This is a genomic window from Pseudomonas sp. NFX224 (assembly GCF_048565165.1).
Classification (GTDB): Bacteria; Pseudomonadota; Gammaproteobacteria; order Pseudomonadales; family Pseudomonadaceae; genus Aquipseudomonas.
Genome location: NZ_CP183416.1, coordinates 1998741 through 2114083 on the forward strand (window position 1 = coordinate 1998741; position 115343 = coordinate 2114083).

102 protein-coding genes and 1 tRNA gene (1 of these 103 only partly in view) are annotated in these 115343 nt (G+C 59.4%); 48 read left to right on the top strand and 55 right to left on the bottom strand.

The window, feature by feature from the left end:
* Positions 1-628, top strand: the 3' portion of a protein-coding gene (cysZ, locus tag ACNYC6_RS09045; protein ID WP_419712010.1) for a sulfate transporter CysZ. It extends 125 nt beyond the left edge of the window; only the last 628 of its 753 coding nucleotides appear in the window; the start codon falls outside the window, past its left edge; it ends in the stop codon at positions 626-628.
* Positions 629-668: 40 nt separating this feature from the next.
* Positions 669-1868, top strand: coding sequence for a glycosyltransferase family 4 protein (locus tag ACNYC6_RS09050; protein ID WP_419712011.1), 1200 nt, complete (start codon positions 669-671; stop codon positions 1866-1868).
* Positions 1869-1967: 99 nt separating this feature from the next.
* On the opposite strand, the gene ACNYC6_RS09055 is transcribed toward ACNYC6_RS09050, so the two are convergent.
* The 3 genes from ACNYC6_RS09055 to ACNYC6_RS09065 all read right to left on the bottom strand — a co-directional run bounded on the left by ACNYC6_RS09055 (position 1968) and on the right by ACNYC6_RS09065 (position 4381).
* Positions 1968-3071: an NADH:flavin oxidoreductase gene (locus ACNYC6_RS09055; protein WP_419712012.1), complete on the bottom strand. Its 1104-nt coding sequence runs from the start codon at positions 3069-3071 to the stop codon at positions 1968-1970.
* Between the two features lie 217 nt (positions 3072-3288).
* Positions 3289-3771, bottom strand: a complete 483-nt coding sequence (locus tag ACNYC6_RS09060) for a glutathione peroxidase (RefSeq protein ID WP_419712013.1) — start codon at positions 3769-3771, stop codon at positions 3289-3291.
* Between the two features lie 124 nt (positions 3772-3895).
* Entirely contained in the window at positions 3896-4381 is a 486-nt protein-coding gene (locus ACNYC6_RS09065; RefSeq protein WP_008054392.1) for an FKBP-type peptidyl-prolyl cis-trans isomerase, read from the bottom strand.
* Here ACNYC6_RS09065 and ACNYC6_RS09070 point away from each other — a divergent pair.
* The 3 genes from ACNYC6_RS09070 to ACNYC6_RS09080 are packed head-to-tail and all read left to right on the top strand — an operon-like array spanning position 4350 to position 7742.
* Positions 4350-4676, top strand: coding sequence for a DUF3565 domain-containing protein (locus tag ACNYC6_RS09070; RefSeq protein ID WP_419712014.1), 327 nt, complete (start codon positions 4350-4352; stop codon positions 4674-4676). The genes ACNYC6_RS09065 and ACNYC6_RS09070 overlap by 32 nt on opposite strands.
* 60 nt (positions 4677-4736) lie before the next feature.
* A complete protein-coding gene (gene pta / locus ACNYC6_RS09075) occupies positions 4737-6836 on the top strand; it encodes a phosphate acetyltransferase (protein WP_419712015.1) in 2100 nt (699 codons plus the stop codon).
* Complete coding sequence (locus ACNYC6_RS09080; RefSeq protein ID WP_419712016.1) at positions 6837-7742, top strand: acyltransferase; 906 nt, start codon at positions 6837-6839, stop codon at positions 7740-7742.
* 106 nt (positions 7743-7848) lie between these two features.
* Here ACNYC6_RS09080 and cysN read toward each other — a convergent pair whose 3' ends face one another.
* The 3 genes from cysN to ACNYC6_RS09095 form a co-directional block, all read right to left on the bottom strand.
* Positions 7849-9747, bottom strand: coding sequence for a sulfate adenylyltransferase subunit CysN (gene cysN / locus ACNYC6_RS09085; RefSeq protein WP_419712017.1), 1899 nt, complete (start codon positions 9745-9747; stop codon positions 7849-7851).
* Between the two features lie 9 nt (positions 9748-9756).
* A complete protein-coding gene (gene cysD / locus ACNYC6_RS09090) occupies positions 9757-10674 on the bottom strand; it encodes a sulfate adenylyltransferase subunit CysD (RefSeq protein WP_116580974.1) in 918 nt (305 codons plus the stop codon).
* 168 nt (positions 10675-10842) lie between these two features.
* Positions 10843-11601 (bottom strand): Nif3-like dinuclear metal center hexameric protein, encoded by a 759-nt coding sequence (locus tag ACNYC6_RS09095; RefSeq protein ID WP_419712018.1) that lies wholly within the window; start codon positions 11599-11601, stop codon positions 10843-10845.
* Positions 11602-11704: 103 nt separating this feature from the next.
* On the opposite strand from ACNYC6_RS09095, the gene algW reads away from it, so the two are divergent.
* The 3 genes from algW to ACNYC6_RS09110 all read left to right on the top strand — a co-directional run bounded on the left by algW (position 11705) and on the right by ACNYC6_RS09110 (position 15790).
* Positions 11705-12865 (top strand): Do family serine endopeptidase AlgW, encoded by a 1161-nt coding sequence (gene algW, locus ACNYC6_RS09100; RefSeq protein WP_419712019.1) that lies wholly within the window; start codon positions 11705-11707, stop codon positions 12863-12865.
* Positions 12866-12952: 87 nt separating this feature from the next.
* Positions 12953-15058 (top strand): TonB-dependent siderophore receptor, encoded by a 2106-nt coding sequence (locus ACNYC6_RS09105; RefSeq protein ID WP_419712020.1) that lies wholly within the window; start codon positions 12953-12955, stop codon positions 15056-15058.
* Positions 15059-15070: 12 nt separating this feature from the next.
* Positions 15071-15790 (top strand): DUF4198 domain-containing protein, encoded by a 720-nt coding sequence (locus tag ACNYC6_RS09110; RefSeq protein WP_419712021.1) that lies wholly within the window; start codon positions 15071-15073, stop codon positions 15788-15790.
* Between the two features lie 115 nt (positions 15791-15905).
* Here the strand turns inward: ACNYC6_RS09110 and hisC are convergent, their stop codons facing one another.
* From hisC to ACNYC6_RS09160, 10 genes are all read right to left on the bottom strand, one after another.
* Positions 15906-16958, bottom strand: a complete 1053-nt coding sequence (gene hisC, locus ACNYC6_RS09115; protein WP_419712022.1) for a histidinol-phosphate transaminase — start codon at positions 16956-16958, stop codon at positions 15906-15908.
* A 2-nt stretch (positions 16959-16960) separates the two neighbouring features.
* Positions 16961-18286: a histidinol dehydrogenase gene (gene hisD, locus ACNYC6_RS09120; protein ID WP_419712023.1), complete on the bottom strand. Its 1326-nt coding sequence runs from the start codon at positions 18284-18286 to the stop codon at positions 16961-16963.
* 125 nt (positions 18287-18411) lie between these two features.
* Positions 18412-19047, bottom strand: a complete 636-nt coding sequence (hisG, locus tag ACNYC6_RS09125; protein ID WP_419712024.1) for an ATP phosphoribosyltransferase — start codon at positions 19045-19047, stop codon at positions 18412-18414.
* Between the two features lie 126 nt (positions 19048-19173).
* A complete protein-coding gene (gene murA / locus ACNYC6_RS09130) occupies positions 19174-20439 on the bottom strand; it encodes a UDP-N-acetylglucosamine 1-carboxyvinyltransferase (protein WP_034147088.1) in 1266 nt (421 codons plus the stop codon).
* A gap of 22 nt (positions 20440-20461) precedes the next feature.
* Positions 20462-20701 (bottom strand): BolA family protein, encoded by a 240-nt coding sequence (locus tag ACNYC6_RS09135; protein ID WP_338584735.1) that lies wholly within the window; start codon positions 20699-20701, stop codon positions 20462-20464.
* 114 nt (positions 20702-20815) lie between these two features.
* Positions 20816-21121: an STAS domain-containing protein gene (locus ACNYC6_RS09140; RefSeq protein ID WP_419712025.1), complete on the bottom strand. Its 306-nt coding sequence runs from the start codon at positions 21119-21121 to the stop codon at positions 20816-20818.
* The gene (locus ACNYC6_RS09145) at positions 21118-21774 is read right to left on the bottom strand and encodes an MlaC/ttg2D family ABC transporter substrate-binding protein (RefSeq protein WP_419712026.1); all 657 of its coding nucleotides are present in this window, start codon (positions 21772-21774) and stop codon (positions 21118-21120) included. The genes ACNYC6_RS09140 and ACNYC6_RS09145 overlap by 4 nt, the downstream gene beginning before the upstream one ends.
* Before the next feature lie 11 nt (positions 21775-21785).
* The gene (mlaD, locus tag ACNYC6_RS09150) at positions 21786-22253 is read right to left on the bottom strand and encodes an outer membrane lipid asymmetry maintenance protein MlaD (RefSeq protein WP_046026814.1); all 468 of its coding nucleotides are present in this window, start codon (positions 22251-22253) and stop codon (positions 21786-21788) included.
* Entirely contained in the window at positions 22253-23050 is a 798-nt protein-coding gene (gene mlaE / locus ACNYC6_RS09155) for a lipid asymmetry maintenance ABC transporter permease subunit MlaE (protein WP_419712027.1), read from the bottom strand. Before mlaE ends, mlaD begins: the two co-directional genes overlap by 1 nt.
* On the bottom strand, positions 23050-23859 hold the full coding sequence (locus ACNYC6_RS09160; RefSeq protein ID WP_338584730.1) for an ATP-binding cassette domain-containing protein: 810 nt from the start codon (positions 23857-23859) through the stop codon (positions 23050-23052). Before ACNYC6_RS09160 ends, mlaE begins: the two co-directional genes overlap by 1 nt.
* A gap of 275 nt (positions 23860-24134) precedes the next feature.
* On the opposite strand from ACNYC6_RS09160, the gene ACNYC6_RS09165 reads away from it, so the two are divergent.
* The 10 genes from ACNYC6_RS09165 (at position 24135) to ACNYC6_RS09210 (ending at position 31163) form a co-directional block, all read left to right on the top strand.
* Positions 24135-25109, top strand: coding sequence for a KpsF/GutQ family sugar-phosphate isomerase (locus ACNYC6_RS09165; RefSeq protein WP_419712028.1), 975 nt, complete (start codon positions 24135-24137; stop codon positions 25107-25109).
* Positions 25109-25633, top strand: a complete 525-nt coding sequence (locus ACNYC6_RS09170; protein ID WP_419712029.1) for a KdsC family phosphatase — start codon at positions 25109-25111, stop codon at positions 25631-25633. The genes ACNYC6_RS09165 and ACNYC6_RS09170 overlap by 1 nt, the downstream gene beginning before the upstream one ends.
* Positions 25634-25640: 7 nt before the next feature.
* On the top strand, positions 25641-26213 hold the full coding sequence (gene lptC, locus ACNYC6_RS09175) for an LPS export ABC transporter periplasmic protein LptC (RefSeq protein WP_419712030.1): 573 nt from the start codon (positions 25641-25643) through the stop codon (positions 26211-26213).
* Positions 26200-26748 carry a lipopolysaccharide transport periplasmic protein LptA gene (gene lptA, locus ACNYC6_RS09180; RefSeq protein ID WP_338584726.1) on the top strand — a complete coding sequence of 183 codons (549 nt, stop codon included), beginning with the start codon at positions 26200-26202 and terminating at the stop codon, positions 26746-26748. Before lptC ends, lptA begins: the two co-directional genes overlap by 14 nt.
* Positions 26748-27473: an LPS export ABC transporter ATP-binding protein gene (gene lptB / locus ACNYC6_RS09185; protein ID WP_419712031.1), complete on the top strand. Its 726-nt coding sequence runs from the start codon at positions 26748-26750 to the stop codon at positions 27471-27473. The genes lptA and lptB overlap by 1 nt, the downstream gene beginning before the upstream one ends.
* Positions 27474-27658: 185 nt before the next feature.
* Positions 27659-29152 (top strand): RNA polymerase factor sigma-54, encoded by a 1494-nt coding sequence (locus ACNYC6_RS09190; RefSeq protein ID WP_419712032.1) that lies wholly within the window; start codon positions 27659-27661, stop codon positions 29150-29152.
* 74 nt (positions 29153-29226) lie between these two features.
* On the top strand, positions 29227-29535 hold the full coding sequence (hpf, locus tag ACNYC6_RS09195; protein ID WP_007941242.1) for a ribosome hibernation-promoting factor, HPF/YfiA family: 309 nt from the start codon (positions 29227-29229) through the stop codon (positions 29533-29535).
* A 12-nt stretch (positions 29536-29547) separates the two neighbouring features.
* Positions 29548-30012, top strand: a complete 465-nt coding sequence (gene ptsN, locus ACNYC6_RS09200; RefSeq protein WP_416127848.1) for a PTS IIA-like nitrogen regulatory protein PtsN — start codon at positions 29548-29550, stop codon at positions 30010-30012.
* 2 nt (positions 30013-30014) lie between these two features.
* On the top strand, positions 30015-30872 hold the full coding sequence (gene rapZ / locus ACNYC6_RS09205) for an RNase adapter RapZ (protein ID WP_419712033.1): 858 nt from the start codon (positions 30015-30017) through the stop codon (positions 30870-30872).
* A 15-nt stretch (positions 30873-30887) separates the two neighbouring features.
* Entirely contained in the window at positions 30888-31163 is a 276-nt protein-coding gene (locus tag ACNYC6_RS09210) for an HPr family phosphocarrier protein (protein ID WP_419712034.1), read from the top strand.
* Positions 31164-31207: 44 nt separating this feature from the next.
* Here ACNYC6_RS09210 and ACNYC6_RS09215 read toward each other — a convergent pair whose 3' ends face one another.
* The 6 genes from ACNYC6_RS09215 to pmbA all read right to left on the bottom strand — a co-directional run bounded on the left by ACNYC6_RS09215 (position 31208) and on the right by pmbA (position 36619).
* The gene (locus ACNYC6_RS09215; protein WP_419712035.1) at positions 31208-32101 is read right to left on the bottom strand and encodes a ZIP family metal transporter; all 894 of its coding nucleotides are present in this window, start codon (positions 32099-32101) and stop codon (positions 31208-31210) included.
* Positions 32102-32130: 29 nt separating this feature from the next.
* A complete protein-coding gene (locus tag ACNYC6_RS09220) occupies positions 32131-32742 on the bottom strand; it encodes a superoxide dismutase (protein WP_419712036.1) in 612 nt (203 codons plus the stop codon).
* 1 nt (position 32743) lies between these two features.
* Complete coding sequence (locus ACNYC6_RS09225; RefSeq protein WP_419712037.1) at positions 32744-33184, bottom strand: hypothetical protein; 441 nt, start codon at positions 33182-33184, stop codon at positions 32744-32746.
* A 26-nt stretch (positions 33185-33210) separates the two neighbouring features.
* Complete coding sequence (locus ACNYC6_RS09230) at positions 33211-34593, bottom strand: class II fumarate hydratase (protein WP_419712038.1); 1383 nt, start codon at positions 34591-34593, stop codon at positions 33211-33213.
* Positions 34594-34759: 166 nt separating this feature from the next.
* Positions 34760-35155: a FagA protein gene (locus ACNYC6_RS09235; RefSeq protein ID WP_419712039.1), complete on the bottom strand. Its 396-nt coding sequence runs from the start codon at positions 35153-35155 to the stop codon at positions 34760-34762.
* A 117-nt stretch (positions 35156-35272) separates the two neighbouring features.
* Entirely contained in the window at positions 35273-36619 is a 1347-nt protein-coding gene (gene pmbA, locus ACNYC6_RS09240; RefSeq protein ID WP_338584709.1) for a metalloprotease PmbA, read from the bottom strand.
* Positions 36620-36727: 108 nt separating this feature from the next.
* Here pmbA and yjgA point away from each other — a divergent pair, with 108 nt between their 5' ends.
* Positions 36728-37252: a ribosome biogenesis factor YjgA gene (yjgA, locus tag ACNYC6_RS09245; RefSeq protein ID WP_419712040.1), complete on the top strand. Its 525-nt coding sequence runs from the start codon at positions 36728-36730 to the stop codon at positions 37250-37252.
* A 49-nt stretch (positions 37253-37301) separates the two neighbouring features.
* Here the strand turns inward: yjgA and tldD are convergent, their stop codons facing one another.
* From tldD to mreB, 8 genes are all read right to left on the bottom strand, one after another.
* Positions 37302-38744, bottom strand: a complete 1443-nt coding sequence (gene tldD / locus ACNYC6_RS09250; protein ID WP_419712041.1) for a metalloprotease TldD — start codon at positions 38742-38744, stop codon at positions 37302-37304.
* 12 nt (positions 38745-38756) lie between these two features.
* Positions 38757-39611 (bottom strand): carbon-nitrogen hydrolase family protein, encoded by an 855-nt coding sequence (locus ACNYC6_RS09255; RefSeq protein ID WP_419712042.1) that lies wholly within the window; start codon positions 39609-39611, stop codon positions 38757-38759.
* 70 nt (positions 39612-39681) lie between these two features.
* The gene (locus ACNYC6_RS09260; protein WP_419712043.1) at positions 39682-43485 is read right to left on the bottom strand and encodes a YhdP family protein; all 3804 of its coding nucleotides are present in this window, start codon (positions 43483-43485) and stop codon (positions 39682-39684) included.
* Between the two features lie 75 nt (positions 43486-43560).
* On the bottom strand, positions 43561-45018 hold the full coding sequence (gene rng, locus ACNYC6_RS09265; protein WP_419712044.1) for a ribonuclease G: 1458 nt from the start codon (positions 45016-45018) through the stop codon (positions 43561-43563).
* A 57-nt stretch (positions 45019-45075) separates the two neighbouring features.
* Complete coding sequence (locus ACNYC6_RS09270; RefSeq protein WP_419712045.1) at positions 45076-45672, bottom strand: Maf family protein; 597 nt, start codon at positions 45670-45672, stop codon at positions 45076-45078.
* 43 nt (positions 45673-45715) lie between these two features.
* Positions 45716-46207, bottom strand: coding sequence for a rod shape-determining protein MreD (gene mreD / locus ACNYC6_RS09275; protein ID WP_419712046.1), 492 nt, complete (start codon positions 46205-46207; stop codon positions 45716-45718).
* Entirely contained in the window at positions 46207-47328 is a 1122-nt protein-coding gene (gene mreC, locus ACNYC6_RS09280) for a rod shape-determining protein MreC (RefSeq protein ID WP_419712047.1), read from the bottom strand. The genes mreD and mreC overlap by 1 nt, the downstream gene beginning before the upstream one ends.
* A gap of 179 nt (positions 47329-47507) precedes the next feature.
* Positions 47508-48545: a rod shape-determining protein MreB gene (gene mreB / locus ACNYC6_RS09285; protein ID WP_002555108.1), complete on the bottom strand. Its 1038-nt coding sequence runs from the start codon at positions 48543-48545 to the stop codon at positions 47508-47510.
* Positions 48546-48756: 211 nt separating this feature from the next.
* Between mreB and gatC the strand changes: the two genes are divergently transcribed.
* The 6 genes from gatC to ACNYC6_RS09315 all read left to right on the top strand — a co-directional run bounded on the left by gatC (position 48757) and on the right by ACNYC6_RS09315 (position 53977).
* Entirely contained in the window at positions 48757-49044 is a 288-nt protein-coding gene (gene gatC / locus ACNYC6_RS09290; protein WP_007976465.1) for an Asp-tRNA(Asn)/Glu-tRNA(Gln) amidotransferase subunit GatC, read from the top strand.
* A gap of 16 nt (positions 49045-49060) precedes the next feature.
* Positions 49061-50512 (top strand): Asp-tRNA(Asn)/Glu-tRNA(Gln) amidotransferase subunit GatA, encoded by a 1452-nt coding sequence (gene gatA / locus ACNYC6_RS09295; protein WP_253562811.1) that lies wholly within the window; start codon positions 49061-49063, stop codon positions 50510-50512.
* A 10-nt stretch (positions 50513-50522) separates the two neighbouring features.
* Entirely contained in the window at positions 50523-51968 is a 1446-nt protein-coding gene (gene gatB, locus ACNYC6_RS09300; RefSeq protein ID WP_150718643.1) for an Asp-tRNA(Asn)/Glu-tRNA(Gln) amidotransferase subunit GatB, read from the top strand.
* 148 nt (positions 51969-52116) lie between these two features.
* Positions 52117-52488: a septal ring lytic transglycosylase RlpA family protein gene (locus ACNYC6_RS09305; protein ID WP_419712048.1), complete on the top strand. Its 372-nt coding sequence runs from the start codon at positions 52117-52119 to the stop codon at positions 52486-52488.
* 50 nt (positions 52489-52538) lie between these two features.
* Positions 52539-53600, top strand: a complete 1062-nt coding sequence (locus tag ACNYC6_RS09310) for a calcium/sodium antiporter (protein ID WP_419712049.1) — start codon at positions 52539-52541, stop codon at positions 53598-53600.
* Complete coding sequence (locus ACNYC6_RS09315; protein WP_419712050.1) at positions 53597-53977, top strand: carboxymuconolactone decarboxylase family protein; 381 nt, start codon at positions 53597-53599, stop codon at positions 53975-53977. Before ACNYC6_RS09310 ends, ACNYC6_RS09315 begins: the two co-directional genes overlap by 4 nt.
* 43 nt (positions 53978-54020) lie before the next feature.
* Here ACNYC6_RS09315 and ACNYC6_RS09320 read toward each other — a convergent pair whose 3' ends face one another.
* The 9 genes from ACNYC6_RS09320 to ACNYC6_RS09360 all read right to left on the bottom strand — a co-directional run bounded on the left by ACNYC6_RS09320 (position 54021) and on the right by ACNYC6_RS09360 (position 65470).
* Complete coding sequence (locus tag ACNYC6_RS09320; protein WP_419712051.1) at positions 54021-54962, bottom strand: AEC family transporter; 942 nt, start codon at positions 54960-54962, stop codon at positions 54021-54023.
* 187 nt (positions 54963-55149) lie between these two features.
* Positions 55150-56703 (bottom strand): galactarate dehydratase, encoded by a 1554-nt coding sequence (garD, locus tag ACNYC6_RS09325; RefSeq protein WP_419712052.1) that lies wholly within the window; start codon positions 56701-56703, stop codon positions 55150-55152.
* A gap of 11 nt (positions 56704-56714) precedes the next feature.
* Positions 56715-58085, bottom strand: a complete 1371-nt coding sequence (locus ACNYC6_RS09330; protein ID WP_419712053.1) for an MFS transporter — start codon at positions 58083-58085, stop codon at positions 56715-56717.
* 102 nt (positions 58086-58187) lie between these two features.
* On the bottom strand, positions 58188-59633 hold the full coding sequence (locus tag ACNYC6_RS09335; RefSeq protein WP_419712054.1) for an aldehyde dehydrogenase family protein: 1446 nt from the start codon (positions 59631-59633) through the stop codon (positions 58188-58190).
* A gap of 61 nt (positions 59634-59694) precedes the next feature.
* On the bottom strand, positions 59695-60606 hold the full coding sequence (gene kdgD, locus ACNYC6_RS09340; RefSeq protein WP_338584682.1) for a 5-dehydro-4-deoxyglucarate dehydratase: 912 nt from the start codon (positions 60604-60606) through the stop codon (positions 59695-59697).
* Positions 60607-60991: 385 nt separating this feature from the next.
* Positions 60992-61741: a FadR/GntR family transcriptional regulator gene (locus ACNYC6_RS09345; RefSeq protein WP_419712055.1), complete on the bottom strand. Its 750-nt coding sequence runs from the start codon at positions 61739-61741 to the stop codon at positions 60992-60994.
* An 88-nt stretch (positions 61742-61829) separates the two neighbouring features.
* Complete coding sequence (locus ACNYC6_RS09350) at positions 61830-63557, bottom strand: ABC transporter ATP-binding protein/permease (RefSeq protein WP_419712056.1); 1728 nt, start codon at positions 63555-63557, stop codon at positions 61830-61832.
* A 97-nt stretch (positions 63558-63654) separates the two neighbouring features.
* Positions 63655-64215, bottom strand: coding sequence for a response regulator transcription factor (locus ACNYC6_RS09355; RefSeq protein ID WP_034148296.1), 561 nt, complete (start codon positions 64213-64215; stop codon positions 63655-63657).
* Entirely contained in the window at positions 64208-65470 is a 1263-nt protein-coding gene (locus ACNYC6_RS09360) for an ATP-binding protein (protein WP_416127870.1), read from the bottom strand. Before ACNYC6_RS09360 ends, ACNYC6_RS09355 begins: the two co-directional genes overlap by 8 nt.
* A gap of 259 nt (positions 65471-65729) precedes the next feature.
* On the opposite strand from ACNYC6_RS09360, the gene ACNYC6_RS09365 reads away from it, so the two are divergent.
* From ACNYC6_RS09365 to ACNYC6_RS09405, 9 genes are all read left to right on the top strand, one after another.
* Positions 65730-66449, top strand: coding sequence for an SIMPL domain-containing protein (locus tag ACNYC6_RS09365; RefSeq protein WP_419712057.1), 720 nt, complete (start codon positions 65730-65732; stop codon positions 66447-66449).
* 479 nt (positions 66450-66928) lie between these two features.
* Positions 66929-68554: an ABC transporter substrate-binding protein gene (locus ACNYC6_RS09370; protein ID WP_419712058.1), complete on the top strand. Its 1626-nt coding sequence runs from the start codon at positions 66929-66931 to the stop codon at positions 68552-68554.
* A gap of 302 nt (positions 68555-68856) precedes the next feature.
* Complete coding sequence (locus ACNYC6_RS09375) at positions 68857-70458, top strand: ABC transporter substrate-binding protein (RefSeq protein ID WP_419712059.1); 1602 nt, start codon at positions 68857-68859, stop codon at positions 70456-70458.
* A gap of 170 nt (positions 70459-70628) precedes the next feature.
* The gene (locus ACNYC6_RS09380) at positions 70629-72047 is read left to right on the top strand and encodes an OprD family porin (protein WP_419712060.1); all 1419 of its coding nucleotides are present in this window, start codon (positions 70629-70631) and stop codon (positions 72045-72047) included.
* A 78-nt stretch (positions 72048-72125) separates the two neighbouring features.
* Positions 72126-73721 carry an ABC transporter substrate-binding protein gene (locus ACNYC6_RS09385; RefSeq protein ID WP_419712061.1) on the top strand — a complete coding sequence of 532 codons (1596 nt, stop codon included), beginning with the start codon at positions 72126-72128 and terminating at the stop codon, positions 73719-73721.
* A 73-nt stretch (positions 73722-73794) separates the two neighbouring features.
* On the top strand, positions 73795-74805 hold the full coding sequence (locus tag ACNYC6_RS09390; RefSeq protein WP_419712062.1) for an ABC transporter permease subunit: 1011 nt from the start codon (positions 73795-73797) through the stop codon (positions 74803-74805).
* An 11-nt stretch (positions 74806-74816) separates the two neighbouring features.
* The gene (locus tag ACNYC6_RS09395; RefSeq protein ID WP_150703598.1) at positions 74817-75743 is read left to right on the top strand and encodes an ABC transporter permease subunit; all 927 of its coding nucleotides are present in this window, start codon (positions 74817-74819) and stop codon (positions 75741-75743) included.
* Between the two features lie 11 nt (positions 75744-75754).
* Complete coding sequence (locus tag ACNYC6_RS09400) at positions 75755-76723, top strand: ABC transporter ATP-binding protein (protein ID WP_419712063.1); 969 nt, start codon at positions 75755-75757, stop codon at positions 76721-76723.
* Complete coding sequence (locus tag ACNYC6_RS09405; RefSeq protein WP_419712064.1) at positions 76723-77703, top strand: peptide ABC transporter ATP-binding protein; 981 nt, start codon at positions 76723-76725, stop codon at positions 77701-77703. The genes ACNYC6_RS09400 and ACNYC6_RS09405 overlap by 1 nt, the downstream gene beginning before the upstream one ends.
* A gap of 197 nt (positions 77704-77900) precedes the next feature.
* Here the strand turns inward: ACNYC6_RS09405 and ACNYC6_RS09410 are convergent, their stop codons facing one another.
* Both ACNYC6_RS09410 and ACNYC6_RS09415 read right to left on the bottom strand, forming a co-directional pair.
* On the bottom strand, positions 77901-78155 hold the full coding sequence (locus ACNYC6_RS09410) for a hypothetical protein (RefSeq protein WP_419712065.1): 255 nt from the start codon (positions 78153-78155) through the stop codon (positions 77901-77903).
* 1011 nt (positions 78156-79166) lie between these two features.
* Positions 79167-80750: a peptide chain release factor 3 gene (locus tag ACNYC6_RS09415; RefSeq protein ID WP_419712066.1), complete on the bottom strand. Its 1584-nt coding sequence runs from the start codon at positions 80748-80750 to the stop codon at positions 79167-79169.
* Positions 80751-81080: 330 nt separating this feature from the next.
* Between ACNYC6_RS09415 and ACNYC6_RS09420 the strand changes: the two genes are divergently transcribed.
* The 7 genes from ACNYC6_RS09420 to ACNYC6_RS09450 all read left to right on the top strand — a co-directional run bounded on the left by ACNYC6_RS09420 (position 81081) and on the right by ACNYC6_RS09450 (position 88825).
* Positions 81081-81797, top strand: coding sequence for an ABC transporter permease (locus ACNYC6_RS09420; RefSeq protein ID WP_419712067.1), 717 nt, complete (start codon positions 81081-81083; stop codon positions 81795-81797).
* 20 nt (positions 81798-81817) lie between these two features.
* Complete coding sequence (locus ACNYC6_RS09425; RefSeq protein ID WP_419712068.1) at positions 81818-82711, top strand: glycine betaine ABC transporter substrate-binding protein; 894 nt, start codon at positions 81818-81820, stop codon at positions 82709-82711.
* A 12-nt stretch (positions 82712-82723) separates the two neighbouring features.
* Positions 82724-83377, top strand: coding sequence for an ABC transporter permease (locus ACNYC6_RS09430; RefSeq protein WP_419712069.1), 654 nt, complete (start codon positions 82724-82726; stop codon positions 83375-83377).
* The gene (locus ACNYC6_RS09435; protein ID WP_419712070.1) at positions 83374-84531 is read left to right on the top strand and encodes a betaine/proline/choline family ABC transporter ATP-binding protein; all 1158 of its coding nucleotides are present in this window, start codon (positions 83374-83376) and stop codon (positions 84529-84531) included. The genes ACNYC6_RS09430 and ACNYC6_RS09435 overlap by 4 nt, the downstream gene beginning before the upstream one ends.
* A gap of 660 nt (positions 84532-85191) precedes the next feature.
* Positions 85192-86355 (top strand): type III PLP-dependent enzyme, encoded by a 1164-nt coding sequence (locus ACNYC6_RS09440; protein WP_150705525.1) that lies wholly within the window; start codon positions 85192-85194, stop codon positions 86353-86355.
* 215 nt (positions 86356-86570) lie between these two features.
* Positions 86571-87752: an alpha-xenorhabdolysin family binary toxin subunit A gene (locus ACNYC6_RS09445; protein WP_419712071.1), complete on the top strand. Its 1182-nt coding sequence runs from the start codon at positions 86571-86573 to the stop codon at positions 87750-87752.
* Between the two features lie 59 nt (positions 87753-87811).
* Complete coding sequence (locus tag ACNYC6_RS09450; RefSeq protein ID WP_419712072.1) at positions 87812-88825, top strand: alpha-xenorhabdolysin family binary toxin subunit B; 1014 nt, start codon at positions 87812-87814, stop codon at positions 88823-88825.
* Here the strand turns inward: ACNYC6_RS09450 and ACNYC6_RS09455 are convergent.
* Positions 88822-89583, bottom strand: a complete 762-nt coding sequence (locus tag ACNYC6_RS09455) for a tetratricopeptide repeat protein (protein ID WP_419712073.1) — start codon at positions 89581-89583, stop codon at positions 88822-88824. The two genes, ACNYC6_RS09450 and ACNYC6_RS09455, sit on opposite strands and share 4 nt — an antisense overlap.
* Complete coding sequence (locus ACNYC6_RS09460) at positions 89584-90264, bottom strand: Fe2+-dependent dioxygenase (RefSeq protein ID WP_419712074.1); 681 nt, start codon at positions 90262-90264, stop codon at positions 89584-89586.
* A gap of 207 nt (positions 90265-90471) precedes the next feature.
* Between ACNYC6_RS09460 and ACNYC6_RS09465 the strand changes: the two genes are divergently transcribed.
* Positions 90472-92799 (top strand): TonB-dependent receptor, encoded by a 2328-nt coding sequence (locus ACNYC6_RS09465; RefSeq protein ID WP_419712075.1) that lies wholly within the window; start codon positions 90472-90474, stop codon positions 92797-92799.
* Positions 92800-92932: 133 nt separating this feature from the next.
* On the top strand, positions 92933-95461 hold the full coding sequence (locus ACNYC6_RS09470) for a PepSY domain-containing protein (RefSeq protein ID WP_419712076.1): 2529 nt from the start codon (positions 92933-92935) through the stop codon (positions 95459-95461).
* Between the two features lie 130 nt (positions 95462-95591).
* Here ACNYC6_RS09470 and ACNYC6_RS09475 read toward each other — a convergent pair whose 3' ends face one another.
* The 4 genes from ACNYC6_RS09475 to ptsP form a co-directional block, all read right to left on the bottom strand.
* Positions 95592-97133: an alkaline phosphatase D family protein gene (locus ACNYC6_RS09475; RefSeq protein ID WP_419712077.1), complete on the bottom strand. Its 1542-nt coding sequence runs from the start codon at positions 97131-97133 to the stop codon at positions 95592-95594.
* Between the two features lie 81 nt (positions 97134-97214).
* Positions 97215-98954 (bottom strand): PTS fructose-like transporter subunit IIB, encoded by a 1740-nt coding sequence (locus ACNYC6_RS09480; protein ID WP_419712078.1) that lies wholly within the window; start codon positions 98952-98954, stop codon positions 97215-97217.
* Between the two features lie 11 nt (positions 98955-98965).
* Positions 98966-99907: a 1-phosphofructokinase gene (gene pfkB, locus ACNYC6_RS09485; protein WP_419712079.1), complete on the bottom strand. Its 942-nt coding sequence runs from the start codon at positions 99905-99907 to the stop codon at positions 98966-98968.
* Positions 99907-102768: a phosphoenolpyruvate--protein phosphotransferase gene (gene ptsP, locus ACNYC6_RS09490; RefSeq protein ID WP_419712080.1), complete on the bottom strand. Its 2862-nt coding sequence runs from the start codon at positions 102766-102768 to the stop codon at positions 99907-99909. Before ptsP ends, pfkB begins: the two co-directional genes overlap by 1 nt.
* A gap of 294 nt (positions 102769-103062) precedes the next feature.
* Between ptsP and cra the strand changes: the two genes are divergently transcribed.
* Together cra and ACNYC6_RS09500 are read left to right on the top strand one after the other, a co-directional pair.
* Entirely contained in the window at positions 103063-104058 is a 996-nt protein-coding gene (gene cra / locus ACNYC6_RS09495) for a catabolite repressor/activator (RefSeq protein WP_419712081.1), read from the top strand.
* A 3-nt stretch (positions 104059-104061) separates the two neighbouring features.
* Positions 104062-104838: a TatD family hydrolase gene (locus ACNYC6_RS09500; protein ID WP_419712082.1), complete on the top strand. Its 777-nt coding sequence runs from the start codon at positions 104062-104064 to the stop codon at positions 104836-104838.
* Here ACNYC6_RS09500 and ACNYC6_RS09505 read toward each other — a convergent pair whose 3' ends face one another.
* The 4 genes from ACNYC6_RS09505 to ampD all read right to left on the bottom strand — a co-directional run bounded on the left by ACNYC6_RS09505 (position 104839) and on the right by ampD (position 109120).
* Positions 104839-105228 carry a hypothetical protein gene (locus tag ACNYC6_RS09505; RefSeq protein ID WP_419712083.1) on the bottom strand — a complete coding sequence of 130 codons (390 nt, stop codon included), beginning with the start codon at positions 105226-105228 and terminating at the stop codon, positions 104839-104841.
* A gap of 178 nt (positions 105229-105406) precedes the next feature.
* Positions 105407-107437, bottom strand: coding sequence for a methyl-accepting chemotaxis protein (locus ACNYC6_RS09510; protein WP_419712084.1), 2031 nt, complete (start codon positions 107435-107437; stop codon positions 105407-105409).
* Positions 107438-107711: 274 nt separating this feature from the next.
* Entirely contained in the window at positions 107712-108548 is an 837-nt protein-coding gene (gene ampE / locus ACNYC6_RS09515) for a regulatory signaling modulator protein AmpE (protein ID WP_419712085.1), read from the bottom strand.
* Positions 108545-109120: a 1,6-anhydro-N-acetylmuramyl-L-alanine amidase AmpD gene (gene ampD / locus ACNYC6_RS09520; RefSeq protein ID WP_419712086.1), complete on the bottom strand. Its 576-nt coding sequence runs from the start codon at positions 109118-109120 to the stop codon at positions 108545-108547. Before ampD ends, ampE begins: the two co-directional genes overlap by 4 nt.
* Positions 109121-109354: 234 nt before the next feature.
* On the opposite strand from ampD, the gene nadC reads away from it, so the two are divergent.
* Positions 109355-110203 (top strand): carboxylating nicotinate-nucleotide diphosphorylase, encoded by an 849-nt coding sequence (nadC, locus tag ACNYC6_RS09525; protein ID WP_419712087.1) that lies wholly within the window; start codon positions 109355-109357, stop codon positions 110201-110203.
* A gap of 51 nt (positions 110204-110254) precedes the next feature.
* Here the strand turns inward: nadC and ACNYC6_RS09530 are convergent, their stop codons facing one another.
* Positions 110255-110560 carry a DUF6388 family protein gene (locus ACNYC6_RS09530; RefSeq protein WP_419712088.1) on the bottom strand — a complete coding sequence of 102 codons (306 nt, stop codon included), beginning with the start codon at positions 110558-110560 and terminating at the stop codon, positions 110255-110257.
* A gap of 296 nt (positions 110561-110856) precedes the next feature.
* Here ACNYC6_RS09530 and ACNYC6_RS09535 point away from each other — a divergent pair, with 296 nt between their 5' ends.
* Positions 110857-111141 (top strand): hypothetical protein, encoded by a 285-nt coding sequence (locus tag ACNYC6_RS09535; RefSeq protein ID WP_419712089.1) that lies wholly within the window; start codon positions 110857-110859, stop codon positions 111139-111141.
* 24 nt (positions 111142-111165) lie between these two features.
* On the opposite strand, the gene ACNYC6_RS09540 is transcribed toward ACNYC6_RS09535, so the two are convergent.
* Positions 111166-111241, bottom strand: a tRNA-Thr gene (locus ACNYC6_RS09540).
* A 172-nt stretch (positions 111242-111413) separates the two neighbouring features.
* Here ACNYC6_RS09540 and ACNYC6_RS09545 point away from each other — a divergent pair.
* Positions 111414-112619, top strand: coding sequence for an ISL3 family transposase (locus ACNYC6_RS09545; RefSeq protein ID WP_419709226.1), 1206 nt, complete (start codon positions 111414-111416; stop codon positions 112617-112619).
* 77 nt (positions 112620-112696) lie between these two features.
* Here ACNYC6_RS09545 and pnp read toward each other — a convergent pair whose 3' ends face one another.
* Positions 112697-114802 (bottom strand): polyribonucleotide nucleotidyltransferase, encoded by a 2106-nt coding sequence (gene pnp, locus ACNYC6_RS09550; protein WP_007915263.1) that lies wholly within the window; start codon positions 114800-114802, stop codon positions 112697-112699.
* Positions 114803-115011: 209 nt separating this feature from the next.
* Positions 115012-115281 carry a 30S ribosomal protein S15 gene (rpsO, locus tag ACNYC6_RS09555; protein ID WP_046820615.1) on the bottom strand — a complete coding sequence of 90 codons (270 nt, stop codon included), beginning with the start codon at positions 115279-115281 and terminating at the stop codon, positions 115012-115014.
* Positions 115282-115343 lie beyond the last annotated feature (62 nt).

A 115343-nucleotide genomic window follows, 5' to 3' on the forward strand; every position in this document is an offset into this window, starting at 1 on the left:
GATCTATCTGGCCGGCCACCAGTTCAGCCTGTGGGTCGATACCCTGATGCCGTCCCTGCCCGAGTGGCTGAGTTTTCTAAGCTACATCCTGTGGCCGCTGTTTGTAGTGCTGGTGATACTCATGGTGTTCTTCACCTTCACCATGCTCGCCAACATCATCGCCGCACCGCTCAATGGCTTCCTCGCTGAGAAAGTCGAAGTGGTGGTGCGCGGCACCGACGACTTCCCGGCCTTCAGTTGGGGTGAACTGGTCGCGATGATCCCGCGCACCCTGGCCCGGGAAATGCGCAAGCTCGGTTACTTCCTGCCAAGGGCGATCGGCCTGTTCATCCTCTCGTTCATCCCGGTGGTGAACATCATCGCCGCGCCGCTCTGGTTGCTGTTCGGGGTGTGGATGATGGCGATCCAGTACATCGACTACCCGGCGGACAACCACAAATTGGGCTGGAACGAAATGCTGGCCTGGCTGCGGCAGAAGCGCTGGCAGAGCATGGGTTTCGGCGGCAGCGTTTACCTGGTGCTGCTGATTCCGGTGGTCAACATCCTGATGATGCCGGCGGCCGTGGCCGGAGCGACCCTGTTCTGGGTGCGTGAACGCGGTGCCGAGAATCTGGTGGCGCAGCGGTGAGCTGGTAACAAATCCATCATCTGACCGTCACAACGTCGACATGGCCTCAGCCGACACTGAGGTCATGACGACAGCTCTGCATATCACCCTGATCACCGAAACCTTTCCTCCCGAAATCAACGGCGTGGCCAATACCCTTGGTCGTTTGTGCGACGGTTTGCGCGCGCGCGGGCATCAGGTGGAATTGGTGCGACCGCGCCAGGGCTGCGATCAATCCGCAGGCAGCGACGATGCATTGCTGCTGTGCCGAGGCTGGCCGCTGCCGGGCTATCCCGGTTTGCAATGGGGCCAGTCGTCGATGCACAAGCTGCTGCGACGCTGGAAGCGTCATCGTCCGGATGTGCTGTATATCGCCACCGAGGGACCTCTGGGCCTGTCGGCATTGCGTGCGGCAAGGCGCCTGGGCATTTCGGTGGTCAGCGGCTTTCACACCAATTTCCAGCAGTACTCCAGCCAGTACGGCCTCGGTTTGCTGACGCGTCTGCTGACCCACTACCTGCGCTGGTTCCACAATCGTTCGAACCTGACGCTGGTGCCGAGTGTCAGCCAGCGCATGGAACTGGAACGCCGGCATTTCGAACGCCTGGCGTTGCTGTCTCGCGGCGTCGACAGCCAGTTGTTTCACCCGGCCAAACGCTTGAATGCACTGCGTGAGCAATGGGGACTGGGCGACAACGACATTGCCGTCATCCATGTAGGACGTTTGGCGCAGGAGAAAAACCTGGGCTTGCTCAAGCGCTGCTTCAACACCCTCAAGACGACTTATCCACAACGCAACCTGAAGCTGATCGTGGTGGGCGATGGCCCGCAACGCCTGCTGATGGAAAGCGAAATTCCCGAAGCGATCTTCTGCGGCGCCCAACGCGGCGAAGCCCTGGCCAGTCACTATGCGTCGGGGGATGTATTTCTGTTTCCCAGCCTGACCGAAACCTTCGGCAATGTGGTGCTGGAGGCACTGGCTTCAGGGTTGGGCGTGGTGGCTTACGATCAGGCTGCGGCGGCGCAGCATATCCGCCATGGCTACAACGGCGTGTTGGCGATGCCGGGGGATGAAGAGGCATTCTGTGATGCGGCGGCGTGGCTGCTGGAAGAACGCGAAACCTTGCGCTGCGTGCGGCTCAATGCGCGCCAGCATGCCAGTCGGCAGGGTTGGCCGGCGATCATTGAACAATTTGAAGGGCAGTTACGGGGTGCTTGTGTTGGGGAGCAGGTAGTGCCGAATGCACCGACCATTCCCTGAAATTCCTGGTGATTTTGAGTCAGTCACCGCCAGCAGGCTGGCTCCCACATGAGATCTGCGGTGTACACAGAACCTGCTGGCGATGGGCTTTGATCAGGCTTAGACCAGCGTCATCAACGCCTCACGACTGAACGGCAGGATGTCTTCCTCGCGACCGTCACGCACTTTCTGCGCCCAGTCCGGGTCCACCAGCAGTGCACGGCCGACCGCCACCAGGTCGAACTCATCGTTGTTCAAACGCTCCAGCAGTTTTTCCAGGCTGGCCGGTTGCGCGACTTTGTCGGTGTTGACCATGAACTGCAGGAACTCGCCATCCAGGCCGACGCTGCCCACGGTGATGGTCGGTTTGCCGGTGAGCTTGCGGGTCCAGCCAGCCAGGTTCAGCTCGGAACCGTCGAATTCGGGCTCCCAGAAACGGCGCGTCGAGCAGTGGAAAATATCCACGCCAGCGTCAGACAACGGCTTGAGGAACTCGCCCAAGGCTTGCGACGTCAGCACCAGGCGCGCGGTGTAATCCTGCTGCTTCCACTGCGAGAAGCGGAAGATGATCGGGAAACCTTCACCGACCGCTGCACGCACCGCCTGAATCAGCTCGATGGCGAAACGCGAACGGTTGGCCAGGCTGCCGCCGTATTCGTCGGTACGCTGGTTGCTGCCTTCCCAGAAGAACTGGTCGATCAGATAGCCGTGGGCCCCGTGGATTTCCACGCCGTCCATGCCGATGCTCTGAGCATCCTTGGCGGCTTGGGCGAACGCAGCGATCACGTCCTGGATGTCTTGCCGGGTCATGCCGTGGACGACGACCTGACCGTCCTTGATTTTTTCCGACGGACCGTAACCCGGCACGCTGGCGTCCGGTTCGGTGCCAATGCGACGCACACTGCCGACATGCCACAACTGCGGGACGATCTTGCCGCCTTCGGCGTGCACTGCATCGACGACTTTTTTCCACCCGGCCAGTGCCGCTTCACCGTAGAAATGCGGAACATTCGGGTAACCGTTGGAAGCCTTGTGACCGACGGTGGTGCCTTCGGTGATGATCAGGCCAACACCAGCCGCGGCGCGACGACGGTAGTACTCGATCACTTTGGAGTTCGGTACACCACCGGGCGAGAACGAGCGGGTCATCGGAGCCATGACGACACGGGTCGGCAGTTCGAGAGTGCCGAGGTGGAACGGTTTGAACAGGGCTTTTACGGGCATGGGACGCTCCACGGAAGAATGACTTTATGACGGCGATAATATGGAGAGTCCGACGCCTTGAACAGCATTATTGATCAGCGTGATTAAGGCTCAAAAGGTAGGAACACTGTAGGAACGAGCTTGCTCGCGATGAACTCGAGAACGCTGCGGGGTGTCAGGCTGGCAGCGTTATCGTTAACGACCATCGCGAGCAAGCTCGCTCCTACAGTGGGAGATTTCAGCTCAGGGCTTTTTCGATCGCCTGAACCACGGACGGATCATCCGGTGGTGTACGCGGGGAAAAACGCGCCAGCACACGCCCGTCCTTACCGAGCAGGAACTTTTCGAAGTTCCAGGTAATGTCGCCGGGGAATTCCGCACCCTCGCCGGCCAGCAGTTTATACAGCTGATGACGCTCATGACCGTTGACTTCCAGCTTGCTGGACAACGGAAAAGTCACGCCATAGTTGAGGCTGCAAAACTCCTGGATCTCTTGCTCGGAACCCGGTTCCTGCCCGGCAAACTGGTTGCACGGCAGGCCCAGTACGCTGAAACCCTTGCCCTTGTATTGCTGATAGAGGTTTTCCAGCGCCGCGTACTGTGGGGTCAGGCCACATTTGGAGGCAACGTTGACCACCAGCACGACGTGCCCCTTGAAAGGCGCCAACGGTAGCGTCTGACCATCCAGGGCTGTCAAATTAAGGTCGTGAAAAGCACTCATGACGTACTCCAGATTCCCGTGTTCTTCTCGAAACAGCCGCTTGGCGGTGTCACATGGGACAGCCGCAGACTAAAAAGGCGCCCTCGGGGCGCCTCTCCAGTTCTCGAAAGCTTAGCGCAGAAAATCAGTGGTGATGGCCACCTTCGCCATGGACGTGACCATGAGCGATTTCTTCCTGGCTGGCATCACGGATGTTGATGATCTTGACCTGGAAATTCAGGCGCTGACCAGCCAACGGGTGGTTGCCGTCGACGGTAACGTCGTCGCCGTCCAGATCGCGGATGGTCACGATCTGCATCTGGCCGTCTGGAGCGGAAGCGTGGAACTGCATGCCCACTTCCAGTTCGTCGACGCCTTCGAACATGCTGCGGCTCAGGGTGCTGACCAGCTCGGCAGCGTATTCGCCGTAGGCGTCTTCAGGTTCAACGGCTACGGTCAGCTCGTCGCCGACTGCTTTGCCTTCCAGAGCCTTTTCCAGGCCCGGGATGATGTTGCCTGCGCCTTGCAGGTAAACCAGCGGCGCGCCGCCGGCGGAGCTGTCGATGACCTCACCAGCGTCGTTGGTCAGGGTATAGTCGATGGAGACAGCCTTATTGGCGGCGATCAGCATGGGGCGAGACCTTTTGCATAAGAATATAGAAAGGCCAAGTTTAGCGAAGCAATCGTCCGAAAGCGAACACAACCCGGACAAACGGGTTGCGACGATCACAGGCTTCCATCAGGACGAGGACGGCCACTGGGTGGCCGAACTTTCCTGCGGCCACACCCAGCACCTGCGCCACCAGCCACCGTGGCAATCGCGGGCCTGGGTCATGGACACTGCGCAACGTCTTGAAAAAATAGGCAGGCCCTTTGCTTGCGGTTGGTGCGCGCAAGGCTCGGTTAGCGATAACCTTGGCGACTGAATTTCGGTAGATCGCCAGCTATAGGCGTTCACCTTTGCCATGCTCCTTTAGAGATTCCGCATGCAAACTTTTTTTATCGCACCCACCGATTTCGGTGTGGGTCTGACCTCCATCAGCCTCGGGCTGGTGCGTACGCTTGAGCGCGCCGGCCTCAAGGTCGGCTTTTTCAAACCGATCGCCCAACCGCATCCGGGTGACACGGGGCCTGAACGCTCCACCGAACTGGTGGCCCGTACCCACGGCCTGAAACCGCCGCAGCCGCTAGGCCTGGCCCATGTCGAGCGCATGCTTGGCGACGGTCAGCTCGATGAGTTACTCGAAGAAATCATTACCCTTTATCAGCAGGCCGCCATCGGCAAGGATGTGCTTGTCGTCGAAGGCATGGTGCCGACGCGCAGCGCCAGTTACGCGGCGCGGGTCAACCTGCACCTGGCCAAGAGCCTCGACGCCGAAGTGATTCTGGTTTCAGCGCCGGAAAACGAAGTGCTGACCGAACTCTCCGGTCGCGTGGAGTTGCAGGCGCAATTGTTTGGCGGCCCGAAAGACCCGAAAGTCCTCGGCGTGATCCTCAACAAGGTCAAGACCGACGAAAGCATGGAAGCCTTCGCCTCGCGCTTGAAAGAACATTCACCGCTGTTGCGCAGCGGCGATTTTCGCCTGTTGGGCTGCATTCCGTTCCAACCGGAGCTGAACGCGCCGCGCACCCGCGACGTCGCCGACCTGATGGGCGCGCAGGTGCTCAACGCTGGCGATTATGAAACCCGGCGCATGACCAACATCATCATCTGCGCGCGCACCATGCGTAACACCGTGGAGCTGCTCAAGCCCGGCGTGCTGGTGGTGACGCCCGGCGATCGCGACGACATCATCCTCGCGGTGAGCCTGGCGGCCATGAACGGCGTACCGCTGGCCGGACTGTTGCTGACCAGCGACACCCTGCCCGACCCGCGCATCATGGACTTGTGCCGTGGTGCCTTGCAGGCCGGTTTGCCGGTGCTGTCGGTGAGTACCGGCTCCTACGACACCGCCAACCTGCTCAATGGCCTGAACAAGGAAATCCCGATCGACGACCGCGAGCGCGCGGAGATCATCACTGACTTCATCGCCAGCCATCTCGATGCCAACTGGTTGCACCAGCGTTGCGGCACGCCACGGGAAATGCGCCTGTCGCCGGCAGTGTTCCGTTATCAACTGATCCAGCGCGCACAGAACGCCAACAAGCGCATCGTCTTGCCCGAAGGCAGCGAGCCGTTGACGGTACAAGCCGCAGCGATCTGCCAGGAGCGCGGGATTGCCCGTTGCGTGCTGCTGGCCAAACCGGCGGACGTGGAAGCCGTGGCCCGTGCCCAAGGCATCGAGTTGCCTCCGGGTCTGGAAATCCTCGACCCGGACCTGATTCGCGAGCGTTACGTCGAGCCGATGGTGGCCCTGCGCAAAAGCAAAAGCCTCAACGCGCCGATGGCCGAGCAGCAACTGGAAGACACCGTGGTGATCGGCACCATGATGCTGGCGCTGGATGAAGTCGACGGACTGGTGTCGGGCGTGATCAACACCACCGCCAACACCATTCGCCCCGCCCTGCAACTGATCAAGACCGCACCGGGCTGCACCCTGGTGTCGTCGGTGTTCTTCATGCTGTTTCCGGAAGAGGTGCTGGTCTACGGCGACTGCGTGATGAACCCGCACCCGAGCGCCAGTGAACTGGCCGAAATCGCCCTGCAAAGCGCCGACTCGGCAGCCGCATTCGGCATTACCCCGCGGGTGGCGATGATCAGCTACTCCAGCGGTGAGTCGGCCAGCGGCGAAGAAGTCGAGAAGGTCCGTGAAGCCACGCTGCTCGCCCATGAACAGCAACATTCACTGCTGATCGACGGCCCGTTGCAGTACGACGCCGCTGCCAATGAAACCGTGGCCCGGCAACTGGCGCCGAACAGTCAGGTGGCCGGTCGCGCCACAGTGTTCGTGTTCCCCGACCTCAACACCGGCAACACCACGCACAAAGCCGTGCAGCGCAGCGCCGACTGCGTCAGCCTCGGCCCGATGCTGCAAGGCCTGCGCAAACCGGTGAACGATTTGCCGCGCGGCGCGCAAGTCGACGACATCGTCTACACCATCGCGTTGACCGCGATCCAGGCAGCCAACCGACCTATGGATGTTTAAATGCTGGATTTCCTACCTGCTCCGCTGCGGGGCGTAATCGCCGCGCTGTTGTTGGCGTTGAACACGATTCTGCTCTGCTCGTTTCTGTTCTGCGTGGCGCTCGTCAAGGTGTTGCCGTTTGCCGTCACCCAGCGTCTCGCGGGTTGGTTGATGAGCCACACCCACGAAGCCTGGATCAGCCTCAACAAGGGCTGGATGAACCTCGTGCGCCGCACACGCTGGCAAATCAGCGGCCTGCAAGGGCTCGACTACAAGCACTCGTACCTGATCACCAGTAACCACCAGAGCTGGGTCGACATTCTGGTGCTGCAATACGTACTCAACCGACGCATCCAGCCGCTGAAGTTCTTTCTCAAACAGGAGCTGATTTGGGTTCCGGTGATTGGACTGGCGTGGTGGGCGCTGGGCTTTCCGTTCATGAAGCGCTATTCCAAGGCGTATCTGGAGAAGCATCCGGAGAAGAAAGGCAAAGACCTGGAAACCACCCGCAAAACCTGCGCGAAGTTTCGCGATAACCCGGTGGGCATTTTCAACTTTGTCGAAGGCACGCGCTTCACCGAGGGCAAGCACAAGCAACAGCAATCGCCATTCAAGCATCTGCTCAAGCCCAAGGCGGGCGGCATCGCCTTCGTTCTCGATGCAATGGGCGAGCAACTGGAGTCGATCGTCAACGTCACCATCCACTACCCGGCCGGCCGCCCGGGTTTCTGGGACTTGCTGTGCGGGAACGTTACGGACGTGGTGGTGCACTTTGAAGAGCTGAAGATTCCGCCGCCATTCATTGGCAAGAATTACGATCAGGATGGCGAGTATCGCCTGCAGTTTCAGGGCTGGATCAATCAGTTGTGGCAGGACAAGGATGCGTTACTGGAGCAGTTGCATCGCGAATACCCAACCAAACGCTAAACCCCTGTGGGAGCTAGCCCTGCTCCCACAGTTGACCGAGTTGGCCCGAATAAAAAAACCCGCCGGATGATCACTCATCGGCGGGTTTTTTATTTACAGCTAAGCCTTAGATCGCGCCACGCTTACGCAGCAGATCCAGCACTTGCTTGACGCCTTCTTCCAGCGACACGGCTTGAGTATCGATCACCAGATCAGCATCCAGCGGCACGTCGTACGGGAAGGACTCGCCCGGGATGTTATCCCCGGCTGCCGCGTACAGGCCTTGCGGGTCACGCTCGGCGCACACAGTCGGCGAAGCCTGGACGTAGACCGTCAGCAGACGCTCCTTGCCGATCAGCTCTCGCGCCTGTTCACGACCTTCGGCACTTGGCGCAACAAACGCAGCGAGGGTCAGCAGACCGGCTTCGTTGAACTGACGCGCAACGTGCGCTGCACGACGCCAGTTCTCGGTACGCCCGGCGCGATCCTGTGGCAGACCTTTGTTCAGGTCATGACGCAGGTTCTGGCCATCAAGCACAAACACTGCACGACCCAGGTCGAACAGCTTGCGCTCAACGGCGTAGGCCAGGGTACTTTTGCCAGCGCCCGACAAGCCGCTGAACAACACGGTGGCGGGTTGCTGGCCGAAGCGCAGGGCGCGCTCTTCGGTAGCGACGTGCGCCAGTTTGCCGTGATGGGTGCTGGTACCATGCGCCAATGGCTGAGCCACGATCATGCCCGCGCCAACGGTGCCGTTGGTGAGGCGGTCAATGATGATGAACGCGCCGGTGGTGCGATTGCTGTCGTAACCGTCGAGGGCAATCGGCGCATCGAGCGCGATCTTGACCTTGCCGATTTCGTTCAGCTGCAACGCGCTGGCCGGGCCTTCTTCAAGGGTGTTGACGTCGACCTTGTTGACGATGCTGGCGATGGAACCCGGCACGTAACTGGTGGCGCGCTTGATGTCGTATTTCTTGCCCGGCAGCATCGGCTCTTCAGCCATCCACACCAGCATCGCTTCGAAGCTGTCGGTCACCGGCGGCACGTTGTCGGCATGCACCAACAGGTCGCCACGGGAGATGTCGATTTCGTCTTCCATGGTCAGCGTGACTGCCTGGCCAGGACCGGCGTGCTCCAGTTCACCTTCGAAGGTGACGATGGATTTCACGCGGCTGCTCTTGCCCGACGGCAACACCACAACTTCGTCACCCTTCTTGACGATGCCGCTGGCCAGGGTGCCGGCGAAACCGCGGAAGTTCAGGTTCGGACGGTTGACGTACTGCACCGGGAAACGCAGGTCGGTGAAGTTGCGGTCGCCCGCGACTTCCACCGTCTCGAGGATTTCCATCAGCGACTGACCGGTGTACCACGGCGAGCGCTCGGACTTGTTCACCACGTTGTCGCCCTTCAACGCCGACATCGGCACGAAGTGCATGCTAGTTGGCTTCAGTTTCAGGCCTTCGGCGAACTTCAGGTAGTCGGCCTTGATCGACTCGAACACGCCCTGGTCGAAGTCCTTGAGGTCCATCTTGTTGATGGCGACAACGATGTGCTTGATGCCCAGTAACGAGGCGATGAAGCTGTGGCGGCGGGTCTGGGTCTGCACGCCGTAACGGGCGTCGACCAGGATGATCGCCAGGTCACAGGTGGACGCACCGGTGGCCATGTTGCGGGTGTACTGCTCATGGCCGGGGGTGTCGGCGATGATGAATTTGCGCTTGGCGGTGGAGAAGTAGCGGTACGCGACATCGATGGTGATGCCTTGCTCACGCTCGGCCTGCAGGCCGTCTACCAGCAATGCCAGGTCGATGTCTTCACCGGTGGTGCCGACTTTTTTCGAGTCGCGGGTAATCGCTTCCAGGTGATCTTCGTAGATCATCTTGGAGTCGTGCAACAGGCGCCCGATCAGGGTGCTCTTGCCGTCGTCGACGTTACCGCAGGTCAAAAAGCGCAGCAGTTCTTTACGTTCGTGCTGGCCCAGGTAGGCGAGGATGTCCTCGCTGATCAAATCAGATGCGTGCGACATAACAACCCCTTAGAAATAACCCTGACGTTTTTTGTCTTCCATGGAGCCGGCGCCATCGTGGTCGATGACACGGCCCTGGCGCTCGGAAGTTCGCGTCAGGAGCATTTCCTGAATGATGTCCGTGAGGCTTTCGGCCTCGGACTCCACCGCGCCCGTCAACGGGTAGCAGCCAAGGGTACGGAAACGCACTTTCTTCTTAACGATGCGGGCTTTGTCTTCATCGCTCAGGTGTTCGAGGATGCGCTCGTCGTCGATCATGATCAGCGTGCCGTTCTTCTCGATGACTTCACGCTCGGCGGCGAAGTACAACGGAACGATCGGGATGCCTTCCAGATAGATGTACTGCCAGATGTCCAGCTCGGTCCAGTTCGACAACGGGAATACGCGGATGGATTCGCCCTTGTTGACCTTGCCGTTGTAGACGTTCCACAGCTCTGGACGCTGGTTTTTCGGGTCCCAGCGGTGCTTGCTGTCGCGGAACGAGTACACGCGCTCTTTGGCACGGGATTTCTCTTCATCGCGACGGGCGCCGCCGAATGCTGCGTCGAAACCATGCTTGTCGAGTGCCTGCTTCAGGCCCTCGGTCTTCATGATGTCAGTGTGCTTGGCACTGCCGTGGGTGAACGGGTTGATGTTCTGCGCCACGCCGTCGGGGTTGATGTGGGTGATCAGGTCCAGGCCCAGCTCGGCGACCATCTTGTCGCGGAAGGCGTACATCTCCTGGAATTTCCAGCGAGTGTCGACGTGCATCACCGGAAATGGCAGCTTGCCGGGGAAGAATGCCTTGCGTGCCAGGTGCAGCATCACGGCGGAGTCTTTACCGATGGAGTACAGCATCACCGGGTTGTCGAACTCGGCTGCCACCTCACGGATGATGTGGATGCTTTCCGCCTCCAGCTGTTTCAGATGCGTCAGTTTGTCGACCATGGCTACTCACGAAATCTTTCTTATGAACGGCCAGCGGGCCGTGTTCGAGCGGGGAATCCTAGCACAGCGACCTCTTCTAATCAGGACACCAACTAGATCGAAAGAGCATATGAATATGCCTGCCTGTTTGGGTTGAACACGGCTCGCTCCTACAGGGATAGCGATTCGTCAGATCGGGTTCGGGCAATCGATGAAGATGTGCTCCAGCGCAAAGCGCCGCGCCAGATAATCCCCCAACGCCTGAACGCCGTAGCGCTCGGTCGCATGGTGACCGGCAGCAATGAAGCTGATGTCGTTTTCCCGGGCGCTGTGGAAGGTTTGCTCCGATGCTTCACCGCTGAGGTACAGATCGACACCCGCCAGCACCGCCTGATCGATGTAGCCCTGGCCACCACCGGTGCACCAGCCGACGCGGCGGATCATTTGGCTGCCTTCAATCAGCAAGGGCTCGCGACCCATGATTTCCTGCACACGGCGGGCGAAATCCCGGGGCGTCACCGGTTCGCTCAAGGAGCCGACCAAGCCGACGATTTTCAGGTTGTCGGGATCGAGCGGGCCTTCGACGGTGATGTCGAGTTGACGCGCCAGTTGCACGTTGTTGCCGACTTCCGGGTGCAAATCCAGCGGCAAGTGATAGCCCAACAGGCTGATGTCGTGCTTGAGCAAGGTCTTCAAGCGACGTTGTTTCATGCCGGTGATGCAGGGGTTTTCGCCCTTCCAGAAGTAACCGTGATGCACCAGCACCAGATCGGCATTGGCTTCCACAGCGGCATCGAGCAAGGCCTGGCTTGCGGTGACGCCACTGACGATGCGCAACACCTGCGGCCGGCCTTCGACTTGCAGGCCGTTGGGGCAGTAATCGGCAATTTTCGAACTGCCGAGGTAACGGTCGGCTTCTTCGACCAGGGTGCTCAGGGCGACGGCCATAAAAGACTCCTAAATATCCCGTTCAGAGGCACGCGCGGCCTCGTATAATGCGCAACATTATGAGCGGTCTCATTCCGCCTGCAACTCTCTCAGGACGTGCTTAATGCTCAAGGCGCTGCGTTTTTCCGGCTGGCCGCTGTTGGCCGGCGTGCTTGTCGCTCTGTTAATCATCCAGCGTTACCCGCAGTGGGTCGGGCTTCCAAGCCTCGACGTCAACCTGCAGCAAGCGCCACAAACCACGAGCATGAAGGAAGGTCCGGTGTCCTATTCGGACGCGGTGACCACCGCCGCGCCGTCGGTGGTGAACCTGTACACCACCAAAGTCATCAACAAACCCAGCCATCCGCTGTTTGAAGATCCGCAGTTCCGACGCTTCTTCGGCGATAACTCGCCCAAGCAGAAACGCATGGAATCGAGCCTCGGCTCCGGCGTGATCATGAGCCCGGAAGGCTACATCCTGACCAACAACCACGTGACCAGCGGTGCCGACCAGATTGTGGTGGCCCTCAAGGACGGTCGTGAAACCCTGGCTCGCGTGATCGGCAGCGACCCGGAAACCGACCTCGCGGTGCTGAAGATCGACTTGAAGAACCTACCGTCGATCACCGTCGGCCGTTCCGACAACATTCGCATCGGCGATGTTGCACTGGCTATCGGCAACCCGTTTGGCGTAGGCCAGACCGTGACCATGGGCATCATCAGCGCCACCGGGCGTAATCAGCTGGGCCTGAACAACTACGAAGACTTCATCCAGACCGACGCCGCGATCAACCCCGGCAACTCCGGCGGCGCGTTGGTGGATGCCAATGGCAACCTGACCGGCATCAACACGGCGATCTTCTCCAAGTCCGGCGGCTCCCAGGGCATCGGCTTCGCCATTCCGGTCAAACTGGCCATGGAAGTAATGAAGTCGATCATCGAACACGGCCAGGTGATTCGCGGCTGGCTCGGCATTGAAGTGCAACCGTTGACTCAGGAACTGGCGGAGTCCTTTGGCCTGTCTGGGCGTCCGGGCATCGTGGTGGCCGGGATTTTCCGCGACGGTCCGGCGCAGAAAGCCGGCCTGCAATTGGGCGACGTGATTCTTGCCATCGATGGCGAACCGGCCGGCGACGGGCGACGCTCGATGAACCAGGTGGCGCGGATCAAACCGACCGACAAGGTCACGATTCAGGTCATGCGCAATGGCAAGGAGCTTAAGCTCACGGCAGAAATCGGCCTGCGTCCACCGCCCGCGCCGGTGAAGGAAAAAGAAGAGAACTAAGTTCGGCCCGAGAATGCCTGGCCATTAGCAGGCATTCTCATTAGGCATGTTATATTGTTTCAATTCTAGCAATTGGAACAACATAACATGTCGTCTCGAATAAAGGCCTCCGTGGCAAGTCTTGCCCTTGGGCTATTGGGCGAACCGGCCCTTGCCGAAGAATCCCAAGCTCTGCAGCTGGACGCCATCAGCGTCACTTCCGACTACGAATCCCCCACCGGCCCGGTCGAGGGTTATCGCGCCACTCGCTCCGCCAGCGCGACCAAAACCGACACCGCGATTCGCGACATCCCGCAATCGATCAGCGTGATTCCCGTCAGCGTACTCAACGACCTGGGCAGCACCAGCGTCGAACGCGCGCTGGACTTTGCCGGCGGCGTGTCGAAGCAGAACAACTTCGGCGGCCTGACGCTGTACGAGTACAGCGTGCGCGGCTTCACCACGTCGGAGTTCTACAAGGACGGTTTCAGCGCCAACCGCGGCTATCCGAGCTCGCCGGACGTGGCGAATATCGAGCGCATCGAAGTGCTCAAAGGCCCGGCTGCCAGCCTTTATGGCCGAGGTGATCCGGGCGGCACCGTGAACATCGTCACAAAAAAACCTCAGCCCGAAGCCTTCGCCACCCTGCAATCCAGCGCCGGCAGTTGGGATCGCTACCGCACGGCGCTGGACGTCAACACACCACTGGATGACGAAGGCAACGTACTGTCGCGGGTCAACCTAGCCATCGAGGACAACCACAGCTTGCGCGATCACGTCGACAGCCAGCGGGTGTTCGTCGCACCCACGTTCAGTTGGCAACTCAATCCCGACACACGCCTGCTGGTGGAAAGCGAATTCGTTCGCCACAGCTCGACCTTCGATCGCGGCATCGTCGCGCCGAATAACACCTGGAGCGGCGTTTCCCGTTCGACCTTCCTCGGCGAACCCAACGACGGCAACATCGACAACCACAACAACCTGCTGCAAGCCGCCCTCGAACATCAGCTCAACGACCGTTGGCAGCTGCGTCTGGCGAGCCATTACAAGGAAGGCAAACTTTGGGGTTTCGCCTCGGAGTCGCGCCCGTTGAATGCCGATGGCCACACCGTCAACCGCCGCTATCGCGAGCGCGACAACAACTGGCACGACAGCATTACCCAACTGGAACTGCGCGGTTTTTTCGACACCGGCACCTTGCAGCACGAACTGCTGATCGGCAGCGAATACGAGAACTACCGCAAGGATGAACGGGTCACGACCATCGCTGGCAGCCCCTACGCCATCGACATTGACCAACCCGTTTATGACCAGCCGAAACCCAACGGCGCACGCTCCGGCACGGACTTCTTCGAACACGTCGAAAGCCACGCGCTGAACCTGCAAGACCAGATCATCTTCACCGAGAAACTGCGGGGCATGCTCGGCGCGCGCTTCGAACATTTCGAGCAAAGCATCGACGATCACACCCGCGGTGCCACCAGCCGCCAACGCCACGACGCCCTGACCCAACGCGCCGGTTTGCTCTATCAACTGACGCCTGAAGTGGGCCTGTTCGCCAACGCCTCCACCTCATTCAAACCGAACAACGGACTGGACGCTGCGGGTAAATCCTTCGACCCGGAAGAAGGCGTCGGCTACGAAGTCGGGATCAAGAGCGAGCTGTTCGACGGGCGCTTGAGCAGCACCTTCGCCGCCTTCCATATCGAAAAGGATAACGTCCTCGCCCTCGATCCTGGCACCGACACCAGCCGTGCCATGGGCAAGGCGCGCAGCCAGGGATTCGATCTGCAAGTCGCCGGGCAAGTGACCGATGCGGTACGGGTGATCGGTGCCTTCGCCTACATCGACGCCGAGGTGACACAAGGCGACAAGGTCATTCCCACCGGCAGCCGCATTCTCGGCGTGGCCAAACGCAGCGGCAGTTTGCTGGGTGTTTATGAATTTCAGGACGGTCGACTGCGCGGATCAGATGTGGGTGCCGCGTTCACTTACGTCGGTGATCGCTCGGGTGAAGCCGGCACAGACTTCGAACTGCCGTCCTACCACACCGTCGACCTGCTGGCTCATTACAAGGCCAGCGACAACGTCACGGTGGGCCTGAACCTGAACAACCTTTTCGACGAGAAATACTTCGAGCGCGCCTACAGCAATTACTGGGTCAACCCCGGCGAGCCGCGCAATTTCACCGTCAGCCTGACACTCACTCTGTAACAGGACGTCCCCATGCACCCTCTCAAACCCTTGACGCTGCTCGGCTTGCTGTTCGCCACTGAGGTCTCGGCCCACGGTCTGTGGACCGAACAGCGTCGCGGCAACATCGAAGTGATTTACGGCCACGGCGCCGAAGACAATGCCTTCAAGGCCCGGAAAATCAGCGGTGCCTGGGCCTATGACACCAATGGGAAAATGATTCCGGTGACGGTCCAGCGACTGGCCGATCACGCCCGCTTGCAACCGCTGAAGCCTCCAGCGGTACTCGCGGTAGCCCTGAACAATGGCATGTGGTCGCAAACCGCCGACAAGAAATGGATCAACGAAGGACGCAGCAAAGTGCCGGGCGTGATCGAGTCGACCCAGACTTTCAAATACAGTCTGGCGATTTATCAACCGGGGGCGAAGCTGCCCAAGCTTGATCAATTGAAGTTACTGATTCTGCCGGAGGTCGATCCGCTGACCGTTGGGCCAGGCAAATCATTGCCAGTGCAGGTGCTGCTGGATGGCAAACCGGCGGCGGGCGTGAAGTTGGTGGGCGACTATCGCAACGCGCCGAACACCTTGAGCACCGAAACCGATGCCAACGGCCGGGCGCAGGTGCTGGTGCGTAACGAAGGGTTGAACGTGATTTCGGCGCAGGTGGAAGTGCCGGTGAAGGACAGCGCTGACGTGAGCAGTCGCGGGTTGTTCAGTTCACTGACGTTTTTGGGCGAACCGCATCACGAATAACCCACAGACCTTGCAGGAGTGAGCCTGCTCGCGATGAGACCATGACATTCAACTGTGATGTTGAATGCTGGACCGCGATCGCAAGCAGGCTCGCTCCTACAGGATTTGCCGTGTTTTAGAGATCGCCTAACCCGTCGATCAACGCCTGATTCTGCTCTGGCGTGCCGATGCTGATCCGCAAGAACTGCGCAATCCGTTCCTGCTTGAAGTGCCGGACGATCACGCCTTGTTCACGCAACTTCGCCGCAAGCCCCGCCGCATCGTGCTGAGGGTGACGGGCGAAAATGAAGTTCGCCGCCGACGGCAGTACTTCAAAGCCCTTCACTTCCAACTGCGCAACGACCTTCTCGCGATTCTCGATCACCAACCGGCAAGTCTTGTCAAAGTACTCGCGATCCTCGAACGCAGCAGCGGCGCCGACATTCGCCATGCGATCCAGAGGATAAGAGTTGAAGCTGTTCTTGATCCGCTCCAGCGCCTCGATCAGGTCCGGGTGCCCAACCGCCAGACCAACTCGTAGCCCCGCCAGGGAGCGAGACTTGGACAACGTCTGCGTGACCAGCAGGTTCGGATAACGGTCCACCAGCGCGATCGCGGTTTCACCGCCGAAGTCGATGTACGCCTCGTCGACCACCACCACCGAATCCGGACTGGCCTTGAGGATTTTCTCAACAGCCTCCAGCGCCAGCAGGCAACCGGTCGGTGCGTTAGGGTTGGGGAAGATGATTCCGCCGTTCGGCTTGGCATAGTCCGCCGGGTCGATCTGGAACTGTTCATCCAGCGGCACCGCGTCGAACTTGATGCCGTACAACCCGCAGTAAACCGGGTAGAAGCTGTAGCTGATGTCCGGGAACAACAGCGGCTGATCGTGCTGCAGCAACCCGTGGAAGATGTGCGCCAGCACTTCATCGGAACCGTTGCCGAGGAACACCTGATTGGTTTGCACGCCGTAGTATTTGGCGACAGCGTTCTTTAGCAGATCGCTGTTCGGATCGGGGTACAAGCGCAGGTTGTCATTGAGTTCGGTTTGCATCGCAGCCAAGGCTTTAGGCGATGGGCCGTACGGGTTTTCGTTGGTGTTGAGTTTCACCAATTTCGCCAGTTTCGGCTGCTCACCCGGGACGTAAGGCACCAGATTCTTGACGAACGGGCTCCAGAATTTACTCATGTTCAGTTTCCCTTTTGTTCATCGACGATACGGTATTCAGCGCTACGGGCGTGGGCGGTCAGCGACTCGCCTCGGGCCAGCACGGAAGCAGTCTTGCCCAGAACGGACGCGCCTTGCTCGGAACAGAAAATGATCGACGAGCGTTTCTGGAAATCGTACACACCCAACGGCGAAGAGAAACGCGCCGTGCCGGAAGTCGGTAACACGTGGTTCGGGCCGGCGCAGTAATCACCCAGGGCTTCGGACGTGTGACGGCCCATGAAAATCGCGCCGGCGTGGCGGATCTGCGGCAGCCAGGCGTGCGGATCGGCAACCGACAACTCCAGGTGTTCCGGCGCGATGCGGTTGGCCACTTCGATGGCTTGTTCCATATCGCGGACCTTGATCAATGCCCCACGGCCATTGATCGAGGTTTCGATGATTGCGGCGCGTTCCATGGTCGGCATCAGTTTGGCGATGCTGGCCGCGACCTTGTCGAGGAATTCGGCGTCCGGGCTGACCAGGATCGCCTGGGCGTCTTCGTCGTGTTCGGCCTGGGAGAACAGGTCCATGGCGATCCAGTCCGGATCGGTCTGGCCGTCGCACACCACGAGGATTTCAGACGGACCGGCGATCATGTCGATACCGACCTGACCAAACACGTGGCGCTTGGCGGTGGCCACATAAATATTGCCCGGACCGACCACTTTATCGACCTGCGGGACGCTTTCGGTGCCATAGGCCAAAGCAGCGACCGCTTGCGCGCCACCGATGGTGAATACGCGGTCGACACCAGCGATGCAGGCGGCGGCCAGCACCAGTTCGTTGATTTCACCGCGCGGGGTCGGTACCACCATAACCACTTCGGTTACGCCCGCGACCTTGGCCGGAATCGCGTTCATCAATACCGACGACGGATACGACGCCTTGCCGCCCGGCACATACAGACCGGCGCGGTCCAGCGGCGTGACCTTCTGGCCCAGCACGGTGCCGTCGGCCTCGGTGTAGCTCCAGGAGTCCTGTTTCTGTTTTTCGTGGTAGCTGCGCACGCGCGCGGCGGCGACTTCCAGGGCTTCACGCTGAGGCACGGAGATGCGCGTCAGCGCCAGCTCCAGGCGCTCGCGCGGCAGGATCAGGTCGGCCATGGACTTCACATCCAGAGCGTCGAACTGGCGGGTAAAGTCCACCAGCGCCGCATCGCCACGCTCGCGCACAGCCTTGATGATGTCCAGCACGCGCTGATTGACCGAGTCGTCAGACACACTTTCCCAGCTCAGCAGATGATCCAGATGATGCGCGAAATCCGGGTCAGCAGCGTTGAGTCGGCGAATTGCAGTCAGTGCGGTCATAGCGAGAGCCTCATAGGAATGGCAAAAAACTCAGGCGCCCGAAGCTAACATTCGATCCGCTTGGGCACCTGAGAATTCTGGCTATGAGGCGGATAGACGGCGCGACTTAAAGTCGCGCAAGTGAATCAGCCGCGGTGTCGAGACTCCACTGCCTTGCGCAGGGTGTCGATCAACGCCTGGATACGGGCGTGCTGCATTTTCATGGACGCTTTGTTGACGATCAGCCGGGAGCTGATGTCCGCAATGAAATCCTGTGGCTCCAGGCCATTGGCCCGCAGCGTGTTACCGGTGTCGACCACGTCGATGATTTTGTCGGCCAGACCGATCAGCGGCGCCAGCTCCATCGAGCCATAGAGCTTGATGATGTCAACCTGACGGCCTTGTTCGGCGTAGTAGCGCTTGGCAACGTTGACGAACTTGGTGGCGATGCGCAGGCGACCCTTGGGCTCGACCGCGCCGACCTTACCGGCTGTCATCAGCTTGCACCGGGCAATTTGCAGGTCCAGAGGCTCGTACAGACCCTGGCCGCCGTATTCCATCAGCACGTCTTTACCGGCGACACCGAGGTCGGCGGCACCATGCTCGACATAGGTCGGCACGTCGGTGGCACGCACGATCAGCAGGCGTACATCTTCCTGGGTCGTGGGAATGATCAGCTTGCGGCTCTTGTCCGGATTCTCGGTCGGCACGATGCCCGCTTCAGCCAGAAGCGGCAGGGTGTCGTCGAGGATGCGGCCCTTGGACAGTGCGATGGTCAACATGGGAAACGTCAGTCCTTATCAAGGTACTCATGCCCGGTCGCAAATGGCGCCGGACACACATCGAGCCGGAAACCGGCTCGACTTCAACAAATCAACGGGCATGTCCTTATGCCCATGCAGCAGGTACTAGCCCGGAACGCGACGGATCTTGGCGCCCAGCATCTGCAGTTTCTCTTCGATGCACTCGTAACCACGGTCGATGTGGTAGATGCGGTCGATCAAGGTGTCGCCTTCGGCGATCAGTGCCGAAATGACCAGACTGGCCGAAGCACGCAGGTCGGTTGCCATCACTGGCGCGCCCTTGAGCTTTTCGGTACCGGTGACGATGGCGGTGTTGCCTTCGACCTGGATCTTGGCGCCCATGCGGTGCAGTTCGTAAACGTGCATGAAGCGGTTTTCGAAGATCGTCTCGATCACTGCACCCGTGCCTTCGGCAATGGCGTTGAGGGAGATGAACTGCGCCTGCATGTCGGTCGGGAACGCCGGGTACGGAGCGGTGCGCACGTTGACGGCTTTTGGCCGCTTGCCGTGCATGTTCAGCTCGATCCAGTCATTACCGCAGGTGATTTCGGCGCCTGCTTCGCGAAGCTTTTCCAGAACGGCTTCGAGGATGGTCGGATCGGTGTCCTTGACCTTCACTCGGCCGCCGGTCACGGCAGCGGCGACCAGGTAGGTACCGGTTTCGATACGGTCCGGCATCACCTTGTAAGTGGTGGTGTGCAGACGCTCAACGCCATCGATCGTGATGGTATCGGTACCGGCGCCGGAAACCTTGGCGCCCATGGCGTTCAGGAAGTTCGCCAGGTCGACCACTTCAGGTTCGCGCGCGGCATTGGCCAGAACGCTACGGCCCTTGGCCAGAGCAGCGGCCATCATGATGTTTTCGGTACCGGTCACGCTGACGGTATCGAAGAAGAAGTGCGCACCGCGCAGGCCGCCTTCAGGCGCCTTGGCCTTGATGTAGCCGCCTTCGACGTCAATGACCGCGCCCATGGCTTCCAGGCCACGGATGTGCAGGTCAACCGGACGCGAACCGATGGCGCAACCGCCAGGCAGTGCGACTTCGGCTTCACCGAAACGGGCAACCATCGGCCCCAGTACCAGGATCGACGCACGCATGGTTTTAACCAGTTCGTACGGAGCGATCAGGGTCTTGATGGTGCGCGGGTCGATTTCGACGGCGAGTTTCTCGTCGATCACCGGCTCGATCCCCATGCGACCGAACAATTCGATCATGGTGGTGATGTCGTGCAGGTGCGGCAGGTTGGCAACGGTTACCGGACCGTCGCACAGCAGCGTGGCCGCCAGGATCGGCAGGGCAGAGTTCTTTGCCCCGGAGATGCGGATTTCGCCGTCAAGACGAGCACCGCCAGTAATAATCAATTTATCCATAAGAATCTCGACGCCCTTGGGCTCAGGTGCGCTCGGCCCAGGCCGCGCTGCTGAAAAATTTCATAGTGACCGCATGGATGCTGCCATCGGTGATCCATGGGTTCAAATGGGCATAGACCTGCTGCTGACGCTTGACCGGGCTCAATGCCGCCAGTTCATCGCTAATCAAATTCAGCTGGAAATTGCAGCCTTCGCCCTCAACTTCTACTTGGGTTCCTGGCAGCTTTCCTTCAAGGAAGCTCTTCACTTCTACGGCCTGCATGCTCAACCTCAATCGGCGCCCTGTGCGCGCGGGTCGGACATCATACAAAAAAGCCCCGCGCCTGCGAACCCCGGGAAGCAGGACTCTGACGGGGGGCTTCTTTATAGATGCGGGTTAGGGATGCGCCAACAACTCGGTCAGCTCACTGACCTGAGCGATTTCGCGCATGTCTTCTGGCATCCCGCGGATGCTCAGCGCCTTGCCGGTCGCTTGGGCATCGCGCATGAAGCACAACAGCAACGACAGCCCGACGCTGCTGGATTTCTCCACTGCCGAACAATCGACCACCACTGCCGCAGCCTTGCTGGCCTTGATCAGCGCCTGACCCTGCTCACGCAGGGCCGGGCCGGTGCGGTAGTCCAGCACGCCGCTGAGCCGCAACTCGCCGGCTTCGTCCATCCGGACTGCCGATTCACTCATTGGGTTTGTTTCTCGGGGGAGTTTTCAGCGGTTTCCTTGGCTTTGGCGACTTCCCCGGCCCAACCGTTGATGGTCTTGTCCAAGTCGTTGCCATTGCGCTGCATGGCGTCAGCGAACTGATCGCGGAACAGCTTGCCAATGTTGATGCCGTTGATGATGACGTTACGCAGCTTCCATTCGCCAGCGACCTTTTCCAGGGTGTAAGACACTGGATAGACCGCGCCATTGCTGCCCTTGACCGTCATGCCGACGCTGGTGCGGTCGCCTGACTCGTCCTTGGCCGGGTCAACGGTAATGCCCTGGTTGTTGTATTCGAGCAAGGCGTTGCCATAGAACTGGAACAGGCCCTTCTTGAAGTTTTCTTCAAAGGTTTTCATCTGCGCAGGCGTGGCTTTGCGCGAGTACTTGACCGTCATGATGCTTTTGGAAATGCCCTCGGCATCCACGACAGGTCCGACAATACTGTTCAGCGCCGCGTAAAAATCCGTCGGGTTCTGCTTGTACTTCTCTTTGTTGGCCGCCAGGTCGGCCAGCATCCGATTGGTGGTGTCCTGTACCAGTTCGTGCGCAGAAGTAGGCGCCGCCACGGCGTTAGCCATCAACGGCAAGGCCGCGAGTAATACCAACAGGCCACGTCGCAAGGTGGAGATCATTTACAAATTCCTCATTTGGCGTCTTTGCTAACGGTATTGAGAAGGAACTTACCGATCAGGTCCTCGAGCACCAGCGACGACTGGGTGTCATGGATGGTCCCGCCATCCTTGAGCAGAGCTTCTTCGCCGCCCACGCTGATACCGATGTACTTCTCGCCCAACAGTCCAGCGGTCAGGATAGATGCAGTGGAGTCGGCCGGCAGATTATCTACGCGCTTTTCCAGCTGCATGGTCACTCGACCGGTGAAACTGTCGCGGTCCAGATCGATCGCCGTGACCTTGCCGATGGTCACACCGGCCATGGTCACTTTAGCTCTGACCGTCAAACCGGCGATATTGTCGAAATACGCATAAAGTTTATAAGTGTCGGTGCTCGGGCTCGGCGACAGGCCACTGACCCGTAGCGCCAGCAGCAGCAAAGCCAGGATGCCAGCCAGCAAGAAAAGGCCGACACCGATTTCCAGGGTGCGGTTTTGCATCAGAAATCTCCAAACATCAAGGCGGTCAGAATAAAGTCCAGGCCGAGCACTGCCAACGAGGCATACACAACGGTCTTGGTAGTGGCACGACTGATCCCCTCGGAAGTGGGTTCGCAGTCATAGCCTTGGAATACGGCGATCCAGGTCACAACGAAGGCAAAGACCATGCTTTTGATGATGCCGTTGAGCACATCGTCGGCAAAGGTCACGCTGTTCTGCATGTTTGACCAGTAGGAACCTTCATAGACACCCAGCCAGTCGACGGCCACCCACGAGCCGCCCCAGATGCCCACCACGCTGAAAATCATCGCCAGCACCGGCAGGGAAATGAAGCCGGCCCACAGGCGCGGGGCAATGATGTACTTGAGCGGGTCGACACCGATCATTTCCAGACTGGACAGCTGCTCGGTGGATTTCATGTTGCCGATTTCGGCCGTTAATGCCGAACCGGCACGCCCGGCGAACAGCAAAGCGGTCACTACCGGCCCCAGTTCACGCAACAGGGTCAGCGCCACCATCTGCCCGACCGCCTGCTCCGAGCCATAGCTGGACAGGATGTTGAACCCTTGCAGCGCCAGCACCATACCGATGAAAACCCCGGAAACCACAATAATCACCAGGGACATCACGCCCACGGAATGCAGCTGCTTGACCAGCAACCCGAAACCGCCGCCGATACCGCCGCGGCCGAGCAAGGCATGAAACAGGAACAGTGCCGAGCGCCCGAACACCGCCAGCACGTCGATGCCTGCCTGGCCGAACCGGCGTACGCGTTCTATTAATGAAATTCTGCGCATCAGCGCTTCCCCAGAAGATCTGCGCGGTAATCCGTCGCTGGAAAGTGGTAGGCAACCGGCCCATCGGGTTCGCCGGTCATGAACTGACGAATGCGCGGCTCGTCCGAATTCATCAGCTCATCAGGAGTCCCCTGCCCCAACACCTGCCCGTCGCCCACGACATAGATGTAATCGGCAATGCTCGCGGTTTCGGCCAAGTCGTGGGAAACCACGATACTGGTGATCCCCAGTGCATCGTTGAGCAGGCGAATCAGACGCACCAACACGCCCATGGCGATAGGGTCCTGGCCGACAAAGGGCTCGTCGTACATGAGGATTTGGGGATCGAGCGCAATCGCCCGCGCCAGTGCGACACGACGCTTCATGCCGCCGGACAGTTCGTCGGGCATCAGGTCGATGGCACCACGCAAACCCACGGCCTGCAATTTGAGCAGGACGATGTCACGGATCATTTCCTCGGGCAGTTCGGTGTGAACGCGCAATGGAAAGGCCACGTTCTCGAATACATCGAGATCGGTAAACAGTGCGCCACTTTGAAACAGCACGCCCATGTGCTTGCGGGCATCGAACAGATCGCTGCGCGAGAGCTTCGGCAGGTTCTGACCGTTGACCCAGACTTCGCCGCTGGTGGGCCGCAACTGTGCGCCCATCAACCGCAACAGCGTTGTCTTGCCACACCCGGAAGGTCCCATGATGCCGGTGACCTTGCCGCGGGGAATACGGATATCGACGTTATTGAAAATGCTGCGCGCACCGCGCTTGAAGGACAGTCCCTTCAGCTCGACCGCGTAGGCGTTATCGGCACTCATCTAAACTCCTTGCGATGCAGCCTCTCACTCGGACGCCTGACTTCCTGACGAAAGCACGTGCCTTCCGGGCGGGCCGAACTGGCGGCGAACTATATCACTGCAAACACCCTGCGCCCAAGGCCATTGCCGGCCCAAGTTGCGTGATATGACCAGCAAAAAGCTTCATTTAGAGGGATTAGGTAACAAGGAGTGACAATGCACGACGAACTTGCGTGAGGGTTTTGATCATAACCGTTATAATCGCCGCCTTTTCATCAGGCTAAACGATTTCTGACATGAGCCAATCCAGCGACCTGATTCAATCTGCCCAACGCACCATCCGCCTCGAAGTGGAAGCCGTACAAGGCTTGCTGCCGCATATCGACGCAGATTTTGTACGCGCTTGCGAGATGATTCTGGCCAGCAAAGGCCGCGTTGTCGTGGTCGGCATGGGCAAGTCGGGGCATATCGGCAACAAGATTGCCGCCACCCTGGCCAGCACCGGCACCACGGCATTTTTCGTCCACCCGGCTGAAGCCAGCCACGGTGACATGGGCATGATCACCCGCGATGACATCATCCTGGCGCTGTCGAACTCCGGCTCCACCAATGAAATCGTCACCCTGCTGCCATTGATCAAGCGCCTGGGCATCCAGTTGATCAGCGTGACCGGCAACCCTGACTCGCCGCTGGCCAAGGCCGCCGAGGTCAACCTCAACGTTCACGTCGAGCACGAAGCCTGTCCGCTGAACCTGGCGCCTACCTCTTCGACTACCGCGGCGCTGGTCATGGGCGATGCCCTGGCCGTCGCACTGTTGGAAGCCCGCGGTTTTACCGCCGAAGACTTCGCCTTTTCCCATCCGGGTGGCGCATTGGGCCGACGCCTGCTGTTGAAAGTGGAAAACGTCATGCACGCCGGGCAAGAGTTGCCGCAGGTACAGCGTGGCACCCTGCTCAAGGATGCGTTGATGGAAATGACCCGCAAGGGCCTGGGCATGACCGTCATCCTTGAAGCCGACGGCAAGCTCGCCGGGATCTTCACTGACGGCGATTTGCGCCGCACGCTGGACCGCACCATCGATATCCACAGGGTCACCATCGATCAGGTCATGACCGCCCACGGCAAGACCGCCCGCGCCGAGATGCTCGCCGCCGAGGCCCTGAAAATCATGGAAGACCATAAAATCAACGCGCTGGTCGTGGTCGACAGCGAAGACCGTCCGGTCGGCGCCTTGAACATGCACGACTTGCTGCGTGCGGGGGTAATGTAATGAGCACGGACCTGCTGCAACGCGGCCAACAGATCAAACTGGCGGTCTTCGACGTCGACGGCGTCCTCACCGACGGACGCCTGTACTTCCTCGAAGACGGTAGTGAGTTCAAGACCTTCAATACCCTCGACGGCCAGGGCATCAAGATGCTGATGGCTGCCGGCGTGCAGACCGCCATCATCAGCGGCCGCAAGACCCCGGTGGTCGAGCGACGGGCGAAGAACCTCGGCATTCCACACCTGTACCAGGGGCGCGAAGACAAACTGGTGGTGCTCGACGAGCTACTTGGCCAACTCAACCTAAGCTATGAACAGGTCGCCTACCTTGGTGACGACCTTCCCGACCTGCCAGTGATTCGCCGCGTAGGCCTGGGCATGGCAGTGGCCAACGCCGCCAGTTTCGTGCGCGACCACGCTCACGGCGTCACCCAGGCCCGTGGTGGCGAAGGTGCCGCCCGCGAATTCTGCGAATTGATCCTGCGCGCCCAGGGCCGCCTCGATGCGGCCAACGCCGCGTACCTGTGAGCCAAACATGCTGAGCAAAAAGATTCGCAACATCCTGATGTTCGGTTGCATCGCGGCGATTTTCGCCGCGGTCGGCTACTGGAACATCAGCCCGGAACGCTTTCTCGACAAGCCGGTTGTGCAAGTCGACAACAGCGAGATCGACTATTACGCCACCAACGCCCACAGCGTGCAGTTCCTGCCGGATGGCAGGCTGCAATACGAAATGACGTCGGACAAGGTCGAACACCTGAAAGCGTCCGAGGTGACCCTGCTGACCAATCCCGACCTGAACATGTTCCGCGGCACCGAGTTCCCGTGGCACGTCCAGAGCGAAAAGGGTGAAGTCAACCCTGACGGCACCCAGGTCGAGCTGATCGATTCGGTACGCATTACGCGTTTCGACGAGAAAAACCGTAGGACCCTGATCACCACCACCCGCATGACGGTGTTCCCGCAACAGCAATATGCGCAGACCGACCGAGACGTTAGAATCGACGGCGCTGGCGGTGTTTCGACTGGCAAGGGAATGAAAGCGTATTTGAAAGAAAGCAGGATACACCTGCTATCGAACGTAAGAGGACAGTATGAGGCTCGTTAAAACCCTCCCTATTTTGCTCAGTCTGGGCGCAGCACTGGGAAGCGTGAGCGCCTGGGCCCTGCCGGATGATCAACAACAGCCAATCCGCATTCAGGCCGACGATGCCCAACTGGACGACAAGAATGGCGTTGCCACCTACACGGGCGATGTGATCATCACCCAGGGCTCAATGAAGGTTACCGGCAATAAAGTGACCATGACCCGAGCTCCGAGTGGCGACATCGACGTGGTGACGTCGGTCGGTAACCTGGCCTACTTCGAACAACTGCAAACGGCTGGCGACACCAAGCCGGTTCAGGGTTGGGGTGTGACAATCCAGTACCACGCCACGCAAAACCGCGTCGTACTGATCGACAAGGCCAAAGTCATCGACAAGGACAACAACGTCACCCAGGGCGAGAAAATCGTCTACGACACCGAGAAGAAGCTGGCGAGCGCCGGTCGCGCTACAGGCAGCAAGGTGACCGAGGCACGTCCGCGCATTGACATGGTCATCCAGCCGAAAAAGAAAACCGACGAGCAAAAGGCCCAGTAATGGCAACTCTGAAAGCTCAGCATCTGGCCAAGAGCTACAAGAGCCGCCAGGTCGTGCGCGACGTCAGCCTGTCGATCGACAGCGGTCAGATCGTCGGCCTGCTTGGCCCCAACGGCGCCGGCAAGACAACCTGCTTCTACATGATCGTCGGCCTGGTCCAGGCTGATCAGGGCCGCGTGCTGATCGACGATCTGGACGTCAGTCACCAGCCCATGCACGGTCGTGCGAAGGCAGGTATCGGCTATTTACCGCAAGAAGCGTCGATCTTCCGCAAACTCTCGGTAGCCGACAACATCATGGCGATCCTCGAGACCCGCAAGGAACTCGACAAGGACGGTCGTCGCAAGGAGCTGGAAAGCCTGCTGCAGGAGTTTCACATCAGCCACATCCGCGACAACCTCGGCATGAGCCTGTCCGGTGGTGAACGCCGCCGCGTGGAAATCGCCCGGGCACTAGCCACCAACCCGAAATTCATCCTGCTCGACGAACCTTTCGCCGGCGTGGACCCGATTTCGGTGGGCGACATCAAACAGATCATCCATCACCTCAAGGCCAAGGGCATTGGCGTGCTGATCACTGACCACAACGTCCGTGAAACGCTGGATATCTGTGAAACCGCCTACATCGTCAACGATGGTCAGCTGATCGCCGAAGGTGACGCTGAAACCATCCTGGCCAACGACCTGGTCAAGGAAGTCTACCTGGGTCATGAGTTCCGCCTGTAAGCGCTGAGGTGTCCCGGCTAGTCGACCAAGCGCTTGTCTCGATAAAAAATCAATAGTTTTTTATTGTTACAGCGCTCTAGGCAAACACTGCGATTTCGGGCATATAATTTGCTTATGTTTGGCGCTCCGGCGCCCTGTAGTGGATGGCGCATGTGCGCCGGCAAATAAGGTGTTAAGCCCCTGCCATGAAACCATCGCTAGTCTTGAGAATGGGCCAGCAGCTGACGATGACACCGCAGCTGCAACAGGCCATCCGCCTGCTCCAATTGTCGACCCTGGACCTGCAACAGGAAATCCAGGAGGCCCTGGAGTCCAATCCGATGCTCGAACGCCAGGAAGAAGGCGACGACTTCGACAACTCCGACCCCATGGCCGACAACGCCGAACAAAAGCCCAATACCGAAATTCAGGAACCCTCCTACCAGGAAAGCGCCCCGACGGTGGATAACCTCGAGGAAGGCGACTGGAACGAGCGTATTCCCAATGAACTACCGGTCGACACCGCCTGGGAAGACGTCTACCAGACCAGCGCCAGCAGCCTGCCGAGCAACGATGACGACGAGTGGGATTTCACCACCCGCACATCGGCCGGTGAAAGCCTGCAAAGCCATCTGCTGTGGCAATTGAACCTGGCGCCGATGTCCGACACCGATCGCCTGATCGCCGTCACCCTGATCGACTGCATCAACAATCAGGGCTATCTGGACGAAACGCTCGAGGAAATCCTCGAAGCCTTCGATCCGGAACTGGACATCGAACTGGACGAAATCGAAGCTGTCCTGCACCGCATCCAGCAATTCGAACCCGCCGGCATCGGCGCCCGCAACCTGGGCGAATGCCTGCTGCTGCAATTGCGCCAGCTGCCGGCCAAAACTCCTTGGCTGGCCGAAGCCAAGCGTTTGGTCACCGATTACATCGACCTGCTCGGCAGTCGCGACTACAGCCAGTTGATGCGCCGCATGAAGCTCAAGGAAGATGAGCTTCGCCAGGTGATCGAACTGGTCCAGAGCCTCAATCCGCGCCCGGGCTCGCAAATCGAGTCCACCGAAGCCGAGTACGTTGTCCCCGACGTGATCGTGCGCAAGGACAACGAGCGCTGGCTGGTGGAGCTCAACCAGGAGTCGGTGCCACGGTTGCGGGTCAACGCCCAGTACGCCGGCTTCGTGCGCCGCGCCGACACCAGCGCCGACAACACCTTCATGCGCAACCAGTTGCAGGAAGCCCGCTGGTTCATCAAGAGCCTGCAAAGCCGCAACGAAACCCTGATGAAAGTGGCCACCCAGATCGTCGAGCATCAGCGCGGCTTCCTGGAGTACGGCGATGAAGCGATGAAACCGCTGGTCCTGCATGACATCGCCGAAGCGGTTGGCATGCACGAATCGACAATTTCCCGGGTGACCACGCAAAAATTCATGCATACCCCTCGGGGCATATATGAGCTGAAATACTTTTTTTCCAGCCACGTCAGCACCTCCGAGGGCGGCGAATGCTCGTCCACGGCGATCCGCGCGATCATCAAAAAACTGGTTGCTGCTGAAAATCAGAAAAAGCCGTTGAGTGACAGCAAGATCGCTGGTTTACTGGAGGCACAAGGCATTCAGGTGGCTCGCCGCACCGTCGCCAAGTACCGCGAATCCTTGGGGATCGCGCCTTCGAGCGAACGCAAGCGGTTGATGTAGAGCCACGCCACAGCGTTCCAGTGGCAGATCATCTGGTCTGCCGCTTTATGCACTGGCAACGAAGGAGAAGCTGTATGCAAGTCAACATCAGTGGACACCAACTGGAAGTGACCGAACCTCTTCGCACCTACATCGGCGAAAAACTCGAACGATTGGAGCGACATTTCGACAAGATCACCAACGTGCAGGTCACGATGACGGTCGAAAAGCTGAAGCAGAAAATCGAAGCCACGCTGCATATTCCCGGCAATGAAGTGGTCGCAAACGCGGAACATACCGATATGTACGCGGCGATCGACGCACTGACCGACAAGCTGGATAAACAACTCAAAAAGCATAAGGAAAAGACCCAGAGCCTCCTCCAGGGCGCTACCGGTCGTTAACACTCCCAACCCATGATCCGACTTGAAAGCATCCTGACCCCCGGCCGTTCCCTGGTGAACGTGCCGGGCGGCAGTAAAAAGAAAGCCCTTGAGCAAATTGCCAACCTCATCCATCGCGAAGTGCCGGATCTGGCCATGCAGGATGTCTTCGAGAGCCTGGTCGCCCGTGAAAAACTCGGTTCAACCGGTTTTGGCAACGGTATCGCCATCCCCCATTGCCGTCTCAAGGGCTGTAATTCGCCCATCAGTGCCTTGATGCACCTTGACGCCCCTATTGATTTCGACGCCATCGATGGTGCACCGGTCGACCTGTTGTTCGTTTTACTGGTCCCGGAAGCCGCTACCGATGCGCACCTGGAGTTGTTACGCCAGATCGCCAGCATGCTCGACCGCAAGGAAGTGCGCGAAAAACTGCGCAGCGCCCCGAGTAATGAAGCCTTGTATCAGGTTGTCCTGGACGAGCAAAACGGTCATTAATCATGCGCTTGATCATCGTCAGCGGTCGTTCCGGCTCGGGTAAAAGTACCGCCCTCGATGTTCTTGAGGACAACGGTTACTACTGCATCGACAACCTGCCTGCGGGGTTGCTGCCGGAACTGGCCGAGCGCGCGCTGATTCACACGGAACTGTCACAGCCGCTGGTAGCCGTGTCCATCGATGCGCGCAACCTCCCCAGCCATCTATCGCGGTTTCCAGAGCTGCTCGAAGAAGTCCGCAGCCGGCACATCCAGTGCGATGTCCTGTACCTGGATGCCGATGAGGAAACCTTGCTCAAACGCTTTTCGGAAACCCGTCGTCGTCATCCGTTGAGCAGCGCCAATCGCTCGCTGGCCGAGGCGATCAACGATGAGACCAGCCTGCTCGGGCCCATTGCCGACCTCGCGGACCTCAAGGTCAACACGACCAACCTGAACCTGTATCAGTTGCGCGATACCATCAAGTTGCGGCTGCTGAACCAGCCGGAACCCGGTACGGCGTTCCTGGTGGAATCTTTCGGTTTCAAGCGTGGCATGCCGGTCGACGCCGATCTGGTGTTCGACGTGCGTTGCCTGCCCAACCCCTACTGGAAGCCGGAATTGCGCGAGCAGTCCGGGCTGGATCAGCCGGTTGCCGAGTACCTGGCGGCACAACCGGATGTCGAGGAGATGTTCCAGGACATTTCCGCGTACCTGCTCAAATGGTTACCTCGCTTTGCCGCCAGTAACCGCGCTTACGTCACTATTGCCATCGGTTGCACCGGCGGGCATCACCGCTCCGTCTACCTGACCGAACGCTTGGGCAAGACCCTGCAGCAATCTCTGAAGAACGTCCAGGTTCGCCACCGCGACCTCAGCTAAAGGATTCACATCGCGATGCCTGCTCTGGAAATCGAAATCATCAACAAACTGGGCCTGCACGCCCGGGCATCTGCAAAATTCGTTGGAGTTGCCGGTCAGTTCAAGGACTGCACGATCAGGGTCGGACGCACGCCAGAGACTACAGTCGACGGCAAAAGCATCATGGCAATGATGATGCTCGCCGCCGGCAAGGGCACCAGAATTCATCTGAGCACGGAAGGCGAGCAGGAACAGGAAGCGATGGACGCACTGGTGGCCCTGATCAACAACTACTTCGACGAAGGCGAATAACCCGGTAGCAGCTGGCTTCGCCAGCTGCTACAACAGTCCGTGAACTAGCCTAATGCGGTATCCATCACCATCATCAAGCAGAACCCGATCAGTAATCCAAGGCTGGCCAGTTTCTCATGACCGTGGCGACGCGATTCGGGAATGACTTCGTGGGTGACCACCAGCAACATGGCCCCGGCCGCCAAGGCCAGCCCCAAAGGCAACAACAGTTCGGCCAGGCTGACCAGCCACGCGCACAACAACGCGAACACCGGTTCGACCAAACCTGAAGCAGCACCGATCAGGAACGCCTTGAACCGCGACATCCCAGCCCCGGCCAGCACCAAGGCAATGACCAATCCCTCCGGCACATCCTGCAAGGCAATGCCCATCGCCAAACTGTCGGCATCCGGCATGCCGCCACCGGCCGAGACGCCCACAGCCATGCCTTCGGGAATGTTGTGGGCGATGATCGCGAACACGAACAGCCAGATGCGCGGCGGAATCACCGGGTGCTCCACAGTGCCAATGAGCACTTCCGGCGACGCGCCGGACACTTTGCGATCCACCAGAAACAAGCCGAATGCACCGAGCATGATGCCAAAGCAGATCAGGCCGCTGGCCGCCCACGGAGTCATGCCAAGGTTCTCTGCCGCCGCAATGCCCGGCACGATCAGCGAAAATGCCGTCGCGGCCAACATCACTCCGGCACCGAAGCCCAGCAAGGAATCGCTGAGTGCCTGGGGCATGCGCCGGATCACCAGCACCGGCACCGCCCCAAGCGCGGTGCCGAGGGCGCAGATCGCACCACCCTGCAACGCCCGCGACAACTTCGGTTCCAGATCCAGCCATTCCAGCCCGTGCGCAACCAGCAAGCTCATGCCCGCCAGCAGAAGCAGCGATCCAAATGCGTAACGAAACATTCGTCCACTTCCGATCGCCAGTGTTTCAGTGCCCATAGTCAGCCTTGGATTGTTTTTTAGAAGACTTAAACCAGCGCAGCCTGATAGCGCGCTGCGACTTCAGGCCAGTTGATCACGTTGTAGAACGCGCTGATGTATTCCGGGCGGCGGTTCTGATATTGCAGGTAATACGCGTGCTCCCAGACATCCAGACCGAGGATCGGCGTATTGCCGTTCATCAAAGGGCTGTCCTGGTTACCGCTGCTTTCCACGACCAGCGTTTTCTGCGGCGTCACGCTCAACCAGGCCCATCCACTGCCGAATCGGGTCAGCGCCGCTTTGGTGAAAGCCTCTTTGAAACTGTCGAGACCACCCAGATGCTCGTCGATGGCCTTGGCCAGCGCGCCTTCGGGTTTGCCGCCACCGTGAGGCGCCATGACTTCCCAGAACAGCGAATGGTTGGCGTGACCACCGCCCTGATTGATCACCGCCGCGCGAAGTTTTTCCGGCAGCTGCTGCACAGCGGCCACCAGTTTTTCCACGGGCCATTCGGCGAACTCAGTGCCTTCGACCGCAGCGTTCAGGTTGTTGATATAGGTCTGGTGGTGCTTGGTGTAGTGGATTTCCATGGTCTGCGCATCAATGTGCGGCTCCAGGGCGTCATAGGCATACGGCAAGGCAGGCAAGGTAAAAGCCATTTCAGTGGACTCCATGATGATGAGGCGCAGGGGGTTGCGACGGCGAGGCAGCATCGATGCGCAGCAAGCGATGCGTGCGTGGGTATTCACCGTGCTCGCTGATGAAATTCAGCAGCTCGACATAGGTTTTGCTGCTCTGGCGCAGCGCTGCTTCGCGCAATGCTGGCGACAGTCGCGGGTCCTGCATGGTCTGCAACAACCGTTGGTGAATGGCGCACAAGTACTCGGCGCTCTCCTCCGGCTGGTTCAGACGCAGATGCAGGTCCGCCAGGTTGTGATGGGAAATCACGCAAGCCGCCACCGCTTCATCGGCATCCGCCCAGCGCTCGAACAGCACCTGGGCCAGGGCCAATGCCTGCAAGTAAGCCTCGCGAGCATCAACCAGTTCACCCAACATGAAAAAGCGATTGGCCCTTTCGATCGTGCGTTTCCAGTGCTCCATGGTGAGCCTCCAAAGCGGCGGGGTATTTACACGCCGCCTGCGGTGAGTTTTTCCGGGTTGAGCAGTTCTTCCAGCTGGCTGCGCGACAGGTCAGTGTGTTCCAGTGCAACGTCGATCACCGGGCGGCCTTGCTGATAAGCCTTCTTGGCGATTCCGGCGGCTTTCTGGTAGCCAATGATCGGGTTGAGTGCGGTCACCAGAATCGGGTTGCGGGATAGCGCTTGCTTGATGCGGTCTTCATTGACCTTGAAGCTGGCGATCGCCTTTTCACCCAGCAGACGGCTGGAGTTGGCCAGCAACTCAATGCTGCTCAGCAGGTTCTGGGCGATGATCGGCAGCATCACGTTCAATTCGAAGTTGCCCGACTGACCGGCGATGGTGATCACCGTGTCGTTGCCGATCACCTGCGCGGCGACCATGGCAGTGGCTTCCGGGATCACCGGATTGACCTTGCCAGGCATGATCGAAGAACCCGGCTGCAGGGCTTCCAGCTCGATTTCACCCAGGCCGGCCAAAGGGCCGGAGTTCATCCAGCGCAGGTCGTTGGCAATTTTCATCAGCGATACGGCAGTGGCCTTGAGCTGGCCGGAGACGGCAACAGCGGTGTCCTGGGAACCAATCAGGGCAAACAGATCCACGCCCGGCGTGAACTGAACCTGGGTCAACGTGCTCAGTTGCTGACTAAAACGCGCGGCGAATTCGGGATGCGCATTGACGCCTGTACCCACTGCCGTGCCGCCTTGGGCCAACGATTGCAGGCTTGGCTGCAAGCCCTGCAAAAGGACGATGTTGGCCCTGAGCTGTTGCGCCCAGCCATTAAGGACCTGGCTCATGCGCACCGGCATGGCGTCCATCAAGTGAGTGCGGCCGGTTTTGACGTGGTGATGGACTTCCTCAGCCTTGCGCTCGATCACCTGCACCAGACCGGTCAGGGCCGGCAGCAACTGTTCGTGCAAGGCCAGCGCCGCGCTGACGTGGATGGTGGTCGGAATGATGTCGTTGCTGCTTTGGCCGCAGTTGACGTGATCGTTCGGGTTCACCGGTTCGCCAAGCAGACGGCTGGCCAGGGTGGCAATCACTTCGTTGGCGTTCATATTGGAACTGGTGCCGGAACCGGTCTGGAAGATATCCACCGGGAAGTGTTGCATGAAATCGCCTTCGAGCAGACCTTGCGCCGCGTCGACGATGGCTTTGCCCTGGGCTTCGCTGATCTGCTTGAGTTCGATGTTGGCGCGGGCGGCGGCTGCCTTGGCCAGGATCAGCGCGCGGATGAACTGCACGGGCATCGGTTGGCCGCTGATGGGAAAGTTATCCACCGCACGTTGGGTCTGTGCGCCGTAGAGGGCGTCTTCCGGGACCTGAAGCTCGCCCATGCTGTCGCGCTCAATACGTGTCCTAGGGTCTGTCATCAGTTATTTCCTATGTCGCGTTGCGTATGAAAGCGGGCCAGGCAAGGCGCAGTCCGCTGGTAATGGTTTTTCCCTTGCCAAGGACTGCAACGCAGTCTGGCCCGTTTTCAGACGCAACCCGAAGGGCCCGGCCTGCTGTGGTGCAGGAAATAACTGAAGACGGACCCTATTCATCTGTAAATCCTTGCACCAGTTCAATGAGAGGAATCGAGGGTTGCAACTCGCAGGTCGCCAGTTGCCAGGTGTAGCTCTGCCAGCGCTTGAGGCGGCATTTGCACAAAGAGAGGCGTTCGAGTTCGCGCAGCGGGCGCCACGCCTGGTCCAGGCAGTAAGTGCGCCAGTGCCAGGGCAGCGCGACATCGGCGGCGGTGTCGAGCAACAAGCGGAAGGAAGTTTCGGCGACGGTCCAGGGTGAGGTTGCCGTGCAACAGGCCAGATACCGGCCTTCAGCCAGGTAGTGGTCGATCAGGCGCGGTTCGTCAGGATTCATCGCGCAACGGATCTGGCGACTCATCCAGCGCCAGCTTTCGAGGTAAGGCTGCTCGTGCAAGGCAGAACTCATGATCCGGGGCTCAATCGATAATGAGATTTATTATTAAATGATAATGTGAACTAAAACAAGGCCAAAAAAAACGCGCCACCCGATGGGTGGCGCGCCTTTTTGTACGGCGGTTGGGGCTTAGCTACCCGCTACCGTCATCCGCTCGATCAACACGGAACCGGTGCGAATGTTGCTGCGCAGTTCCAGGTCATTACCCACAGCAACGATCTGCTTGAACATGTCACGCATGTTGCCCGCAATGGTCACTTCCTGGACCGCGAACTGGATTTCACCGTTCTCGACCCAGTAGCCCGCCGCGCCGCGGGAGTAATCGCCGGTTACCATGTTCAGGCCCTGGCCCATCAATTCAGTCACCAGCAAGCCACGACCCATGCGACGCAGCAAGGCAGCCTGGTCTTCATCGCCATGGGTGACGAACAGGTTGTGCACGCCGCCGGCATTGGCGGTGCTCGGCATGCCGAGTTTGCGCCCGGAATAGGTGCCGAGGATGTACGACACCAACTCGCCTTTTTCGACGAACGGTTTGGCATAGGTCGCCAGGCCATCGCCATCGAACCCCGCACTGCCCATCGCACGCATCAGGTGTGGACGCTCGTCGATGGTCAGCCACTCAGGGAACAACTTCTGGCCCAGCGTGCCTTCGAGGAACGACGACTTGCGATACAGGCTGCCGCCGGAAATTGCCGATAGGAAACTGCCGAACAAACCACCGGCCAGCTCCGCGGAAAACAACACCGGCACTTCGCAGGTCGGTACCGGACGCGCACCAAGACGGCTGGCCGCCCGCTGAGCAGCTTTTTGGCCGATGCTCACCGGATCCGCCAGCAAATTGCCCTGACGGTTCACGTCGTACCAGTAATCGCGCTGCATCTGGCCGTCGGCCTCGGCGATCATCACGCAACTCAGGCTGTGTCGGGTCGATGCATAGCCGCCGATAAAACCGTGGCTGTTGCCATAGACGCGGCAGCCCTGATGGGTGCTAAGGGTGGTGCCGTCGGCGTTCTTGATCCGGCTGTCGGCAGCGAACGCCGCGGCCTCGCAGGCCAGTGCCTGTTCGATGGCTTGCTCCGGGGTGATATCCCATTGGTGGAACAGGTCGTAGTCCTGCACGTCACGCGCCATCAGCGCGGCATCCGCCAGGCCCGAGGCTTCGTCTTCCGAGGTGTGCTTGGCGATTGCCAGTGCGGCAGCAACCGTTTCACGAATTGCGTCCGGGCCACTGGCCGACGTGCTGGCCGAACCTTTGCGCTGGCCGACGTACAAGGTAATGCCGAAGCCCTGATCACGATTGAATTCGACGGTTTCGACTTCACGCTGGCGCACCGACGTCGACAAGCCCTGCTCCAGGGACACCGCCACTTCACAGGCACTGGCGCCCTGACGCTTGGCTTCAGCGATGATCTGCTCGACTTGCTCCTGCAGTGCCGGCAATGCTTGTGGGCCGACGCTTTCAACTGCACTCATGCTGTTCTCCACTCAAATTCTGCTTTCGGTAACGGTCATCGAGCGACCGGGCCGGACAAGCGGCCCCCGACTGGTTATCATGGCGGCGTTTCTTTGCGGACTGCCACCATGGTTGATTCTTACGACGACTCCCTCGATACGGGAGAAAAAAGCAAATCCCAGGTCAAACGCGAGCTGCATGCTCTGGTTGACCTTGGCGAGCGCCTTACAACGCTCAAGCCTGACTTGCTTGGCAAACTGCCGTTGACCGACGCCTTGCGCCGGGCCTTGGCCGATGCGCCCAAGCACACCGCGAATATCGCGCGTAAACGGCATCTCCAGTTCATCGGCAAACTGATGCGCGATCAGGACACTGACGCCATTCTGGTTCTGCTCGATCAACTCGATGCCTCCACTCGCCAGTACAACGAACGCTTCCATAACCTGGAGCGCTGGCGTGATCGCCTGATTGCCGGTGACGATGCCACACTTGAAAAATTCGTCGTCGACTACCCGGACGCGGATCGCCAGCAATTGCGTTCCCTGATTCGTCAGGCCCAGCACGAGGTTGCGCAAAACAAGCCTCCTGCTTCCAGCCGTAAAATCTTCAAGTACATCCGTGAGCTGGACGAGACTCAACGCGGTCTGCGTTAAATCTCTGACCGGGTGAGTCGCCAGGCGACTCACCCGAAGCTTCACTTCATTACGACCCCGTGCCACCCACGGTGATCGCATCAATCTTCAGCGTTGGCTGGCCGACACCCACCGGCACCGACTGCCCATCCTTGCCACACGTCCCCACACCGCTGTCCAGCGCCAGATCGTTGCCGACCATCGACACTTTGCTCATGGCTTCCGGACCGTTGCCGATCAACGTCGCGCCTTTGACCGGCGCAGTAATCTTGCCGTCCTCGATCAGGTACGCCTCACTGGTGGAGAACACGAATTTGCCACTGGTGATATCCACCTGACCGCCGCCGAGGTTAGCGCAGTAGATGCCGCGCTTCACCGAGGCGATGATTTCTTCCGGATCGCTTTCACCGGCCAACATGTAGGTGTTGGTCATGCGCGGCATCGGCAGGTGCGCATAGGACTCGCGACGACCGTTACCCGTGCGGGCCACGCCCATCAGGCGCGCGTTGAGCTTGTCCTGCATGTAGCCTTTGAGTACGCCATTCTCGATCAGCGTGGTGCACTCGGTCGGGGTGCCTTCGTCGTCGACACTCAACGAGCCGCGACGACCCGACAGGGTGCCGTCATCGACGATGGTGCACAGTTTGGACGCCACCATCTCGCCCATGCGCCCGCTGTAGGCCGAACTGCCTTTGCGGTTGAAGTCGCCTTCCAGACCATGGCCGACGGCTTCGTGCAGCAGCACGCCGGACCAACCGGACCCCAGCACCACCGGCAATGTACCGGCCGGCGCGGGGATCGCTTCCAGATTGACCAGTGCCTGGCGCAGCGCTTCACGGGCATAGCCCATGGCGCGGTCTTCGGCGAGGAAATAACGGTAATCGGTACGGCCGCCACCGCCATGGCCACCGCGCTCGCGGCGGCCGTTCTGCTCGACGATCACACTGACGTTGAAACGCACCAGCGGCCGTACATCGGCCGCCAGACCGCCATCGGTGGACGCCACCAGAATTCGCTCCCAGACACCGGCCATGCTCACGGTGACTTGCTGGATGCGTGGGTCAAGCGCACGGGTCGCGGCATCGACGCGCTTGAGCAGATCGACTTTCTCGGCACGGGTCAGCACTTCCAGAGGATTGTCCGGCGCGTACAGCTGCGCCACATCCTGAGTGGTGAACGCCTTCACGGTGCCATTCTGGCCGGCGCGGGAAATTGAACGGGCAGCACGGGCCGCCGCGCCCAGCGCCTCCAGCGTGATGGCATTGCTGTAGGCAAAACCGGTTTTCTCACCCGATTGAGCGCGCACGCCGACGCCTTGGTCGAGGTTGAAACTGCCTTCCTTGACGATGCCGTCTTCCAGCGCCCAGGACTCGGAAATCTGCCCCTGGAAATACAAGTCCGCGGCATCGATGCCCGGGCCGGCCAGGTCGCCGAGCACACCTTGCAAGCTTTCGATCGTTACGCCGCCGGGCGCCAGGAGGTGTTCACTGACTGAGGACAACAACTCGCTCATATGCTTTACGCCTTAAATTCGTCGTTCTGATGCAGGTCGCTGGGCGCCCTGCGAGAAAAAGCGCCGGTGACTGGACACTGGCATCCGCGCCCTTATGGACGCCTGTTCGCTGCTATCGCGTTCGGCCAGCAGCACGGCCTCGCCTTGATCCTGTTGCGCCAACACTCGCCCCCACGGGTCGACGATTGCCGCGTGCCCCCAGGTTTCCCGAGGGCCCGGATGCGTCCCGCCCTGGGCGGCCGCGAGCACATAACATTGTGTCTCGATGGCACGCGCGCGAATCAGCACATCCCAGTGCGCGGCACCGGTCACGGCGGTAAAGGCCGATGGTGCGGTAATCAACTCCGCACCGGCCGCCCGCAGCTCGCTGTACAGTTCCGGGAAGCGCAGGTCATAACAGACCGTCAGGCCAACCCGGCCGACCGGCGTATCAGCCACGACCACTCCACTGCCATAAGCATAGTCATCGGATTCGCGATAACGACCGCGATGGTCCGCAACATCCACATCGAACAGATGCAGCTTGTCGTAGCGCGCCACCGTTTCGCCCTGATCGTTGATCAACAGCGAGCAGGCATGGGACTTGGCCGTCGGCTGGTCCACCGGCGGCAACGGCAACGTGCCGGCCACTATCCATAACTTGAGGTCGCGCGCGGTCTGTTTCAACCACGGCTGGATCGGGCCTTCGCCCAAGGCTTCGGCGCGACCGATGTCGGCGACGTCGCGACGGCCCATGGCGGCAAAGTTTTCTGGCAGTACGGCAAGCGCAGCCCCAGCGCTCGCTGCCTGTTCGAGCAGACGCCGGGCCTGGGCCAGATTGGCCAGCACATCGCTCTGGCTGACCATTTGAATCACCGCTACAGACATGGCGCACTCCTGAAAACGTATGCGGCCATGCTACTCCATCGCCTTGCCGAGCGCCTTTTCAAAAAGAATCTCAAAAAGGCTTGTCGAAGGTGATTTTCGGTTCTTTCCACGGCCCCTTGACGGTGTATTTCACACTGGCAAAACGGGACACGCGGTCACCGATCAGCTTGTCGATCAGGAACAACGCGCCACCGATGGCCGGTGCACCGACGATCAGTGCGGCAATCGGCAGGTTGTTGGTCACCGGCAAGGTCACCAGCAGTTTCGCATCGATCTGATCGGCCACCATGTTCAGCGTACCGTCGAGTTCGATGGTGCTCGACGGGCCGGTCAGGCGGATCGGCTCCTTGGTGACGTAAACACCATTGGTCGCCACCAAGAGGCCTTTGACCCGGTCATAACTCAGGCCCTTGCCGAACAGGTCGGAGAAGTCCAGGCGCAATCGCCGGCCAATGGAGTTGAAGTTGAGCAGGCCGAATACCCGCAGTGCCTGGGCACTGCCTTCGACCTCGACAAACTGGCCTTCGTTGAGCGACGCATCGAGGGTGCCCGAGAAGCGTTTGGTCGCCAGCCACGCCGGCGAGCCGGGCCAGCGGCCGTCGACATCCATGTGGAATTCCTGGCTGGTGACACTCGGCGCAAAGCCCCAGCCCTTGAGCACATCCGCCAGGTTCTTGCCACTGGCCCGGCCCTTGAAAAAGCTCGTGCTGGCGCCCGGCACGCCTTCCCAGCCACCACTGCCCTGCAACAAAATGCCCTTCAGGCCCATGTCCAGCGAATTGAAGGCAATACCTTTGGCCGTCGGACGAATTTTCAATGACCAGCCGCCGACCAGGTCGTTACCCTGGAACAACTGGTTGATGGTGATATCCAGCGCCGGAATCTTCGTCGGATCTACCGAGGCCAGTGGATCCGGTGAATTCTCGTCGGCCAGGACCTTCGGGTCAGGTGCCGGCAACCGCACATATTGCAGGTTGATCACCATCGGTGCGGCTTTCGCATCGGGAATGCTGGCGCTGCCCTTGGCCTGCTGACTGTCGAGTTGCAAGGCCCAGGCGCCCGGCTTGCGCGTCAACTGCACCGAGGCCTGATCCAGTGTGGTGCCGAGGGCGCTGAGCTTGCCGACCTTGAAATCCGCACTGCTGAGCAACTGTTTGGCACTACCACCGGGGTCTTGCCCGGCATATTTGTTCACCAGATCCTGCCACGGACCCACGTCCAGTTCCGACAGCACCCCGCGAATCCGCAGCCCTTTCGCGCCCGGCAACACGGCATCGCCGTTACCCAGGAACAACTCACCACGACCGTCGGCAAAATTGCCGGTCGGTGCGGCAAAGGTGAAATTGGCCAGTTCACCGTAGTTCACCCAGTAGCGGCGCTCCGTACCTTGCAGGGTCATGCGGAACGTCGTATCCCGCCCCGCATCCGCCGTCATGCCGAAGGGTGCGGGCAAATCAACGGCTACACCCTTGAGACTGGAATTGACCATCAACTGGCTATCGGCGCCATCCAGGGTCAATTGCAGTTGATAGGGGATCACGCCGCTCACCGGCAAAGGCTGGGTCACGCTCAACCACTCGGTGAGTTTCTTGACTTCGACCTGCCCCGAGGCCGTGACCCGCGTATTGAGCTTGCCCGCACGACCATCGGCAAAAATCTGCGCAGTCACCGGTTTGTCGAACGCGCGGGCGGTGATGTTCTGCCCGCTCAAGCCCTTGGTGCTGTCGAAGCGGAAATCGCCTTTAAGCTGAGTCAGCTCCAGCGGTGGCTCGGGCAGTTTCAGGCGAGACTTGGCAGTTTTGAAGTCGACCAGGATTTTCGGCTCCTCGCCTTTGGCCAGCGGAATATCCAGCTTGAGTTTGCCTTGCAGTTCGCCCTCGCCTTCCCAACCGGCAAAAGTCTCGGCGGTGCCGATCGGTGCTTCCTTGAGGATTTTCAGGCCATCGCCCAACCCGCCGGCAAAACCGCCGTCGAGAAACAGATGACTGTTCCGGCCCTGCGGTACATGGGGAATATTGACGTAGATATCGCTGACCTGGGTATCGAGCAGCTGCCCCTTGCTGGCCAGAATCCGCACACCGCTGTCTTCGACGAACACGTCTCCGGTGACTTTGCTGACATGCGGCCAGCCCGGCTGGAACGCCAGTTCGGCATCGTGGACCTTGAAGAACAGGCTGATGCTGCGGTCGGTATCGGCGGCGCCGTGATTGAGCGAACCCTGGTACTGGAAGAAACCCTGATCCACCGCCCCTTTGAGAATCGCCGTGCGCAGCCATTCGTCCAGCGCCGGGCTGAGGACGGTCGGCAGGTACTTGGCGGTATAGCGACCGTCGCCGTCCACCAGGCCGACCCGCAGGTCCATGTAGTCTTCCCGGTCTTCTTCGAAGTACAGGCGGATCAGGAAGTCGCCGGCAATCTTGCCCTCTTCGCCCAGCACCTTGAGGTACGGCGCAATCAGGGTGAAACCTTCTTTGTCGAGTTTCCAGGTCAGGCGCGCGTTGGCCTGAATGTACTGCCATGGCTTGGCGAAAATCGGGTCCAGGTGAAGCATGAAATCCTTGCTGTCCATGCGCAACTCGCCGTGACCCAGGTCACCGCTGATGCTGCCCGTGACATTTCGCGCCGCCGGAGCGCCGTGATAAGCATCGAAGCCGACCTGTTCGAGGTTGGCCGCGAAACTGAACTTGCTGTCGTCGGTGGCATTGGGTTTCACGTCGAGCAGCACATTGCGCAGCACACCCGTGACTTTGAGCTTTTCGACCACCGTGGCAAAGCCTTGCGGCAAGGGTGCCAGGGCATTGAGCAACGGCGTGATCGGAGTGAGATCGAGGCGGTCGGCTTGCAGATGCCAGAGCTCTTCCGATTTGTCGGAGGCTGCGGTTTGCTTGAGTTGCAGATGGGTTTCCCAACGTGTCTCGCCGAAGCTCATGGCCAGGGAATCCAGCGTCACCAGACTGCCTTCGGCGCTGCGCTGGAAGTAGCCGTTGAGCGCCAGGTTGTTGATCTTGACCGGCTTGCGGTCCGCGTAGGCGCCGTTGAGTTGCGGGGCGTTCAAACGCACCGCTGCGCTTTGCAGGATGCCTTTGCCCCACGTCGCCCATAGCTCGCCACCGGCCTTGATCTCGGAGAAATTCCACTGTTGGCTGATGCTCTCAGGCAGCCATTTCGACCAGTCGCTTTGTGGCAGGCTCAGGTAAACCTCAGCTTCGCCGTCTTTCCATTGGCTGGCGCGAACGCGGGTCTTCAGGCTCATCGCCATCGGCTGGCCGTCGGGCAGAGTCAGACGGGCATCGAGTCGCTGGCGAGCGGTACCGACTTTCAGGCTCATCCCGACGTAAGTCAGGGTCAGCGGCGATTCGCCCCATGGCTGTAACGTGACCTGGCTGTCGAGCACCGACAACTGCTGGATCATCTGCATGCGATTGAGCAGTTGTTCCGGATTGAGGGGTTGATCGTCCTTGACCGGCAAGCCTTCGAGCGCCCACTGACCATCATCGCCTTGCTTGAGACTGATCTTCAGGCCATTGAACGCCAGATGGGCGATACGTACTTCACGCGCCAGCAGGCTGGCCCACAGGTCCGGCACCGCGCGCACCTGTTCCAGATGCAGGGCGTTGGCGCCCTCGCCAACCGTCACATCGTGAGCCGACAAAATAGGTGCGAAGCCGCTCCAACTGCCTTTGAGCTCGCCGATTTGCAGCGGCATGCCCAAGGCTTCACTGGCCCGGGTTTCGATCTCGACGCGGTATTCGGCCACCAGCGGCGCCAGTTCCCGACCGAGACTGACGTACAACGCCATCAACACCAAAACCAACGCGCACAGGCCCAGACCCCAACGGGTCAATGCGGCCAAAATGCGTGTCAGACGCTCCATGTCAGTTGGCTCCCATGGCAAAAGTTTTGCAAAAAGCTGAGGCCAGCCGTTCAGGAAAAGTTAAAACGTCGCGAATCAGAGCAACACCACGTCGTATTGTTCCTGGGAATACATGGTTTCCACCTGGAAGCGAATGGTGCGCCCGATAAACCCTTCAAGTTCGGCAACGTTCCCCGACTCTTCATCAAGAAGACGATCGACAACTTTCTGGTTCGCCAATACACGATAGCCTTCCGCCTGATAGGCGCGAGCCTCGCGGAGGATTTCGCGGAAGATTTCGTAGCAAACGGTTTCCGGTGTCTTGAGCTTGCCGCGCCCCTGGCAGGCAATACACGGCTCGCAAAGCACTTGTTCAAGGCTTTCGCGGGTGCGCTTGCGCGTCATCTGCACCAGGCCCAACTCGGTAATGCCGATGATGTTGGTCTTGGCGTGATCGCGCTCCAGCTGTTTTTCCAGCGTGCGCAGCACCTGGCGCTGGTGCTCTTCATCTTCCATGTCGATGAAGTCGATGATGATGATCCCGCCCAGGTTGCGCAGGCGCAGCTGGCGAGCGATGGCGGTCGCAGCTTCGAGGTTGGTCTTGAAGATGGTTTCTTCGAGGTTGCGATGCCCGACGAACGCCCCGGTGTTGACGTCGATGGTGCTCATGGCTTCCGCCGGGTCGACCACCAGATAACCGCCGGATTTCAGCGGGACCTTGCGCTCCAAGGCTTTCTGGATTTCGTCCTCGACGCCGTACAGGTCGAAAATCGGCCGCTCGCCGGGGTAGTGTTCCAGACGATCGGCGATCTCAGGCATCAATTCGGCGACGAACTGCGTGGTTTTCTGGAAGGTTTCCCGGGAATCGATGCGAATCTTCTCGATCTTCGGACTCACCAGGTCACGCAGAGTCCGTAGCGCCAGACCCAGGTCTTCATAGATCACACTTGGCGCGCTGATGGTTTTGATCTGCTCGCTGATCTGGTCCCAGAGGCGGCGCAAGTAGCGGATGTCCATGAGGATTTCATCGGCCCCGGCACCTTCGGCAGCTGTTCGCAGGATGAATCCACCCGCCTCCTTGATGCCTTCTTTGGCGACGCAATCGGTGACCACTTGCTTGAGGCGGTCGCGCTCGGCTTCGTCTTCGATCTTCAGCGAAATGCCGACATGTGCAGTGCGCGGCATGTACACCAGGTAGCGCGACGGGATCGACAACTGCGTCGTCAACCGTGCGCCCTTGGAGCCAATCGGGTCTTTGGTGACTTGCACCACCAGGCTCTGGCCTTCGTGCACCAGGGCACTGATGCTCTCCACCGCTGGGCCTTCGCGCAGGGAAATTTCCGAAGCATGAATGAACGCAGCGCGATCCAGGCCGATGTCGACGAAAGCCGCTTGCATGCCGGGCAGTACCCGCACGACTTTGCCCTTATAGATGTTGCCGACGATCCCGCGTTTTTGCGTACGCTCAACGTGGACCTCTTGCAGCACACCGTTTTCGACCACCGCCACGCGTGATTCCATCGGCGTGATGTTGATCAGGATCTCTTCACTCATGGCAGGGTCTCGTTCAGGCATGTTCACGATAGTGGCCGCATCTGGTCTGTACGACGCTTAGCGCGCGTTATGGGTTTGCCAACAGGTTATGCCGAAATGGCCGAGCAGTTCTGCGGTTTCGCACAGCGGCAGTCCAACCACCGCCGAGTAACTTCCATTGAGCCCGGCGACAAACACCGCGCCCAATCCTTGAATGCCATAGCCTCCGGCCTTGTCCCGCGGCTCGCCGCTGGCCCAGTAGGCTGCCGCTTCATCGCGACTGATCTGGCGAAAACGGACCTGGCTGGTGATGACCCGAGACTCGCAACGCTCGCCATCCAGCACGGCAATCGCCGTCAGCACCTGATGCTCGTTGCCGGACAACATCATCAGCATGGCGCACGCATCGGCTTCATCAACCGGTTTGCCAAGAATTTTTCCGTCGAGGACCACGGCGGTGTCGGCGCCGAGCACGCAAAAATCCGCATCGGACACAATGGCGTCGCGCCCGGCCGCCGCTTTTCCGCGCGCCAGACGTTCGACATAGGCCGAGGGCGATTCTTGAGCCAAAGGGGTTTCATCGATGTCCGCGCTGACGGCGGTGAACGGCACGCCGATCTGCGTGAGCAGTTCACGCCGACGCGGCGAGCCAGAGGCGAGGTACAGCAGGCTCATCAAGACATCTCCCTGTCGAGGTGCGGGCAAATGCCTGACCGAATTAATTGATTTTGTAGCGTCGACGCAACCCGCGCAAACCGAAGCTTACCCAAGGCCAGAGCAACGCACTGACCAGTGCCGGCAACACCAGCGCCAGCGTTGGCTGACGATTGCCGGTCAGGGCACTGAGCCAAAGCTGGACAAGCTGCGCAAGACCGAAGATCACCAGGATCACCAGACTCTGCTGCCACATCGGGAACATCCGCAGACGTTGCTGCAGCGCCAGCACCAGGTAGGTGATGAGCGTCAGGATCAATGCGTTCTGGCCCAGCAACGTGCCATACATCACGTCTTCAGCCAGGCCCAGGCACCATGCGGTGACCATCCCGACTTTCTGCGGCAGGGCCAGCGCCCAGAACGCCAGCAGCAAGGCCAGCCACAGCGGGCGAAGGATTTCCATGAATTGCGGCAACGGCGACACGCTGAGCAGCATGCCGATGGCGAACGTCAGCCAGACCAACCAGCCGTTCCGGGAGGCTTTGACACCGACCATTATTCTCGTCCCCCAGTGGTAGCCGGTGCAGAGACTGGCGGTTTGGCAGCAGGTTTCACGACAGCGGGCTGGGCCGCCGGTGGTTTGGCGGCGGCAGCGGGCGCAGTCACAGGCGGTTTAGTCGCGGCTGGATGCGCGGCCGCAGGCTTGACCGGCGTGGCGGTAGCCGGTGCGGTCGCCGGAGCTGCTGGAGCGGTCGGAGCCGCAACAGCTGTCGGAACGATTGCCGGGACGATTGCCGGTTTAGGCACGGTCGCCGGGATGATCGGCCCACCGCCCTGCGCATCCAGAGATTCCTGGGCCTGCGCGGCGTCGTTGGCACGTTCTTCCGGAGTACGAGTGTCGCTGAACACCAGCAGCAGGTAGCGGCTGCGGTTCAGTGCCGCGGTCGGCACGGCGCGAACGATGGCGAAAGGCTGGCCGGAATCGTGGATCACTTCCTTGACCGTGGCCACCGGGTAGCCCGCCGGGAAACGCTGACCAAGCCCGGAGCTGACCAACAGATCGCCTTCCTTGATGTCGGCGGTGTCCGCCACGTGACGCAACTCAAGGCGTTCCGGGTTCCCGGTGCCGCTGGCAATCGCCCGCAGACCGTTACGGTTAACCTGTACCGGAATGCTGTGGGTGGAATCGGTCAGCAGCAGGACACGCGAGGTGTACGGCATCAGCTCGACCACCTGACCCATCAGGCCACGGGCATCGAGCACCGGCTGACCGAGGACCACTCCGTCGCGCTCACCCTTGTTGATGATGATGCGATGGGTGAACGGATTGGGGTCCATGCCGATCAACTCGGCCACTTCGACCTTCTCGTTGACCAGTGCCGAAGAGTTGAGCAACTCGCGCAGCCGAACGTTCTGCTCGGTCAGGGAGGCAAGCTTTTGCATGCGCCCCTGCAACAGGAGGTTTTCGCTCTTGAGTTTTTCGTTTTCGGCGACGAGTTCAGTCCGGCTGCCAAACTGGCTGGCCACACCCTGCCATAGCCGCTGCGGCAGGTCGGTGATCCAGTAAGACTGCATCAGCACCAGCGACATTTGGCTACGCACTGGCTTGAGCAGTGTGAAGCGGGCATCGACCACCATCAGCGCGACCGAAAGCACGACCAGCACCAACAAGCGCACGCCCAGTGAGGGACCCTTGGTGAAAAGCGGTTTAATAAGCCGCTCCTCCCAGGCAAATGTTCTCTTTATTCATACGGCAGCAAACCGGCCTGGATGCAGACTGACAGAAGATAAACGCGAACAGGCAGCACTGCAAAGTGCCGCCTGCGCGCTCAACAGCATAGAGGCGATCCGGCGACTTATTCGCTGGAGAGCAGATCCATGGTGTGTTTATCCATCATTTCCAATGCACGGCCACCGCCGCGAGCAACGCAGGTCAGCGGATCTTCGGCGACGATCACCGGCAGACCGGTTTCCTGGGCCAGCAATTTGTCCAGGTCACGCAGCAGGGCGCCACCACCGGTCAGTACCAGACCACGCTCGGCGATGTCGGAAGCCAGTTCCGGAGGCGATTGCTCCAGCGCACTTTTCACGGCCTGAACGATGGTTGCCAGGGACTCTTGCAGAGCTTCCAGCACTTCGTTGGAGTTCAGGGTGAATGCGCGTGGAACGCCTTCGGCCAGGTTACGGCCACGAACGTCGACTTCGCGAACTTCACCGCCCGGGTAGGCAGTACCGATTTCCTGCTTGATGCGTTCTGCAGTCGACTCGCCGATCAGGCTGCCATAGTTGCGACGCACGTAGGTGATGATCGCTTCGTCGAAACGGTCGCCGCCCACACGGACGGATTCGGCGTAAACCACACCGTTCAGGGAGATCAGCGCGATTTCAGTGGTACCACCACCGATATCCACGACCATCGAACCGCGAGCTTCTTCTACCGGCAGGCCGGCACCGATCGCAGCAGCCATTGGCTCTTCGATCAGGAACACTTCACGAGCACCGGCACCGAGGGCCGATTCACGGATGGCGCGACGCTCGACCTGGGTGGACTTGCATGGAACGCAAATCAGCACGCGAGGGCTAGGTTGCAGGAAGCTGTTTTCGTGAACCTTGTTGATGAAGTACTGCAGCATCTTTTCGCAGACGCTGAAGTCGGCGATCACGCCGTCCTTCATCGGACGAATGGCAGCAATGTTGCCCGGCGTACGGCCGAGCATGCGCTTGGCTTCGGTGCCGACAGCAACGACACTTTTCTGGTTACCGTGTGTCCGAATGGCCACAACCGATGGCTCATTCAGGACGATACCGCGCTCGCGCACGTAAATAAGGGTGTTGGCAGTGCCCAGGTCAATGGAAAGATCGCTGGAAAACATGCCACGCAGTTTCTTGAACATGGGAAAGGGACCCTAGGCAACGCGTGGGTAAAAAAGTGCGGCAAACTCTAACAACGACAGGGATTTTGGGCAAGGCGCCAATATGTTAAATTGGCCGCTTTTCTGTGCACCAAGCCCCACAATCGCGGCCTTATGACCGTAGAAGTGCGGTAGTGTTCCGACAATCTAACACACGGACGCTGTCCGTTTTGTTTTCCACTGGAGAATCCCAATGGCGCTAGAACGCTCCGACGTGGAAAAAATCGCTCATCTGGCCTGCCTTGGCCTCAATGATGCCGATCTTCCACACATCACTTCGGCCCTCAACAGCATTCTCGGGCTGGTCGACGAAATGCAGGCGGTCAATACCGACGGTATCGAGCCGCTCGCCCACCCACTGGAAGCCAGCCAGCGCCTGCGTGCAGACGTCGTGACCGAGACCAATAACCGCGAGGCCTACCAGTCCATCGCACCAGCGGTCGAAAACGGCCTGTACCTGGTTCCGAAAGTCATCGACTAAAGGGAAAGAGCCTGCAATGCATCAATTGACTCTGGCCGAGATCGCCCGCGGACTCGCCGATAAAAAGTTTTCCTCCGAAGAGCTGACCAAGGTCCTGCTGGCGCGCATCGCCCAGCTCGATCCACAGCTCAACAGTTTCATCAGCCTCACCGAGGACCTGGCGCTGACGCAGGCGAAAGCCGCCGACGCCCGCCGGGCCAATGGTGAGAGCGGCGCCCTGCTCGGCGCGCCGATCGCCCACAAAGACCTGTTCTGCACCCAGGGCATCCGCACCAGCTGCGGCTCGAAGATGCTCGACAACTTCAAAGCACCGTACGACGCCACCGTCGTCGCCAAACTGGCCGCTGCCGGGGCCGTGACCCTGGGCAAGACCAACATGGACGAATTCGCCATGGGTTCGGCCAACGAGTCGAGCTACTACGGCGCGGTGAAAAACCCGTGGAACCTGGAACACGTACCGGGTGGTTCGTCGGGTGGTTCTGCTGCCGCGGTCGCCGCTCGTCTGCTACCCGCCGCCACTGGCACCGACACGGGCGGTTCCATTCGTCAGCCCGCGGCCCTGACCAACCTCACCGGGTTAAAACCGACGTACGGTCGCGTTTCCCGCTGGGGCATGATCGCCTACGCCTCCAGTCTCGATCAGGGCGGCCCGATGGCACGCACCGCCGAAGACTGCGCAATATTGTTGCAAGGTATGGCCGGCTTCGATCCAAACGACTCCACCAGCATCGATGAGCCCGTGCCGGACTACAGCGCCAGCCTCAACGGTTCGCTACAAGGCCTGCGCATTGGCGTGCCAAAAGAGTATTTCAGCGCCGGTCTCGACCCGCGCATCGCCGAGCTGATCCACAACAGCGTCAAAGAGCTGGAAAAGCTCGGCGCGGTGATCAAGGAAATCAGCCTGCCGAACATGCAGCACGCGATTCCTGCGTACTACGTGATCGCTCCGGCGGAAGCCTCTTCCAACCTGTCGCGTTTCGACGGCGTGCGCTTCGGCTATCGCTGCGAAGATCCGAAAAACCTCGAAGACCTCTACAAGCGCTCCCGTGGCGAAGGCTTCGGGCCGGAAGTGCAGCGCCGGATCATGGTCGGCGCCTATGCGCTGTCCGCCGGTTACTACGACGCCTACTACCTCAAGGCGCAGAAGATTCGTCGCTTGATCAAGAACGACTTCATGGCTGCCTTTAATGAGGTCGACATCATCCTCGGCCCAACCACGCCAAACCCGGCCTGGAAGCTCGGCGCCAAGAACAGCGACCCGGTCGCTGCGTACCTGGAAGACGTCTACACCATCACCGCCAACCTCGCGGGTCTGCCGGGCTTGTCCATGCCGGCCGGTTTTGTCGACGGACTGCCGGTCGGCGTGCAACTGCTCGCCCCGTACTTCCAGGAAGGCCGCTTGCTCAACGTTGCGCACCAGTATCAGTTGAACACTGACTGGCACACCCGCACCCCAACCGGCTTCTGAGGAGATACACATGCAATGGGAAGTCGTGATCGGGCTGGAGATTCACACCCAGCTCACCACCCGGTCGAAAATCTTTTCCGGTAGTTCCACCACCTTCGGTTCCGAGCCGAACACCCAGGCCAGCCTCGTAGACCTGGGCATGCCCGGCGTGCTGCCGGTGCTGAACCAGGAAGCGGTGCGCATGGCGGTGATGTTCGGTCTGGCGATTGACGCCGAGATCGGCCAGCACAATGTGTTCGCCCGTAAAAACTATTTCTACCCGGACCTGCCGAAGGGCTACCAGATCAGCCAGATGGAATTGCCGATCGTCGGCAAGGGCCACCTGGACATCGCCCTTGAAGATGGCACGGTCAAACGCGTCGGCATCACCCGCGCGCACCTGGAAGAAGACGCCGGCAAGAGCCTGCATGAAGAATTCAGCGGCGCCAGCGGCATCGACCTGAACCGTGCCGGCACGCCGTTGCTGGAAATCGTTTCCGAGCCAGACATGCGCAGCGCGAAGGAAGCCGTGGCCTACGTCAAGGCGATTCACGCACTGGTGCGTTACCTCGGGATTTGCGACGGCAACATGGCCGAAGGCTCGCTGCGCTGCGACTGCAACGTGTCGATCCGTCCAAAAGGCCAGGTCGAGTTCGGCACTCGCTGCGAGATCAAGAACGTCAACTCGTTCCGCTTCATCGAGAAAGCGATCAACAGCGAAATCCAGCGCCAGATCGAATTGATCGAAGACGGCGGCAAGGTGATCCAGCAGACCCGTCTGTACGATCCGAACAAGGACGAAACCCGTCCAATGCGCAGCAAAGAGGAAGCCAACGACTACCGTTACTTCCCCGATCCGGACCTGCTGCCGGTAGTCATCGAGAACTCGTTCCTCGACGACGTGCGCGCCACCCTGCCGGAGTTGCCACCGCAGAAACGCGAACGCTTCCAGGAGCAGTTCGGTCTGTCGGTCTATGACGCCAGCGTGCTGGCCACCAGTCGCGAACAAGCCGATTACTTCGAGAAAGTCGCGAGCATCGGCGGCGACGCCAAACTGGCGGCGAACTGGGTGATGGTCGAGCTTGGCAGCCTGCTCAACAAGCAAGGCCTGGACATCGAAGAGTCGCCGGTCTCGGCCGAGCAACTGGGCGGCATGCTGTTGCGCATCAAGGACAACACCATCTCCGGCAAGATTGCCAAGGTGGTGTTTGAAGCGATGGCCAACGGCGAAGGCAGCGCGGACGAGATCATCGACAAGCGCGGCCTCAAGCAAGTGACCGACACCGGCGCGATCTCGGCGGTGCTGGACGAAATGCTCGCGGCCAACGCCGAGCAAGTCGAGCAATACCGCGCGGCAGACGAAGCCAAGCGCGGCAAGATGTTCGGCTTCTTCGTCGGCCAGGCCATGAAAGCCTCCAAAGGCAAGGCCAACCCGCAACAAGTGAACGAATTGCTGAAAAGCAAGCTCGAAGGCTGATGCAAATGGAGCCAGCCTTCAAATCTGGCTCCACTCCTTGTGGGAGCCAGCCTGCTGGCGATAGCGGTCTGACATTCAACATATCCGTGTCTGACACTCCGCAATCGCCAGCAGGCTGGCTCCCACATTTGTTTTCGGGAAACCTTCAATGAAGCGTCTGCTCAGCCTTTGCGCCCTGCTCTCTCTACTGGCCGGTTGCGCCAGCACCGACACCGTCGATCCACACGGCTACGACAAAACCGGCGTTGCCTCGTATTACGGCGCCAAACACCAAGGCAAACGCACCGCCAGCGGCGAGCGTTTCGACAAGAATTCCATGACCGCCGCCCACCGCCAGTTGCCGTTCGGCACGCGGGTGAAGATCACCAACCTGAACAACGACAGATCCTGCGTGGTGCGCATCAACGACCGCGGGCCGCATACCCGTGGCCGTCTGATCGATCTGTCCCATGAAGCCGCCGAACGCTTGGGCATGCTCAAGAGCGGCACCGCGCGGGTACGCGTGCAAGCCCTCGACTGACACCTGGAGCCCTGGCCATTTTCGGACTAGCCGACTTACCCCTGATCAGCGTGATCGAATTGCTCAGCGGACTGTTCCTGCTGATTGCCGGCGCCGAATTGATGGTGCGCGCCGCCGTGCGCCTGGCCGCCCGCCTGCATGTGCGTCCTCTGATCATCGGCCTGACCATCGTCGCCCTCGGCAGCAGCGCGCCGCAAATGGCCGTCAGCCTGCAAGCCACGCTGGCCCACAACGCCGACATCGCCGTCGGCAGCGTGATCGGCAGCAGCATTTTCAACATCCTCGTCACGCTCGGGTTATCGGCGCTAATCATTCCGCTGCGGGTTTCGCGGCAACTGGTGCGCCTGGACATTCCGCTGATGATCGGCGCCAGCCTGCTGGTGTTCGTCCTGGCGTGGAATGAAGAATTGACCCGCGCCGACGGCGTGATGTTGCTGACGGCGTTGCTGCTGTATCTGGCGTTGTTGCTGCGCCAGTCACGGCATTCTGTGCGCCCGGTATCGACCCATGATCACACCGGGGAGGCGCCATGGTTCACCAGCCTGCTGATGATCGTCGCCGGTCTGGGGATGCTGGTATACGCCGGGCATTTACTGCTGGGCGCCGCAGTGGCGGTCGCCACTGATCTCGGGCTGTCCGAGCGGATCATCGGCCTGACCATTGTCGCCGTCAGCACATCACTGCCGGAGCTCGCCACCTCGTTGATCGCTGCCTTGCGCGGTCAGCGGGAGATTGCCGTGGGCAACGTCATCGGCAGCAACTTGTTCAATCTTCTGGGGGTGCTGGGTTTGACCGCGCTGGTCGCGCCGTCACCCTTGTCGGTATCGCCCAACGCTCTGGAATTCGACTTGCCGGTGATGCTCGGCGTCGCGGCGTTGTGCCTGCCGGTGTTCTATTCCGGTTACCGGGTGACCCGCGCCGAAGGCCTGCTGTTTTTGGGTTTGTACCTGGCTTACGGCCTGCACGTGGTGTCGTTCACCACCGGCATGCCGCTGGCGGGCAAGCTTGAACATTTGATGCTGTTTTTCGTCCTGCCGGCGCTGTTGGCGTTCTTGCTGTTCACGTCGCTGCGCGCCTGGCGTCGCCAACACCATAAGAGGGAATTGCCATGACCGAAAACAAGAAACCCGGCGTTGAAGTACGTCGCCAAGTGATGGGCGACGCCTTCGTCGACCGCGCGCTGGGCAATGCCACCGAATTCACCCAGCCGTTGCAGGACTTCGTCAACGAGCACGCTTGGGGGGCGGTGTGGAATCGCGAAGGCCTGCCGCTGAAAACCCGCAGCCTGATCACCCTCGCCGCGCTGACCGCGCTGAAGTGCCCGCAGGAATTGAAAGGCCACGTGCGCGGTGCGCTGAACAATGGCTGCACCGTGGATGAGATTCGTGAGGCGTTGCTGCATTGCGCGGTGTATGCGGGCGTACCGGCGGCGATTGATGCGTTTCGGGCAGCGCAGGAAGTGATTGATGCGTACCAGAAGCCGGAATAATTTCGTTGTCTTGAAAAGATCGCAGGCTGCGATCTTTTGATTTTCAGATCCACCCGCCCCACTGCAACAAAAAAATCCCGATGTTGGTGGTCACCGCCGCCATCAGCGTAGTAATCACGATGATCGCCGCCGCCAGCTCATGATTGCCGTCCGCCGCGCGGGCCATGACAAAACTGGCCGCGGCGGTCGGGCTGCCGAAGTACAGAAACAGAATCCCCAGCTCCGCACCGCGAAAGCCCCACAGCCACGCACCGAGCGTTGCCAGAATCGGCAGGCCGAGCATTTTCACCAGGCTTGAACTGAACGCCATCGAACCGCTTTTACGCATCGCCGCGAGCGACAGCGTGCCGCCGATGCAGATCAACGCCAGCGGTAATGTGGTTTGCGCCAGGTACTGGCCGGACGTCTCCAGCCATCCCGGCAGGCTGATTTTGAAGTATGCAAAGGGGGCCGCCGCAAACACGCTGATGATCAACGGATTGATCATGACGCTTTTGCAGATGCTCCACGGATCGGACTTGATCACCGGGCTGTACACCGCCAACACAATGGTCGAGAGCGTGTTGTAGAACAGGATCACCAGCGCCGCGAGAATCGCTCCGAGGGAAATCCCGTAGTCGCCGTACATGCTCGCCGCCAGCGCCAGGCCGATCACCCCATTGTTGCCGCGGAAGGCGCCCTGGGTGTAGATCCCGCGATCCTCACGCGGGCACTTGAAGATCGCCCAGCCCCAGGCAATGGCAAAGCACACCAGGGTCGCGAGGGAGAAGTAGATCAGCAGCGCCGGTTGCAGCGCGGCGTGCAGGTCGGCATGCAGAATGCCCAGAAACAGCAACGCCGGCATGGTGACGTTGAATACCAGGGATGACGCGGTGTGGATGAAGTTGTCGTTGATCCAGTCGATGCGTTTGAGCAACACCCCGAGAAACAGCATGGCGAACACCGGTGCGGTGATGTTCAGGGTTTCGAGGAAAATTGCCAGCATGCCGGGAGGACCTTTGGGTGGGCGTCGTTAGGTGGCTAATGATAAGCCACCGAGGACGTTGCCGTCTGGTAGATCGACATCGCCAGCAGGCTGGCTCCCACAGGAGATCTTCTCTGTTGCACAAACTGTGTGAACACTGAAGAACACTGTGGGAGCCAGCCTGCTGGCGATGAACGATAACGCGGTCTCAGGTGATCGGCGCCGGGTTGAACAACGTGATGTCGTTATGCAGCTTGTGCTTTTCAGCCCACGTCTGCTGCTTGCCGCTGGCCACGTCCAGGTAGTAGTGGAACAACTCCCAGCCAAGCTCCTCGATGGAAGCGCGGCCGGTAGCGATTCGGCCTGCGTCGATGTCGATCAGGTCCGGCCAGCGTTGCGCCAGTTCGGTCCGGGTCGACACCTTCACCACCGGCGCCATGGCCAAGCCGTAAGGCGTGCCACGCCCGGTGGTGAACACATGCAGGTTCATCCCCGCCGCCAATTGCAACGTCCCGCAGACAAAGTCGCTGGCGGGGGTCGCGCAGAAGATCAGGCCTTTGTCCTTGAACCGCTCGCCAGGGCCAAGCACGCCGCTGATCGCGCTGCTGCCGGACTTGACGATCGAGCCCAACGACTTCTCGACAATGTTCGACAACCCGCCCTTCTTGTTGCCCGGCGTGGTGTTGGCGCTGCGATCCGCTTCACCCTTGGCGAGATAACGGTCGTACCAGTCCATTTCCCGTACCAGTTCCTGAGCGACTTCCTTGGTTTGCGCCCGAGAAGTCAGCAGGTAGATCGCGTCGCGCACTTCGGTGACTTCGGAGAACATCACCGTCGCACCGGCGCGCAGCAACAGGTCCGAGGCGTAGCCCAGCGCCGGATTGGCGGTGATGCCGGAGAACGCATCACTGCCGCCGCACTGCATGCCGAGGATCAGCTCGGACGCCGGCACGGTTTCCCGACGACGTTGATCGAGCTTCTTCAGACGGGTTTCCGCCAGTTCCATGATCTGCTCGATCATCTCGGTGAAACCGTGGCTGGAATCCTGCAAGCGATACAACCACGGCTCGCTCAAGTCCACCGAAGCATCGTCTTCGTGCATCACCTGCCCGGCCTGCAATTTTTCGCAGCCCAGGCTGATCACCAACGCTTCGCCGCCCAGGTTCGGGTTGCGCGCCAGATTGCGCACCGTGCGAATCGGGATGTACGCGTCAGTCGCGGTGATCGCCACGCCACAGCCGTAGCTGTGGGTCAGCGCCACCACGTCATCGACGTGCGGGTACTTGGGCAGCAACTCGTCCTTGATGCGCTTGACCGCATGATCCAGCACACCGGTCACGCATTGCACAGTGGTGGTGATGCCGAGAATGTTGCGCGTGCCGACGGTGCCGTCGGCATTGCGATAACCCTCGAAGGTGAAGCCTTCCAGCGGTGCTTGCGCGGCCGGCACTTCGGTGGACAGCGGCAGGCTGTCCAGCGGCGGCGCGGTCGGCATGCGCAATTGATCTTCCTTGACCCAACTGCCGCGTGGAATCGGCTGCAAGGCGTAGCCAATGACCTGGCCGTAACGAATCACCTGGCCACCCTCGGGAATGTTTTCCAGGGTGACCTTGTGGCTCTGTGGCACGAAATCCACGGTGACCAGGCCGTCCGAAAACTCGGTGCCGGCCGGTACGCCCTGATCGTTGACCACGATCACCACGTTGTCCCGCTCGTGCAGGCGGATGTAGCGCGGCGAGTCGGAATGTTCAATCAACTGCATGACGCCGCTCCTCAGGAATGCGCTTGAGACAATTTGTTGTTGGTTTCAGGACCGTTGACTGGTGGCTCTTTGAGCACCACTCGCTTGATCGGACCAACGATGACCAGATAGCTGAACACCGCGACCAGTGCGTTGCAACCGACGAATACCAACGCCCATTTGAACGAACCGGTGGAACTGATGATGTAGCCAATCACGATCGGGGTGGTGATCGAAGCGATGTTACCGAAGGTGTTGAACAAACCACCGCTCAGGCCGGCAATCTGCTTCGGCGAGGTGTCGGACACCACGGCCCAGCCAAGCGCACCCACGCCTTTGCCGAAGAATGCCAGCGCCATGAAGCCGACGACCATCCATTCAACATCAACATAGTTGCAGGCCACGATGCTGCTGGAAACCAGCAGGCCGGCAATGATCGGCGCCTTGCGAGCGAACGTCAGGGAATGGCCTCTGCGCAACAGGTAATCGGAAATCACCCCGCCGAGTACACCACCGATGAAACCGCAGATCGCTGGCAACGAGGCAATGAAACCAGCCTTGAGGATGGTCATGCCACGCTCCTGCACCAGGTACACCGGGAACCAGGTCAGGAAGAAGTAAGTGATGCCGTTGATGCAGTATTGGCCCAGGTACACGCCGAGCATCATGCGGTTGGTCAGCAGTTGACGGATGTAATCCCACTTCGGACCGTCGCCCTTCTTGCCCTTGCCTTTGTCCTGGTCCATGTCAACCATGCCGCCGTTGTCGGCGATGTGCTTGAACTCGGCGTCATTGATCATCGGGTGCTGGCGCGGGCTGTAGATGACTTTCAGCCAGACGCCGGAGAAGATGATGCCGATCACACCCATGACGATGAACACGTGCTGCCAGCCGAAGCTGTAGACGATCCAGCCCATCAACGGTGCGAACAACACGGTGGCAAAGTATTGCGCCGAGTTGAAGATCGCCGAGGCGGTGCCGCGTTCAGCGGTCGGGAACCAGGCTGCCACGATACGTGCGTTGCCAGGGAAGGATGGCGCTTCGGCCAGGCCCACCAGGAAGCGCAGCATGAACAGCGCAACCACGGCCGTGGACATGCCGAACTCGCCGACATAACCCTGTAGCACGGTGAACAGCGACCAGGTGAAGATGCTCAATGCATAGATTTTTTTCGAGCCGAAACGGTCCAGCAACCAGCCACCGGGAATTTGCCCGGCCACGTAGGCCCAACCGAATGCGGAGAAGATGTAACCGAGGGTGACCGCGTCAATGCCGAGGTCTTTTTGCAGGCTGGAGCCGGCGATTGCGATGGTAGCCCGGTCGGCGTAGTTGATCGTGGTCACCAGAAACAGCATGAGCAGGATCAAATAGCGGACGTGAGTCGGCTTCTGGGTCGATTGCATGTAGATGTACTCCCACTGATTATTTTTATGCGGGTCAAACATTCTTTGGTTTTGTGCCGCGCAAGGCCCTGGGCGTGGGCATTGCGCGGGTGCAGCGTGGGGTTACGATCCGATGTAGGCAGTTTTTACGACCGTGTAAAACTCTTGCGCATAGCGACCTTGCTCACGTGATCCATAGGATGAACCTTTACGCCCACCGAACGGAACGTGGTAATCCACGCCGGCGGTCGGCAGGTTGACCATCACCATCCCGGCCTGGGAGTGGCGCTTGAAGTGGTTGGCGTACTTCAACGACGTGGTAGCGATGCCCGCCGACAGACCGAATTCAGTGTCGTTGGCCATGGCCAGTGCAGCTTCGTAATCGGCCACGCGGACGATGTTGGCCACCGGGCCAAAGATCTCTTCCTGGCTGATACGCATCGACGCTTCGCTGTCGGCAAACAGCGTTGGCGCGAGGAAGTAGCCCTCGGTGTCGCAAGTCACCAGACCACCGCCGCTGACCAGACGCGCACCTTCGGACTGGCCGATGTCGATGTACTTCATGTCTTGTTCAAGCTGAGCCTGGGAAACCACTGGACCGATGTCGGTACCGGCTTTCAGCGCGTGGCCGACCTTGATCGACTTCATGCGTTCGGCCATGGCTTCAACGAACTTGTCGTGGATGCCGGCGGTGACGATGAAGCGGCTCGATGCCGTGCAACGCTGACCGGTGGAGTAGAACGCGCTCTGTACCGACAACTCGACCGCTTGCTTGAGGTCGGCGTCGTCGAGAATGATCTGCGGGTTCTTGCCGCCCATTTCCAGCTGGACTTTCGCTTGACGCGACACGCAGCTCACGGCGATCTGGCGACCGACGCCCACGGAACCGGTGAAGCTGATGCCGTCGACTTTCGGGCTGTGCACCAGTGCATCGCCAACCACACGACCGCTGCCCATCACCAGGTTGAACACGCCGGCCGGGAAGCCTGCACGGGAGATGATTTCCGCCAGCGCCCAGGCGCAGCCCGGTACCAGATCAGCAGGCTTGAGCACGACGCAGTTGCCGTAGGCCAGGGCCGGGGCGATTTTCCACGAAGGAATGGCAATCGGGAAGTTCCACGGAGTGATTAGACCAACCACGCCCAAGGCTTCGCGAGTCACTTCGACGTTGACGCCCGGACGCACCGACGGCAGGTAGTCGCCGGACAGACGCAGGCACTCACCGGCGAAGAACTTGAAGATGTTACCGGCGCGAGTCACTTCGCCGATGGCTTCGGGCAGGGTCTTGCCTTCTTCACGGGCCAGCAGGGTGCCGAGTTCTTCGCGACGGGCGAGGATTTCAGTGCCGACTTTATCCAGCGAATCGTGACGCGCTTGAATGCCGGAAGTGGACCACGCCGGGAACGCGGCACGGGCAGCATCGATGGCGGCGTTAACCTGAGCCAAGTCAGCCTTGGCGTAATCGCCAATGGTGTCGCTCAGCTCGGACGGGTTGATGTTGGCCGAGTAGTCGCCACCGGCAACCCATTCACCATTGATGTAGTTATCGAAACGCTTTGCATCTGCCACTTTAAGATCTCCTCACGCAAAAAGCCGCTGATTGCTCAGCGGCCTTACTTAATCGGATGTGTTACTGCGCACCCTGCTTGTCGATCAGCGCGGCGAGCATTTCGTACTCTTCGCCGGTCAGGTCGGTCAGTGGTGCACGCACAGGACCTGCGTCGTAACCGGCAATTTTTGCCCCCGCCTTGACGATGCTCACGGCATAGCCAGACTTGCGGTTACGGATGTCCAGGTACGGCAGGAAGAAGTCGTCGATGATCTTGCCAACGGTGGCGTGATCTTCACGAGCGATCGCGTGATAGAAGTCCATCGCGGTTTTCGGGATGAAGTTGAACACCGCCGAGGAGTAGACCGGCACGCCCAGCGCCTTGTAGGCGGCGGCGTAGACTTCAGCGGTCGGCAAACCGCCCAGGTAGCTGAAACGATCACCGAGGCGGCGACGGATCGACACCATCAGCTCGATATCGCCCAGGCCATCCTTGTAGCCGATCAGGTTCGGGCAACGCTCGGCCAGACGCTCCAGCAGCGGCGCGGTCAGGCGGCAGACGTTACGGTTGTAGACCACGACGCCGATGTTGACCGATTTGCACACGGCTTCAACGTGGGCGGCAACGCCGTCCTGGCTGGCTTCGGTCAGGTAGTGCGGCAGCAGCAACAGGCCTTTGGCGCCCAGACGCTCGGCTTCCTGTGCGTACTCGATGGCCTGACGAGTCGAACCGCCCACGCCGGCCAGGATTGGCACGCTGGTGGCGCAAGTGTCGACGGCAGTCTTGATGATTTCCGAATATTCGCTGGCCGCCAGAGAGAAGAACTCACCGGTGCCGCCTGCGGCGAACAGAGCCGAGGCGCCGTATGGGGCCAGCCATTCCAGACGCTTGATGTAGCCAGCGCGGTTGAAGTCGCCCTGTGCATTGAAATCGGTAACCGGGAAAGACAGCAGACCGGAAGAGAGGATGGACTTCAGTTCTTGTGGATTCATTATTCGAACACCCTGAGTTGCGACGTTGTGTGAGAAAACCGTTCAGCCCGACGCTGAGGTTGTAGGTCATCGTACAACTTAAAATACAACCGTCAACTGCATTTCATCGCTGGAGGTGAAAATTGTTCGACAAGAACGGCTGAGACTCAGGTTTTTAGCGGGCTTCAGCGGAGGGAGAAGAGTTGCGAGCGCCGAGATAAACGGTCGCTTGAGAGATACGTTGTCGGAAGATTTGGGATGTTTTCAGGTTTTTTATACGGCTTACGGCCCTCTCGCGAACAGGCTCGCTCCCACAAGGATCTTCAATGTGGCGAGATCTAGTGCAGGAGCGAGCCTGCTCGCGATAGCGGTAGTTCAGACGATGGGGGCGTCTGAGGCAGTCAGACTAAACCCGCTGCGCCTCAGCCTCTTCATGCGCATGACGCAACCGCTCACGGCTGTTGGTCAGGTGTAAGCGCATGGCCGCACGAGCCGCATCGGAATCCTGACGAGCAATGGCGTCGTAGATTTCTTCGTGCTCACGGCTCAGGCGATTCATGTAGTGCTGCTGATCGTCGTGAGCCAGCCGCGCGGAGTTGAGACGGGTGCGCGGAATGATGCTGGTGCCCAGGTGCGTCATGATGTCGGTGAAGTAGCGGTTGCCGGTCGATAGCGCAATCTGCAAATGGAACTGGAAGTCCGAGGCCACGGCGTCGCTGGCGTGGGAGACGCTTTCGTTCAGCGCATCCAGTGCTGCGCGCATCAGTGCCAATTGTTCGGGGCTGCGACGTTGCGCGGCAAGACCGGCGGATTCCACCTCGAGACTGATGCGCAACTCCAGAATCGCCAGCACGTCACGCAGGGTCACCACGGTTGCCGGGTCGATACGGAAACCGCTCGGGCTCGGCGTATCCAGCACGAACGTGCCGATCCCGTGACGGGTTTCCACCTGCCCTGCCGCCTGCAAACGGGAAATCGCTTCGCGCACCACGGTTCGGCTGACGCCATGGGCGTCCATGATCGCCGACTCGGTGGGCAACTTGTCACCACGCTTGAGGTGACCGTCGCGGATCTGCTCGGACAGCACCGTCACCAGTTCCTGAGCGAGGCTGCGGCGCTTGCGAGGTAGGCGTGGTGCGTCGTTCAGGTTTTCCATGGTGGACATCTGTCTCGAAAATTCGGCTGCTGAAACCGCATCATAACGCAACGCGGTTGTACGATCACCACCACCCCTGCCGGAGTGTTTATGCGGTCACGGTCTGGTCTACCAAATGGCCGTTCTCGATCCGCACATGCCGTGGATGGAAACGCTTGAGACTGCTGCGATGGCCGACGCTGACAATGCTCAACCCCGGCAACTCATCGATCAGCGCCTGATACAGCGACGCCTCATCCTCTTCGTCCATCGCCGAAGTCGCTTCGTCCATATACAGCCATTGCGGTGCATACAGCAGCGCGCGGGCAAAGGCCAGGCGTTGCTGCTCACCCGGCGAGAGCATGCGCTGCCAGTGGTTGGCTTCGTCGAGACGCGCCACCAGATGCGGCAAACGGCAGGTTTCCAGGACGTGCACGTAACGCTCGTTCGGATAGGTATCGCCGGCCTGTGGATAACTCAGCGCCTCACGCAATGTGCCGATCGGCAGATAGGGTTTTTGCGGCAGGAACAGGTATCGCGCCGCCGGCAGGCGAATGCTGCCGTGGCCCGCGGGCCACAGATGCCCCATCGCCCGCAAAAGCGTCGACTTGCCGCTGCCGGAACGACCGCTGAGCATGACGCGCTCGCCCTCCTCCACGGTCATGTCGGCATTGGTCAGCAAGTGACGACCGTCAGCGAGATCCAGGCCAAGGTTGTGCATCTTCAAGACCGAACCCGTGTTCTGAACGTCGATGGCCGGTGCACGCCCTTCGTTGTCGGACATGGCCTGACGGAAGCTGAGCAGACGATCGCAAGTGGCGCGCCATGAAGCGAGGCTTTGGTAGGCACTGATAAACCAGCTGAAACTTTCCTGCACGTTGCCGAACGCCGAGCTGATTTGCATCAACTCGCCGAGTTCGATCTTGCCCGAGAGGTAACGCGGCGAAGCAACGATGAACGGGAAGATGATGGCGGCCTGGCTGTAACCGGCAGTAAAGAACGTCAAGCGCTTGGACACCTTCATGATGTCCCAGAAGTTGTGCCAGACCATCTCGAAGCGGCCGCTCAACCGACGATTTTCGTTCGGCTCGCCGTTGTACAACGCGATACTTTCGGCGTTCTCACGAATCCGCACCATGGAGAAACGCAGGTCGGCTTCGAAACGTTGTTGCTGGTTGTTCAGACCGATCAAGCGACGACCAATCAAATGCGTCAGCCAACTGCCCACCACGGCGTAGACCAGCACGCACCAGAACATGTAGCCGGGAATGGTGATGCCGAATACTTCGATACTGCCCGATACGCCCCAAAGAATGATCGAGAACGACACCAGACTGACGATATTGCGCAGCAGCCCGATACCCAGCTCAAGGGTGTTGGAGGTGAAATTGTTGAGGTCTTCGGAAATCCGCTGGTCCGGGTTATCGGTGTAACCGCCCTGCTCCAGCTTGTAGTAGTTCTTGTCACTGAGCCAACGCGAAAAATGCTTTTCAGTCAGCCAGGCCCGCCAGCGAATCGTCAGCATCTGGGTTAGATAGAGGCGGTACACCGCGCCGACAATCGCCACCGCCGCAATTGCGCAGAAGTACAGAATCAGCCGCCAGAACGCGGCTTCGTCCTTCTGTTGCAACGCGTTATAGAAATCCTTGTACCAGGTGTTGAACCACACCGAGATCCCCACGCTGATCAGTGACAGTGCGATCACCGCAATCAACAGCGTCCAGGCCCTGGCCTTCTCTTCACTCTGCCAGTAAGGCGTGATCATCGCCCATACTTTGCGAAAAAACTGCCCGCGCACAGCATCGTTGACCGCGGAATATTCAGCGTTCTGATTCATGAATAAGGCTCGATAGAGAAAAGTACACGCACGGACCGATCATAGATGATCGGTCCGGTTTGTCGCGAGGAGCGGTCCGCATTCGTTCAGCGCAGGTTCAGCGGCGAACGGGGCGTTTCTGCAGTTTGCGCTGCAATGTGCGGCGGTGCATGCCCAGGGCGCGGGCAGTGGCGGAGATATTGCCTTCGTGCTCGGTCAGCACACGCTGGATGTGTTCCCACTGCAAGCGGTCCACGGACATCGGGTTTTCCGGCACCAGGCTGTCGAGGTCGGCGTGTTCGGACAGCAGCGCGGCCAAAACATCGTCGGCGTCGGCCGGTTTGCACAGGTAGTTGCAGGCACCGCGCTTGATCGCTTCGACGGCGGTGGCAATGCTCGAATAACCGGTGAGGATCACCACGCGCATTTCCGGGTCCATTTCCAGCAACTTGGGCAGCAGCACCAGGCCCGAGTCGCCGTCCATTTTCAGGTCCAGCGCGGCATAGTCCGGCAGATCGGCCTTGGCCAGCTCCAGGCCTTCCTCGGCGGAGCCAGCGGTGCTGACGCGGAAACCACGGCGAGCCATGGCCCGGGCCATCACGCGGGTAAAGGTCGCGTCGTCATCGACCAACAGCAAATGCGGCAGTTCTTCGCCTTCGACTTGGATTTCGTCACTCATGTTCGTCTCCTCGGGCGCCGTGAGGCAGGCGCAGCTCGGTGAGCGTGCCGCCTTCTTCATGACTATAGAGTTTCACTGAGCCGCCGGCGCGTGTCACGCTGGCCTTGCTCAAAAACAGGCCCAGGCCGAAACCTTTGCCCTTGGTGGTAAAAAACGGCTTGCCGATCTGCTCGGCAATGGCCAGCGGCACACCGGCACCGTGGTCGCGGATGCTGATGGTCAAATCTTCGGCGTTCCAATCCAGGGTCACTTGCAGCCCCTCGGGACAGGCATCCGCCGCGTTGTTCAGCAAGTTCAGCAAGGCCTGGGTCAAGTCCGGCGGTGGTGCCATGCGTGGCACGGTGCCCTGGCCCAGGCGCTGGAAGCGATAGCTGGCTTCCGGTCGCATCAGATGCCAGCGATTGAGCGCTTCATCGAGCCAGTCGGTGACGTCCTGCATCTCCACCGCCAATCGGCGATTGGCCTCGGCGGCGCGCACCAGTTGCTGCAACGTTTCTTTGCACAGCTTGACCTGATCCTGCAGCACGCTCAGGTCGTCCTGCAACATCGGGTCGTGATGGTCCTGGCGCATTTCCTTGAGCAGCACGCTCATGGTCGCCAGCGGTGTGCCCAGTTCATGGGCGGCGCCCGCCGCTTGGGTGGCAACGGCCAACAACTGCTGATCGCGCAGGCCTTCTTCGCGGCGGATGGCGCGCAACTCTTCCTGACGGCGCAGTTCTTCGGCCATGCGCGCGGCGAAGAAAGTGATCACCGCCGCCGCAAGGGCGAAGCTCAACCACATCCCGTACACCTGCAGGTTTTCCCGGGCGATCGGGAAGGTTTGCAGCGGATAGAAGCGCGCCAGCAGCAAGGTGTACATCGTCAGCGCGATGCCCGACAGAATCACCGAGTAACGCCACGGCAATGTCACGGCGGCGATGGTCAGCGGCACCAGGTAATAAGAGACGAAGGGGTTGGTCGACCCCCCGGAGAAGTACAGCAAGGCACTGTGGATAAACAGGTCGCAGGCCAATTGCACGGCGTATTCAAGCTCGGTGACCGGCCACGAAGTGCGCAGGCGAATCGCCGTGAACGCACACAGCAGCATCGAGCAACCGAGGGTCGCGGCCAATTGGAACCAGGGCAGCGGCAGCAATTCGAGCCAGTATGCCAAGCCGACGGAACCGGCCTGGGCGGCCAGCACCAAGGTGCGAATGAACGTCAGCCGCCAGAGGTTCTGGCGAGTGGCGGAAGTGATTTGAACGGGGGCGAGCATGAGCTCTCCTGATGAGCGCTCCAGGCGGATCGCAGGGAGTATAACCAAGCGGCGCCTTCAGAAGCGAAAGTGCGGCAAACGACCACATGCCGAAACTGATTACGATGTTGTGGCGAGGGAGCAAGCTCCCTCGCCACAAAAAACCCGCACGCGTTATCTGTATAGAAGTTGTAACTGTGCGAACCGGATCAATAACGCTAGAGTCTGATGGTTTCACGCAGGTCCGGACCAAACCCTGCGCAACACCTTAGGAGCTTTCATGCACACATTCCGCCGCAGCGCCGCCCTTCTCGCCCTGAGCGTTGGCACCGTCGCCAGCCTCCCGGCCCTGGCAGCCGACGAGCTTCATTACAACCAGATTTCCCTGCGCGCCGAAGTCAGCCAGGAAGTGGCTCGCGACCTGATGATCGTGACCCTCTACACCGAAGAGCAAAACACCGACCCGGCCAAACTTGCCGCCGACGTCAGCACCACCATGAACAAGGCACTGGCCCAGGCCAAGCAAGTCAAGGACATCACCCTGCGCCAGGGCAGTCGCAACAGCTACCCCATCTACGACGCCAAGGGCCAGAAGATCACGGGCTGGCGTGAACGCGCCGAGTTGCGCCTGGAAAGTACCGATTTCGCCGCACAGTCGAAGCTCACCGGCGAATTGCTCACCGACCTGAAGATGGGTGGCATGGACTTCGCCATCGCCACGCCTACCCGCAAGGCCAGTGAAGACACCCTGCTCAAGGAGGCCGTGAGCGCCTTCAAGGCCCGCGCGCAACTGGCGACCGACGCACTGGGTGGCAAGGGCTACAAAATCGTCAACCTTAACTTCAACAGCAACGGCTACCCGCAACCGTACATGCGTGCGCCGATGATGATGAAGGCCGCCAGCATGGACGGCGCCGCCCCGGTGACCCCGGAAGTGGAAGCCGGCACCAGCCAGGTCAGCATGACGGCCGACGGTTCGATTGAAGTGCTGATGCCTTGAATCGATAGCCCGCAGGCAAAAAAAGGCGATCACCCCCGGTGATCGCCTTTTTTTTCGCAAACTGCGTCTATGCTGAATCTGGAACCGGGCAGGGACACCGCCAAAAAACGACATCAGTTGCACTTGGTACAACTGGCAACCATCGACCAAAACGAGTGCAACAATAACCACTCCCATTTACCCCCTACTCACCCCCACAGTACGGGGTATAAATAGGTAACACCCCGCCCCACCCACGGGCAGGCCGGCGCCTCGTCGCACCATAAAAGTGCGCCATTTGCACGATAAAAACGTCGCGCAAACGGTCAAATGCGTCAAATTTTATACATATGCGACATTAAGGTACGTTCGTGCCACCGTTTAAGACCTGTAGTCGCTCAAGATCTTGCATTGGGTATGCCCCCTGCATAAGTATCCGCAGGCACGACTCACGAGGTCGTCCTCAAAATTAAAAAATGACAACAAATCATGAGGCCACCATGCTTAAACAAGCGGTCATTCCGTTTTTAGTCGGCGCTAGCTTGTTAGCCGCCGCACCGTTCGCCCAAGCTGCGACCAATCTGGTGTTCTGCTCCGAAGGGAGCCCGGCCGGTTTCGATCCAGGTCAATACACCACCGGAACCGACTTCGACGCCTCTGCAGAAACCATGTTCAACCGCCTGACTCAGTTCGAGCGCGGCGGCACCGCCGTTATTCCTGGCCTGGCGACCAGCTGGGACGTCTCCGATGACGGCCTGACGTACACCTTCCACCTGCGTGACGGTGTCAAGTTCCACACCACCCCGTACTTCAAGCCGACTCGTGATTTCAACGCCGACGACGTGCTGTTCACCTTTAATCGCATGATTAACAAGGATGACCCGTTCCGCAAAGCGTACCCGACCGAATTCCCGTACTTCACCGACATGGGGATGGATACCAACATCACCAAGATCGATAAAGTCGACGACAAGACCGTCAAGTTCACGTTGAAAGATGTTGATGCCGCGTTCATCCAGAACATGGCCATGAGCTTCGCCTCGATCCAGTCCGCCGAGTACGCTGCCCAGCTGCTCAAGGAAGGCAAGGCTGCCGACATCAACCAGAAACCTGTCGGCACTGGTCCGTTCGTGTTCAAGAGCTACCAGAAAGACTCCAACATCCGCTACACCGGGAACAAGGACTACTGGAAGCCTGACGACGTGAAGATCGACAACCTGATCTTCGCCATCACCACCGACCCCTCGGTTCGCATCCAGAAGCTGAAGAAGAACGAGTGCCAGGTCACCCTGTTCCCTCGTCCGGCAGACCTGAAGGCACTGCGTGAAGACAAGACCCTGAAGCTGCCTGACCAGGCTGGTTTCAACCTGGGTTACATCGCCTACAACGTGATGGACAAGGTCAAGGGTAGCAACGAGCCAAACCCGCTGGCGCAACTGAAAGTGCGTCAGGCAATGGACATGGCCGTCAACAAACAACAGATCATCGACTCCGTGTACCAGGGCGCCGGTCAACTCGCCGTCAACGCCATGCCACCGACCCAGTGGTCCTACGACACCACCATCAAGGATGCGCCGTACAACCCTGAAAAAGCCAAAGAGCTGCTCAAGGAAGCCGGCGTGAAGGAAGGCACCGAAATCGTTCTGTGGGCGATGCCGGTACAGCGTCCTTACAACCCGAACGCCAAGCTGATGGCAGAAATGCTGCAGTCCGACTGGTCCAAGATCGGCCTCAAGGTCAAGATCCAGAGCTACGAGTGGGGCGAGTACATCAAGCGCTCCAAAGGTGGCGAGAACCAGGCGATGCTGATTGGCTGGAGCGGTGACAATGGTGATCCCGATAACTGGCTGAACGTGCTGTTCGGCTGCGACTCGCTGGAAGGCAACAACTTCTCCAAGTGGTGCGACAAGAAGTTTGACGACATCGTCAAGCAAGCCAAGCGTACTTCGGACCAAGGCAAGCGCACCGAACTGTACAAGCAAGCCCAACACGTCCTCAAAGACGCTGTTCCAATGACACCTATCGCTCACTCGACGGTGTTCCAACCCATGCGCGCCAATGTGCAGGACTTCAAGATCAGCCCGTTTGGCTTGAACTCCTTCTACGGCGTCAGCGTCAGCAAATAAGATTGGGTGACGGCGACGTCTTGGACGTCGCCGTTACTTTATCGATCGAGAAAGCAGGAATTCGCCTACATCCAAATCGTCTGCTAACTACAGCAGTCCGTTAGGACGTGTCGTCTTTTCCTACGAGTCTATAAGGCTCTTCGCATGTACTGCCGGACCCACGGCTTATACCGTCGGGATCCGACCAACTCATGCGTGGGCTATCGGTTTTGCTGCACGTCATGGCTTGAAACCAATGAGGCCTCCACGTCCCCGAGCGGGACGAAGGCCCGTTGCAAAAACACTGAACAAGAGAGAGCGTCATGCGCCATACCTTGGTTTTTTCCGCTTTGCTGGGCACCGGTCTGTTGGCCGCCACCTCCATGAGCCAGGCCGCCAACAACAGCCTGGTGTTCTGCTCCGAAGGCAGCCCCGCTGGTTTCGATACGGCGCAGTACACGACCGCGACCGACAACGACGCCGCCGAGCCGCTGTACAACCGACTGGCTGAGTTTGAAAAAGGCGCGACCAATGTCGTACCGGGTCTGGCCACGAGTTGGGATATTTCCGAAGATGGCCTCAAGTACACCTTTCACCTGCGCCCAGGCGTGAAGTTTCATACAACCAAGTACTTCACACCGACCCGCGACTTCAATGCCGATGACGTGCTGTTCACGTTCAACCGCATGCTCGATCCGCAACAACCTTTCCGTAAGGCTTACCCGACCGAATTCCCGTATTTCAACGGCATGAGCCTGAACAAGAACATCGCCAAGGTCGAAAAGACCGGGCCGCTGACCGTGGTCATGACGCTCAACAGCGTGGACGCCGCGTTCATCCAGAACATCGCCATGAGCTTCGCCGCGATCCTCTCCGCCGAGTACGCCGACAAGCTGCTGGCCGAAGGCAAACCGAGCGACATCAACCAGAAGCCGATCGGCACCGGGCCGTTCGTGTTCAAGAGCTACCAGAAAGACTCGAACATCCGTTACACCGGCAACAAGCACTACTGGGACCCGAGCCGCGTGAAGCTCGACAACCTGATTTTCGCCATCAACACCGACGCCTCGGTGCGTGTGCAGAAACTCAAGGCCGACGAGTGCCAGATCACCCTGCACCCGCGCCCGGCCGATGTCACCGCGCTGAAGAACGACCCGAAGCTGCAACTGATCGAGAAGCCCGGTTTCAACCTCGGTTACATCGCCTACAACGTGCGCCACAAGCCGTTCGACCAGCTCGAAGTGCGCCAGGCGCTGGACATGGCGGTGAACAAGCAAGGCATCCTCAACGCCGTCTACCAGGGCGCGGGGCAACTGGCGGTCAACGCCATGCCGCCGACCCAGTGGTCCTACGACGAGACCATCAAGGACGCTGCCTACAACCCGGAAAAAGCCAGGGAACTGCTCAAGGCTGCCGGCGTGAAAGAAGGCACCGAAATCACCCTGTGGGCCATGCCCGTACAGCGCCCGTATAACCCGAACGCCAAGTTGATGGCCGAGATGCTCCAGGCTGACTGGGCGAAGATCGGTCTCAAGGTCAAGATCGTCAGCTACGAATGGGGCGAGTACATCAAGCGCACCAAGAACGGCGAGCACGACATCAGCCTGATTGGCTGGACCGGTGACAACGGTGACCCGGATAACTGGCTCGGCACGCTGTACAGCTGCGACGCCATTGGCGGCAACAACTACTCCATGTGGTGTGATCCGGCTTACGACAAGCTGATCAAGCAGGCCAAAGTCGTGACCGACCGCGACCAGCGCACCGTGCTCTACAAACAGGCGCAGCAGTACCTCAAACAGCAGGTGCCGATCACGCCGGTCGCCCACTCGACGGTCAACCAGCCGTTGAGCGCCAAAATCGAAGGGTTCAAAGTCAGCCCGTTCGGTCGCAACGTGTTCTCGGGTGTCAGCATCGAAAAATAAAACCGTGTAGCTAAAACGCTGGGGGCGCATTGCGCCCTCACGCAGGCGCTTTGCCGTAATTCGCCCATATGGCTGGCAGCAAACGTTTGCGATGCGTAAATGAGTTCCAAACCATAGCCGGATCACCCAAAAAAGACCGGCATAAAAAAAGAAAGTAAGGAGCTTTACCCATGAAACTGAGCAGCACCGCAATACTGGCCTTGGCCATCAGCAGCGTAACCGCCACGGCTTACGCTGAAACCCAGAGCCAGGCGTTCACCCCGGTTACCGTGAAAGAGAAAAGTGCACAAAGCGAAGCGACCGGTTTTGTTGAAGGCCAATCGATCACCGGCACCACTCGCAACTGGTACGCCAACGAGCAATTCAAGCGTGGCGCCAAGCTGCGCTACAGAGAAGACGGCGTGTTGAAAGAGACAGACCGTCGTATCAACTGGGTGCAAGGCACGATCATCAAGTACAACTCAGGCTTCACTGAAGGCACTGTCGGTTTCAGTACCGAAGTGGCAGCGTACAACGCCATCGCTCTGGATCGTGATCGCAAGGACCTGGCCTCTGCAAACGGCGGCGCCCCTATCCCGGGTGTTGGCGGTAAGGGCAACAACCGAACCCTGACCCGCAGTGGCGGCGATGCCGAAGATCAGTGGAGCAAAGTGGGCTTGGCCAACGTCAAGGCGCGCTTCTCCAACACAACACTGACCGCCGGGCGGATGAACTTCAGTAGCCCGATGGTCGACGTTATCGGTAACCGTCCATTGCCTTCGAGCTTCCAAGGTGTGGCGCTGCATAGCGAAGAACTGGAAAATCTCTCGCTCGACCTGGCCACCTTCGACCGCAACTCACCTCGTACAGAAGAAAGCCAACGTAAATTCCGCGCGGAATACGCCGACAACCTCGTCGAAATCGACCACGTGAACACCGCCGGTCTCACTTACCAGCCTTTCGCCAGCCTGACCACCAGCCTGTGGGGTACCCAGGCCGAAGACATGTGGAACCAGTACTACTTCGGCGCCAGCCACGTACTTGGCGACAGCTCGGTCCTGAGCCTGACTACCGGCCTGAACTACTACAAGACAGTCGACGAAGGCAAAAGCCTGCTGGGCGACATCGACAACGACACCTACTCGCTGTCGTTCGGCCTGACTCATCAGGCCCACACCCTGACTTTCTCGTACCAGGAAGTGAACGGTAACGAATACTTTGACTACCTGCACGAAACCAACGGTATCTACCTGGCTAACTCCTTGCTGTCGGACTTCAACGGCCCGAACGAGAAATCTTTCCAGATCGCCTACGGCCTGAATATGGCTGAGTACGGCGTACCGGGACTGAAATTCAACATCTACCAGGCTCGCGGCTGGGGCATCGACGGTACTCACTACAAAGGTGGCGAGTACTCCAGCGTGTTGTCGATGGACGGCGAACACCACTACGAATACGGCATCGGTGCTTCGTACGCCGTACAAAGCGGCCCGCTCAAGGCCACTACTCTGCGTGCGACCTACACCGCTCACCGCGCAAGCGAAAACCAGGCCGATGGCAGCCTTAACGAGTTCCGTCTCGTGACCACCATCCCGTTCAACATTCTGTAATGCATGTGCCGAACGGCGGATTCAGTGATGAATCAGCCGTTCGGTTTTTGTCCTTTAACCGATTGCAGAGGGTTCTTGATGAAAATGCTTCCCCTACGTGCGGCCATCGCGGCCGCCTTGCTGAGTGTCGCGGTAGGCGTATCGGCCAAACCGCTGGTGGTTTGCACCGAAGCCAGCCCTGAAGGCTTCGACATGGTCCAGTACACGACTGCAGTCACAGCCGACGCGGTGGCCGAAACCATCTTCAATCGTCTGGCAGACTTCAAGCCCGGCACCACGGACGTGATTCCGGCACTGGCCGAATCCTGGGACATCAGCGAAGACGGCCTGAGCTACACGTTCCACCTGCGTAAAGGCGTCAAGTTTCACACCACCGAATACTTCAAGCCGACCCGCGACCTGAATGCCGACGACGTGGTCTGGAGCTTCCAGCGCCAACTGGACCCAAATCATCCGTGGCACAAACTGTCGAGCGTGGGCTTCCCCTACTTTGAAAGCATGGGCTTCAAGGAACTGCTCAAGAGCGTCGAGAAAGTCGACGACAACACGGTCAAGTTCACCCTGACCCGTCGTGAAGCGCCGTTCCTGGCGGACATCGCCATGGCCTTCTCGTCGATCTACTCCGCCGAGTACGCCGATCAGTTGCTCAAGGCCAACAAGGCCGGCGACCTGAACAACAAACCGGTCGGCACGGGCCCGTTCGTCTTCCAGCGCTACAACAAGGACGCCCAGGTTCGCTTCAAGGCCAACCCGGACTACTTCCGTGGCAAGCCACCGGCCGAAGCGCTGATCCTGGCCATCGCCACCGACAACAACGTGCGCCTGCAGAAACTCAAGGCCGACGAGTGCCAGGTCGCGCTGTATCCGAAACCGGATGACATCCCGAGCATCAAGAAAGACGACAAGCTGAAAGTCGATGAACTGAATGCGATGACCGTCTCGTACATCGCCATGAACACCACGCACAAGTACATGAGCGACGTGCGGGTGCGCAAAGCCATCAACATCGCCTTCGACAAGGACGCCTACGTCAACGCCTTGTTCGGCAAGGGCAATGCTACAGCCGCGGTCAACCCGTTCCCGGACACCCTGCTGGGCTACAACCACAACCTGAAGAACCCGGCCCGTGATCTGGATAGGGCACGTGCCCTGCTCAAGGAAGCTGGTGTACCGGAAGGCACCACCTTCACCCTGTTCACCCGCAACGGTGGCGGCCCGACCAACCCGAACCCGATGCTTGGCGCGCAGATGATGCAAGCCGACCTGGCCAAGGTCGGGATCAAGATCGACATTCGCGTGATGGAATGGGGAGAAATGCTCAAACGCGCGAAAAACGGCGAACACGACATGGTTTCCGCCGGATGGGCGGGTGATAACGGCGACCCGGATAACTTCCTGACGCCTATGCTCAGTTGCGAAGCCGCCAAGAACGGCGAAAACTATGCACGCTGGTGCAATGACAAATTCCAGGCCCTGATCGATCAGGCCCGCGAAAAAACCGACCCGGCCGAGCGTGCTGCACTGTACGAACAGGCCCAGGTTATTTTTAACCAGGACCAGCCATGGATCAGCATGGCGCACACTAGAATGTTCACCGCAATGCGCAACAACGTAGAGGGTTATCACATTAGCCCCCTCACCACGAATAACTTCGCCACCACCCAGGTGAAGTAAATAAGAAAACTCCCGGCATGCCTGACCCAGGCATGCCGGGCACGCCTAACCGGCTGATGAGGTACACCACACGATGTTTAGTTTTATTGCCCGCCGACTGGGGTTACTGATCCCCACGTTCTTCGGCATCACCTTGCTGACTTTCGCGTTGATTCGCATGATCCCTGGCGACCCCGTGGAAGTCATGATGGGAGAACGTAGGGTCGATCCCGAAATGCACGCTCAGGCAATGGAACGCCTAGGTCTGAACAAACCGCTGTATGCCCAGTACCTCGATTACATCGGCAAACTGGCCCACGGCGATCTCGGGGAATCCCTGCGTACCCGTGAAAGTGTCTGGACCGAGTTCACCTCCCTCTTCCCCGCGACCCTGGAACTGTCCATGGCCGCGCTGCTGTTCGCCGGCATCCTGGGCCTTCTGGCCGGGGTGATCGCGGCACTCAAGCGAGGATCCCTGTTCGACCACGGGGTGATGGGCGTCTCCCTGGCGGGATACTCGATGCCGATCTTCTGGTGGGGCCTGATCCTGATCATGTTCTTCTCGGTGTCCCTGGGCTGGACCCCGGTGTCCGGGCGGATCGACCTGCTCTACGACATCGAGCCACGCACCGGCTTCATGCTGATCGATACGCTGCTGGCCGATGACGTCGGCGCGTTCCTGGATGCCCTGCATCACCTGATCCTGCCGGCCATCGTGCTGGGTACCATCCCGCTGGCGGTGATCGCGCGGATGACCCGTTCGTCGATGCTCGAAGTGCTGCGTGAAGACTACATCCGTACCGCCCGCGCCAAAGGCCTGTCGCCGTCGCGCGTGGTGTTCGTGCACGGTCTGCGTAACGCGCTGATTCCGGTACTGACGGTGGTCGGCCTGCAAGTCGGTACCCTGCTGGCCGGTGCGGTCCTGACCGAAACCATCTTCTCGTGGCCTGGCATCGGCAAATGGCTGATCGAAGCCATCGGCGCCCGGGACTACCCAGTCGTACAAAACGGCATCCTGTTAATCGCCTGCCTGGTGATTCTGGTCAACTTCGTAGTGGACATCCTCTACGGCTTTGCCAACCCACGCATCCGTCATCAGCGCTGAGGTCAATACCCATGAGCACTCCAACATCCTCAGTAGCCACCGCCGCGTCCGCCGTGGATCAAAGCCTGCTGTACCCGTCGCCGTACAAAGAATTCTGGCAAGCGTTCTCCAAGAACAAAGGTGCCGTTGCCGGCCTGATGTTCATGCTGCTGGTGATTTTCTGCGCCATCTTCGCCCCGTGGGTTGCCCCCCATGACCCGAGCGAGCAGTACCGTGACTTCCTGCTGACCCCGCCAGCCTGGTTGGAAGGTGGGCAGATTCAGTTCCTGCTCGGCACCGATGAACTGGGTCGCGACCTGCTGTCGCGCCTGATCCAGGGTTCGCGCCTGTCGTTGCTGATCGGCTTGTCGTCGGTAGTGATGTCGCTGATCCCGGGGATCCTGCTGGGTCTGTTCGCCGGCTTCTTCCCGAAAGCGGTCGGCCCGACCATCATGCGCCTGATGGACATCATGCTGGCCCTGCCGTCCCTGCTGCTGGCCGTGGCGATCGTCGCCATCCTCGGCCCTGGCCTGATCAACACCGTGATCGCCATCGCCGTGGTGTCCCTGCCGTCCTACGTTCGTCTGACCCGCGCCGCAGTGATGGGCGAACTGAACCGCGACTACGTGACCGCCGCGCGCCTGGCCGGTGCCGGTCTGCCACGCTTGATGTTCGTGACTGTGCTGCCTAACTGCATGGCACCACTGATCGTTCAGGCAACACTGAGCTTCTCCTCGGCAATTCTCGATGCCGCCGCATTGGGCTTCCTCGGCCTTGGCGTACAACCGCCAACCCCTGAGTGGGGCACCATGCTGGCTTCGGCCCGCGACTACATCGAACGCGCCTGGTGGGTCGTGAGCCTGCCTGGTTTGACCATTTTGCTCAGCGTGCTGGCAATCAACTTGATGGGTGACGGCCTGCGCGACGCGCTGGACCCGAAACTCAAGAACGCCGCCTGAGGAGATTCCAAATGTCACTGTTAGAAATCAAGAATCTCAACGTTCGTTTCGGCGACAAGAACGCTACGCCCGTGGTCGATGGCCTCGACCTGAAAGTAGACAAAGGCGAAGTGCTGGCCATCGTTGGCGAGTCGGGTTCGGGTAAATCCGTGACCATGATGGCGCTGATGGGCCTGATCGAGCATCCCGGCATCGTTACCGCTGACTCGCTCAGCTTCGACGGCAAGGACATGCTCAAGCTGAGCAATCGTCAGCGTCGGCAAATCGTCGGCAAAGACCTGTCGATGGTCTTCCAGGACCCGATGACCGCACTGAACCCGAGCTACACCGTCGGTTTCCAGATCGAAGAAGTGCTGCGCCTGCACCTGAAAATGTCCGGCAAGGCAGCGCGCAAGCGTGCTATCGAACTGCTGGAAAAAGTTGAAATCCCGGGCGCGGCCAGCCGTATGGACGCTTACCCACATCAACTGTCCGGCGGCATGAGCCAGCGCGTTGCGATCGCCATGGCCATTGCCGGCGAACCGAAACTGCTGATCGCCGACGAACCGACCACAGCCCTCGACGTCACCATCCAGGCGCAGATCATGGACCTGCTGCTGGCGTTGCAAAAAGAGCAGAACATGGGCCTGGTGCTGATCACTCACGACCTCGCGGTCGTGGCCGAAACCGCTCAGCGCGTGTGCGTGATGTATGCCGGTCAAGCTGTTGAAGTCGGTCAGGTGCCACAACTGTTCGACATCCCGGCGCACCCGTACAGCGAAGCGCTGCTCAAGGCGATTCCGGAACACAGCCTGGGCGCCGAACGTCTGTCGACCCTGCCGGGCATCGTGCCCGGTCGCTACGACCGTCCACAAGGTTGCCTGCTGTCGCCGCGCTGCCCGTACGTGCAGGACAACTGCCGCTCGCAGCGTCCGGCCCTTGACCCGAAAAGCAACAGCCTCGCCCGCTGCTTCTACCCGCTGAACCAGGAGGTGGCGTAATGGCCGTCGTACTTACCGCCCGCGACCTGACCCGTCACTACGAAGTGTCCCGTGGCATGTTCAAGGGTCACGCCACCGTCCGCGCCCTCAACGGTGTGTCGTTCGAACTGGAAGCCGGCAAGACCCTCGCCGTTGTGGGCGAGTCGGGCTGCGGCAAATCCACCCTGGCCCGCGCCCTGACCCTGATTGAAGAGCCGTCCTCGGGCTCCTTGAAAATCGCCGGCCAGGAAGTGGCCGGCGCCGACAAGGCCCAGCGCAAGCAACTGCGCAAAGACGTGCAGATGGTGTTCCAGAGCCCGTACGCGTCGTTGAACCCACGGCAGAAAATCGGTGATCAACTGGCCGAACCGCTGCTGATCAACACCAATCTTTCGGCCACTGAGCGTCGCGAGAAAGTCCAGGCGATGATGAAGCAGGTGGGCTTGCGTCCAGAGCACTACCAGCGTTATCCGCACATGTTCTCCGGCGGTCAGCGCCAGCGGATCGCCCTGGCCCGCGCCATGATGCTGCAACCGAAAGTGCTGGTGGCGGACGAACCGACCTCCGCGCTGGACGTGTCGATTCAGGCTCAGGTGCTCAACCTGTTCATGGATTTGCAGCAAGAGTTCAACACCGCCTATGTGTTCATCTCGCACAACCTGGCGGTGGTGCGCCACGTTGCCGACCATGTGATGGTGATGTACCTCGGTCGTCCAGTGGAAATGGGCCCGAAAGAGGACATTTACTCCCGTCCTCTACACCCCTACACCCAGGCGCTGCTGTCGGCGACACCGGCCATCCACCCGGATCCGGACAAGCCGAAAATCAAGATCGTCGGCGAATTGCCCAACCCGTTGAACCCGCCGTCCGGCTGCGCCTTCCACAAGCGCTGCCCGTACGCCACCGAGCGTTGCAGCACGGAAGAGCCGGCCCTGCGCCTGCTCGACACTCGCCAGGTGGCTTGCCACTACGCCGAGCAATTCCTCGACGGCGCGGCATAAAAAATGTGGGAGCGGGCTTGCTCGCGAAAGCGATCTGTCAGTCGACATTGATGTTGACTGGAATGACGCCATCGCGAGCAAGCCCGCTCCCACAGGGATTGAGTTGCTCAAATTCTTGATGCATTGACTAAACCCCTTCCGCCTCGATTGCGCATCACTCAGGTAGAAGGGGTTTTCTTTTCTCTGCAATGGTGCGCCTACGTCTGGCTGTCGCCCTCTTCCTCATCGGAGTCCGGCTCGTCAGTGGTCGAGTCATCGCCGTTGTCAGCACCACCCTGCCCCTGATCTCCCGGTTCCGATTCGGACTTGGCGAGCATCAACCCCGCATAACCCGCCTGCCCGCTCGAAGCCTGTTCCCCATGATCGATACACTCGGCCCACGCCATCGAAGTGCCGAGCGAGAGCATCACCATCACCTTCAACAGCAGTAAAACGCGAAACAACCTGTTCATAGCCGATTCCTTCCTTTCGTAGAGTGCCTGTCTGGCGCTGAGTCAAATCTAGTTCCGATCAGCCGGGTTCTCCAGATTGGACGCTGTCGAGCAGGGGAAAATGCATTGGGTTGGGAGATTGGTTTGGAATAGGGGGTATTCACAATTCAACTAACACCGAAGCACCCTGTAGGAGCAGCCTGCTCGCGATGGATGCTAACGATGACGCGCTCTGTCTGGATAAACGTAGCGCGGCTGGAATCATCGCGAGCAGGCTCGCTCCTACAGGGAATTGCGCCAGGATCGAGTAGGAGGCGGGGTTGCCCCCGCCGTCCTCTCACACCACCGTACATACGGTTCCGTATACGGCGGTTCCTGCCTACTGACATACAACGTCAGCGAGCTTGGTTCCGTTGATGTGTCGCCTGTGGTATCTAAGCGCCCAGACCGGCCCTCGGAGCTTCCGGCTCCTACCTCCTGATGGTCTCGACCCCCGCTATGCGGTGTTTCTGCTTTACGCTCCAACAGAGATCACACCCGACTATCCACTCATGGCAGGTTCAGCCCTTCGTTACTCCGGTGTCGAGCAACTACTACGGCCTCTGCTGACTTCTGTCGCCCATCCCGTCATCTCGCGACGCCGGTAGCACATGGCAGGCTATACAGATCTCCCAGGGTAATTCGCGCGACCTTCCTGCTTATGCCTGTCGGATCTACGTCACAGCGTTCCGTGCAAGTATTGGGCTTTGAAGATATTGGCCTTCTTACCCCGCTGCACCGCCTAATCCGCTTCCTGTTCGTCAGGCCAGCATTTTGCCTCGGGCTTCCTTCAGATTCGCAGTCACCCGCGACACCCTTGCCTCTGGCTAACACTTCCCCTTGCCGGGTGTGTAGAGGACTTTCATCTCCAAGTCACCAGCGTGGCCACCACAGCCAAGCTGGTTGCGCTTACGCGCAACGCGCCATGCCTGGCGCACAAACAAAAAACCCCGAGGCATTCGCATCGGGGTTTTCGGTGTAGCCACTCAGCGCTTAATGATGCTCACGCGTCGCACGGAATTTCACGTCCGGCCAGCGCTCTTCCATCAGTGCCAGGTTGACCCGCGTAGGCGCGAGGTAGGTCAGGTGACCGCCGCCGTCCAGTGCCAGGTTTTCCACAGCCTTGTTGGAGAATTCCTCAAGCTTCTTCTTGTCGCTGCATTCGATCCAGCGTGCCGAGTAAACAGTGATCGGCTCGTAGGAGCACTCGACCTTGTATTCCTCTTTCAAACGGCTGGCGACCACGTCGAACTGCAGCACACCGACGGCGCCGAGAATGATGTCGTTGCTGCGCTCCGGGAAGAACACCTGGGTGGCGCCTTCTTCGGCCAGTTGCTGCAGGCCCTGACGCAGTTGCTTGGATTTCAGCGGGTCACGCAGACGTACGCGACGGAACAGTTCCGGGGCGAAGTGCGGGATGCCGGTGAAGCCCAGGACTTCGCCTTCGCTGAAGGTGTCGCCGATCTGGATAGTGCCGTGGTTGTGCAGGCCGATGATGTCACCCGCGTACGCCTCTTCCAGTTGCTCACGCTCGGAGGAGAAGAAGGTCAGCGCGTCGCCGATCCGCACGTCCTTGCCGGTGCGCACGTGGCGCATCTTCATGCCTTTTTCGTACTTGCCGGAGCAGATACGCATGAAGGCGATGCGGTCGCGGTGTTTGGGGTCCATGTTCGCCTGGATCTTGAAGATGAAGCCCGAGAACTTCTCTTCCACTGGTTCCACGGTGCGCTCGTTGGCCACACGCGCCAATGGGCGCGGCGCCCAATCGACGACGGCGTCGAGCACGTGGTCGACACCAAAGTTGCCCAATGCGGTACCGAAGAACACCGGGGTCAGTTGACCGTCGAGGAACTCCTGCTGGTTGAACTCATGGCAGGCACCCTGCACCAGTTCCAGCTGTTCGATAAAACGCTCGTACTCGTCGCCCAGATGCGCGCGGGCCTCATCAGAGTCGAGCTTCTCGATGATCTTGGTTTCGGTGCGTTCGTGACCGTGACCGGCGGTGTAGACGATGATGTAGTCGTCGGCGAGGTGATAAACACCCTTGAAGTCACGGTAGCAACCGATCGGCCAGGTGATCGGCGCCGCCTTGATTTTCAGGACCGCTTCGATTTCGTCGAGCAGTTCGATCGGATCGCGGATGTCACGGTCGAGTTTGTTGATGAAGCTGACGATCGGCGTGTCACGCAGACGGCAGACGTCCATCAGGGCAATGGTCCGTGGCTCAACACCTTTACCGCCGTCGAGGACCATCAATGCCGAGTCCACCGCCGTCAGGGTGCGGTAGGTATCTTCGGAGAAGTCTTCGTGGCCCGGGGTATCGAGCAGGTTGATCATGTGCTCGCGATACGGGAACTGCATGACCGACGTGGTAATGGAAATACCACGCTGCTTTTCCATTTCCATCCAGTCGGACGTGGCATGGCGATCGGACTTACGAGATTTCACCGTACCGGCAACCGCAATCGCCTTGCCCATCAGCAAGAGCTTCTCGGTGATGGTGGTCTTACCGGCATCGGGGTGAGAAATAATGGCGAAAGTGCGGCGTTTCGCGACTTCGGCGGCCTGTTTGGTCATGGGAAATCGCCTGGCAGGTGATTCAAAAAAAGGGCGCAGATTATAGCCCAACTTGAGTCAATAACCGAACCGTTGAGCACATTAGGGGTGGCCAAATGCTGCTTCAGATGGGAACCTTTTAAAGCACGGAGACGTCCACTCCCCCGTAACGACCACTCGTCGGGGGCCTGAAACACCTGCAAATCGGCCTGACGAGGCTGTGCTCATGGCTCGATTTCATGCCGTTTTACCGGCATTGATAGAGCTGCTTCTCGCGAACGTTTTACCCGGCAGCCAGGCATGGCATGCCACACGGGACTGCGTTCGCCGACTGAAAAAAGGAGTCCGCCTGTGGCTATCCACTATGGCAAAGGGCTGATAGGAGGCGCGCTGGTATTCGCCCTTCTGGCCCTGCTGATCCACTGGATCGGCATCAACACGATCGAACACTACCGCGACGATTTGTTGTTTTACCTGCAAGCTCATCTGGTTCTCGTCCTCGCTTCCATGCTGGCCGCCCTTGTCGTGGGCATTCCCGCCGGCATCCTCCTCAGCCGCCCGAGCATGATCGGCCGCGCTGAGCGCTTCATGCAGTTCTTCAATATCGGCAACACCGTTCCGCCTCTCGCCGTTCTGGCCATCGCCCTCGGCATTCTCGGCATTGGCAGCGGTCCGGCCATTTTCGCCCTGTTCCTCGCCTCGCTACTGCCCATCGTGCGCAACACTTACGAAGGCCTGAAAAACGTTCAGGGTTCGCTCAAGGAAGCCGCCGTCGGCATCGGCATGACCCCGCGCCAGGTGCTGTGGAAAGTCGAGTTGCCCAACGCCGTGCCGATCATCATCGGTGGCGTGCGCGTGGCGCTGGCGATCAACGTCGGGACGGCGCCGCTGGCATTCCTGATCGGCGCCAACAGCCTGGGTAGCCTGATTTTCCCCGGCATTGCCCTGAACAATCAGCCGCAACTGCTGCTCGGCGCCGCGTGTACCGCGCTGCTGGCCTTGTTGCTCGATGGCCTGGTGACACTCGCCAGCCGTCTCTGGCTCGAACGCGGCTTGCGCCCGTCTTAAGCCTCGGCAAAGGAATCGTCATGAAAACATCAAGCTTTTTACTAAGCTGCATTCTGCTGTGTGCAGGATTTGCCCAAGCCGCTGAAAAACCGTTGATCCGCATCGGCGCCCGCGTGTTCACCGAGCAAACCCTGCTGGCTGAAATCACCTCGCAGTATCTGCGCACCAAGGGTTACGAGGTGCAAGTGACCGGCGGACTGGGCAGCAATCTGGCACGCAGCGCCCAGGAAAGTGGCCAGCTGGACATGCTCTGGGAATACACCGGCGTATCGCTGGTGGCCTACAACCATGTCCCCGAAAAACTCGACAGCGAACAGTCCTACGCCCGTGTGAAAGAACTCGATGGCAAAAAAGGACTGGTCTGGCTGGCGCCATCGAAATTCAGCAACACTTACGCCCTCGCCCTGCCGAAAAACGTCGCCGACCAATACCCGCAGATCAACACCATCAGCGAACTGAACACGGTGCTGCGCAACGAAGCCGAGACCAACAACCTGGTGGCGCTGGACACCGAATTCGCCAACCGCTCCGATGGGCTCGACGGCATGGTGCAGCTGTACGACATGAACCTGAGCCGCAAAAACATCCGGCAGATGGACGCAGGTCTGGTCTACACCGCGCTGCGTAACGGCCAGGTGTTTGCCGGTCTGGTCTACACCACCGACGGTCGCCTCAACGCCTTCAAGCTGAAACTGCTGGAAGACGACAAGCATTACTTCCCCGACTACACCGCCGCACCCGTGGTGCGTCAGGCCTACCTCGACGCGCATCCGCAACTGGCCGAACAGCTCAAGCCGCTGGCCGAACTGTTCGACGACAACACCATGCGCGAGCTGAATGCGCGGGTCGATGTCGATCACCAAAGTCCCTCAGCCGTTGCCGCCGATTTCCTGCGCCAGCACCCGATCAATTAAGGAGGAAAAGTCATGGAATTTTTGAACGCCTTTTCCCATCTCGACTGGCCATTGGTCTTACACCTGACGTGGCAACACATCACCCTGGTCGGCATTGCCGTGACCCTGGCGATTCTGGTTGGCGTGCCATTGGGCATTTTGATGACGCGCTTCCCGAGTCTCGCCGGGCCTTTGCAGGCCAGCGCCACGGTGCTGCTGACCGTACCGTCGATTGCCCTGTTCGGCCTGCTGCTGCCGTTCTATTCAAAGTTCGGCCAGGGCCTGGGGCCGATGCCGGCGATCACGGCGGTGTTTCTCTATTCGCTGCTGCCGATCATGCGCAACACCTACCTGGCGCTGACCAACGTCGAACCGGGCATCCGCGAGGCCGCGCGCGGCATCGGCATGACCTTCGGCCAGCGCCTGCGCATGGTCGAACTGCCCATCGCCGTGCCGGTGATTCTCGCCGGTGTGCGCACCGCCGTGGTGATGAACATCGGCGTGATGACCATCGCCGCCACCATCGGCGCCGGCGGCCTCGGCGTGCTCATCCTCGCCTCCATCAGCCGCAGCGACATGTCGATGCTCATCGTCGGCGCCGTGCTGGTCAGTCTGCTGGCCATCTTCGCCGACCTGCTTCTGCAATGGCTGCAACGTTCGCTGACTCCAAAAGGATTACTCAAATGATCGAACTTCAAAACCTCAGCAAGACCTTCCAAAGCAACGGCAAAGATGTGAAAGCCGTGGACTCGGTGAGCCTGACCGTCAATGAAGGCGAAATCTGCGTGTTCCTCGGGCCATCGGGTTGCGGCAAAAGCACCACACTGAAAATGATCAACCGCCTGATCAAGCCGACCTCGGGCAAGATCCTGATCAACGGCGAAGACACCACCGGTCTCGACGAAGTGACGCTGCGGCGCAACATCGGATACGTGATCCAGCAGATCGGCCTGTTCCCGAACATGACCATCGAAGAGAACATCGTGGTCGTGCCGAAACTGCTGGGCTGGGACAAACAGAAATGCCACGACCGCGCCCGCGAGTTGATGAGCATGATCAAGCTTGAGCCCAAGCAATATTTGCATCGTTATCCGCGAGAGTTGTCCGGTGGCCAACAGCAGCGGATCGGGGTGATTCGTGCACTGGCAGCGGATGCGCCGCTGTTGCTGATGGACGAACCGTTCGGCGCGGTTGACCCGATCAATCGCGAGATGATCCAGAACGAGTTCTTCGAAATGCAGCGGGCGCTGAACAAGACCGTGATCATGGTCAGCCATGACATCGACGAGGCGATCAAGCTCGGCGACAAGATCGCGATCTTCCGCGCCGGCAAACTGTTGCAGATCGATCACCCGGACACGCTGCTCGCGCATCCGGCAGATGACTTTGTCAGCAACTTCGTCGGCCAGGACAGCACCCTCAAGCGCCTGTTGCTGGTAAAAGCCGAAGACGCGGCGGACAACGCACCCTCCGTCAGCCCGCAAACCCCAGTGGCCGAAGCGCTGGAGTTGATGGATGAGCATGACCGACGCTACGTGGTGGTCACCTGTACCGAGAACAAAGCCCTGGGTTATGTAAGACGTCGCGACTTGCACCGCCAGACCGGTACTTGCGCGCAGTTCCAACGCGAGTTCAACGCCACGGCGGCGTACGACGAGCATTTGCGCATCTTGCTGTCGCGCATGTACGAGTTCAATCGTGCGTGGTTGCCGGTGATGGATGCCGAGCGGGTGTTTCTGGGTGAGGTGACGCAGGAGTCGATTGCGGCTTATTTGAGCTCGGGTCGTTCGCGAGGAATGAAGACCAGCATCGTGTCGCCAGCCGAGGCGGTGGTCGCCTGACACCTCAAATCACCCGGTAAGAATGCAAAAACCTGTGGGAGCCAGCCTGCTAGCGATGGGGAAATATCAGCCCCCCCTGTTTTGATGATGAAATTGTCATCGCCAGCAGGCTGGCTCCCACAGGTTCGATGCAAATTTCAGGCGCTTCGCCTGCCGGAAAAAAATATCAACAGTGGCGCCCACAAAAACTGATCGAAGCCACCCCCTGAAATAGCAAAAAACCCTCTCAGATCAGCTTCTCGCACCTAACATCGCCGAAGTTGCCGCCATCACACTTACCCGCGACTTAGCGCACAAAAGCCGCGAACGTGCAGGTATTTTTAACACTGCGCAATTAGTCGGGAACATCCGACTGTCATCTGAGTCGGTTACAAGGAGTGATGAATGTAACGCACGTCAGAAGCGTGCAAAAACGCGACATTTTTTGTTGATCTCAAGCCCCTCACGCCCTAAAGTTCGCGCCGAACGTCCATGCTGGAAACGATCCATCCGGCTCAAGTACTGACGACGAGACAGCAAGGCCAAGGGAAAGCTGCACTTCCCATGGCCTTTTTGCTTTCGGCGACATGCCTTGGGAAGTAGGCGAACCAAAGTGGGGATACGGAGGACGTTCATTTGCACCCATTGATTAACTACGTTTGCCACTAGGAGCTCCCAAGTATGTCGATCCAGGTCGAAGACTATTTCGCGCGTGAAACCTTTCAGAAAATGAAGGCGTTCGCCGACAAACAGGAAACCCCGTTCGTGGTGATCGACACCGCGATGATCAGCCAGGCCTACGATGACCTGCGCGCCGGTTTCGAATTCGCCAAGGTCTACTACGCGGTCAAGGCCAACCCGGCCGTGGAAATCATCGACCTGCTCAAAGAGAAAGGCTCGAGCTTCGACATCGCCTCTATTTATGAGCTGGACAAAGTGCTGAGCCGCGGCGTCAGCGCCGACCAGATCAGCTACGGCAACACCATCAAGAAATCCAAGGACATCCGCTACTTCTACGAGAAGGGCGTGCGCCTGTTTGCCACCGACTCCGAAGCCGACCTGCGTAACATCGCCAAGGCTGCTCCGGGCTCGAAAGTCTACGTACGCATCCTGACCGAAGGCTCGACCACTGCCGACTGGCCGTTGTCGCGCAAATTCGGCTGCCAGACCGACATGGCCATGGACCTGCTGATCCTCGCCCGTGACCTGGGTCTGGTGCCTTACGGCATCTCGTTCCACGTCGGTTCGCAACAGCGCGACATCAGCGTCTGGGACGCGGCGATCGCCAAGGTCAAAGTGATCTTCGAACGTCTGAAAGAAGAAGACGGCATCCACCTGAAGCTGATCAACATGGGCGGCGGCTTCCCGGCCAACTACATCACCCGCACCAACAGCCTGGAAACCTACGCTGAAGAAATCATCCGCTTCCTCAAGGAAGACTTCGGTGATGACCTGCCGGAAATCATCCTGGAACCGGGCCGTTCGCTGATCGCCAACGCCGGTATCCTGGTCAGCGAAGTGGTGCTGGTTGCGCGTAAATCCCGTACCGCCGTCGAGCGTTGGGTGTACACGGATGTGGGCAAGTTCTCCGGCCTGATCGAAACCATGGACGAAGCCATCAAGTTCCCGATCTGGACCGAGAAAAAAGGCGAGATGGAAGAAGTCGTGATCGCCGGCCCAACCTGCGACAGCGCCGACATCATGTACGAAAACTACAAGTACGGCCTGCCGCTGAACCTGGCCATCGGTGATCGCCTGTACTGGCTGTCGACCGGTGCGTACACGACCAGTTACAGCGCTGTTGAGTTCAATGGTTTCCCGCCGCTGAAGTCGTTCTACGTGTAAGCCTCACCGTTAATACAATAAAGGCCTGTGAATATCTCACAGGCCTTTTTTATTTCCGTACGTTTTTATCCATTCATGCGCATCAAAAAACGCAGACCTTTTACATTCTTTCTCGTCACACATTGAAAACCTTCCTCGATTAACTTTCACAACAATCACCGCTATGTTTTAACCGCGACAAAAATTGATCGCGATAAAACACAAAAGGGATTTTCATGTTAGTTATTCAAAACACCGTTGTCACATCGAGAGACTTCAACTCACTGACGTCAGACTTTATAGGCGCAGTTTCCGGAACTCATCCTGGCGTTGAGCGCGAACAGGGATTGCTCGTCACCAACGATGACATCAGAAAAATCAAACGTTACGTCAACACCAGCCTTGCACTACCCATTGACATCAATCAAATTGAACAAATCTATAAATTCGACCAATTAGGCATTGCCGGCCTTAAATCAGCCGACATGAAAGTTCTATACAAAAAAATGAAGGACCATGCAGGGACCTGGTCTGCGCTTGAGTCCGGCATGAAAACAGTAGGGGCAGATCTTCATGTTTTTGCCGACAACTTCACTTCAAGCAGTGAAGCCATCATTGAATATTTACAACGATTACCAAGCTACATCAGCAGCATCGGAAAAGTCGGTGATTTATCACCTGAGGAAATCGACAACCTTCCCGAAGTAAAATTATCCGGAGACGAAAAACAAAAAATCCCCGTATTACTGGAATTGGTTGAAGAGCTCAAAACAGTCATCGCGCAACATAGCAAAAGCACACAAAAAATCAAAAAAGAAATCACTGATTTCAAGCACGGCATCACTAATACGATAAAACCGGAACTGGGATTGAAAATCACACTGTGCAACAGCCAGAATTTCAGTAATGAGATAAAAGACCTGAATGACCGACTGGAGATTATCAATAAAAGAATCAGCGAAAAACAATCGGAAATCGAACAATATTCCAGCAACAAGTGGTGGGGATTGCTCGGCGGAGCCGTTGGCTTTCTGGTGACGTCTTCGATATACGGCAGCAAGGCCCAGGCGGCGCGAAATGAGCTTGATGCACTGACTGCCGAGCGCCGTGAAATTGTAAAGAAACTCCAAACAACCCATGAACTGCTGGCCTCGTTGCTAACACACGAAACCAGTCTCCAAGACTTGCTGGTCCGGGTCGAAGGGGCTCTCGGCAGTTCGTCCAATCTTGAAAGCCTCTGGGAGCTTATTCAGACTTACGTCGACTCCTCCAGCAAAAGTCTCGATGGCGTTACCAATGCAATGTACTTGGTGTCTTTTGTCACCAGACTCAAAAGAATGACAGGCAACTGGCAAAACGTAAAAAAACAGGCGGGCGATTTGTTGACGGCGTTCAACAATTCCGTCAGCGCGGCCTGATAGCAGCGCTAACCGACTCTTCTTCCTCTTAAATCCCCCCTTGTAAAAACGAGATCACCATGACCGTATATACCATTGATACCGCATTCCAATACCCCACACCCGACATGAACAAATTCCATGTCACTCGGGAAGATTTGAACTACAAAATACGCACGTTGAGCAATCTTTATTTGCCCGTGCTCAGCGAAGAACTTAATAGCCTCCAGCAAGAAGTAAACGCGACCGACACTCAAGCACTTAGAACACTGACTTTGGTGCCAACTGCATTGCAAACCACGGAAATACAAGAATTCACCACTGTCATTGAAAACCTTCAACGCCAAAGTCCGACAGAGGCGCAACAGGAGGCCATCGACAGTTTTTATGGTGAAATAAAATCATTAATCCACGATGCCACTGCCCGCACATTTAAATATTCGACTGAACTCAACAACAGCCTGACGAATTTAAAGTCCGTGTCACTCACCGACAACCGTCACCGCATCATTGAAATTGAGGCTTCAATTGATAAGGTCTCACAACAGTTTCCCGCACTGAACGACGCCATCGAACAATTGACCAAATCGGAAGCCAGCTTGACTGATGCTATCAATATCATTGAATCGACGGACAATTTTTCGCTGATAAAAAATCTCTTCCTCAGCGTCGAAAAACTGACTGAGCTAAAACTGTCCGCACCTCAACTGGAGTTGGTCAAGGCAGGCATATCCGCGGGCATCAAGATTCTGGGACTGATTGACAGCAGCATCAAATATGACAACTTGATTGCCGCCAGGCGACAGGTGCAAACGCAACTGGATGATCGTCGTAGCCAACTGACGCGTATTAACAATGAAGTCACGACACTTCAACAGCGAAAACGCCAACTCAACGAATTACAGACAGTGCGCACATCGAGGGAGGCATATACGAACGAAATCAATACCCTCGCCGAATCTTTGAATAAATTTCTGGAGATAATCCACTTCGATGCTGCCGACGAACTGAAACCTGTTGTTAAACGATTCATCGAACAGTCAAAAGTGTACAGCACACACTTGAACAAACTTCGCAGCGAGTGGCGCCGCTAAGCCGGTTGCTGCAATTGCGTAGCGCGTCGCTGATAAAGCTGAGCCAATGCCTGGAATTCAGGATGAGGCGCCTGCAACAACGCCTGGCTACTGACCCGCAGGAAATTCAGGTTTCCTGCGGCCAGTGCCTGGTGCAACCAGCCCAGAGCCTCTTCGATTCTGCCATCAGCCGCCAGAACAGCCGCATAGCTGAATTGCCCGCGAAAATCGCCAGCCTCGGCAGAGCGTCGAAACCATACAAAGGCCTCGCCGGGGTCGGCTGGGCAGTGCTGGCCTTCCTCCAGGTATCGTCCCAGCAGGTTCATTGATTTCGCGTGCCCGAGCTGCGCGGCACGGTGGTAGAAACTCAGCGCCAGTGCCTGGTCCTGACGCACCCCACGTCCGGTCGCCAGCAAATTGGCGAAGTTGTACATCGCCCAGTCCAGCCCGGCCTCGGCCGCCACCTGATAATGCCGTGCGGCCAGCGAAGGGTCAGCCTCACAGCCCCAACCATGTTCATGACAACGGCCAAGCATGTTGCGCGCCATCAAATGCCCGCGACGGGCGGCGATGCCGAACCAGCGCACGGCCAGCGGCTGATCCTGGGCGATGCCCTGCCCGTCCAGCAGAATCTGACCGAGCAACGCCTGGGCATTGAGGATGTCTTCGCGTGCCGCCATCAGAATCGCCTGGGCAGCACGGGCCGGGCTTTCGTCGAGCATGGACTTGAGCGCGTCACCGTCGAGGACTTCCTCGCGGCGTAACCGAAAGTCCGCCACTTACACCTCGACCCAGCGGCGCAACAGGTTGTGATAGGCGCCGGTCAGGCGGATCAGCGAAGGGTGATCGGGTACGTCCTGCGTGAGTTGGCGGATCGCGCCGTCCATTTCAAACAGCAAGGCGCGCTGGCTGTCTTCGCGCACCAGGCTTTGCGTCCAGAAGAATGAGGCGTAACGCGTGCCACGGGTTACCGCGTTGACCTTGTGCAGGCTGGTGCCGGGATACAGCACCATGTCACCGGCAGGTAGTTTCACGCGCTGGGTGCCAAAGGTGTCCTGGATTTCCAGTTCGCCGCCGTCGTAGTCCTCGGGCTCGCTGAAAAACAGCGTGGCCGACAGGTCGGTACGCACCCGTTCGATGCTGCCCTTGGGCTGACGCACGGCGTTGTCGATGTGGAAGTCGAAACTGCCGCCGGCTGTGTAACAGTTCAGCAACGGAGGAAAGACCTTGTGCGGTAACGCCGCGGACATGAACTGTGGATTTTTCCACAACCGCTCCAGCATGGCCGCACCAATTTCCTTGGCCAGCGGATGACCTTCCGGCAACTGCAAATTGTGCTTGGCCTTGGCTGACTGATAACCGGCCGTGATCTTGCCGTCGGCCCAATCGGCCTGTTCCAGAGCCTCGCGAATGCGCCGCACTTCTTCTTTGTCGAACAAGCCGGGAATGTGCAGCAGCATGGGAAGGACGCCTGAGAACCAAGGAGTGTCAATGGTATTGATTCTTATTGCCCATGTAAAACCCGACAGACGAATGAAACTGCAAAAACCGTAAGGTTAAATTGTAAAGAATGTAAATTCATCGCGAATAGTAACGTTTCGCAATTGATACAAATACGCGTCTACCCTATATTCCGCCCCCTCAAATCCTTGGGGAGGGGAATCAAAATGTCACGTCAACACCCACAATTGCCGGTCAGCTCACCACGTTTACTCGCTTCTGCCATTGGCGTAGCGATCACTGCCGGCTCTGCGGGCCACATGGTATTCGCGGCGGAAAAAACCGACGAAAAAGCGCCGAGCAATACCATTTCGCTGGGCGCTACCGCCATCAATGGCGAAGCCCAGGACGAAACCTCCTACAACGTCGAGAAAGCCTCCTCGCCCAAGTACACCGCGCCGCTGGTCGACACACCGCGTTCGATCACGGTCATCCCGCAACAAGTCCTCAAGGACACCGGCGCCCTGAACATGCAGGACGCCCTGCGCACTGTTCCAGGCATTACCTTCGGTGCCGGTGAAGGCGGCAACCCGCAGGGCGACCGTCCGTTCATTCGCGGTTTCGATGCCCAGGGCGACACCTACCTGGACGGCGTGCGCGATACCGGTTCGCAGAGCCGCGAGATCTTCGCCGTTGAATCGATCGAAGTCAGCAAAGGCCCGAACTCGGCCATCGGCGGTCGCGGTGCTGCTGGCGGCAGCATCAACCTGGTGAGCAAGAAAGCGCACCTGGGCAATTCGTTCGACGGTGGCTACACCTGGGGCTCCGACCAGACCCAGCGTTACACCATGGACGGCAACTACCAGTTTTCCGATACCGTCGCCGGTCGTCTGAATCTGATGAGCCACGAAAGCAACGTCGCCGGCCGCGACAGTGTCGATTACGACCGTTGGGGCGTCGCACCGTCGCTGGCCTTCGGCCTGGGCACCGATACCCGCGTCAATCTCGATTACTACCATCTGGAAAGTAACGACACGCCGGACTCGGGTATTCCGTACTCGATCCCGACCGCCGGCTCCGCTGCCCGTACCAAGTCCAACCCGGACAAGCCTCAGGACGGCGGTGACAGCAGCAACTTCTATGGTCTCGATGGCCGCGACTTCCGCAAGGGCCGTACCGATACCGCGACCATCGCCATCGAACACGATCTGAGCGATGCGCTGACCGTCAAGAACACCCTGCGCCACGGCAACAGCATGCAGGACTACATCCTGACCCAGCCGGACGACAGCAAGGGCAACGTCAACAACGGCAGCGTCTGGCGCCGGGCCAACACCCGCGTCAGCAACACCGAGACCACGACCAACCAGACCGACTTGTTTGGTGACGTCTACATCGCCGGCTTCAAGAACAGCTTCGCCACCGGTATCGAGTTAAGCCGCGAGGAAAGCCAAAAATCTTCGTACAACGTCAACACCGATACCACCCCGGGCTCGCCAGGCAACTCCAGCACTAACTGCAGCCCGGCATTGATCGGCGCGCCAAGCGGCTACAACTGCACCTCGTTGTCCAACCCGACCCCAAGCGATCCGTGGAACGGTGCCATCTCGCGTAACTACGCGGGCACCGACACCAAGGCCAACACCTACGCGCTGTACGTGTTCGACACCCTGGAGTTGTCCGAGCAGTGGCTGGTGAACATGGGCCTGCGCTACGACCATTTCGACACCGACTACAAAACCTACAACGCTGCTGGCACCACTACCTCCAAGGGCGATGATGTCAGCGAGTTCGTGACCGGTCAGTTCGGTGTGGTCTACAAGCCGGCGGAAAACGGCAGCATTTATGCGTCCTACGCCACGTCAGCCACACCACCGGGCAACACCCTGGGTGAAGGCATGGACGGCAACCCACTGGGCGGCACCCCTGATCGCAACGGCAACCTGCTGAGCAGCGACATGGAGCCGGAAACCACCAAGAACTACGAAATCGGTACCAAGTGGGACCTGCTGAACGATCGCCTGTCGCTGACCGCCGATATCTTCCGCACCGAGAAAGAAAACGCTCGTGTGCAAACCAACACCACCACGTATGAAAACGTCGGTAAAACCCGCGTTCAAGGTTTCGAACTGTCGGCCACCGGCAAGCTCACCGACAAATGGCAGGTGTTCGCCGGTTACGCTTACATGGACAGCGAACAAGTGGATGGCGGCGACTTGCCGGCTAACAAAGCCAACGACGGCAACGAACTGCCGAACACGCCGAAAAACAGCGCCAGCCTGTGGACGACCTACCAGGTCACGCCGAAGCTGACCATCGGTGGCGGCGCGTTCTATGTCGACGACGTGTTCGGTAGCGCAGCCAACACCACCATGGTTGATTCCTACGTTCGCTACGATGCGATGGCCGCCTACAAGCTGACCAAGAACATCGACCTGCAACTGAACGTGCAGAACCTGACCGACGAAACCTACTACGACAAGGCGTTCTCGACGCACTTCGCCAACCAGGCGGCGGGCCGTACTGCTTTGCTGAGCACCAACTTCCACTTCTGATGGACGTGTAAAAACCAGCCCCGCTCATCCAGGTGAGCGGGGCTTTTGTGTGTAGAAAAGAATGTTTCTCGACAACCCACGGCATCATAATGCGCGCCGTGATGATTATTTTTGAACGAACAAGGCGAGCGACGTGTTGAAGAAAACCCTGTTCCAGTTGCACTGGTTTTTTGGCATCAGCGCCGGACTGGTCCTGGCCCTGATGGGCATCACCGGGGCCATGGTGTCGTTTCAGGATGAAATCCTGTACGCGTTGAATCCTTCCGTGCTGCAGGTGCAAAAACAGGTCGCCGGTGTACTGCCGCCCGCCGAGCTGGTGGAAAAAATCGAAGCGGCCACGAGCCTGAAAGTCTCGATGCTTTCGGTGGACATCGACAGTGACATCGCCGCCCGCGCCTTCTTCACTCCGGCACCGGGTGAGCGTCGCGGCCCGATGCGCATTTTCGACCCGTACACCGGCGAGTTGCTGGGCGAGGCCAGCGGCCAGCAATTCTTCGGCCTGATGCTGCAACTGCACCGTTTCCTCGCCATGGGCGATACCGGTCGGCAAATCACCGGCGCCTGCACCTTGATCCTGGTGTTCTTCTGCCTGTCCGGACTGTACCTGCGCTGGCCACGCCAGTGGAAAAGCTGGCGCGCCTGGCTGACCCTCGACTGGAAGAAAAAAGGTCGCAGCTTCAACTGGGATCTGCACTCGATCGCGGGCACCTGGTGCCTGGTGTTTTATCTTCTGGCGGCGCTGACCGGGTTGTTCTGGTCCTACGAGTGGTACAGCAAGGGCCTCACGCAACTGCTTTCCGACTCGCCACAGAACGAGCGCGTTCGGGGCGGTCGTGGCCCTGCGCCAAGCGGCCCGGCACCGGTCGCCGATTACTCGGCGATGTGGAGCAGCATCTACAGCGCGGCAGGCCCCGGCCTGAGCTTCTACAACACCCGCATGCCACCAGTAGCCGGACAACCGGCGACCGTCTTTTACCTGCTCAAGGATTCACCCCACGATCGTGCGCTGAACCAGATCACCCTCGACCCGGTCACGGGTGCGATCAAGCGGCATGAGCGCTACAGCGACAAGAGCCTCAAGGCGCAACTGCTGACCAGTATCTACGCGTTGCACACCGGCAGTTATTTTGGCATCGGCGGGCGGATCATCCTGACCATCACCGCGTTGACCATGCCGCTGTTCTTCATCACCGGCTGGATGCTGTACCTGGATCGCCGGCGCAAAAAACGCCAGATCAAGGACGCCCGTAAAGGTCTGTCCCAACCGGGCAGCGACGCCCCGGCATGGCTGATCGGCTTCGCCAGCCAGAGCGGCTTTGCCGAGCAACTGGCCTGGCAGACCGCCGGCCAATTGCAGGCTGCCGGCCTCCCGGTGAACGTGCAGCCGCTGGCGAATGTCAGTGAGCAGGATCTGCGGGCTTCAGACAACGCATTGTTCGTGGTCAGCACCTTCGGCGACGGCGAAGCGCCGGACAGCGCCCGCGGTTTCGAACGCAAGGTACTGGGCCGCAGCTTGAGCCTGGAAAGCCTGAACTATGCAGTACTCGGCCTCGGTGACCGCCAGTACCAACACTTTTGCGGTTTTGCCCGACGCCTGCACAACTGGCTCGGTGAACACGGCGGCAAGACGTTGTTCGCTCCAGTGGAAGTCGACAGCGGCGATCCTTACGCCTTGCGTCACTGGCAACAGCAACTCGGCCTGTTGACCGGTCAGACGCCGGCGGACACCTGGCAAGCGCCGAGCTACGACAACTGGACCCTGACCCGTCGTGATCTGCTCAACCCTGACAGCAGCGGCTCACCTGTTTATCTGCTAGGCCTCACCGCGCCGACCACCAGCAGTTGGCTGGCCGGTGACCTGGTGGAAGTATTGCCGCGCAACTGCCCTTGGGCGATCGAACATTTCCTCGATGGCCTGGGGATCGACGGTCGGGCCACCATTGAACACGACGGCCTGACGCAACCGCTGGAGCAAGCCCTCGCCAGCCGCCAACTGCCGCAGAACCGCAGTCATCTGGTCGGCCTGCACGCGCAAGCATTGCTGGACGCCCTCGTGCCGTTGGCCATGCGCGAATACTCCATCGCCTCGATTGCCGCCGACGGCATTCTGGAGTTGATCGTGCGCCAGGAACTGCATTCCGATGGCAGCCTGGGTGTCGGTTCCGGTTGGCTCACTGAACATGCGCCAGTGGGTGGCAGCATCAGTTTGCGGGTACGCCGCAACAGTGGTTTCCATCTGCCGAACGAACCGGCGCCGATGATTCTGCTCGGCAACGGCACAGGTCTGGCGGGGTTGCGCAGTTTGCTCAAGGCGCGGATTGCCGATGGCCAACAACGTCAATGGCTGCTGTTCGGCGAGCGTAATCGCGAACACGATTACCTGTGTCGTGACGAGTTGGAAGAGTGGATGATTTCCGGTGATCTGCAGCGTCTGGACCTGGCATTCTCGCGGGATCAGGCCGAGAAGATCTACGTGCAGGATCGCTTGCGTGAATCGGCCGATGAACTGAAAAAATGGCTGGCGAACGGTGCCGTGATCTACATCTGCGGCAGTTTGCAGGGCATGGCAAGCGGCGTGGATCAAGTGCTCAACGACGTACTCGGCAGTGCCGAAGTCGAACGCCTTATCGAGCAAGGTCGTTACCGCCGCGACGTTTACTGACCCAACACCATGCACCCTGTAGGCGCGAGCCTGCTCGCGATGGTCATCAACGATGACGCGGGTAACCTGATACCCCGCGTCGTTCTCGAGTTCATCGCGAGCAGGCTCGCTCTTACAGGGGGCGGTGTTGTCACACTGGCTGCAACTTCTGCTCAAACACCGCCACCCCATCCAGATCCCGCAACACCACGTTCAATTCCCCACTCTGCCCTTCGATATTCACCTCGCCAAAAAACTGAAAACCGGCAAACGGTGAAGTGTTCTGCGCGGGCGGTGCTTTCTGGAACACCACTTCAGGGCCGAAGGTGTTATCCAGCGGATTTGGCCCGTAGCTCCCGGCATTCAGCGGTCCGGCGACGAACTCCCAAAACGGTTCGAAGTCCTGAAAGGCAGCGCGGTCCGGGTGGTAATGATGCGCCGCGCAGTAATGCACATCCGCCGTTAGCCAGACAAAATTGCGCACCTTTTGCGCCCGCAGGAAACCCAGTAACTCGGCGATTTCCAGCTCACGTCCCTGGGCCGGTCCCGGGTCGCCATTGGCCACCGCTTCCCAACGCGTCACACCGGGGCTGACCTCGCCATCGGGCACGTCGAGGCCGATCGGCATGTCGGCGGCGATGACTTTCCATTGTGCGCTGGACGCTTTCAACGACGCCTTCAGCCAGTCCAGCTGTTCACGTCCTAGGAAAGGTTTCGCGCCGCCGAGGTTGTCATCATTGGCCTCGCGATAGCTGCGCATATCGAGTACGAACACATCGAGCAACGGCCCGTAGCTGAGCTTGCGATAAATCCGCCCACCACCGTCAGCGCTCTGCAACCGCATCGGCGCGTATTCGAGCCAGGCCTGACGCGCGCGGTCCACCAGGCTGTGGATATCTTTGCTTTTGTAGCGTTCATCCAGTTGCTTGCCCGGCGACCAGTTATTCACCACTTCGTGGTCGTCCCACTGCCAGATCTGCGGCACTTCGGCGTTGAAGCGGCGGATGTTTTCATCCATCAGGTTATAGCGGTAATTGCCCCGATAATCGTCGAGGGTTTCCGCGACTTTGCTCTTGGCTTCGCTGGTGATGTTGCGCCACACCCGGCCGTTTTCGGTGGTGATTTGTTCAGGGATGGGACCATCCGCATAAATGGTGTCACCGCTGTGGATAAAGAAATCCGGCAGGCGCAGGCGCATCGCTTCGTAGATGCGCATGCCGCCAATGTCAGGGTTGATGCCGAAGCCTTGGCCTACGGTGTCGCCGCTCCAGACGAAACGAATGTTGCGGCGGGTTTGCGGCACGCTGCGCAAGTGGCCGAACCACGGTTCGCTGGCGACGCCGCTCTGGGCGTCTTCAAATTGCACACGGTAGAAAATCGCCTGATCGGCGGGCAGCCCGGTCAGCTCGACCCGAGCGGTGAAGTCGGTACGGGCATCGGCCAGCGGCGAGACAAAACGCCGAGGGTTGGGAAACAGGCTGCGGGTGTCCCACTCCACCACCATCTGCGCCGGGCGGTCGCTGCGGCTCCAGATGATCGCCCGGTCACCGAGCAAATCGCCGGACTGTACACCGTCGGTGAGCTGTGGCCGATCCTTGACCGAAGCGATCACGGCCGGCGCCAGCCCCGGCAACAGCAGCCCGGCACCGACGGCTTGCATGACACGGCGGCGGCCGAGATTGAAATCGCTCATGGTGTTCTCCCTGAAAAAGGAAAAACTCAAGCACGCCTGGATGAATCCGACATGACACCGGCTCGCACACAGGGTTTCGTGTCAGGCCTTGGCCGGCTCCAGCGCCAACTCAACGGTTTCAGGCCGCTTCACCAGCGCATACACCACCGCCGTCAGCAAACTCCCCGCCACAATCGCCAGCAAATACAGCAACGCATGGTTGATCGCATTCGGGATCAACATCACGAACAACCCACCATGCGGTGCCATCAGCTTGCAGCCGAAATACATCGACAACGCACCGGTCAGCGCACCACCGGCAATGCTCGCCGGAATCACCCGCAACGGGTCTTTCGCCGCGAACGGAATCGCCCCTTCAGAGATAAAGCACAAGCCCAACACCAGCGCCGCTTTACCGGCCTCGCGCTCGGTCTGAGCGAACTTGCGCCGGGCGATGAACGTGGCGATGCCCAGGCCAATCGGCGGCACCATACCGGCCGCCATGGTCGCGGCCATCGGCGCATAACTCTGCGACGCCAGCAGTCCCACCGAGAACGCATACGCGGCTTTGTTGATCGGTCCGCCGAGGTCGACGCACATCATGCCGCCCAGCAACACGCCGAGCAGAATCGCGTTGGTGGTGCCCATGCTGTCGAGGAAATGCGTGAGCCCGGCGAGCATCCCCGCCACCGGTTTACCGACCACGTAGATCATCACCAGGCCGGTAAACAGACTCGCCAGCAACGGGATGATCAGGATCGGCTTCAGCGCTTCGAGGCTTTGCGGCAACCGCGCATAACGATTGATCGCCTGCGCCGCGTAACCAGCAATGAAACCGGCAATGATCCCGCCGATGAAACCGGCACCCAACGTACTCGCCAGAAGGCCGCCGATCATCCCCGGCGCCAGGCCCGGGCGATCGGCAATCGAGTAGGCGATGTAACCTGCGAGCAACGGCACCATCAGTTTGAATGCAGTGTCACCGCCGATCTGCATCAGCGCCGCCGCCAGCGTGCCCTCCTCCTTGAACGCGGTGATGCCGAACACGAACGACAGGGCGATCATCAGACCGCCCGCCACCACCATCGGCAACATGAACGACACACCGGTCAGCAAGTGTTTGTAGACGCCGGTTTTCTCTTGCTTGGCAGGACCTTTCGCCCCGGTCGCTGCGCTTTCCTGCGTGCCTTCGGCGAGGGCTTTGTTCAGCGTTGCTTCGGCTTGTTTGAGCGCAATGCCGGTGCCGCAACGGTAAATTTTCTTGCCGGCAAAACGCTCGGTGGCGACTTCGATGTCCGCTGCCAGCAACACCACATCGGCATCGGCGATGGCCTGCGCGCTCAGCGGATTACGTGCGCCCACCGAGCCCTGGGTTTCCACTTGCAGGTCATAGCCCAAACGCTTGGCCGCTTGCTGCAAGGCTTCGGCTGCCATGAACGTGTGCGCCACGCCGGTCGGGCAAGCGGTGACCGCCACCAGGCGCGGGGCGCTTTTGGCGACGGCAAGAGGTTCGGCGACAGCGTCTGGCGCGAGATAAACCCGAGCCTCCTCGGCACCACGGCGCAGCACGGCTTCGACATCTTGCAGGGCCTGGGCCGGCGTGCTCTGAAAGACGCGTTTGCCGACAAATCGGGACATGTCTACCGGCGCGCTCGCCACCAGCAACACCCACTCGGCCGCTGAAAGGGTCGCCGCCGACAGTTGTTTTTCCGGATGCGCAACATCGGTGACTTCGACACTGGTGCTCCAGCCCTGACGCTGGGCCGCTGCATCGAGCAAACGGGCGCACAGCACACTGGTGACCATGCCGTTCGGGCAGGCAGTAACGATGGCTAACTTCATGACCAACCCTCTTATTGTTCTGTCAGGGGACGCACGCGCACACCCTGTTCGAGCTGCGCCAATTGCGCCGCATCGCTGATACCGAAACCGATCTGAGTGACCGCCAGCGCGGCAATCGCCGTGGCGGTGCGCAAGGTCTGCTCAGGCGTATCGGCGCTGAGCAATCCGTGGAGCATGCCCGCCAGCAACGAGTCGCCCGCACCCACCGTACTGGCGACACTGACCTTGGGCGGTGTGGCATGCAGCGCCGAGCCGACGCTGAACCAGTTCACACCCTCGGCACCGTGGGAAATCACCACATGCTCAATGCCTTGAGCGTGCAAGCGATTCGCCGCTTCGGCCTGGGCCAGGATCGAAACCACCTCGCAGCCCAGCACTTCAGCCAGCTCTTCGGTGTTGGGTTTGATCAGCCACGGTCCGGTCTTGAGCGCAGCCGCCAACGCTTCGCCGCTGGTGTCGAGAGCGACCTTCAAACCGAGATTTTTCAATCGTAGAATCAGCGCCTGCAACCACTGCGGGCTAACGCCTTGCGGCAAGCTGCCGGCGACGACGACAGCGTCATGCGACGGCGCTATCTGGTCGAGCCGATCCAGCAATGCCTGCTGCGCCGCCGCGCTGACCTGCGGCCCCGGACCGTTGAGGTCGGTGATGCGCCCGTCGCTTTCCGCCAGTTTGATATTGCTGCGGGTTTCACCGGGTACGCGAATGAACGCGTCGACAAAACCGCGTTTGGCGAACAGGGTTTCGAACGCTTGCAGGTTGTCTTCGCCGAGGAATCCGCTGACCGTCAGCTGATGCCCGAGGTCCGCCAATACCTGCGCCACGTTCACGCCTTTCCCGGCGGCATGGGTGTGCATGGTGTCGCTGCGGTTGACCTGACCGGGCTCCAGGCGCGACAACTCGACGGTGAGGTCGAGCGCCGGGTTGAGGGTCAGGGTAAGAATCCGGGCCATTACAGCGCCTCCACTAATGCGCGCACTTCATTGGCGCTGCCCACGGCCAGCGCCTGCTGGGCAAGAATTTGAGTCTGGCTGAGGCTGAGTTCGCGAATCCGCGCCTTGACCTCGGCGATGCTGCGGCCACCGACACTGAGCTCATCCACACCCAACCCGACCAGCACCGGAACCGCCAGCGGATCGGCCGCCAGCTCACCGCAGACACCGACCCATTTGCCGTTGGCGTGTGCCGCGCGCACGGTGATGTCGATCAGTTGCAGCACCGCCGGGTGCAAGCCATCGGCCTGAGCGGAAAGCGTCGGATGACCACGGTCGATGGCCAACGTGTATTGCGTCAGGTCGTTGGTGCCGACGCTGAAAAAGTCGACTTCCCTGGCCAGCACCGGCGCCAGCAATGCCGCCGATGGCACCTCGATCATGATCCCCAGTTGCAGGTCCGCGACCGGGATTTCCAGTCGCAAGCGTTCGGTCATGTCCCGGGCCTGACGCCACTCATCGACGCTGCCGACCATGGGAAACATGATCCGCAGCGGACGGTTGTCGGCAGCGCGCAACAAGGCGCGCAGCTGCGCTTCCATGATCTGCGGCCGTTGCAGGGTCAGGCGAATGCCGCGCACGCCGAGGAACGGGTTTTCTTCCTTGGCGATCGGCCAATACGGCAGCGGTTTGTCGCCGCCGACATCGAGGGTGCGCACCACCAGCGGCCGCCCGGCGAGGCCATCGAGGACACGACGGTATTCGGCTTCCTGGGTCGCCTCGTCCGGCGCTTGCGGGTGGGCCATGAAAATCAGTTCGGTGCGCAGCAGGCCAATGCCTTCGGCGCCCTGCTCCACCGCGCTGGTCACACCGGCGCTCTCACCGATGTTGGCGAACACTTCAACCGCGTGTCCGTCGGTGGTCAGCGCCGGTTGATGGCGTTGTTCGGCGGCAGCCTTCAAACGTTGTTCGCGGGTATCGCGCTCTTCGGTGGCGCGTTGCAAGGTCGCCGTGTCGGCGTCCACATGCAAGCGACCGCGCTGGCCATCCAGCAACAACGGCGTGCCCGGCGCCAGCAGCAACACCGCAGGGCCGGCGCCGACCAGCGCCGGAATGCCGAGGGCACGGGCGACGATGGCGCTGTGGGCCGTGGCGCCGCCACGGGCGGTGAGAATGCCGGCGACGCGAGTCGGGTCAAGACGTGCCACATCGGACGGACCGACTTCATCCATCACCAGAATGTACGGCTGATCCGGTTCGCTCGGGGTTTCGATGCCACAGAGTTGCGCCAGTACCCGTCGGCCAATATCACGCAAATCGGCGGCGCGTTCGGCGAGCAATGCGTCCTGCAATGATTCCTGCTGCCTGGCCGCCGCTTCGATCACCGACATCCACGCTGCTTCGGCGCTTTCACCTTGCTTGAGACGGGTGTCGACTTCATCGGTCAATTCCGGGTCGTCGAGCATTTCCTGATGGGTAATGAAAATCTCGCGAATGGCCTTGGCCTTGCTGCGCTCGATCAAGCCCTGGATGTCGTTGCGTACCGACGCCAGCGCTTGCTTGAGACGCTCGCGTTCAACTGCGGCGGATTCACCGCGCAGCGGGTACTCGATGGTTTGCTGGACTTGAATGTGCGCCGGTCCGATGGCGATTCCCGGTGCGGCAGCGATCGCTTGCACCACGCTACCGGACACCGGTGCCAACAGCACTTGGGCTACCTCGACGACGTCTTCGCGCGGCTGACTCACCGGCGGCAGCGGCTCGACCTCTTCACCGAGGCCTTCTTCGATAACGGCCAACAGCGCTGGCAAGGCATCGGCGGCGATACCTGGCTCGGCGATGATTTCCAGCACCTGACCACGACGGGCGCCGAGGCTGAGCAGTTTGCTCAAGCTCTTCACCGACACGGCGCTGTCCTGACCATCGACGATGCGAATGCGGATCTCACCTTCAAAACTTTTCGCCAGTTGCGCGAGGATTTTCGCCGGGCGCGCATGCAAACCGTGGGCGTTGGCAAGCGCAATACGTGCGCTCGGCCAGTCGGCCGGCAGTTCGCCGCCGAGCACTTCCAACACTGCGCGACAACTGGTGGCGCGGCCCAACTCATGGCCGCGACCTTCAATCAGCAGCGCGCACAAGCGTTCGAGCAAGGCTTGATGGGCCTCGCCGAGGCTGGCCAGGCAAAACAATCCGTTCAGCGGCTGACCGAGGTAACGCAGCGGTTTGTCCGGAGTGACGAAGGCCAGCCCCGGGCGCTTGACCGTTTGCTCGCTGTGCAGCCACCACAGGCCATCGCCCAGCGGTAGCGCTTCGACCTGCTGCAATACGGCAGAGAAACCGTTGCTCACGCAGTCGGCGTGACGAAGCAAGCGCGCACCACGCCAGACCAGCTCTTCGAAATCTTCGGCGGCCACGCCTAAACCGATCATCTGCGCATCCAGCGCCAACTCCTGCGGCGCACCTTGCAGCAATTTCAGCAAGGCTTCGGCGGAACCGGCGCGACGCAGGGCCTGGCCCAGATCGGTCTCGCCGAGGGCCCGAGTCAGCAGTTGCAGCAAGCGCAGGTGTTCATCGGATTTGGCCGCGATACCGATCGCCAGGTAGACGATCTGCCCGTCGCCCCAGTCCACGCCTTCGGGAAACTGCATCAGGCGCACGCCAGTGGAAAACACCTGGTCGCGGGTTTCTGGCGTACCGTGAGGGATGGCAATACCTTGACCGAGAAAGGTCGAGCCCTGGGCTTCGCGTGCCTGCAAGCCGGCGAGGTAGCCCTCGGCAACGAGGCCATCGACAACCAGATGCCGGGCCAGCAATTGCAACGCTGCGGACTTATCCACAGCCGACTGGCCCATGGATATCTGCTCTACAGTGAGCTCGAGCATACCTTTCTCCCTTTTTGGCGCCTGTGGGCACCAGGTATTGTTTTGAATGATTCAGCTTACGCGCTTGTCGCAGGACAATATTTGGCGGTTTCACGGCAGAACCGACCAAAAGCGCTGATAACGTAGAAAATACGCTTGCTGAATCGTTTAATCTAGAATGATTGGCACGTTACTCGATAATCTCTCAGTCTTGAAGCCCAATTGTCGGATGCGTGGCGACGATGGTCGACTGCCTGAATCGGGTAGGATTGACGAAAATGTCGGGCATGCTCGAAAAAACAAGGAACTCGCGGGTTGAAACTCAGTGATATCGCCCAGTTGGCTGGTGTGTCCGTTACCACCGCCAGCTACGTCATCAACGGCAAGGCCGAACAACAACGCATCAGCAGCGCCACTGTCGAGCGCGTGCGCGCGGTGGTCGAACAACACGGCTTCACGCCCAATCCCCAGGCCGCCGGGCTGCGCAGTCGCCATACCCGCACCTTGGGTTTCATTTTGCCGGACCTGGAAAACCCCAGTTACGCGCGAATCGCCAAATTGCTGGAGCAAGGTGCGCGGGCGCGCGGCTATCAGTTGCTGATCGCCAGTTCCGACGATGCGCCGGACAGCGAACGGCAATTGCTCAAACTGTTCCGCGCGCGGCGCTGTGATGCACTGATCGTCGCCAGTTGCCTGCCGACCGGCGACGACAGCTATCGCCAATTACAGGCCAAAGGCATTCCGATCATCGCCATCGACCGGGTCATGGAGCCGGAACATTTCTGCTCAGTGATCAGCGACGATCGCGAAGCCAGTCTGCAACTGACTCGCAGCCTGCTCGACCCGCTGCCCAAGCAGATCGCCTTGATCGGCGCACGCCCTGAACTGAGCATCAGCCAGGAACGGGCCGCCGGTTTCAAAGAGGCGCTGAACGGGTTCAAAGGCGAAGTGCTGATCGAACACGGCGAATCCTTCAGCCGTGAATGCGGCAAACAGTTGATGGAAGAGTTACTGCAACGCGTAGGGCATTTGCCCGAAGCGCTGGTGACCACCTCCTATGTTTTGCTGCAGGGCGTGTTCGATGCCTTGCACGACTTCCCGCTCAAGACACGCCCGCTGCGTCTTGGCACATTCGGTGATACGCAATTGCTGGACTTCCTGCCGTTGCCGGTCAACGCCATGGCCCAGCAGCATCAGTTGATCGCCGACAAAGCCCTGGAGCTTGCCCTGGCGGCCATCGAGCAATCCGATTACCAACCCGGCGTACAAGCCATCGCGCGTACGTTCAAGCAGCGGATTCGTCAGGACTGAGCCATGGACCTGATCGACACTCACACCCACCTGGACTTTCCGGACTTCGACGCCGATCGTCAGGCGCTGATGACCGAAAGCCGCGCGCTCGGCGTGCGGCAGATGGTGGTGCTGGGGGTTTATCAAGGTAATTGGCAGCGCGTCTGGGAGCTGGTGCAAAGCGATCCCGACCTGCATGCCGCGTTCGGTTTGCACCCGGTCTATCTGGACGACCATAGCCCCGAACACCTGACGGAACTCGGCGACTGGCTGACCCAGCTGGCCGGTCATCGGCAACTGTGCGCGGTGGGCGAAATCGGCCTGGACTACTTCATCGAAACCCTTGACCGCGAGCGCCAGCAAGGGTTGTTCGACGCACAACTGCAACTGGCAGCGGACTTCCATCTTCCCGCACTGATTCATGTACGACGCAGTCACGCCGCGGTGATCGCCACGCTCAAGCGCTTCAAGTTGAAACGTGCCGGGATCATCCACGCCTTTGCCGGTAGCCGTGAAGAAGCCCGGGAGTACATCAAGCTTGGCTTCAAACTGGGCCTGGGCGGTGCGGCGACCTGGCCGCAGGCACTGCGCATGCACCGCGTGCTCGCCGAGTTGCCGCTGGAATCGGTGGTGCTGGAAACCGACTCCCCGGACATGGCGCCCGCCATGTTCCCCGGTCAGCGCAACAGCCCGGCGCACCTGCCGGCGATTTGCGCGGCACTGGCCGAGATCATGCTCATCAGCCCAGAGCAATTGGCCGCCACCAGTACCGCCAATGCCCGTGAACTGTTCAACTGGTAATCAGTCCGTATGCGCCTTGGCGGCTTCAAGAATCAAGGTCATGTGCTGACGCTGACGAGCAAACCGTAAAGCGATGAAGTAAACGAAAATCGCCACCAACGAAACATTCATCTGCTCCACGACGCTGAGCAGTCCGACCCACTCCAACACCAGTGCCACCAACAACGCAGTGCACACCGTGACCAACAGGCTTGCCTTCAACATGGCCACCGAGTCCAGGGACTTGAAGCGCTTGATCTGTTTCGGGTCATTCAACTGCAAGGCTTTCTGGCAGTGAGAACAGGTGAAGGGTTCATTGATTGCAATGGCATTGAGCTGCCAGGGCTTGAGTAACAGCGTGCGCTGGCAATGGGCACAATGCCCCTGAATTCCATGCGTAGCTGTAGACATGACGGGGCCTCCTCTGTGTCGATGATGTGGATCTTCGTTCATTGAAGACGAAAAATCAGAAGGCGGAGAAAAACAGGAGAATGCTTACCCGGAAAGGGGAAAAGTATTACAAAAACTTCAGACCCCCACAGATCCTGTGGGAGCGGGCCCGCTCCCACATTTTATCTCTGTCGTGTCGTTAAACCCGGAACGCGCTGATCAACTGTTTCAGCTCCACCACCTGCGCCGACAACGCGCGGCTGGCATCCTCAGTCTGATGCGCGCCTTCGGCGGTACGCTCGCCGGCGCGGTTGATCTCGACGATGTTCTGGTCGATGTCATGGGCCACGGCGGTTTGCTGCTCTACGGCGGCGGCGATTTGCTGGTTCTGGTCGACGATCATGCCCACCGCGCCGAGGATGTTTTCCAGTGCCTGCTGGACCTTTTCCGACTGCCCCACGGTGCCGTTCGCCATCTCATGACTCACGCCCATTGCCTTCACCGCGGCGCCGACACCACCATGGAGCCTGGCGATCATCTGTTCGATTTCCTCGGTTGATTGCTGGGTGCGTTTGGCGAGGGTCCGGACCTCGTCCGCCACCACCGCAAAACCACGCCCCTGCTCTCCGGCCCTCGCCGCTTCGATCGCAGCGTTCAGCGCCAACAGGTTGGTCTGCTCGGCAATGCTCTTGATCACTTCCAGCACACGGCTGATGGACTGACTGTCGCTGGCCAGTTGATTGATCACCAACACCGATTGATCGATCTCACTCGCCAGCGCGGCGATGCTGCCCTGCTGTGACTGCACCAACCCACGACCACTGATGGTTTCATCGTTGACGCTGTGGGCACTGCTGACCGCTGCAGCAGCACTGCGCGCAACCTCCAGCGACGTAGCCGACATCTGATTCATCGCCGTAGCGACCTGCTCGATCTGCGTACGCTGACCGGCGACAGCCTGGTTGCTTTGCGCAGACACGTTTTCCACCTGCCCAGCCTGGCGCTCGACTTCACTGACGGTTTGCCCGACGCGTTCGATCAGATCATGGATTTTTTTCACGGTGCCATTGAACACCTCGCCCAACTCGCCCAGCTCATCACGGCTGTGGGCACTGAACGTGACCGTCATATCGCCGGCCGCCACTTTGTCCATCACCCCGCCAAGGCGTTTGAGCGTGGTGCGGGTCGAGAAATAGAAGCCGCCGTACAGGTAAAAAATCAGTACAAACACCACCGACAGCGCTACAGCCTGCATGATCATGTGCGTGCGGTTTTGCTCAAGGCGCTGCTGCAACTGGGTGTCGAGAAATGTCAGGGTGGCTTCATTAAGCTGGTAAGTCTGATCCATCAGGCCCGTGACCTGATCGTAAAAAGCCTGCCACGGCGCATCCAGCGTGTCGGCCATCACCACCTGCTCTTCGAACAACTCGCTGGCCTTCTTCAACGATGCCTTGCTGCTGTCAGCCTGGGCAGCCAGGGTTTCCCGCGCGGCTTTGCTGGAGCTCAAAGCGTCTTGCAACTTCAGGCCATATTCACCCTGAAGTTTTTCAATCTGCGACAGCAATTCATCAAAACGGGTGCTCGACGCCGAATTGAGAAAACCCTGCCCCAACGAATAGGTGCCCATCGCCCGGCCCTCACCCAGAATCTGGGTGACACGCGGCGTGACGACGGTCACGAGCTCGCTCAACTGGCGCATGTCGCTCTGATTGTCGCGACTCAGACCGGCCTGGCTGGTGATGATCTGGCTGAAAATCTGCGCGCTGCCAACCATTTTGCCGATCAGCGCACTTTTGCTTTGCAGGGAGTTTTCCGTTTGCTGAGCCTTGAACGCGGCAAGCATTTCATCGCGCTTGCCGTCGAACACCGCGATCTGCTCCGGATCGGTGGTCATCGCGGTCAGCCCTTGCAGGCGCGCCAGAATGCTTTGTTCGAGTGTGGTGATCTGCGATTCGACGTTACTGGCCTTACCCGACTGACCGAGGGTGACGTTGATCTGCACCAGATTGTTCAGGGTTTCCAGATCGCGCCGTAGCGTCAGACTGCTGCCCAGCAAATCGAGGCTTTGCAGCTCGATGCGGGTGCCCTGAAATTCGCGATAGGAGTCGCGCACCAGGTAGAAGTTGGTCACCAGCATCGGCACCAGGAACAGGACGCTGATCAGGCTGAACTTCATGCCGAAGCTCAAGCGGTTCATCAGTGCGACGGCGGGATAGAGCAAGCTCTTCACTGTGAAGTCTCCCTTTGATTTCTTATTTTTATTGGCAGGCGCAGCCAGGCAGCAGATAGCCACCATTGGGCGCTATCCCTGTATAGCTCAAATCAGGGGATGGTTTTGTAACTTAAGGTTAACGAAGGGGGATGTTTTGGTTGGTTCGTGATGCATCCGCGACATCAGCTCGGTTGTCAGATCGTCATCGCCAGCAGGCTGGCTCCCACAGTTTGAAATGCGTAAGGACCAGACAATCAGGCCGGCCGGTAGGCCGCCTCGGCTGCGGGCTGCCCTAAGGCAACACCGTCCAAAGCGCAAACCCCGCATACCAAAGCACCGCCGCCCGCAGCAGTAATTCCCAGATCCGATCAAGACTATTGATGCCCTCAGGCCCAACCATCGGCGCCGGGATTTCAGCAGCCACCAACCCGGCCTTCTCGATCAGCTGCGCGGCACTGATGTTCCAGTTCAACAACTCATGCAACATCACCCGACTCACCGCAACAAAATTGCCGACCAGGGCAAAGCTCGCCGCCAGCAAACGCACCGGTACCCAATCAAACGCATGGCGCAACTGAGCAGCACGCTCGACCACCGCGGAGTTCTGTCCATGCTCCTCAGCCAAAGCGAGCAACCGGTAACTCAGGGCTGCGACCGGCCCCAACAGGAAGTACCAGAAAATCACCGCAAAAAAGCTCTGGTATGCCTCCCACAACAAATGCCCTTCGACCCGCTCCAGCAGTTGCTCGCCACTGTCGGCACAGATCTCCAGGTCACGCTTGGCGACATGGGCCGCGGCTTGCAGGTCTTCCCGGCGCCAGGCGTCGCGAAACGGCCCGAGACCCGCCAGCAGATCGCCGCGCCCCAGACTGTAAATCACCACCAGTAGATGCACCGGCAACGCCAGCAAGCCGTAAGCCACCGGGTCCAGCACCAGCAACAGCAGCCCCAGCAGCGCGACCGGCAACAACACCAGCACGAGCAAAACCAGCCATGGCTTTTTCGCCAGGCGCGGGCTGGATTCGAGTTTATGCAGCTCGCGTACCCAACCGCCATCTCTCTGAATCTGGTGGCGCAAGGCCGAGAACTTCTCAATCCATACCGCCAACAGCAACACCAGAAAACTCATTGTCGCTCCTCTTTTTCCACTGCGGCGTTAGCCAGCGCCGCGCGATAGCGTGCCCAGTCGAACGCCGGTCCCGGATCCGTCTTGCGCCCGGGCGCGATGTCGCTATGCCCGCAAATACGCTGTGGGGTAATGCCCGTGAAGACGTTTTGCAGTTGCCGGGTCAGGGCAATCAACGCGTCGTATTGAGCATCGGTGAACGGCAGATCATCCGTGCCCTCCAGCTCAATGCCCAGGGAAAAATCGTTACAGGTTTCCCGCCCCTCGAAACTCGAAACCCCGGCGTGCCAAGCGCGCTCGAGGCAGGAGACAAACTGAGTAACCGCGCCATCACGTTCGATCAGAAAGTGCGCAGACACCCGCAGATCGGCAATCCCCTCAAAGTAAGGGTGCTCCGTGACATCCAGGCGATTCTGGAAAAACTCCTGCACCTTGCCCGTGGCGAATTGCGCCGGTGGCAGGCTGATGTTGTGGATCACCAGCAGGGAAATTTCGCCCGTGGGGCGCGCATTGAAGTTGGGTGAGGGACACAAACGCACGTCCTGACACCAACCGCTCGCGGGGTCCAGCTGCATACCGATTCCTTCAACGACGACTGTGTTGGTGCCCAGTATGCCGCGATAGCCCCTCAGGACGCGATCACTTGCCGCGATTGAGGCCTCGCAGATTGCCGATCAGCCATTCAAGAGCCCGATTGCAGGAGGGAATCGACCAAATGCAGGCTTCAGAGCGATGGCAATGTCTCGGATGCCTTGGGTTGCTCCGCGCCATGGCCCTATAATCGGGCCACTTTGTTTGTGGAGCCCGCTATGCCGAATCTACGTCTCGCCGATTTGACCGCCGAAATCGAAGCCAACGTGCGCCGTGCGTTGCTCGAAGACGTCGGCAGCGGCGACATCACCGCGCAATTGATCCCGGCCGAACGCCTGGCCAAAGCCACCATCATCACCCGCGACGCCGCCGTCATCTGCGGTACTGCCTGGGTGGATAACGTGTTTCGGCAACTGGACCCGCGGGTTGCGGTGCACTGGCAGGTCGCCGACGGCGAACGGGTCAAGCCCAATCAAGTGTTGTTCCACCTCGAAGGCCCGGCTCGTTCGCTGCTGACCGGTGAACGCAGCGCGCTGAATTTCCTGCAACTGTTGTCCGGCGTAGCCACCCGCGCGCAGTACCTGGCCGACTTCGTGACCCAGACTCAGGTAAAACTGCTGGACACCCGCAAAACCCTGCCGGGGCTGCGCCTGGCGCAAAAATACGCCGTGACCTGCGGCGGTTGCCACAACCACCGCATCGGCCTGTACGACGCCTTCCTGATAAAGGAAAACCATATCGCCGCTTGCGGTGGCATCGCGCAGGCCATCGCCGCCGCACACAAGATCGCCCCGGGCAAACCGGTGGAGATTGAAGTGGAAAGCCTGATTGAGCTTAAAGAAGCCCTGGCGGCCGGCGCCGATATCATCATGCTCGACGAACTGAGCCTGGATGACATGCGCGAAGCCGTACGCCTTAACGGTGGCAAGGCAAAACTGGAAGCCAGTGGCGGGATCAACGAAAGCACCCTGCTGCCGATCGCCGAAACCGGTGTGGACTACATCTCGATTGGTGCGATGACCAAGGATGTGAAGGCCGTTGATTTATCGATGCGCTTGAGTCTCTGAGCCCCTCTTGCAATGAAAAACGCCAGCCTCGACAAGGCTGGCGTTTTTGCATCAGACCACCAGATTGTTCATCTCGCAGTACTCTTCCCACTCGACTCCCAAGACCTCGGCGGCCTCTTTGTGCAGTTCAAGGCGTTTGACCTCGAACTCTTCAGGGGTTGAAGTGTACTTGAGTGTCAGCTCCCACGGCTGCAAGCCCTGGGCTTCGGCCTCATCCTCGAACGCCCACTGAATCTGGTCTTTCTGATCGTCGGCTGGCAGGTCCTTGATCTCGTCCATCAGTTTGGACGCGTCCAGCACGTACTTCTTCAGGGCTTCTTCGTGTCGTTGTTCTTGAGTCAATTCTTTCACGGTCATGGCGTTCTCGCTGATCATGGGAATGGAAGATGGATCTGGATCATCAAGGATCTCTCTGACGCAAAAAACCGATTGCAGCCCGGTTTGTCTGGCCTTCAGAACCATTCGGGATCATCTGAAAACTGCTGGGCGAAGCTCATGCAGGCATCGAATATAGGACGTTTGTCGGACGATTTACACGACTCTTTACATCCATCCACAAAAAAACCGTTCATCGCCCGTGGCACTCGGGAACATTAGACCAGCCTCCAAGCCATAGCGATGCGCCATATGGCACTTCACATGGAACTCAAGCGATGCGGAGTTTTTCGAAGCTTTCGTCTGTACTGTCCACCAGCACAATGACGGCTGTGCTGGGACTTCTGGCGCTACCGAGAACGGCACTGGCCGGCATTGAACTGAGCAACAGTTACACGTCCACCAACAGCAAAGTGATCGCTATCCACAATGAGTACGGCAAAGACGTTCTGGTCAATACAGAATTCGACGTCAGTGACCTGAAGGCAATGCAAACCACCCTTAACGATCAAGCGTGCAGGATCGCGAAATGGATCAGCTCAAACGCACGGTCGACGATTTGAGAAACAAGCTGAAGTAAGAAGGGATGGTGCCCGAGACAGGAATCGAACCTGCGACCTTCGCGTTACGAGTGCGCTGCTCTACCGACTGAGCTACACGGGCAGTGGGCTAAACCTAGCATCGCGAAGCAATACCGGCAACTTCGACCCGTATCCCGGTTTTTCACCGGATAAAAAAAGGTTCTCCACGGAATCCCGGGAAACACAGAAACAAGAACGCCGATTTGATTGATGATGTTCGTGCGAGCAAACACATCTAACAAACCGGCGTTCTTATGCGCGATATTAATACTTTCCTTCCGTTTTGGGAGGGCTTTTCTGTCGTCACGATCAAGCCTGAGGGTGATGCCCTACGGATCGAACTGACTCCTCACGCCACCCGATTTCCTTCCTGTGGCGGCTGCCAAAAGCCTTGTTCAACCACTCATGAGTATTGCGAGCGAACCGTTCGCGATTTGCCCATTCTCGGCCGCGCGGTACGCCTCAGCGTGCTGCTCAGGCGCGTTGGCTGCCGCGACTGTGGCAAACGCATGGAGGCCGTGAGTTGGCTGGATCGCTATGCGCGCATGACACGCCGCTTGGCTGATGCGGTTATTCAGGCCAGCGAACGCCTTCCCACCCTGCACGTGGCCCAGATGTTTGGGCTGCATTGGGACACCGTGCGGTTGCTGGAGCGTCGGGCCTTGCAAGCGGCATTGAGCGAGTTGCCGACGGCTCAACCACGACGCCTGGTGATGGATGAATTCGCGCTGTTTAAAGGGCATCGCTACGCCAGTGTTGTGTTGGATGCCGATACGCGACGAGTGCTATGGATCGGCGAAGGTCGCAGCCGGGCGGCAGTTCGGCCCTTTTTCGAAGAGCTTGGGCCAGAGGGATGTGCTCGAATCGAAGCGGTGGCAATGGACATGAACACTGCGTTTGACCTGGAGGTTCGTCAGCACTGCCCGAAAGCGCGTGTGGTCTACGACCTCTTTCATGTGGTGGCCAAATATGGCCGAGAGGTCATTGACCGGGTCCGCGTCGACGAAGCTAACCGATTGCGTCATGACAAGCCGGCTCGCAAGGTCATCAAGCAGGCGCGATGGCTATTGCTGCGCAATCCACAGAATCTGAAAACGCCGGAACAGCAGGTTCGCTTGCAAGATTTGTTGGCGGCCAACCAATCGCTGATGACGGTGTATTTGATGAAGGCTGAGCTCAAAACACTCTGGACACCGAGTGCTGCCTGGGCTTGGCGATCGGCCTGGAAGCAATGGCTGCGCCATGCTCATGAAAGCGAACTACCGGCACTGATCCAGTTCGCCAATCGGCTGAAGGCTTACTGGCGAGGCATCGTCAGTCGGGTTCGCTGGCCGATGCACACAGGGCAGTTGGAAGGTATAAACAATCGAATAAAGGTCATCAAACGGATGGCGTACGGTTACCGGGATAGCGAATTCTTTTTCATGAAGATCAAGAGCGTCTTTCCCGGTAATCCGTGAAGAACCTAAAAAAAGGCCCCGCAGCTTTCACTGCGGGGCCTTTCTTACAACGTTGAAGCGGTCAAGCCGGCGCGTGATTAAACGCCCGAAGCCTTGGCTGCTGCTACGTCTTTGATGGACAGCTTGATACGGCCGCGGTTGTCCACGTCCAGTACCAGTACTTCCACTTCCTGGCCTTCTTTCAGGATGTCGGTCACTTTCTCTACGCGAGCGTCGCTCAGCATGGAGATGTGAACCAGACCGTCCTTGCCTGGCAGGATGTTGACGAATGCGCCGAAGTCGACGATGCGCTCAACCTTACCGACGTAGATCTTGCCGATTTCGGCTTCAGCGGTGATGCCCAGAACGCGCTGACGTGCAGCTTCAGCCGCTTCCTTGGTTTCGCCGAAGATCTTGATCGAGCCGTCGTCTTCGATATCGATCGAAGCCTTGGTCTCTTCACAGATCGCACGAATGGTCGCGCCGCCTTTACCGATGACATCACGGATTTTGTCGGTGTCGATTTTCATCGCGATCATGGTCGGTGCGTTGGCCGACAGTTCGGTACGCGACTGGCCGATGATCTGGTTCATCTGACCGAGGATGTTCAGGCGCGCTTCCAGGGCTTGGCCCAGAGCGATTTCCATGATTTCTTCGGTGATGCCCTTGATCTTGATGTCCATCTGCAACGCAGTAACGCCTTTGGCGGTACCGGCTACTTTGAAGTCCATGTCGCCCAGGTGGTCTTCGTCGCCCAGGATGTCGGTCAGAACAGCGAACTTCTCGCCTTCTTTAACCAGGCCCATGGCGATACCGGCAACCGGCGCCTTCATAGGCACACCGGCGTCCATCAGAGCCAGGGAAGCACCGCAAACGGAAGCCATCGAGCTCGATCCGTTGGATTCAGTAATTTCCGAAACAACGCGGATGGTGTACGGGAACACGTCAGCGGCAGGCAGCATGGCCGAAACCGAACGACGGGCCAGACGGCCGTGACCGATTTCGCGACGACCAGCGCCACCCATGCGACCACACTCGCCCACCGAGAACGGAGGGAAGTTGTAGTGCAGCATGAACGGGTCTTTTTTCTCGCCTTCCAGGGTATCCAGCAGTTGTGCGTCACGGGCGGTGCCCAGAGTCGCAACCACCAGAGCCTGGGTTTCACCGCGGGTGAACAGAGCCGAGCCGTGGGTCTTTGGCAGAACGCCGACTTCGATGTTCAACGGACGTACGGTCTTGGTGTCGCGACCGTCGATACGTGGCTTGCCGTTTACGATGTTTTCGCGAACGGTGCGGTATTCGATTTCGCCGAAAGCCGCTTTGACTTCGCTGGACGAAGGCTGGCCTTCTTCACCGGACAGCTTGGCAACGACCTGGTCCTTCAACTCGCCCAGGCGAGCGTAACGGTCGGCCTTGACGGTGATGGTGTAAGCCTGAGAGATCGCTTCGCCGAACTCGGCACGGATAGCGCCCAGCAGCTCGGTGGCTTCTGGTGCAGGAGCCCAGGTCCAGGTTGGCTTGGCAGCTTCAGCGGCCAGTTCTTTAACGGCGTTGATCACCACCTGGAACTCGTCGTGAGCAAACAGTACGGCGCCCAGCATCTGGTCTTCGGTCAGCTCTTTGGCTTCCGATTCAACCATCAGTACGGCGTCCGAAGTACCGGCAACGACCATGTCCAGGCTCGAAGCAGCCTGTTGCTCGTAGGTCGGGTTCAGCAGGTAGCCGGTGCTTTCGTGGAAAGCAACGCGGGCAGCGCCGATCGGGCCATCAAAAGGAATGCCGGAGATCGCCAGCGCAGCCGAGGTACCGATCATCGCAGCGATGTCCGGATCGGTCTTCTTGCTGGTGGAAACGACGGTGCAGACGACCTGCACTTCGTTCATGAAACCTTCCGGGAACAGCGGACGGATCGGACGGTCGATCAGTCGGGAAGTCAGGGTTTCTTTTTCGGAAGGACGGCCTTCGCGCTTGAAGAAACCGCCAGGGATCTTACCGGCAGCGTAAGTCTTTTCCTGGTAGTGAACAGACAGAGGGAAGAAGCCCTTGCCTGGATCGGCTTGTTTGGCACCGACTACGGTCACCAATACGCTGACGTCGTCGTCAACGGTGACCAATACTGCGCCGGAGGCCTGACGGGCGATACGGCCAGTCTCGAGGGTAACGGTCGACTGACCGAACTGGAATTTTTTGATTACCGGGTTCACGGTGTCCTACCTTCTTTTGTGGCTCTTGGGGAAACGGGTTTCTTGCGAAATTCTTGGGCAATGTCGGGAATCGGCCCGACCGGTTGTCCGGGGTGTACTCACACAGGTAAAGCAGACATCCAGATAAAACTTGAGGCTGGGAGCCTGCCATGCGCCGGCGGAAAACCGCTGACGCACGACAGACAACCAACCTCTAGCGCAATCGCTTATTAGCGACGCAGACCCAGGCGACCGATCAGAGCGCTGTAACGGCTCACGTCTTTGCCTTTCAGGTAGTCCAGCAGCTTGCGACGCTGGTTAACCATGCGGATCAGACCACGACGGGAGTGGTGATCTTTACCGTTGGCCTTGAAGTGACCTTGCAGTTTGTTGATGTTGGCGGTCAGCAGTGCAACTTGCACTTCTGGCGAACCAGTGTCACCAACAGCTTGCTGGTAGTCAGCTACGATTTGAGCTTTTTCTTGAACGTCGAGAGCCATGAGGCAATCCTTTTATCAGGAAACTGTTTCAGAAAAACAGTTTCAACAGGCCAGGGACAAAT

Excerpts from the sequence above, each read along its gene's own strand:
- lptC (WP_419712030.1), top strand. The coding sequence starts at position 25,641 with ATGCTGAGCAAAAAGATTCGCAACATCCTGATGTTCGGTTGCATCGCG.
- ACNYC6_RS09190 (WP_419712032.1), top strand. The coding sequence starts at position 27,659 with ATGAAACCATCGCTAGTCTTGAGAATGGGCCAGCAGCTGACGATGACA.
- ACNYC6_RS09110 (WP_419712021.1), top strand. The coding sequence starts at position 15,071 with ATGCACCCTCTCAAACCCTTGACGCTGCTCGGCTTGCTGTTCGCCACT.
- gatC (WP_007976465.1), top strand. The coding sequence starts at position 48,757 with ATGGCGCTAGAACGCTCCGACGTGGAAAAAATCGCTCATCTGGCCTGC.
- hisC (WP_419712022.1), bottom strand. The coding sequence starts at position 16,958 with ATGAGTAAATTCTGGAGCCCGTTCGTCAAGAATCTGGTGCCTTACGTC.
- rpsO (WP_046820615.1), bottom strand. The coding sequence starts at position 115,281 with ATGGCTCTCGACGTTCAAGAAAAAGCTCAAATCGTAGCTGACTACCAG.
- ampE (WP_419712085.1), bottom strand. The coding sequence starts at position 108,548 with ATGAGTTTTCTGGTGTTGCTGTTGGCGGTATGGATTGAGAAGTTCTCG.
- hpf (WP_007941242.1), top strand. The coding sequence starts at position 29,227 with ATGCAAGTCAACATCAGTGGACACCAACTGGAAGTGACCGAACCTCTT.
- ACNYC6_RS09210 (WP_419712034.1), top strand. The coding sequence starts at position 30,888 with ATGCCTGCTCTGGAAATCGAAATCATCAACAAACTGGGCCTGCACGCC.
- gatA (WP_253562811.1), top strand. The coding sequence starts at position 49,061 with ATGCATCAATTGACTCTGGCCGAGATCGCCCGCGGACTCGCCGATAAA.
- cysD (WP_116580974.1), bottom strand. The coding sequence starts at position 10,674 with ATGGTCGACAAACTGACGCATCTGAAACAGCTGGAGGCGGAAAGCATC.
- ACNYC6_RS09425 (WP_419712068.1), top strand. The coding sequence starts at position 81,818 with ATGAAAACATCAAGCTTTTTACTAAGCTGCATTCTGCTGTGTGCAGGA.
- ACNYC6_RS09050 (WP_419712011.1), top strand. The coding sequence starts at position 669 with ATGGCCTCAGCCGACACTGAGGTCATGACGACAGCTCTGCATATCACC.
- yjgA (WP_419712040.1), top strand. The coding sequence starts at position 36,728 with ATGGTTGATTCTTACGACGACTCCCTCGATACGGGAGAAAAAAGCAAA.
- ACNYC6_RS09460 (WP_419712074.1), bottom strand. The coding sequence starts at position 90,264 with ATGCTGCTGCACATTCCCGGCTTGTTCGACAAAGAAGAAGTGCGGCGC.
- ACNYC6_RS09475 (WP_419712077.1), bottom strand. The coding sequence starts at position 97,133 with ATGAGCGATTTCAATCTCGGCCGCCGCCGTGTCATGCAAGCCGTCGGT.
- ACNYC6_RS09140 (WP_419712025.1), bottom strand. The coding sequence starts at position 21,121 with ATGAGTGAATCGGCAGTCCGGATGGACGAAGCCGGCGAGTTGCGGCTC.
- ACNYC6_RS09405 (WP_419712064.1), top strand. The coding sequence starts at position 76,723 with ATGGCCGTCGTACTTACCGCCCGCGACCTGACCCGTCACTACGAAGTG.
- ACNYC6_RS09160 (WP_338584730.1), bottom strand. The coding sequence starts at position 23,859 with ATGAGTGCCGATAACGCCTACGCGGTCGAGCTGAAGGGACTGTCCTTC.
- ACNYC6_RS09215 (WP_419712035.1), bottom strand. The coding sequence starts at position 32,101 with ATGGGCACTGAAACACTGGCGATCGGAAGTGGACGAATGTTTCGTTAC.
- cysN (WP_419712017.1), bottom strand. The coding sequence starts at position 9,747 with ATGTCGCACGCATCTGATTTGATCAGCGAGGACATCCTCGCCTACCTG.
- ACNYC6_RS09395 (WP_150703598.1), top strand. The coding sequence starts at position 74,817 with ATGAGCACTCCAACATCCTCAGTAGCCACCGCCGCGTCCGCCGTGGAT.
- ACNYC6_RS09380 (WP_419712060.1), top strand. The coding sequence starts at position 70,629 with ATGAAACTGAGCAGCACCGCAATACTGGCCTTGGCCATCAGCAGCGTA.
- ACNYC6_RS09350 (WP_419712056.1), bottom strand. The coding sequence starts at position 63,557 with ATGAATCAGAACGCTGAATATTCCGCGGTCAACGATGCTGTGCGCGGG.
- pfkB (WP_419712079.1), bottom strand. The coding sequence starts at position 99,907 with ATGGCCCGGATTCTTACCCTGACCCTCAACCCGGCGCTCGACCTCACC.
- pmbA (WP_338584709.1), bottom strand. The coding sequence starts at position 36,619 with ATGAGTGCAGTTGAAAGCGTCGGCCCACAAGCATTGCCGGCACTGCAG.
- ACNYC6_RS09530 (WP_419712088.1), bottom strand. The coding sequence starts at position 110,560 with ATGACCGTGAAAGAATTGACTCAAGAACAACGACACGAAGAAGCCCTG.
- ACNYC6_RS09095 (WP_419712018.1), bottom strand. The coding sequence starts at position 11,601 with ATGGCCGTCGCCCTGAGCACCCTGGTCGAAGAAGCCGACCGTTACCTC.
- ACNYC6_RS09055 (WP_419712012.1), bottom strand. The coding sequence starts at position 3,071 with ATGCCCGTAAAAGCCCTGTTCAAACCGTTCCACCTCGGCACTCTCGAA.
- ACNYC6_RS09415 (WP_419712066.1), bottom strand. The coding sequence starts at position 80,750 with ATGACCAAACAGGCCGCCGAAGTCGCGAAACGCCGCACTTTCGCCATT.
- ACNYC6_RS09400 (WP_419712063.1), top strand. The coding sequence starts at position 75,755 with ATGTCACTGTTAGAAATCAAGAATCTCAACGTTCGTTTCGGCGACAAG.
- ACNYC6_RS09105 (WP_419712020.1), top strand. The coding sequence starts at position 12,953 with ATGTCGTCTCGAATAAAGGCCTCCGTGGCAAGTCTTGCCCTTGGGCTA.
- lptB (WP_419712031.1), top strand. The coding sequence starts at position 26,748 with ATGGCAACTCTGAAAGCTCAGCATCTGGCCAAGAGCTACAAGAGCCGC.
- ACNYC6_RS09060 (WP_419712013.1), bottom strand. The coding sequence starts at position 3,771 with ATGAGTGCTTTTCACGACCTTAATTTGACAGCCCTGGATGGTCAGACG.
- ACNYC6_RS09375 (WP_419712059.1), top strand. The coding sequence starts at position 68,857 with ATGCGCCATACCTTGGTTTTTTCCGCTTTGCTGGGCACCGGTCTGTTG.
- algW (WP_419712019.1), top strand. The coding sequence starts at position 11,705 with ATGCTCAAGGCGCTGCGTTTTTCCGGCTGGCCGCTGTTGGCCGGCGTG.
- ACNYC6_RS09260 (WP_419712043.1), bottom strand. The coding sequence starts at position 43,485 with ATGGAGCGTCTGACACGCATTTTGGCCGCATTGACCCGTTGGGGTCTG.
- tldD (WP_419712041.1), bottom strand. The coding sequence starts at position 38,744 with ATGAGCGAGTTGTTGTCCTCAGTCAGTGAACACCTCCTGGCGCCCGGC.
- ACNYC6_RS09465 (WP_419712075.1), top strand. The coding sequence starts at position 90,472 with ATGTCACGTCAACACCCACAATTGCCGGTCAGCTCACCACGTTTACTC.
- ACNYC6_RS09430 (WP_419712069.1), top strand. The coding sequence starts at position 82,724 with ATGGAATTTTTGAACGCCTTTTCCCATCTCGACTGGCCATTGGTCTTA.
- mreD (WP_419712046.1), bottom strand. The coding sequence starts at position 46,207 with ATGGTCGGTGTCAAAGCCTCCCGGAACGGCTGGTTGGTCTGGCTGACG.
- ACNYC6_RS09545 (WP_419709226.1), top strand. The coding sequence starts at position 111,414 with ATGCGCGATATTAATACTTTCCTTCCGTTTTGGGAGGGCTTTTCTGTC.
- ACNYC6_RS09410 (WP_419712065.1), bottom strand. The coding sequence starts at position 78,155 with ATGAACAGGTTGTTTCGCGTTTTACTGCTGTTGAAGGTGATGGTGATG.
- kdgD (WP_338584682.1), bottom strand. The coding sequence starts at position 60,606 with ATGAATCCACAAGAACTGAAGTCCATCCTCTCTTCCGGTCTGCTGTCT.
- ACNYC6_RS09500 (WP_419712082.1), top strand. The coding sequence starts at position 104,062 with ATGGACCTGATCGACACTCACACCCACCTGGACTTTCCGGACTTCGAC.
- ACNYC6_RS09135 (WP_338584735.1), bottom strand. The coding sequence starts at position 20,701 with ATGCAGGCCGTAGAAGTGAAGAGCTTCCTTGAAGGAAAGCTGCCAGGA.
- ACNYC6_RS09315 (WP_419712050.1), top strand. The coding sequence starts at position 53,597 with ATGACCGAAAACAAGAAACCCGGCGTTGAAGTACGTCGCCAAGTGATG.
- mlaE (WP_419712027.1), bottom strand. The coding sequence starts at position 23,050 with ATGCGCAGAATTTCATTAATAGAACGCGTACGCCGGTTCGGCCAGGCA.
- ACNYC6_RS09480 (WP_419712078.1), bottom strand. The coding sequence starts at position 98,954 with ATGAAGTTAGCCATCGTTACTGCCTGCCCGAACGGCATGGTCACCAGT.
- ACNYC6_RS09305 (WP_419712048.1), top strand. The coding sequence starts at position 52,117 with ATGAAGCGTCTGCTCAGCCTTTGCGCCCTGCTCTCTCTACTGGCCGGT.
- ptsN (WP_416127848.1), top strand. The coding sequence starts at position 29,548 with ATGATCCGACTTGAAAGCATCCTGACCCCCGGCCGTTCCCTGGTGAAC.
- ACNYC6_RS09065 (WP_008054392.1), bottom strand. The coding sequence starts at position 4,381 with ATGCTGATCGCCGCCAATAAGGCTGTCTCCATCGACTATACCCTGACC.
- nadC (WP_419712087.1), top strand. The coding sequence starts at position 109,355 with ATGCCGAATCTACGTCTCGCCGATTTGACCGCCGAAATCGAAGCCAAC.
- gatB (WP_150718643.1), top strand. The coding sequence starts at position 50,523 with ATGCAATGGGAAGTCGTGATCGGGCTGGAGATTCACACCCAGCTCACC.
- ACNYC6_RS09235 (WP_419712039.1), bottom strand. The coding sequence starts at position 35,155 with ATGAGTTCTGCCTTGCACGAGCAGCCTTACCTCGAAAGCTGGCGCTGG.
- ACNYC6_RS09255 (WP_419712042.1), bottom strand. The coding sequence starts at position 39,611 with ATGTCTGTAGCGGTGATTCAAATGGTCAGCCAGAGCGATGTGCTGGCC.
- ACNYC6_RS09440 (WP_150705525.1), top strand. The coding sequence starts at position 85,192 with ATGTCGATCCAGGTCGAAGACTATTTCGCGCGTGAAACCTTTCAGAAA.
- ACNYC6_RS09450 (WP_419712072.1), top strand. The coding sequence starts at position 87,812 with ATGACCGTATATACCATTGATACCGCATTCCAATACCCCACACCCGAC.
- ACNYC6_RS09360 (WP_416127870.1), bottom strand. The coding sequence starts at position 65,470 with ATGCTCGCCCCCGTTCAAATCACTTCCGCCACTCGCCAGAACCTCTGG.
- ACNYC6_RS09365 (WP_419712057.1), top strand. The coding sequence starts at position 65,730 with ATGCACACATTCCGCCGCAGCGCCGCCCTTCTCGCCCTGAGCGTTGGC.
- ACNYC6_RS09385 (WP_419712061.1), top strand. The coding sequence starts at position 72,126 with ATGAAAATGCTTCCCCTACGTGCGGCCATCGCGGCCGCCTTGCTGAGT.
- ACNYC6_RS09225 (WP_419712037.1), bottom strand. The coding sequence starts at position 33,184 with ATGGAGCACTGGAAACGCACGATCGAAAGGGCCAATCGCTTTTTCATG.
- ACNYC6_RS09080 (WP_419712016.1), top strand. The coding sequence starts at position 6,837 with ATGCTGGATTTCCTACCTGCTCCGCTGCGGGGCGTAATCGCCGCGCTG.
- ACNYC6_RS09165 (WP_419712028.1), top strand. The coding sequence starts at position 24,135 with ATGAGCCAATCCAGCGACCTGATTCAATCTGCCCAACGCACCATCCGC.
- ACNYC6_RS09270 (WP_419712045.1), bottom strand. The coding sequence starts at position 45,672 with ATGAGCCTGCTGTACCTCGCCTCTGGCTCGCCGCGTCGGCGTGAACTG.
- ACNYC6_RS09390 (WP_419712062.1), top strand. The coding sequence starts at position 73,795 with ATGTTTAGTTTTATTGCCCGCCGACTGGGGTTACTGATCCCCACGTTC.
- ACNYC6_RS09445 (WP_419712071.1), top strand. The coding sequence starts at position 86,571 with ATGTTAGTTATTCAAAACACCGTTGTCACATCGAGAGACTTCAACTCA.
- ACNYC6_RS09230 (WP_419712038.1), bottom strand. The coding sequence starts at position 34,593 with ATGACAGACCCTAGGACACGTATTGAGCGCGACAGCATGGGCGAGCTT.
- rapZ (WP_419712033.1), top strand. The coding sequence starts at position 30,015 with ATGCGCTTGATCATCGTCAGCGGTCGTTCCGGCTCGGGTAAAAGTACC.
- rng (WP_419712044.1), bottom strand. The coding sequence starts at position 45,018 with ATGAGTGAAGAGATCCTGATCAACATCACGCCGATGGAATCACGCGTG.
- pta (WP_419712015.1), top strand. The coding sequence starts at position 4,737 with ATGCAAACTTTTTTTATCGCACCCACCGATTTCGGTGTGGGTCTGACC.
- ACNYC6_RS09170 (WP_419712029.1), top strand. The coding sequence starts at position 25,109 with ATGAGCACGGACCTGCTGCAACGCGGCCAACAGATCAAACTGGCGGTC.
- hisG (WP_419712024.1), bottom strand. The coding sequence starts at position 19,047 with ATGTTGACCATCGCACTGTCCAAGGGCCGCATCCTCGACGACACCCTG.
- ACNYC6_RS09535 (WP_419712089.1), top strand. The coding sequence starts at position 110,857 with ATGCGGAGTTTTTCGAAGCTTTCGTCTGTACTGTCCACCAGCACAATG.
- lptA (WP_338584726.1), top strand. The coding sequence starts at position 26,200 with ATGAGGCTCGTTAAAACCCTCCCTATTTTGCTCAGTCTGGGCGCAGCA.
- ACNYC6_RS09505 (WP_419712083.1), bottom strand. The coding sequence starts at position 105,228 with ATGTCTACAGCTACGCATGGAATTCAGGGGCATTGTGCCCATTGCCAG.
- ACNYC6_RS09355 (WP_034148296.1), bottom strand. The coding sequence starts at position 64,215 with ATGAGTGACGAAATCCAAGTCGAAGGCGAAGAACTGCCGCATTTGCTG.
- ACNYC6_RS09330 (WP_419712053.1), bottom strand. The coding sequence starts at position 58,085 with ATGCAATCGACCCAGAAGCCGACTCACGTCCGCTATTTGATCCTGCTC.
- ampD (WP_419712086.1), bottom strand. The coding sequence starts at position 109,120 with ATGCAGCTGGACCCCGCGAGCGGTTGGTGTCAGGACGTGCGTTTGTGT.
- ACNYC6_RS09145 (WP_419712026.1), bottom strand. The coding sequence starts at position 21,774 with ATGATCTCCACCTTGCGACGTGGCCTGTTGGTATTACTCGCGGCCTTG.
- ptsP (WP_419712080.1), bottom strand. The coding sequence starts at position 102,768 with ATGCTCGAGCTCACTGTAGAGCAGATATCCATGGGCCAGTCGGCTGTG.
- ACNYC6_RS09220 (WP_419712036.1), bottom strand. The coding sequence starts at position 32,742 with ATGGCTTTTACCTTGCCTGCCTTGCCGTATGCCTATGACGCCCTGGAG.
- garD (WP_419712052.1), bottom strand. The coding sequence starts at position 56,703 with ATGCAGTTGATTGAACATTCCGACTCGCCGCGCTACATCCGCCTGCAC.
- ACNYC6_RS09370 (WP_419712058.1), top strand. The coding sequence starts at position 66,929 with ATGCTTAAACAAGCGGTCATTCCGTTTTTAGTCGGCGCTAGCTTGTTA.
- mlaD (WP_046026814.1), bottom strand. The coding sequence starts at position 22,253 with ATGCAAAACCGCACCCTGGAAATCGGTGTCGGCCTTTTCTTGCTGGCT.
- mreB (WP_002555108.1), bottom strand. The coding sequence starts at position 48,545 with ATGTTCAAGAAACTGCGTGGCATGTTTTCCAGCGATCTTTCCATTGAC.
- murA (WP_034147088.1), bottom strand. The coding sequence starts at position 20,439 with ATGGATAAATTGATTATTACTGGCGGTGCTCGTCTTGACGGCGAAATC.
- ACNYC6_RS09070 (WP_419712014.1), top strand. The coding sequence starts at position 4,350 with ATGGAGACAGCCTTATTGGCGGCGATCAGCATGGGGCGAGACCTTTTG.
- ACNYC6_RS09345 (WP_419712055.1), bottom strand. The coding sequence starts at position 61,741 with ATGGAAAACCTGAACGACGCACCACGCCTACCTCGCAAGCGCCGCAGC.
- hisD (WP_419712023.1), bottom strand. The coding sequence starts at position 18,286 with ATGACCGCACTGACTGCAATTCGCCGACTCAACGCTGCTGACCCGGAT.
- ACNYC6_RS09320 (WP_419712051.1), bottom strand. The coding sequence starts at position 54,962 with ATGCTGGCAATTTTCCTCGAAACCCTGAACATCACCGCACCGGTGTTC.
- ACNYC6_RS09435 (WP_419712070.1), top strand. The coding sequence starts at position 83,374 with ATGATCGAACTTCAAAACCTCAGCAAGACCTTCCAAAGCAACGGCAAA.